The organism is Porphyromonas sp. oral taxon 279 str. F0450, assembly GCF_000292995.1.
GTDB classification, from domain to species: domain Bacteria; phylum Bacteroidota; class Bacteroidia; order Bacteroidales; family Porphyromonadaceae; genus Porphyromonas; species Porphyromonas pasteri.
Genome location: NZ_ALKJ01000015.1, coordinates 1 through 115,343 on the forward strand (window position 1 = coordinate 1; position 115,343 = coordinate 115,343).

A 115,343-nucleotide genomic window follows, 5' to 3' on the forward strand; every position below is an offset into this window, starting at 1 on the left:
GCGCTTTTAGCGTACCTATATTATATAGGAGATGCTACAGGGGGCTATACCTTTAGCGACGGCTGTGCGTGATGAGCTGCATGAATTCCTCACGCGTCTTGGCTTCGCGGAAGGCACCGGTGAAGTCACTGGTCGTGGTGAAGGAATTCTGCTTCTCTACGCCACGCATCTGCATGCACATGTGCTGTGCCTCGATGACGACGATGACACCGAGGGGATTGAGTGCCTCCTGGATGCAGTCCTTGATCTGCGTCGTCAGGCGCTCCTGTACCTGCAGGCGACGAGCGAAGACGTCGACGATACGGGGGAGCTTTGAGAGGCCCGTGATGTAGCCGTTGGGGATATAGCCGATATGGACCTTGCCGAAGAAGGGCAGCATGTGGTGTTCACAGAGCGAGTAGAAGTCGATATCCTTGACGATAACCATCTGGCGATACTCCTCGCGGAACATCGCCGAGCGGAGGATCTCCTTCGGGTCTTTGTGCGCACCTGAGGTGAGGAAGCGCATGGCCTTAGCGACGCGCTCGGGTGTCTTCACCAAGCCCTCACGCTCGGGATCTTCGCCCAGCAGGCGGAGGATCTCATGGTAGTGGTGGCGCAGAGCGGCTTCGGTAGCCTCTTCGCTCTCAGAGACGAAGGTCAGGGTCGAGGGATCGGGGAGGCTATTCTTCTGAGGCATGGGGTTCGGTGTAGTTGAGGATGCGGACCTTCTCACGGACTACGTAGGACTCACGGCCCCAAGCAGGCAGAGCGACCATAAGACGAGCGCGAGCCGAGCGAGCCTCTTCCTGTGAGGTGAAGTTACCGACGGTCAGGCGCCAGAAGGGAGCGCGGAAGGTGATGTAGCTACTGAGCGTGGGGGCGACGCGGCGAATAGCTTCGGCACGTGCATAAGCCTCGCTCTTAGCATTGGGGAGGTTACTGTTGAAGACCTGGACACGGTAGCCGTAGAGGATGGAGTAGTTGCCATCACGCGCCAGCACCGAGGAGCCACGTGGAGCGGGAGCGCTACCGATGACACCACGGAGGTCGGGGTCTTGGATGATCGTCACGAAGCCCTCACCGGGATTGATCTGCTCGAGGGCTTCGAGGATATTGCGTGGTCTTAGCTTCTCAGGTGCGGTCTGCGCCGAGAGAGTCGCGGCGAAGGTAAGGCACGTGACGAGGAGCGCAAGCGTGAGCTGAATGCGTCTGAGCATAGGAGTTTCGCTGAGGGGTTGGGGAGCGTGTGAGGAAAGGAGTTAGCCACCCCCTCACAGAGAAGGGGTGGCTAAAGAGGGAGGGAGCGTTAGTTGAACGCTTCGATGATGGGAAGGAACTTCTCTACGCTGAGTGAAGCGCCACCGATGAGACCACCGTCGACGTCGGGCTGAGAGAAGAGCTCCTTAGCGTTAGCAGCGTTGCAGCTACCACCGTAGAGGATCGTGCAGTCTTCAGCAACCTGAGCACCGTACTTCTTAGCGATGAGGCTACGGATGTGAGCGTGGATCTCCTGAGCCTGAGCAGAGGAAGCCGTGAGGCCCGTACCGATAGCCCAGACGGGTTCGTAAGCGAGGACGATCTTACCGAAGTCTTCAGCAGAGAGAGAGAATACGGCTTCTTCGAGCTGCTGCTCTACGACTTCGAAGTGCTTGCCAGCTTCGCGCTCTTCCTTGACTTCGCCGATGCAGAAGATAGGAGCGAGGCCTTCAGCGAGAGCAAGACGTACCTTATCCGTGAGGATAGCACCATCTTCGTGGTAGTAAGCACGGCGCTCAGAGTGGCCGAGGATGACGTAGCGTGCACCCGTCGAAGCGACTTGTGCAGCAGAGACTTCACCCGTGTAAGCACCTTCAGCCTTGTCAGCGCAGTTCTCAGCAGCGATAGCTACGGGGCTACCTTCAGCTTCCTTAGCGATAGATGCGAGGTGGATGAAGGGGGCACCGATGATGACGTCACAGTGGAGGGACTTGCCAGCGAGGGCAGCCTTGAGTTCGCCGATGAAGGAGATCCCTTCGCTGAGGGTCTTGTTCATCTTCCAGTTACCGGCGACGATATTCTTTCTCATTGTTACTTTGATAAAGAGGATTATTTGGTTAAATGTAAACGCTTCTTGATGTGCAGATGGACGGTGAGGTGGAGCTTTCTCGCCCAAAAGCGGAGGAAGGCTAAGAGCTGCAGTGCAGCCCACGCCCAGAGGAGGTAGGTGCGCGTCGCAGAGGGGCCGTGAGGCTGCATCTGGGGCAGACTACGGAGGTAAGTGCTGACGCCCTCGACCGAGGGGAAGTCAGCGTAGGCGCGCTTATCTATGATCTTACCGTCACGCAGGACGACGAGCCCTGGCTGTGAGCGGATGATGGTACGTATCGGAGTGGCATCGAGCTGGAGCATCGGATAGGAGGCTCCTGTAAGATAACGCCACTGAGCTATCTCTTCGCTCGTCGAGGCGGTGACGCCATAGAAGGGGTAGCCTAAGCGGCTGGCCTCTTCGTGGAGTTCGCTGATCTCGTCAAGCACGGCTTGGCTCGCCGTACGCCACGAGGGAGAGAGGAGAAGGAGCGTGATCCCCTCGGAGTCGAGGAGCGTCGAGATGACGGGCTCACCCAGACTATCGACGGGATTGAAGTCGTAGCGAGGCTTATAGTTCGCCAAGTCTGCTTCCTGACGTGCCTCGACGAAGGTCCACGTGCTATCGGGGAGGGCCGAGGCTTCGAAAGCCTTCGTCTTGCCGTCCTTCGAGTAGATGTACTTCGTAGCGCCGAGGAGCACACGCTGCAGGGAGGCTTCTTCCTTTGCGATGGCCTCACGGAGGTTCGTCCCTACGGCATAGGGGCGGAAGTCAATGTAAGGCAGGTGACGGTAGTTCTCCGCCATGAAGTAGATGATCCCGACGACAGCGAGCACAGCAGGCACCCAGCGCTCACGGCGCGAATAGAGGTGGCGTAGCGCTCGGGCATCGCGCAGGACGAGGAGGGAGAGCGGTAGGAGAACGACGTTCTTAAGGAAGCTCTCCAGGTGGGTCAGCTGGATCGCATCACCGAAGCAACCGCAGTCGGAGATGGGGTTAGCGATGAGCGTGTAGAGCGTCACGGCCGTCATCATCAGCATGAAGAGTACGGAGAGACGAGCGCAGAACTTGCGATACACCCCCATAAGCAGGAAAGCCCCGAGCAGGAACTCGGAGCCACACAGCACGAAGGACAGCGCCAGCGTGAGCGTCTCGGCACCCGCTGCTGCGGGGCTGAGAATCGGGGTGAGATACTGCGAGATCTTCAGCGCGGTACCCACGGGATCGACGGCCTTCAGAAGGCCAGAGCCCACGAAGACGAGCCCCACGATGACGCGGGCTACTTCGGCGAGGGTATGACGCAGATTGATCACGCTGCGGGGAGGGTAAGCTTGATGAGGCAGAAGATGGCGTAGTTCACCATATCCATATAGTTAGCTTCGACGCCCTCCGAGACGAAGGTCTCGCCCTGCAGATCCTCGATCTGCTTGGTGCGATGGATCTTCGAGAGGATGAGGTCGGTCATAGAGGTCACCCGCATATTACGCCACACCTCACCGTAGTCGTGGTTCTTGGCGAGCATAAGCTGCAGGGTCTTCTCCGCACAGCGATCATAAGCCTCGAGGGCCTCCTCCACGCTCATATCTGGGCTGGAGACAGCGCCACGCTCGAGCTGGATCATGCCGATGAGCCCGTAGTTGACGATACCGATGAACTCCGGCTCGACGCCTTCATCGACGGCAGCATGCCCGCGCATCTGGATACCACGGATACGCTCAGCCTTGATATAGATCTGATCTGTGAGGGACTCTGGGCGGAGGATACGCCACGCCGCTCCGTAGTCGTGGAGCTTCTTAGCGAAGAGCTCCCGACAGGTACGGAGGATGGTACGGCACTCCTGCTCGGTGCTATTGATACGGGCTTCCATAGAGCTACAAAGTTAGTCTACTTTGCCTTATCCACGATTTCGTCGAGCAGAGCGAAGTCAAGGACCTCGGTGATCTCGTCCACATAGTGGAAGTTCAGCCCCTCGAGATAGTGCTCGTTGATCTCAAGGATATCCTTCTCGTTCTCACGGCAGAGGATGATATCCGTGATGCCTGAGCGCTTAGCGGCAAGGATCTTCTCCTTGATACCACCGACGGGCAGGACCTTACCACGCAGGGTGATCTCCCCAGTCATCGCCATGTGGGCACGCACACGGCGGCGGGTCATAGCGGAGACGAGTGAGGTAACCATCGTGATACCTGCGCTGGGGCCATCCTTGGGGATAGCGCCCTCAGGTACGTGGATGTGGATCTCTTGATCCTTGAGCGTCTCGAGGTCGATACCGAGCTGGGTAGCATGAGCACGGATGTAGCTGAGAGCAAGGGTGGCAGACTCCTTCATCACATCACCGAGGCTACCGGTGAGGATGAGCTTACCCGACTGCCCCGGCTGGAGGCTGCTCTCGACGAAGAGGATCTCCCCACCGACGCTGGTCCAAGCCAGACCGACGACGACACCAGCGTGCTCATTGCCCTGATACTTATCGCGCGAATAGACGGTCTTGCCGAGGTACTCACGTACGAGCTCGGGGGTGATGGACTCGGGGAGCTGCTCCTCAGCTGCGGTAGCCCAAGCGAGCTTACGCATGACGGCAGCGATCTGCTTCGTCAGGGAGCGCACACCGCTCTCGCGGGTGTACTCCTCGATGATGAGATCGAGGGCACCAGGGGCGAAGTGGATGTCCTCCACCTTGAGCCCGTGCTCCTTGGCTTCCTTGGGTACGAGGTGCTGCTCGGCGATCTTCAGCTTCTCCTCTGCGATGTAGCCCGTGACTTCGATGAGCTCCATACGGTCACGCAGGGCGGAGGGGATGGTGGAGATATTATTCGCCGTAGCGATGAAGAGGACCTTCGAGAGGTCGTAGTCGATATCGAGATAGTTATCGTGGAAGGCGGTATTCTGCTCGGGGTCGAGGACTTCCAAGAGAGCCGATGCGGGATCGCCCTTGTGGTCGTCAGCGAGCTTATCGATCTCGTCAAGGACGAAGACGGGGTTCGACGTGCCAGCCTTCTGCAGGCTCTGGATGATACGGCCGCTCATTGCGCCGATATAGGTACGGCGGTGACCACGGATCTCAGCCTCGTCATGCACCCCACCGAGGGAGATACGCACATACTTACGGCCAAGGCTCTCTGCTATGCTACGCCCGAGGGAGGTCTTACCTACCCCTGGAGGGCCATAGAGGCAGAGGATGGGGGACTTCATGTCGCCCTTGAGCTTCAGTACCGCCAGGTGCTCGAGGATACGCTCCTTGACGCGGTCGAGGCCATAGTGCTCACGGTCAAGGATCTCCTTCGCCCCCTTGAGGTCGAAGTTATCCTGACTGAAGACACCCCAAGGCAGCTCGAGGATCGTGCGTAGATACTGCATCTGGATCGAGAAGTCGGGGCTCTGTGGATTGAGGCGCTCAGCCTTGCGAAGCTCCTTCTCATAGATCTCAGCGACGGCCTCGCTCCAGAGCTTTTCCTTGCCCTTCTTGCGAAGCTCTTCGATCTCGTCATCGGCGCTGGGGCCAGTGCCGAGCTCCTCCTGGATAGTACGCATCTGCTGCTGGAGGAAGTACTCACGCTGCTGCTGATCCATCTCACGGCGCGTGCGATTGAGGATCTCCTCACGCAGCGAGGACTCAGAGATCTGGTCATGCAGACGACCGAGCACATAGACAGCGCGGTCGTAGACACTATCCATCTCGAGGAGCTTCTGACGATCCTCCATACTGAGCTGAAGGAGTGAGCCTGCCAGATGAACGATATAGGCACGATTCTTCAGCCCACGGATCGTGTCGCGGAAGCCATTGGGGGCATTCGGCGCCAGACGATCCAAGAGCCCTAAGAGGCGCTCATGAATGAGCTCCACCGTCACCTTGTACTCCTCTTCCTTATCTGCTGCGGGGAGGCTATCCTCGAGCAGGTGGACACGACCCATGAGATAGGGATCGTCCATGGTCAGGTGCTGGAGACTGAAGCGCTGACGACCACGAAGGATGGCAGAGAGCTCACCCGTGGGCAGCTCGACGATCTGGGAGACCTCGACGATAGTACCTACCGTGAAGAGGTCGCTGAGCTGGGGATCCTCGACATTGGCGTCACGCTGGGTGACGACACCGAAGCAGCGCTCACGTATCTCTGACTGTCGGATGACCTGCATCGACTTCCTGCGGCCCACGAGGATGGGCACCACCGTACCAGGTAAGATGGACATATTGCGTAGGGCAATGAGGGGAAACTCCTTGGCCTGCTCCTCAGGCTTTAGTGCGAAGGTCTCATCCTCCTCGTAGGTACCCAATATGGGCAGGGACAGTGCTTGCAGTTCTTCGGGTGACATTTCGTCAGATTTATTTTGTTTGCTCATTCTATGTGTAGAGGTGTGGAGGCGGTCGTCGGGGCATATTCCCCTACCGCCTATATCTAAATTACAGCTACTACTCGGCCCGTAGCTCTGCGGTGTGGAGCCCGATAGCAGCCACCCCACTGAGGGGAATGGTATCCAGCGGACGCACCTCCAGAGAGAAGAGGCCTGTGTAGGGAGCTTGCAAAGGGCGTGCCAAAGGCAGGACGAACTCGTGGTACAGCGCCCCTGGGCGCTTCCAATCTCCAGCCGTCGCAGCGAAGTCTACCTGCAGCGTGTCGCGCCGCAGGATCGTCTCATCCTGTCGGAGCCTTACCTCCATACGCGCTCGAGGGCGGTCGAGACGGCTATCCATACGCAGGACGATCTCACCAGTGAAGGTCGTCGTGCGATCGGGGAAGAGGAGGTCAAAGCTATAGGTCGTGCGGGGCTTCCACACGCCACCAGCGGGCTGCTCGAAGGCATAGTAATCCCTCGCTCCACCCGTCTCCTGCTCACACCCCACGAGGGGTAGAAGGAAGGAGAGGACGAGGAGTGCACGTCGCAGTGGACGCCCTATATATGACGAGGTAGCGCGCATCTATCCCTTGTCTTCGCCTGAGGTCTCGGGACGTGGACGGCGGATACGCTGCTGCCCACCCTCACCTGTGGACTCCGTGCGAGGAGTGCGAGGGCTACGGAACTGCCGTACCTGTGGACGCTCTCCACCATTACCATTATTGCTCTTACCCGCCTCATCACTGGGGCGAGCCGAGCGCTCACGGCGAGCGCCTTGGTCACCGCCACGACGGCTACCACGAGAGTCGCCACCACGGCGACCACCACGGCGCTCTCTGTCGAAGCGCGTCAGACTGTTGTCGGCAAGGATATCGCTGGAGCGGGAGGAACGACGCTCTTCGGTCGCCGTCTCCTCGAGGTGCTCGGGGCGCTCACCACGGCGGTTGAGGCTGATGACCTCAAAGGCGCGCTCGGCGGAGATCGTCACCAGACGTACCGGCGCATTGCGCACCGTGCTATAGGTGACCTGACGCTGGAAGTGGTCAGTCTTGAAGTGATAGTAGCTGTCGGAGCTGGTCTCGAGGACGACCTCACGGTCGGGCAGGCTGCGCTGAGCTTCGGCATAGGCATTGACCTCGAAGTTCATACAGCACTTGATCTTCCCACACTGCCCCGTGAGCTTCTGCGGATTCATCGTGATATCCTGCACACGGGCAGCCCCCGTACTCACCGAGGAGAAGGTCGTCATCCACGAGGAGCAGCAGAGCTGGCGGCCACAGGGGCCGATACCCCCGATGCGACCTGCCTCTTGGCGAGCACCGATCTGCTTCATCTCGATGCGCACGTGGAAGGTATCTGCGAGCACACGGATGAGCTGGCGGAAGTCCACACGTCCGTCAGCGATGTAGTAGAAGATCGCCTTGTTGCCATCGCCCTGATATTCGACGTCCCCGATCTTCATGTCGAGGCCCAGCGAAGAGGCGATCTGTCGAGCCTGGATCATTGTCGGCTCTTCACGGCGCTTGGCTTCCTCCCAGCGCTCGAGGTCACCCGGGCGGGCGACGCGGTAGACGTGGAGGAACTCGCCCTTGTCGGGGCGGTAGCGATGGTTCCTCATCGCCAGCTCGGCGAGCTTACCAGTGAGGGTCACCTCGCCGATGTCGTGGCCCGTCGTCGATTCGACAGCGACGATATCGCCTTTATAGAGGTCGATTCGCTCAGTATTGAGATAGTAGCCCTTACGGGTATTCTTGAATTGCACTTCGACCAAGTCGGAGCTCTGCAGTGACTCGGGGATATCGTTCAGCCAGTCATAGGTGCTCATCTGGTTCCTATCACAACCTTCACAGCCTCCGGGGGTCATCGCACAGCAGCCGAGATTGGCCGTTGTGGTCTTATAGTCCATTGATTATCGTTTCGCTTGTGGGGGAGCAAGGCCGCGCATCGGCGTCTACTCACCCATATATATAATGTATCGGAGACACTCCGAGAGGCGAAGGACTCGCCGGCGGAGGGTTCCTACGGAAAGGTGGTGCTCTATGGGTGGAGGAAGTCGCTCTGCAGCCCGACAATAGGACTCACAGAAAGGGGCTTCTCTATCATCGAAGCCCAAGCTAACCACCTCCACGGATGTATAAGCACCCAAACAAAGGTACTCAAATTCTGCCCTTCGCCCCCTTTCCTACCAGCGCACGGCTCCCATATCGAGGCATAAGCGACTGATCGTCAATGTAGCTCCCCGATATACCTCTCCGAAGAGATACACAAGCCCTTCGCCTTATCGCGAGTATTCTTCTTATGCAGCGGAGGGAAAAGCATCGTTCTCGTGAAGGAAAAAGCGCCTTCACGTAGTGGTTTTCCTCTGTCTACGCACGTAGTCTTAAAGACCAGGCACATAAATCCAAATATCCACGTACGTAGATATTAGAGCCACGTACGTAGTCCAAACTTATCTGCCACTCGTCCACAACTTTTATCCCTACGCAGAGCAACTACTTAAATAGAGGGCACTTCACAACGCTATATAGGAATCAGCTCAAAGCTATATAGCATTCTTCGCCATCCTATATAGCTCTACCCACGCACCCATATAGGTTGACTCAGCGACCTATATAGGTTCACACCTCTCCCCTCCCAAAGACACTCCTCCCAGAGGGCGCAAGTACCTCACCTCCCTCCCTTGATTATCCCAGCCGTCCTATACGATAGGATGACGCAAAGACGTTCTATCCGAGGCTGAATAGTTGAAGAATATTTGCACATTCGTTAAATACCTCTAACTTTACAGCTTGATTTCGGCCTGTTGCCGGGGTCCATAACATAGAAAGAAACGAATATGAAGAAGCTATTTTTCGCCGCCTTCGCTCTCGTTGCAGGCGTGCTCTCTGCTCAGGCTCAGACGGCCATCAATCCTCGTATCGAAGTAGGTGCTAACTTCGCTCGCGGTATCAGCAAGGTAGGTAGCGTCACCGCTGACTCTAAGGTCCGCACGGGCTTCCGCGCCAGCGTTGCTGCAGAAATCGAACTCGCTGCTGGCGTCTACCTCGCTCCTGGGGTGACGTTCCGTCAGGAAGGCTACAAGTTCGGCAATGGTAACGGCTATGGCCTCAACTACATCAGCGTACCCGTTGACCTCGGTATCCGCGTAGGTCTCGGCGACAACCTCGCTGTATCTGTAGAAGCTGGTCCTTCGTTCGCCTACGGTCTCTCTACCACGGGTAACGTCGATGCCTTCAAGGCTGGTGCTTACAAGCGCTTCGACATGGGTCTGAACGCTTCTGCTGCTATCGAATACAGCAAGGTTTACCTCCGTCTCGGTACCGATATCGGTCTGGTCAACACTCTCAAGAACCCCGTTGCTAACACCAGCTACAAGAACTCTTCGTTCTTCGCTGGCGTAGGTTACCGCTTCTAAGAGCGAGCCATCCGCTAAGGGCACCGGTCACAAAGACCTCGCCTAAATACACCTATCCCCACGTCAGTCCGCTGGTGTGGGGATAGGCTTTTTGTGGGGATAGGCTTTTTTCTGTACCTTCGCATATACGCGACATGAAGCACATTCATCTCTAATCCTACGGCTCCACTATACTCTGTCGCTGTAGTGCCGTAATTCACCACACAAATAGAATAACAAATATGAAGAAGCTATTTTTCGCCGCCTTCGCTCTCGTCGCAGGCGTCCTCTCCGCTCAAGCTCAGACTGAAATCCATCCCCGCATCGAAGTAGGCGCTAACTTCGCAAGTGGCGTCAATAAGGTAGTAGGTGCCACCCCCAAATCTAAGGTCCGCTTGGGCTTCCGCGCTGGCCTTGCTGCCGAAGTCGGGCTCGCCTCGGGTGTCTACCTCGCTCCTGGGGTGACGTTCCGCCAGGAAGGCTTCAAGTACATCTCTGAAGATGGCTACGGTCTCAACTACATCAGCGTACCCGTTGACCTCGGTATCCGCGTACCTTTCAGCGAGAACTTCGCGGTATCTGTCGAAGCTGGCCCCTACTTCGCCTACGGTCTCTCTACCACGAGCAAGATCGATGCCTTCAAGGCCGGCATCTACAAGCGCTTCGACATGGGTCTGAACGCCTCTGCCGCTCTTGAATTCAGCAAGGTCTACCTCCGTGTCGGTACCGACATCGGTATGGTCAACGCCCTCAAGAACAACATCGCTAACACCAGCTATAAGAACGCTTCGTTCTTCGCTGGCGTAGGCCTCCGCTTCTAAGAGCGAGCCACCCGCTAAAGGCACCGGTCGCTGAGACCTCAGCTAAATACACCTATCCCCACGTCAGTCCGCTGGCGTGGGGATAGGCTTTTTGTATATCTTTGTCTTTACCTACAAATGAATCATCCTAATATGGAGCATATTATCAGCATGTTCATCTCCACTGCTGAGATCGGGGAGATGAAGCCTTTTGGCAATGGCCATATCAACGACACCTACGTAGTCTCTGACCGTGAAGGGACACCACGCTGGATCCTGCAGCGTGTGAACCACCTCGTCTTCCCCCGCATCGAAGTCCTGCAGCGCAATGTCGCCATCGTATCTGACACGATGCGCGAGCGCCTCGAAGCCGAAGGTGACCCCGAAGCAGAGCGTAAGTACCTCTACTTCTACCCCAACCTCGAGGAGCCCGAGAAGAACTACTACCACGACGGGGAGAACTACTGGCGTGTCTGCCGCTTCATCCCCGAGAGCATGAGCATGAGCGAGCTCACCCCCAAGGCCGCCCGCTACGCTGGTGCCGCCTTCGGTCAGTTCGAAGAAATCCTCTCCGTCATCCCCGAGGGTCGTCTTGGTGAGACTATTGAGAACTTCCACAGCATGCCCTTCCGCCTGCAGCAGCTCCGCGACGCTGTCGCTCAGGATGCTGCTGGCCGTGTCGCCGAAGTGCAGGATATCCTCGCCGAGATCGACCGCCGTGCTGACTCGATGCTCCTCCAGGAGAAGCTCTACGCTGAGGGCAAGCTCCCCAAGCGCACCATCCACTGCGACACCAAGGTCGACAACGTCCTCTTCGATAAGTCGGGTGCTGTACTCTGCGTCGTCGACTGGGATACCGTCATGCCTGGCTTCATCCTCAGCGACGTGGGTGACTTCATCCGCACAGGTGTGAACTTCGCTCCGGAAGATGAAGCAGACCTCTCGAAGATCGGCGTGAACATGGAGATCTACAAGGCCTTCGTCGAGGGCTATCTCTCCACAGCAGGTAAGTTCCTCACCCCCACCGAGCGCAGCCTCATCGCCTATGGCGGCCGCCTGATGACCTACATGCAGACGGTGCGCTTCCTCGTCGACTACCTCAACGGAGACACCTACTTCAAGATCCACTCTCCCAAGCACAACCTCCAGCGCACGCGCGCCCAGCTCCGCTACCTCGAGTGCCTCGAGGAGAAGGCAGCCGAAATGGAGGCCCTGCTGAAGTAAGCCGCCCCTATATATTATAATGTATAGAGCCACCCAGAGCCCCGCACTCCCAGCGAGCTGCAGGGCTCTGGGTGGGGCGTGTCAGGTTGCATGAAAAGTCGTATCTTTGCCCCACTGATATAGCGGAATAACCAACAACAAATAAGATAAATACGTATGTCACATCACGAGCTCCCAGAGCACGACGCCCTCGACACCATCGACGAGAAGGTACTGAAGGGTGAACTCTTCTTCGAGCGCCACAGCAAGAAGATCATCATCGCAGTAGCGGCTGTCGTCATCGTCGCTCTCGGCATCTTCGCTTACCACCGTTTCGTCCAAGTCCCTAAGGCCGAGAAGGCTACCGCACAGATGTTCGTAGCAGAAGATAGCTTCATCGCTGGGCAGGACAGCCTCGCCCTCAAGGGGCAGGGTGCTGGTGCGCCGGGCTTCGAAGCCATCGCCAAGAACTTCTCCGGTACGGACGCAGCGAACCTCGCTCACGCCTATAGCGGTATCTGCCTCTATGACCAGGGTAAGTATCAGGAAGCACTGGCTGAGCTGAAGAAGTTCTCCGCTGATGAGACCGTCGTCGCTCCCTCGGTACAGCGCATGATCGGTGACTGCCTCGTACAGCTCGGCAAGCTCGAAGAAGCTGTCAAGAGCTACGAAGCCGCTGCTAAGGCTGCTTCCAGCGAAGCGATCTCCCCCAGCTGCCTCATCAAGGCTGGTCACGTCTACGAGAAGCTCGGCAAGTATGACAAGGCTATCGCCCTCTACAACGAGGTCAAGACGAAGTACTACACCAGCCCCGAAGCAGAAAGCGTAGAGGCTGACCTCCTGCGCGCTCAGGCTCAGGGCAAGTAGTCCGCTCGCACATAGACCATGTCTACAATAGACCATATCCAATCCCTCCACCACAGCCCCGTCCCCTCTGGGGAAGGGCTACACATCGGCATCGCTGTAGCGGAGTGGAACAACAACATCACGGAACCCCTGCTCGAGGGCGCTCTCGAAATGCTCCGCAAGCAAGAGGTGAAGAAGATCACTGTCTTCCGTGTACCAGGGGCCTTCGAGCTTGTCAATGCATCGGCGCGCCTTCTGGCTAATCCTGGTATAGACGCTGTCATAGCTATCGGCTGTGTCGTCCGTGGGGATACCCCTCACTTCGACTACATCTGCCAGGGCGTGACCTTCGGCATATCTCAGCTGAACATGACCTTGGCACATGGCTTCCGCACGACTCCTGCACCCGTCATCTTCGGCGTCCTGACGACCGAAACGATGGAGCAGGCTGAGGAGCGTGCAGGCGGTCGACTGGGCAACAAGGGGGCCGAGGCTGCAGAGACCGCACTGAAGATGTGCCGTCCTATTTGCACAGTTCAGAAATAGTTTGTACCTTTGCACTGCAAAGAACAGGTAAGGGCAGTTACCAGAGTGGCCAAATGGGGCTGACTGTAACTCAGCTGGCTTACGCCTTCGGTGGTTCGAATCCATCACTGCCCACTCCTTTCCGTCATCAGGAATGCGGAAGTAGCTCAGTTGATAGAGCATTAGCCTTCCAAGCTAAGGGTCGCGGGTTTGAGCCCCGTCTTCCGCTCTACGCTGACTAAGCAAGCTATAAGATGCGTATCTCTCTAAGATGCGCATCTTGCTTTTTATACCACCCCGAGCACAGGGCTTGGCGCCTCAGGCTTGTGTATATGGGAGGAATTTAGTTACTTTGCAAGCGCAAACCACACAGGGTTCCTTGGCCGAGTGGTTAGGCACCGGTCTGCAAAACCGTTTACGGCGGTTCGATTCCGCCAGGAACCTCAGAAGTAGAGCTCCGCTATCCGACAGGATGGCGGAGCTCTCTGCTTTTATCCGCAGGGCATACGGGCGGCGGGGTCGGGGCTTTTTGCTTATCTTTGACTTTTGAGATCGTGCCCACTCTGGGCGCATCTTCTCTCCATGTACATTATTATATAGAAATACAGATACTCATCTCACATGAAGCGACTATCCGCATGTACCCTTGCGCTATGTGCCGCCCTCAGCCACCAGCTACAGGCCCAGCGCTCTGAGCTCCGCCTCGAGAAGGGGTGGCGCTTCACCCGCCAGGACCAGGCTTCCTTCTCCACTCCCGACTACAATGACAGCAAGTGGAGCCGTGTCACCGTCCCCCACGACTGGGCGATCTACGGGCCCTTTAGCTTTGAGAACGACAAGCAGCACCTGGCTATCGCACAGGATGGTCAGAAGGAAGCTATGGAGCATGCTGGTCGTACCGGTGGCCTTCCCTTCGTAGGGGCTGGCTGGTACCGCCGCAGCTTGGACATCCCCCAAGACCTCGGTGATCGCCGTGTCTTCCTCCGCTTCGATGGCGCGATGAGCCACGCCCGCGTCTACGTCAACGGCAAGGAGGTCGGCTACTGGCCCTATGGCTACAACACGTTTGCCTTTGATGTCACCCCATACGTTCGCCCCGGTGCAAGCAACACGCTTGCCATCCGCCTGGAGAACAAGCACGAGAGCAGCCGCTGGTACCCTGGCGCAGGGCTCTACCGCAACGTGCACCTCACCATCACCTCCCCCACCTACATCCCTCTCTGGGGCACACGCATCCAGACGCCTTCGGTGAGCGCCGACCAAGCCTACGTATCTGTAGAGACGAAGGTCGCCGGCCTTAGCCACCTCGCCGGTCGCCCACTGCGCATCGAGACGAAGATCCTCTCTCCCGAGGGTAAGGTCGTCGCTGAGCGCTCGGAGAGCTTCTCCAGCAAGGGTGCAGACAGCATCTATCGCACGGGCTTCGACATCTCCGCTCCCAAGCTCTGGGACATCAACCAGCCCAACCTCTATAAGTACGCCGTCACGCTCTCCGACGGCTCGCAAGTCATCGACTGCGATACCACGACCTTCGGTATCCGCTCCATCGAGCTGAAGGCGGGCGAAGGCTTCTTCCTCAACGGCCGTAAGCTGAAGTTCCAAGGCGCTTGCCTCCACCACGACCTCGGCCCGCTCGGTGCCGCTGTCAACGAGGCTGCTATGCGCCGCCAGATCCGCCAGATGCAGGACATGGGCGTCAATGCCATCCGCACCTCGCACAACATGCCCGCCCCCGAATTCGTCCGTCTCTGTGACGAGATGGGTATGCCGCTGATGGCCGAGAGCTTCGACTCATGGGCCCAGCCCAAGGTGCCCAACGGCTACAACCTGGACTTCAACGAGTGGCATGAGCGTGACCTCACGAACCTCATCCACCAGTTCCGCAACAGCCCCTCTGTCATCATGTGGAGCATCGGGAACGAAGTCCCCGAGCAGCCCAGCCTCGAAGGCGCTAAGCTCGCCTACCGCCTGCAGGAGATCTGCCACCGCGAAGACCCCACGCGCCCCGTCACCAACGGCATGGACAATCCCCTCGGCGTGCTGAAGAGCGGTATGGCTGGTACCCTTGATATCCCGGGCTTCAACTACCGTCCCTTCCTCTACGACACCGCACACAAGGTCCTACCGCAGGGCTTCCTCCTCGGCTCCGAGACCTGCTCCACGGTGAGCTCGCGCGGTGTGTATAAGTTCCCTGTCGTACGCAAGAGCATGGCGAAATACCCCGACCATCAGTCTTCGGGCTACGACGTCGAGCACTGCGGCTGGAGCAACCTCCCCGAGGACGACTTCATCCGTCAGGAGGATCACGACTGGAGCATGGGCGAATTCATCTGGACGGGTATCGATTACCTCGGTGAGCCTACCCCCTACTACAGCGAATGGCCCAGCCACTCCTCGCTCTTCGGTGCTATCGACCTGGCAGGTATCCCCAAGGATCGCTTCTATCTCTACCGCAGCCACTGGAACAAGGACGCTGAGACGCTTCACATCCTCCCCCACTGGACGTGGCCTGGGCGCGAAGGCCAGGTAACCCCCATCTTCGTGTACACCAACCACCCCGAGGCTGAGCTCTTCATCAACGGCAAGAGCCAGGGCCGCCAGAAGAAGGATACCAGCATCACCATCGACGCTACGGAGAACAAGGAGAGCCAAGAGGCCTTCACCCGCCAGAAGCGCTACCGCCTGATGTGGATGGATACGAAGTACGAGCCAGGTGAAGTCAAGGTCGTCGCTTACGATAAGGCTGGCAAGGCTGTCGCCGAGCAGGTCATCCGCACCGCTGGTCGTCCCCATCATCTTGAGCTCATCACTGACCGCACGAGCATCACCGCCAACGGAAAGGATATCGCCTTCGTCACGGTACGTGTCGTAGACAAGGACGGCAACCTCATCCCCGATGATGCCCGCCTCCTGCAGTTCAAGGTCACGGGTGCAGGCTCCTTCCGCGCTGCTGCGTCGGGCAATCCCGCCTCACTCGATGCCTTCCACCTGCCCCAGCACCACGCCTTCAGCGGTCAGCTCGTAGCGCTCGTACAGAGCGGTGAGAAGGCTGGCGAAGCTATCCTCTCCGTCTCAGCTAAGGGCCTGCCCACGGCTAAGATCCGCATCCAAGTCACGAAGTAGCCACCCGTCGTGTCGCTACAGCTCGACTTCATACACCATATCCTCTCGCTGCAGGAGACCTATCGGGGCACATCCCCCGATAGGATCCTCCTCGGCAAAGGATCACTCTCTCGCGAGGAGCGCACCGCGCTTGCCCTGCAGCTGACGGCAGAGTCAGCCCTCCGAAGGAAGCTCCCCAGCTGGCACACGGCTGGGGTTTTCCTTCCCTCATCCCTGACGCTGGAGCAGTGCTCGAGCGAAGAGGCCGCCCGCTATAAGGCACGCTTCGCCACGCCTACTGACCGACTCATCGACCTTACGGGAGGCTTCGGTGTGGACTTCTGGGCACTCACGAGCGTCACGGGGCAAGGGGTCTACGTCGAGCGACAGGCAGACCTCGTCGCAGCAGCACGTGCGAACCTCCCTCGCCTACTCCCCGAGGCAAAGCTCCAGCTCATCCACGGCGAGTCGATCCCCCAGCTACGGGAGTTCATCTCCACACACCAGCCTACCCTCATCTACCTTGATCCCGCCCGCAGAGAGGGTGAGGACACGACGCGTAGAGTCTACGCCATCGAGGACTGTGAGCCCAGCCTACACACACTCCTCCCCGAGCTTCACACCCTCTATCGTGAGCTCTCCCTACCCTTCCCCCGCCTTCTCGTCAAGCTCTCCCCGATGCTCGATGTGGTGCATACGCTCCGCTCCGTCGCTGGCGTGCAGGAGCTACACGTCGTCTCCGTACGTGGAGAAGCCAAGGAGCTTCTCCTCCTCATCGACCTCGCTGAAGCGACAAACGAAGCGAAGCCCGAAGCGGTGACCTTCGTCGCTCAAGACCTCCATCCCACGCAGCCTACACCTGCCTTCGTCCTCCCCGAAGCTCTAAGCAATGAGGAGAGCGCCGAGCTACGCTATGCCGTGAGCCCCCGCGCCTACCTCTTTGAGCCTCACGCTGCCCTGATGAAGACGGGACTCTACCGCAGTATCGGCGCCGTCTACGGCCTCGAAGCCCTGCACCCCAATAGTCACCTCTATACAGCAGACACGCTCCCCGAAGCGCCCTTCCCTGGGCGCGTCTTCGCTATCGAGGCAGTCTATCCCTTCGCCTCCTCCCAGCTCAAGGCTCTCGGTCGGGAGATCGGTGCTGCGCAGATCACCTGCCGCAACTTCCCCCTTCGCCCCGAAGCCCTGCGCGCTAAGCTCCGCATCAAGGACAGCGCCGAGCAGACGCTCTTTGGCACGACAGCATCCGACGGCTCGCACATACTCATCCGCTGCCGCCGCGTCTAGGGCGCTACGACAGCAAGTAAAACGGCCTCACGCCCCACGACTACTCCGAGGAGAGTCGTGGGGCGTGAGGCCGTTTGCTTAGGGGGAGCGAGAGCCTTAGAGGCGCTCGATATCCTTGAAGTAGTTGTACGTACCGACCTTGAGCTCGATACAGGCAGCTTCGTCACAGACGATGATGCCCTTGGGGTGGAGCTGCAGAGCGGTGATCGTCCACATCTGGTTCACACAGCCTTCGACAGCCTGCTGCAGGGCACGAGCCTTGCCGTGGCCGTTGACGAGGATCAGTACCTCACGGGCAGCCATGACGGTACCGACACCGACGGTAAGGGCCGTCTTAGGCACCTTGTTCACGTCGCCATCGAAGAAGCGGCTGTTGGCGATGATGGTGTCGGTAGTGAGGGTCTTCATACGGGTGCGTGAGGTCAGCGAAGAGCCTGGCTCATTGAAGGCGATGTGCCCGTCGGGACCGATACCGCCGAGGAAGAGGTCGATACCACCAGCGGCGAGGATCGCTTCCTCGTAGGCAGCACACTCGGCCTCGAGGTCGGTGGCATTACCATTGAGGATGTGTACGTTCTCCTTCTTGATGTCGATGTGGCTGAAGAAGTTCTTCCACATGAAGGAGTGGTAGCTCTCGGGATGATCCTGGGGGATACCTACGTACTCGTCCATGTTGAAGGTGACGACGTGCTCGAAGGATACGCGCCCGGCCTGATGAGCAGCCACCAGGGCACGATACATACCGAGGGGCGATGAGCCTGTGGGCAGACCAAGTACGAAGGGCTTAGCAGCCGTAGGAGCGGCAGCATTGATCTTCTGGACTACATAGTCCGCTGCCCACTGGGAGATGCCCACATAGTCGGGCTGGATGATTAGACGCATGCGATCTGTGTTTAGAAATTTGATGGATTGATATGCCAATTGGAATTAGGGGGGACTAAGCCTTGAGGCGCTCGGCCATCTGCGTGCCGAGGTCCCAAGCTGCGCCGATGACGGAGGGAAGATCCGCCATCTTCAGCTCGAAGCCCTCTCCGACAGCCTCCCACTTCATCTCTTCGGCGAAGGGGCGGAGGCGCTTGAGGGCTGCGGGAGCCCACGCATAGGAGCCAAAGGCCGCGTAGATGCGGTCCTTGACGTCGCGGATGCGAATGAGGTTCATGAGGTTCTCTATGGGAGAGAAGAGCTCACCGCAGTAGGTGGGGCTACCGATGATGAGGCCACGGTAGCGGAAGACATCACGCAGGATGACCGAGGGATCGCTCTTGGTGACGTTGTGACAGACGATGGACTTCACGCCTGAGGCAGCGAGGCTCTGTGCGAGGATGTCGGCCAGCTGCTCGGTATTGCCGTACATCGAGCCGTAGAGGATGACGACCCCCTCCTCGGTCTCGTTGCTCGAGAGGCGGTCATAGAGACGGCGTGCATCGGCAAAGCCCTCACGCGTCCAGACGACACCATGCGAGGGGCATACATACTCGATGTCGAGGCCCTGCTTGTCGATATTGGCCAGCGCCTTCTTGACGAAGGGGCCGTACTTCCCGATGACGCAGGCGTAGTAGCGCACCATCTCATCGAGGTAGGACTGGCGGTCGGTGAGGTGGCTATCGAAGATATGACCACTCAACGCGCCGAAGGAGCCGAAGGCATCAGCAGAGAAGAGAAGGCGGTTGGACTGCTCGTAGGTGAACATCACCTCGGGCCAGTGTACCATAGGAGCCATCAGGAAGGAGAACTCATGGCTACCGATACGCAGCGCATCGCCACTCTTGACCTCATGGAGGCCCGTCGTGATGCCATGGAAGCCACTGAGCATATCGAAGGCCTTCTTGTTCCCCACGATCTGCATATCGGGGTAGCGCTGACGCAGGAGACCGATCGAGCCACCATGGTCAGGCTCCATGTGGTTGATGATCAGATAATCCACGGGGCGGCCCTGCAGGATGAGGTCGAGCTTGTGGAAGAAGACATCCGAGTAGCAGACGTCGACCGTATCGATGAGGGTCGTCTTCTCGTCTACGATGAGATAAGCGTTATAAGCCACGCCCGAGGGGATCGACCAGACGTTCTCGAAGCGCTCTTTCATGCGGTCGTTCACGCCGACGTAGTAGACGGAGTCAGTGATCTGAGGTACTTGGTACATAGTCCGTAGTGTAGTGATAGGGTGTAATAGTATGGATAAGACAAGGAAGGGGCGCTCCCCCGCAGTCGTCAGGACTCGGGGAGCGCCTCTATGTTGTTAGCTTTTCCTTTTGTCAAGGGGCTCAGGGGTGAGCGGATGGCGGTAGGCGTAGACGATGAGCGCGATGCCTGCCACGACGAAGGGGATGCTAAGCAGTTGCCCCATATTGATACCATAGCTGGCGACCATATTGACCTCCCAGGCCTCCTGCACGTTCTTGATGCTCTCGACGAAGAAGCGGAAGCCGAAGATGCCCGTCAGGAAGTAGCCGAGGATGAGACCCGAGTAGCGGCGAGCAGCGTCACGCACCCAGTAGAGGTACATACACAGGGCGAAGACGAGGAGGTAAGCCAGCGCTTCGTAAATCTGTGTCGGGTGGCAGGCGGGGATCGCCATACCGCGCTCAGCGTAGCCGGCGAACTCCGAGGCGCGAGGGAAGATAAAGCCCCAAGGCGCATCGGTCGGGCGGCCGAAGATCTCGCTATTCATCAGGTTCCCCATACGGATGAGTGCCGCAGCCAGCCCCGTGGGGACAGCCAGACGGTCGAGCGTCCAGAGGATGGACTTCTTCGTCACACGGCGCGAGTAGATCCATACGGCGAGGATGATCCCGATGGTCCCCCCGTGGCTCGCCAAGCCACCTTCCCACACCTTGAGGATGTCCCCAGGGTGGGCAAGGTAGTAGGAGGGATTGTAGAAGAGGACGTGCCCCAGTCGCGCCCCGATGACGGTGCCGAGGACGACATAGATATAGAGGGAGTTCATCCACTCCTCCGGCAGGCGCTCACGCTTCCAGATACGCTCCTCGATCATCGGGCCGAGGATCAGGAGCCCGAGGGCGAAGAGGAGGCCGTACCAGCGGATACCGCGGCCGAAGATATCTATGATGACGGGATCGACGTCCCAAGTGATGGCACTAAGCATAGGCTAAAGGGCTTGAGAGAGAGGGGAAATGATGGATTAGCAGAGCTTGCCGATCCAGTGCTCGCGCTCACCAGGGAGCAGGTCGATGACAGGGATCTCCTGCATCGTGTAGCAGCCAGGAGCCAGACGGCGCGTAGCACGTGCTACGGCGACAAGGATCTGTGCGGTGAGAGCGGGGTTATTGATCTTCATGTTGAACTCGAGGAGCTGATTCTGCGTGGTGCCCGAGACGCCCTTGCGAGTCATGTGTACGCCGTGCCCCATGTCGATGAGCTGGTCGACGTCATCGACGACGGTGACGTGCGTCTCGTCATGGACGAAGTACGCATCCGACTTGATCGCCTGGATGACCTCCTCGGCCTTGTAGCCAGACTCCAGCTCGATGTAGACCATACGGCGGTGGATACCCGTGCCCGTGGGGATCGTCATCGAGAGGGCCTTGCGGACACCTGCGATGGCCTTCACGGCGACGGTGTGGCCCATGCTCATACCTGGGCCGAAGTTGGTATAGGTGATCCCCTTAGGGACGATAGCCTCCATCAGCGTGCGGACGACCGAGTCACTCCCTGGGTCCCAGCCCGAGGCAATGACAGAGACGGCGCCGTGGGCACGGGCGGTCTCGCCGAGGTTCTTACGCAGCTGCAGGATATCGGTGTGGATATCGAAGCTGTCGACCGTGTGGATGCCAAGTGGGAGGATCTGCTGAGCGGTAGCCTCTACCAGACGCGTAGGGGTACAGAGGATAGCTACATCGACGTCCTCCAGCTCCTCGATGCGGCTGACGACGCGGTAGGGACGGAGTTCGTAGGGGACATTCGAGGGGTCACGACGCACGACACCTGCGATCTCAAAGTCGGGTGCTGCCTCGAGAGCCTCGATGGTGTAGCGACCGATATTCCCGTAGCCGACGACAGCGGCACGTAGCTTCTTCATCTCTGACATACTTTTTCTACTCTTTTCGTGGTGAATAAATGATTGATAGATCTATTATAACTACAAAGATACGAAAACCACCCTATGCCACTGGCCCCTCACTCCACGACGACAGACCACCCTCCCATAGGGGTGCGACGAGGGAGCCATACAGCCCCCTTCCGAGGAGCTATACCAGGTAGTACTCTAAAGGGAGCAGAGGAAAAGGCGCGAAGTAGCACGGCACTTCTCCGGAGCGCTGCGAGTACTTCCCCCGAAGCACTACGCCTATTCCGCTGTCTACGCACGTGGATTTTAGAGCCAGGCACGTAAATCCTATCATCTCTGCACGTAGTCTTTAAGTCCTCGCACGTAGACGAAAGAATAGGCATAGTGCTTCGCAGCTTTCCCTCTACTCCTCCACAACTTTTTCTCACTCGTTTCAAGCCAATTATAGCACCACTTCTCCCCTCACAGCCGTATCAAAGGGAGGGCTTTCTCCGCCACATCGCAGACCCGCCGAAGGGCGAGAATCCGCACCTTCGCCTATTCCCCATCGTTTGCGTGAGAAAAATTTCTACCTTCGCTCTCAGACGATACACTACTTCCCTTTCCTGAAGGCGCCATGAGGTCACCCACCAGAAGGACTATGAGAAGCAAGCACCGCCTGCCGTTAACAAGTCATACGAACACCCAATCCCTACGGCACACACCGATGGGACTATGCACCCCTCAGGTGACCTCATCACCAACCCTAATAGTACTCAATCCTATGAGAAAGCTCGTACTCCCTATGACTAACTTCAAGAGATTAGCTGGAGTGCTCCTCGCTACGTCTGTAGTAGCTACCTCCGCAGCAGCTCAAGAGCCACAGAAGCCTACCCTGACGACCGAGATCGGTCTCTCCACCGTGTGGAACACAGGGATGAATATCTCTCCCTTCGGCTTAAAGTATCAGTCCGAATACTTTGGCTTACGTCCCGCCCTACATGCACAAGTCCTCCTACAGTACAAGCCAGGGGAGGCCATCGGCTTAGAAGCACAGGGCTTGCAGTGGCGCAAGTCGCTCGCTGACTTATCCGCAGAGACGCGTATCCTACAGAGCTATGTGGGGCTGGCTTGGGCTAAGGTAAGCCCCCTGCATCGACAGAGCCTCTTCCTGCGGAATAGTCTCAGCGTGGGCGTCACCTACACGCAGGGCTTAGCTCAAGCATGGGGGAGCCGCGCTGAGACCAAGGCGAATGCCTGGGGGATAGGGCTCACCTACCGCCTGACACTGGGCTACCGCCTATCGCAGAGCCATGCTATCGGCTTGCAGGTCGGGCTGAGCACCTATAGCTCCTTCAGCTGGCGGGGGACATTTAGCCCCGATGCCTACACAGGGAGCATCCTCGGGAAGAATACGAATATCGGGGTCTATCCCAGCGTAGGCCTTGTCTTCACCAACCCATTAGGGCGATAGGCGTACACCACACCTATCCGTCCTCCACTCGATCCCGTGAGGGGGTATGCTTGGCCCATCGGCTATAGCATACCCCCTCACGGGCGGTTTGACCTCTGGTGAGACACAGAGCGCCACCCGCCGCCACTCCCTTGGTTTTAGTATCTTTGTGAACTCATAAACATAGAGATAGATAACGACACATAATCATAATGGCAAAAGAACTCAAGGAACTGACTCCCCGCCGCGTGGATTACTCCCAGTGGTATCAGGATCTCGTCATCAAGGCAGACTTAGCTGAGAGCGCCGCCGTGCGCGGCTGTATGGTCATCAAGCCCTACGGCTATGCTATCTGGGAGCGCATGCAGCGCCAGCTCGATGACATGTTTAAGGAAACAGGTCACTACAACGCATACTTCCCCCTCTTCATCCCGAAGAGCTTCCTCAGCAAGGAGGCCGACCACGTCGAGGGCTTCGCTAAGGAGTGTGCCGTCGTCACCCACTACCGCCTGAAGACCAGCCCTGACGGGGGCGTCGTCGTCGACCCTGAGGCGAAGCTCGAGGAAGAGCTCATCGTGCGCCCTACCTCTGAGACCATTATCTGGAATACGTACAAGGGCTGGATCCAGTCCTACCGTGACCTCCCGATCCTCTGCAACCAGTGGGCGAACGTCGTACGCTGGGAGATGCGTACCCGCCTCTTCCTGCGCACCGCTGAGTTCCTCTGGCAGGAAGGTCACACCGCCCACGCTACCCGTGAGGAGGCCGAAGAAGAAGCAGTACGCATGGTCAATGTCTACGCCGACTTCGCCCGCGACTTCCTCGCTATCCCCGTGCATGTCGGTGTGAAGAGCGCCAACGAGCGCTTCGCCGGTGCCGTAGAGACCTACACCATCGAGGCACTGATGCAGGATGGCAAGGCGCTGCAGAGCGGTACGTCACACTTCCTTGGGCAGAACTTCGCCAAGGCCTTCGACGTCACCTTCACCAACAAGGATGGCCAGCAGGAGCTCGTATGGGCTACCTCATGGGGCGTCTCGACCCGTCTGATGGGTGCACTCATCATGAGCCACTCCGATGACAACGGGCTTGTCCTCCCCCCGACGCTCGCCCCTCATCAGGTCGTCATCGTCCCCATCTACAAGACGCTCGAGCAGCGTGACGAGATCGGCCGCCACGTAGAGCCCCTCATCGCCGAGCTGAAGAAGCGCGGCATCCGTGTGCGCTACGACGACGCAGACAACAAGAAGCCCGGGTGGAAGTTCTCCGAATACGAGCTCAAGGGTGTACCCGTACGCCTGGCCCTCGGTGGTCGTGACCTCGAGAACGGCACGGTAGAAGTCGCTCGCCGTGACACGCTCACCAAGGAGACCTGCGCCTTCGACGGCATCGCCGATCACATCACCCAGCTCCTCGACGAGATCCAGCAGAACATCTACCAGAAGGCGCTCGACTACCGCGAGAGCCACACCATCACGGTCGACACCTATGAGGAATTCAAGGAAAAGATCGAGGAAGGTGGCTTCATCCTCGCTCACTGGGATGGTACTCCCGAGACCGAAGAGAAGATCAAGGCCGAGACGAAGGCCACGATCCGCTGCATCCCCCTCGAGGGCGACAAGACTCCAGGCAAGTGCATGGTCACCGGCAAGCCCTCGGCTCAGCGTGTCCTCTTCGCCCGCGCCTACTAACCCATCATCACAGACTACCCTATGGCCAGCATACGTGACGGAGAGAACGAACTCTCCCTCCTCGGATCGAAGACCACCCAGTACAGCCAGGACTACGCTCCTGAGGTACTGGAGGCCTTCACCAACAAGCATCAGGGCAACGACTACTGGGTGCGCTTCCACTGCCCCGAGTTCACCAGCCTCTGCCCCATCACGGCACAGCCCGACTATGCGACGATCTACATCAACTACATCCCCGATGTACGTATGGTCGAGAGTAAGAGCCTCAAGCTCTATCTCTTCAGCTTCCGCAACCACGGGGCTTTCCATGAGGACTGCGTGAATATCATCATGAAGGACCTCATCGAGCTCATGGATCCACGATACATCGAGGTCGTCGGGGACTTCACCCCACGCGGTGGTATCAGCATCCTGCCCTTCGCCAACTATGGGCGCCCCGGCACGAAGTACGAGGAGCTCGCCTTCCAGCGCTTAGCTAATCACCCCGTACGATGAAGAAAGTCCTTGCCATCATCAACCCCATCTCTGGTACGGGGTCGAAGAAGAATATCCCCGATCTCTTAGGGAAAGCCTACAACGCATCGGAGTACGAGCTCTTCCTCACCTACACCAAGGCCGCAGGGCACGCCGAAGAGCTTGCCCGACGTGCTGCCAGTGAAGGCTATGACCACGTCATAGCCGTCGGAGGTGATGGCACGGTTAATGAGGTCGCACGCGGCCTCGTCGGGAGCCAGACGGCTCTCGGCATCGTACCGAAGGGCTCGGGCAATGGTCTGGCACGCTCGCTCGGCCTCTCGATGAAGAGCGATCAGGTCATCCAGCAGCTCGTCAGCGGTCGGCGTATCGCCATCGACAGCTGCGAGCTCAACGGACGCCCCTTCTTCTGCACCTGCGGGATGGGCTTCGATGCAGCCGTCAGTAGGACCTTCGCCGAGGCCTCCACACGTGGCCCCGTGACCTACCTGCGCACGATGATCGAGGAGTACCGCTCCTTCAAGCCCGAGACCTATCGCCTCGACATCAACGACGGTGAGCGCACGCTCGAGACGGAGGCCTTCGTCCTCGTCGTGGCGAACGCCACGCAGTATGGGAACAATGCCTACATCGCTCCCGAGGCAGACCTGTCGGACGGCCTGCTGGACCTGGCGATCATACGTCCCTTCCCCGTCCTCGAGGCGGCGATGGTCTTAGGAGACCTCATGCTCGGCAAGCTCGCTGGCAACAAGCACTACGAGACCGAGCGCATCAAGTCGCTCCGCATTGAGCGCCCCACAGCAGGCGCCGTACATATCGACGGTGAGCCCCTCGAGCTGGGTACCACCATCGACATCAAGCTGCGCCCCCACTCGCTGCACGTCATCATCCCCCAATAGCACGCCTCCCCTCAGCACGCCATGGCCAAGAAACGGGCCTTGCCCCCACGCCCACGCCTCCGACGTACGCACCGCCTTACGCTCACCCTCAACGAGCGCGAGTACAAGGCGATCATCGACCACTGTGAGAGCCGACGTATCGCGAGCCGCACAGGCTGGATGCGCGAGGTCATCATGGCCGAGGTCATCACGGAGCATGAGCGCAATGCGCCCTTCCTCTTCGACGAAGCTGAGATGCAGTAATGAGCACCATCCTCCCCTATTCTGACGAATACTTCATGCGCCAGGCCCTCGATGAGGCAGCCTTGGCCTACGAAGCGGGCGAAGTACCCATCGGTGCTGTCGTCGTCTGCCGTGGGCAGATCATCGCCCGAGCACACAACGAGGTCGAGCGCCTCAGTGATCCCACAGCCCATGCCGAGGTGCTGGCAGTGACAGCCGCCACGGAGTATATGGGTAGTAAGTTCCTCCCCGACTGCCAGCTCTATGTGACAGTGGAGCCCTGCGTGATGTGTGCTGGGGCGCTCTTTTGGGCTCGCTTAGGGGAGATTATTTATGGTGCAGGAGAGGAGAAGTTCGGCTACCGACACTATGCACCCGACCTCTTCCCCCGTCGTGCCAAGATACGTGGAGGACTGCTTGCCGACGAGGCGCGCGAGCTGATGCAGCGCTTCTTCGCAGCACGCCGATAGCCTCTGTTTATCGCATCTCATACCATATTAGTGCGCCTTAGTACGAGTATTGCGGCACTTTATGTACATTTGAAGCGTTTTATGAGTGGCGGGAGACCGCCTTACTCTGAACTCGGGGGAGGAGCGTCCTCCCACTATACTATACTGACGTAACCTGATCAATAGACCCGAATACGTGATGACGACTAAGACACCACGCGCGACTCGACTCGCTAAAAGCCTCCTGATAGCAGCGGCCTTGGGAGGGCTTTCTTACACCCAACTATCCGCACAAGTATCTACCCTCCGCACAGGCCGTCTCCCCAACGGGCTGACGTACTACATCAGCCGTGATGCGGGTGCCTCCGAGGGTACGGCACACTTCTTCCTCCTACAGAATGTCGGGGCGATCCTCGAGGATGACAAGCAGAATGGTCTTGCCCACTACCTCGAGCACATGGCCTTCGAAGCCACCGAGCACTTCCCTGGTGGCGTGATGAACTACCTGCGCACGCGTGGCCTCTACAGCTTCGACGCACGCACGGGTACGGACGACACGCGCTACAGCATCATGGATGTCCCTACGACAGAGAAGGGCCTCACCGACTCCGTGCTCCTCATCCTCAAGGACTGGTGCAGTGGCATCTCCATCACCGAGAAGGACACGGAGAAGCAGCGCGGCATCATCATCGAAGAGTGGCGCCAGCGTGGCGGCATCGACAAGCGGCTCAGCGATAGCATCGCCGGCGTCATCTACAATGGCTCGCAGTACTCCAAGCGCAATGTCATCGGCAGCCTCGACGTCCTGAAGACCTTCAAGTACCCCGATATCCAGGCCTTCTACAAGACGTGGTACCGCCCCGACCTGCAGTGCGTGATGATCGTCGGGGATATCGATCCCGCCGCCTATGAGCAGAAGGTGCAGAAGCTCTTCGCTTCACTCCCCGCACCTCGCAATGCTAAGGCACGCCCTCCCTATGCTATTGACGACAATGAGCAGCCCCTCTACTATCGCTTCACGGATAAGGAGAACCGCTCACATTCCTACGGCATCTACCAGCGTGTAGCTACCCCCACGAACCGCCCCACGGCAGAGGCTACGAAGGACTACCTCCTCGGGCAGCTCTTCAACACTCTGGCTCCTCAGTACTTCGCTCGCCTGCGCAACCGCGGTGAGGAAGCCTATATCGCTGCCTCGGTGAGCTACTCACCGCTGGTACGTGGCTATGGGCAGTTCGCTTGGGACTTCGTACCCTACTCGGGTCAGGACAAGACTGCCCTCCAGCAGATCCTCGCCGCTCGAGCTCAGATGCCCTATGGCTTCTTCAGCGATGATGCCTTTGAGGCTGAGAAGCAGAAGCTCTATGATGGCATGAAGGAAGTGCTGAGCGATGACAAGGGCCTCGGCACGCCACAGAACTTCATCGACATCTACCGCAACAACTACCTCTACGGTACGCCGATGCGCGAATTCCGCCAGCAGCTCGAGGACAACCTCGAGGCACTCGTCGAGCTGGAGGCTGACGACCTGCGCACTTGGCTCAAGCAGCGTGCGATGGGAGACCGCAACCTCGCCTTCGTCGCCTATACCAATAGCCCCTCCGCACCAGCTATCGGCGAGCAGGAGTTCCTCAAGGAGCTGGCAGCTTACAATACTCCCGTACAGGCTGCCGAAAGCAGTGAGCCTGCACCTATCACGAAGCTCATCGACTTCAAGCTCCCCGCAGGGAAGATCATTCGTGAGAAGAAGATCCCTTCACTCGACGCTACCGAGTGGACGCTCTCCAATGGCATGAAGGTCATCTATAAGAATCTGGCCAAGGAGCTCAAGGGCGAAGTCCTCTTCCTCGCTTCGGCTAAGGGTGGTCAGTCCATCGTCAAGCCTGCCGACCTGCCCTCCTTCTCCGCTATGCAGAGCCTCATCATGGCCTCGGGTCTCTATAAGTACGACCGCAACCAGCTCGCCCAGTGGCTGCGCAACCGCCCCATGGAGGTCAACCTCTCCATCACCGAGTACATCGACGGGATGCAGGCACGTAGTAAGACGGACGGTGTAGACGACCTCTTCTCCTACCTCTACCTCGTGCTGAATAAGCAGCGCTTCGACCAGCACATCTTCGACAAGTGGCTCCAGCGTAAGCGCTACATCTACGACTCGAAGCCCCAGCAGGGCCGCGAAGCCGTCGACCGCGAGATCAGCGAACTGCTGAACCCCATCACCGAGGCCAACCCTCGTGAGGACAATACCTTCTACGATAAGATGAAGCTGAGCGACCTGCCCCGCCTCTACGCTGAGCACTTCGGTGACGCGTCACAGCTGACGGGCTGTCTCGTCGGTGACATCAGCGAGGCCGAAGCTAAGCGCATCGTCACGACCTATCTGGCTGCCCTGCCTGGCAACCCCAAGGCACCACGTCGCACCTACACGATCCGTGACCACAGCTCTCGTGAGCGTGTCATCGAGCGGACCTTCGAGGTCGACACTGAGGGGGATCTGGGCGAAGTAGAGCTCTCCTTCCTTGGAGACAAGAAGCTCACCGACCGCGAGCGCATCGCCCTCGGCCTGCTGGAGCCCCTCCTGCAGAACCGCCTCTTCGATGAGCTTCGCGAGAAGGAGCAGGGTACCTACAGCATCGCCGTCAAGACGAACTACACCGATGACCCTGTAGCCAGCACGAGCCTCTCGATCCACTTCATCACCTCACGTGCTAAGGCCGACCACCTCAAGGCCCGCACCTATGAGATCCTCCGCTCCATCGCAGCAGGTCAGATCGACCGCGACGAGTATAAGAAGGTCCACATCCCTCAGGTCCTCGACGAAGAGGCTGAGGCGAAGGAAGCCGGTGACGGCATGGGCCTCGGCGTATGGATCGCCCTCCTGAATGCCTACGCTGAGACAGGCAAGGCCCCCGACCTCTCCAAGAAGACCGCTACCGGTCAGGAGGTCAAGGTCTCCGAAGTCACAGCTCAGGACGTCTCCTCCCTGCTGAAGAAGCTCCTCGACGAAGGCAAACGCCGTGACATCGTCGTCAAGAGCCTCGCCCCCGAAGCAAAGACCTGGGAGCACTAAGCCCTCTCTTGATATGTATCATATGCGCAAGCACCGCTGACACCGACAGTAGACTCTCAGGGCCCTCTCTCACGGACTCTGAGAGTCGCTGCGTCAGCACCACCCACACCGCAGCGCCTCTGATATATCCCTACCCCTCGATAGATAAGTCATACCTATACCTATCCTCCATGCGACAACCATTAAGAATACGCCGGCGTCTGGCCCTCGGGCTTTGCCTGTGTGCGCTGGGACTCTCCACCCCCACTGAGGGCTGGAGCCAGACCCCTGCGACGCCGACCGTCTCGATCTCCTTCAAAGACAAGGACATCGCCTCTATCCTCGACTTCATCGCCCAGAACTCAGGCTACAAGATTGAGTACGAGCCTGAGCTTCGTACCGCAGGCTACAAAGCCACCGTCTCCTTCGACGAGGTAACTCCCGAGAAGGCGGTCGAAGGCCTGCTCAAGGGCACTCCATTCATCTATGCCGTCGATGGCAAGACCATCCGTATCTTCCGCCCCCAGCAGCAGGCTACCGCTAAGGGCCAAGTCACAGGGGTCGTCAAGGACTCTCGTGGCGAAGGCATCATCGGCGCCAGCGTCCGCATCAAGGGCACGAAGCTCGGTGCCCAGACGGGCATCGATGGCGCCTTCACCATCAATACCGACAAGACCTCTGGCGAACTCCAGATAAGCTACGTCGGCTACTACGACAATAGTGCCACCTTCACCGCAGGACAGCCCGTGACGGTCATCCTGAAGGAGAACGTCAAGTCCCTCGACGGTGTCACCGTCATCGCCTACGGCCGACGCAATACGCAGGAGCTCGTCGGGGCTGTCAGCTCCATCAAGGCTGACCAGCTCAAGGACGCTCCCGCACCCAGCCTCCAGTCCCTCCTGCAGGGCCAGATGTCGGGTCTGTCGGTGACGAACCAGTCGGGCTCACCTGGTGGTGGCGGTACGCGTATCAACATCCGCGGTATCAGTTCGCTCAACGACCAGGGGATCAACGACGGCTCACCGCTCTTCGTCGTCGACGGAGTGCCTCTCTCGAAGGTCTCTGCTGAATCTACCGGTGGGATCAACGCCTTAGCAGGTCTTGACCCCTCGACCATCGAGTCGGTCGAAGTGCTGAAGGACGCTGCCTCCGCTTCGCTCTACGGCTCCCGCTCGGGTAACGGTGTCGTGCTCATCACGACGAAGAAGGGTAAGTCGGGCAAGGCAGAGTTCGGTCTGAACTTCTCGCAGTCCGTCTCCTTCCTCCCCTCCACACCTCTGCAGATGCGTGGTCACGGTGAGCGCCGTGTGCACAACATCCTCGCACAGCACCAGCGTATCGGTCACAACAACTATACGACCAACCGCTACATCCTCCCCCGTCGCTACGGAGAATCCTACGGCTGGGAACCTACCCTCGACGGGGCTTACGACTACTTCTGGGGTAACGGGAATGTACTGACGAAGGACAACCAGCCCCCCGCCTCCGCACAGGACTCGCTGAATACCTTCTATAACAATGACACGAACTGGTGGAAGTACATCTTCCAGGTAGGCCGCGTGACCTCGGGCGACTTCTACGCCTCTGGGGGGAACGACAACGTACGCTACCTCGTCAGCACGGGTCTCTATGACGAGCGCGGTATCCAGATCAACTCGGGCTTCAAGCGCCTCAGCTTCCTCTCGAACCTTGACCTGCGCCTCACGCCTAAGGTCAATGCCTTCACGCGCCTCAACCTCGCTTACAACAAGCAGCAAGCTATCAGCGGCTCCAACATCCAGGGGCTCGACGTTGACCCTAAGGAAACGCCTACGGTCTACCCAGGTCGTGGCTCTATCGCTGAGCAGCTCACCCTGCAGAAGATCCGTGATGTACGTGCCCGCAACGGGATGTTCAACGCCCGTCTCTCTGTCGGTATCGACTACACCCCCATCGCTGGGCTGAAGTTCGCCACCTCCGCTTCGGGTGACGCATACTTCTCTAACAACCACGTCTTCCGCCCCTCCTACCTCAACAGCAACAACCTCTCCTCCGTCGAAGCCTCTCGCTCGATGGTCGCCATGATCCAGTGGGAGAACATCCTCTCCTACCGCTTCAACCTGCGTGACCGTCACAACTTCGACCTCATGGCAGGGGTGACCACGACCTACGACCTGATGGAGAACATCAAGGGTAAGGCTGCTGGTGGTCCTACCAACAAGATCTATGAGATCGGTGATGGCTGGCCACAGGCTCGCAACGTAGAGGGTCGTGACGAATACCTCCAGCGCGTGACGACCGACCGTCAGGAGCAGATCATGCTCAGCTACCTCGGTCGTGTCGCCTACAACTTTGACAAGCGCTACATGCTCGAGGCTTCACTCCGCTACGACGGCTCGTCTGTCTTCGGCCGTGACGTCCGCTGGGCAGCCTTCCCCTCTCTCGGTGCTGCATGGGCCTTCTCCAAGGAGCAGTTCATGAAGGACTTCTGGTTCCTCAGCTTCGGTAAGATCCGTGCCTCATGGGGTAAGAGCGGCCAGAAGTTCCAGGAAGCCTACCTCGCCCACGGTCTGATGGAAGAGTCGAACTCCTTCCTCGGTCAGCCTGGTCTCCAGCCCAGCGCTATGGCCAATAGCCACCTGACGTGGGAGAAGAGCGACCAGTATGACCTCGGTCTTGACCTCGACCTCTTCAACTACCGCTTCAAGGTCAAGGTAGACTACTACTACAAGCACTCCTATGACCTCCTGATGCAGGTGCCCACCCCTGGTAACTTCTTCATCTCGAAGACGACCTGGACGAACGCTTCAGCTATCTCCAACGAAGGTCTTGAGCTGGACCTCTCGGCTGACCTCATGCGCCGCAAGGACTTCTCTTGGAACCTCCGCTTCAATATCGCTCGCAACTGGAACCGCTTCCTCGCCTCTTACGACGGTAAGGACCTCGGCGATAAGGTACTCGGCCGCCCCATCTATGGTATCTATACCTACAAGGATGAAGGCCTCGTACAGGACGAGTCTGCTATCCCCTACTACTACGACCAGACGGGTCTGCGTGTACCCCTCTCCTTCGGTTCGCTCGCTTACCCACTGCGTGTCGGTGGTCGTAAGATCAAGGACCAGAACGGCGACGGCTACATCAACAGCGAAGACATCTACTACGCTGGTAGCGCACTGCCCAAGGCCTACGGGGGTATCACGAATACCTTCACCTACAAGCGTCTCGCTCTGAATGTGCTGCTGACCTATACGATCGACCAGCGCATGATGAACATGGTGAAGAACGGTGCCTTCCTCTTCAATAAGAAGTTCGGCGTCGTGATGAACGACTTCTCCCGCGCTACCTTCTGGCAGAATCCTGGCGACAAGACCGAGTACCCCTCACTCGAGTTCGCTGATGACGGCTACACGGGTCAGTTCGATGGCGACATCGATACCAACATCGAGCGTGTGAGCTACCTCCGCCTCAAGCAGCTGAGCCTCTCCTACTCTCTCCCCGAAACGTGGACGAAGCGCCTCCGCATGAAGGATGTGCGTATCTACTTCGCTGGTGAGAACCTCCTCCTCTTGACGAACTACTCTGGGCTTGATCCCGAGATCGTCGACCCTGCTACGGGTAAGGACACGGGCCGTATGTACCCCCTCAATCGCAAGCTTACGCTTGGTCTCAATCTGAAGTTCTAATGAAACGCTATATCCTTCCCGCCCTGGCGCTCACGCTCCTGGCTTCCTCCTGCAAGCTGGACCTGACGCCCGAGAATGCCATCACTTATAGCAATGGATTCTCCACAGAGGCTGAGCTCAACACGACGACGAGCACCATCCACTTCTACCTCGACAACTGCATGGACGCCTTCACGCCTCTGACGAAGGTCGGCCTCCTTGCGGACGAGACGCAGAACGATGGGCAGCTCCGCGAGGGTAATCCTCGTAGTATCATCCAGGCTTCCGCCGACTGGGAATACGTCTATCGTATGATCTTTGAGGCGAACCTCCTGCTGGATAATATTGACAAGACCGAAGGCCTCTCCGAAGAGCGCTACGCCTACCACGCAGGTCAGGCACACTTCGCTCTCGGCTTCGGCTACTTCATGCTCTCCCGTGCCTATGGTCAGGCAGTCATCACGGAGAACGCTAAGGACCTGAAGGTCTACGGTCTCTCTACGCAGCAGCAGGTCGTTGACGCAGGTATTGAGCATGCCCTCAAGGCCTTCGAGCTCCTGCCTACCTACGACAAGCTCCGCACGACTTCTGGTAACGTACCCGCCTCCAAGCAGTACGGTAGCAAGGGCAATAGCGCCACGCTTCTGGCGCACCTCTATGCCTGGAAGGGGAGCATGGCCGAGCTCTACGGCGAGTCTTCGGTAGACGCTACTGAGGCCTACCGCAAGAGCGTCGAGTATGCCTCTAAGGTCATCAACGGCGAGGTCGGTGCCTACAGCCTCGTCTCGACCCCCGAAGAGCTCTGTCAGCTCCTCTCTGACCCCAGCGCTACGAACCCCGAGGAGATCTTCACCCTCGTCTACGATAAGAGCCGTGGCAATGAGTCGACCTCTAAGAACGAAGTCGCCAATCTCTTCGCCACGTGGCCTGTCAATAGCACGCTCACCGAGGGGGACCTGGCACAGGCTTCCTTCCGCCTGAAGAAGTCCACCATCCAGAAGCTCTATCCCGACGCGAATGACGCGCGCCGTACGGCCTTCTTCTATGAGTTCAATACCGACCACACGGTATCGGGCGTGAGCTACGCTGTGCCCTACAAGTTCCGCAACGCAGTCTTCGCTATCGACCAGAGCGCTGAGTCTGGCAAGAGCTTCCTCAGCATCAATGCCAACTACGTCTACTGGCGTCTGGCAGATGTCTACCTGCTTCGTGCCGAGTGTGCGAATAAGCTGGGTGACACCTCCACGGCGATCTCGGACCTCAATAAGATCCGCTCACGTGCTGGTGCGAAGACCTACCCTGCCTCGGGTGAGAGTGACCTGAAGAAGGCCATCTTCCGTGAGCGCGAGCGTGAGTTCATCCTCGAGAACGATAGCCGCTACTACGATATCCTGCGCAACGGCTACGTCAAGACCGAGCTCACGGGTAAGTTCCCCACGCTCTCCACGGCGGATATCGCAGGTGGTGCCCTCTGCCTGCCTATCCCATCGAGCGCCCAGCGCGACAAGGATGGTAAGGTCATCAACGGCCTCATCCTGCAGCGTCCCTACTGGTTCCGCTATATGTAGTACCCTCTAAGATCTATCCGTTATGCGTACGATCAAGCATCCAATATATCTGCTCGCACTACTCGTCCTCAGCCTCTTCTCCTCGTGTACGAAGTATGACTTCGTCGAGACGGGCAAGGCTACGTCCTACCACGACACGACGATGTGGGAGTACTTCCAGACTGATAGCTACAACTGGAGCTACCTCGTCTATATGACCAAGCGTGCCGGCCTCGAAGATCTCTTCCAGGGGACGAACACGCAGTATGGGCCAAACATCACCTTCCTCGGGATCACGAACCACAGCATCCGCCGCTACCTCTACCGTACCTATGGGATCAATGAGGACGGCACCTCTCCCGCTGATGCCGTCGACCCCAGCACGCTCACCGACGAGGAGACGATGAAGCTCATCGACCGTATGAGCGTGGCCACATGCCGCAGCATCATCCTCGACTGCGTCATCCCACAGGAGAAGCTCCTCCTCGAGGACTTCCCCGCAGGGCGTAAGGCCGCCGACGGGAGCACCATCGGTACGGGGGGTAAGACCTACACGATGGCCTCGGGCAAGCAGCTCTGGCTCTATACCTTCCGCGACACCTACGCAGGGGTAGCGGGCTCAGGGGCGAACCGCCTGCACATCGTCTCCCCCACGACCAGCATCTCGCGTGATATCGCTTCACACGATATCCAGACACGTACGGGCGTCGTCCACTCGCTCCAGTACGACTTCACGCCTACGGACTTCTAAATACATCTCATCCGATGACTGCAAGATCTATATATGGCCTGCTCCTCGTGATCCTCGCCCTTGCACTGCCCTCTTGCCGCAAGATGGCCGTGGGCTACCTCGATGCGACGCACGCCACATTCTCCGCTAAGGAACTCAACGTCTACCGCACGGTCGACGATGACGATCCCCATAGCTTGACCCAGACCTATCCCGCCCCCTGGACCTCCCAGCGTATCCAGGGTGTCTCGGGCACGAACCCCGTGAATTATGAGTTCCTCAGCGTCGATGTCGCTGATGGGGGCAATGCCGAGAAGTTCGCTGCCGCTGTCAAGGAAGGTACGATCACCGTCAATGGCGGTACCATCAACCTCTTCCCCGCTGCGGTGCAGAACCTCCCCAATGGGCGCTATACTGTCAATCTACGGGTCTACAACGAAGGCTACAGCCGTGAGCTCCGTGGCCTCTTCACCTTCATTATCCAAGACGCTGCCTAATACACGCTCCCTATGAGATACCTCAAGTATGTGACCTCTCTGGTCGTAGCACTCCTCGCTTTCTCCTTCGTCTCAGCTCAGGAGGCGGGCATACGCTTCTTCAAAGGGACTTTCGCCGAAGCCCTCGCCGAAGCTCAGCGCCAGAATAAGCCTCTCTTCGTAGACTTCTACGCTACCTGGTGTGTACCCTGTAAGAAGATGGAGAAGACCATCTTCACGCAGCCCGAGGTCGGGAAGTTCTTCAACGAGAAGTTCGTCAACCTCCAGATGGATGCCGAGGCTCCCGAGAACGTCGAGATCGCTAAGAAGTACAAGGTCGAGGCCTTCCCTACCCTCGGGATCATCGCTCCCGACGGCAAGGCTATCCAGATCAACGTCGGCTTCATGAAGGCCGAAGAGCTGCTCGAGATGGGTAAGACCGCTATCGGTGAGGTCAAGGGCTTCGAAGAGCTCTATAAGGAGCACCGCGCTCAGCCCAATGACCTGAAGATCCAGCAGGAGCTATTGACCATCGCCCCACGCTTCCTCACCACGCAGGACGGCATGGACGCTGAGAAGTGGGTCGTACGTGTCCGCAAGCTCTACAAGGACTACCTGGCCAAGAAGATGGCTGACAACAGCCTCATCAACAAGAAGGACTACCTGATCATCAGCAACCTCGGTGGTGATGACGCTGACGAAGTAGCACGTGTCGTCGAGTACATCAACTCCAACCTCGACGCATGGATCGCTGCTGTCGGTGAGCCCGCTGCCTACTACGTCATCGAGAAGAACGATGAGCGCATGCTCGACCTCGTCAAGAAGGGCGACGAGTCCTACAAGACGTACCTCGAGAAGATCCGCACGGACTACAAGAAGGCCTACGACGTGATCAAGTTCAAGACCGTCACGCCCTACCAGAAGTCCGTCGACTACTACGGTGCGCTCTTCGCTATCTACAAGAATAAGGACGTACCCCAGTACATCAAGCTCATGTCCAGCTACCTCAATGGCCTCGGCGAAGACGCCAACGCTGCTGACTACGGTATCGCTGCTCAGTCCCTCTACAACGCTGCTGGCAAGAAGCTCACGCCCGCTGACCACAAGCAGGCTATCGCTTGGCTCCAGAAGGCTATCCCCAACGAAACGACCCTGATGAATAAGATCAACTTCCTCGTCATGGTCGGGGACTCCTACCGCGAGCTGAAGGACTACAAGCAGGCACGCGAATACTACAACCAGGCTTATGGCGAATCCCTCCAGATGGGCTCTGCTGAGCAGGCCCAGCAGATGATCCAGGCCTCCATCGTCTACAAGCTCTCTACCCTCGAGCTCCTCGAGAAGTAAGCTGCACCTGACGACTACATCATAGGGGAAGCCCCGAGAGTCCGCTCGTGACTCTCGGGGCTTCCTCTTATCTTTGCACCCGACGCCCGCCCTGCGCTCGGCACTATAAAGTAGCATCACGCAGGGGAGGGCATCCCGACCTATATTGGTCACTGAGTCGACCTATATAGGTCACCTATATGTACCTATATTGGTCCGTGAAGCAACCTATATAGGTCGACTCAGTGACCAATATAGGTTCGCATCACCCCCTCATAGACTTAGCAATGTATCGCCTTCTACTCGCCCTCTTCCTCCTCACTACGACGAGCCTCTCGGCTCGCAACCTCGACTCCCTCATGCGTGCCTATGGCCTCGTCGAGGTCACCAGTCTCGCTCCCCGCATCCGCGTCGAGCTGAAGTACGCCACACGCGACAACTTCATCGGGGCAAATATGTACGGCTCGCTACGCAAGGCTTACCTCCACCCCAATCTGGCACGTGCACTTGCCCGTGCCCAGCAGGCTCTCGAGCGTGAGAAGCCCGGCTATGCCTTCCTCATCTATGATGCCGCACGTCCGCAGAGCGTACAGCGCCGTATGTATCAGGCCGTGGCAGGCACACCGAAGAAGATCTACGTCGCCGCCCCCGAGCGTGGTGGACGCCACAACTACGGCGTGGCGGTAGACCTCACCATCGTCGATGCCGCAGGCAAACCGCTGGATATGGGAAGCCCCTTCGATCACTTCGGAGAGGAGGCTCACCTCGGGAATGAAGGGGCTTTAGTGAAGAAGGGCGTCTTTGCCCCTGAGGTCCCTACGAATAGGGCACTGATGAAGCGACTCTTAGGTGCCGAGGGCCTGCGTCCTTATGACAAGGAGTGGTGGCACTATCAGGAGCGTATGTCGATGCCGGAGGTGCGCAAGCGCTACCGCCTCTTAGACTTCTAAGGGCACGCACCCACTCGCTCACGACTTAGAACTCACGCATCTGCCCGTCGTATGCCTGCACCAGGCGTCGGCGGGCATTGTCGTACTCGCTGGAGAAGAAGTCCTGACGTGCGTTGTAGTACTTCGTCTTGACGCCCAGGAGACCGCAGATAGAGTTCGCCAAGAGGTCGGTCATGATCTTGCGACCCTTCGCCGCTACGATCTGCTCGTAGACCTCGGGGTGCTCCTTGCGCAGCGCAGGCGAAGCGTACACCATAAGCGGGATCATCAGCCCCGCCTGCGATACCTCATGCTCGTAGTAGTCGGGGCGCTCGGGATTCTCGAAGACGGCCTGCCCGTGGTCGGAGAGGTAGATGACGATGGCGGGCGTCTGGCTGTAGCGCTGGAAGATCTGCGAGACGACCTGATCGTTGTAGTGGATCGAGTTCACATAGTCGCAGATGATGCCACGGCGCTTAGCATCGGTGGGGGTAGGCTTCCCGTTGGGGAGCGTCTTCGGAAGCTGGTCTACGGTGAAGGGCGCCTTCTCGTGGATGTAGCGATCGGAATAGGGGGTATGCGAGCCCATCAGGTGCACGACCTCAAAGAGATCCTTCCCTGCGGGAGTCTTCGTGCGGTCAAAGAGGAGCGGGAGGATATCGCTATCGGGAGAAGCGTTCCAGTCACCAGCCGTGCGGATACGGACGAAGCGTGTGCTATCGGACGTAGAGGCGAGCGTGGGGATGGGCTGGATACCCGTGCCCTGCTTCTCCTGATTGCTGACCCAGTAGGTATAGTAGCCTGCCTTGGAGAGCACGAGGGGCAGTGCGGGGTACTTGTACCACTCTTTCTCAGGACCCTCGAGGGTGTAGAAGCTCATGCTCTGTGAGATCGAGCCCGTCGTCCAGGCTGCCGAAGAGATGGCATCGGAGAAGAGGACGAGGTCACCCGTCTTAACAAGGGAGTCCTGCTTAGGGGTATTCTCCAGTGGATAGCCGTAGCAGTGCATATAGTTGCGGCGCATAGATTCGCCGAGGACGACCACGACGGTGACGCCCTTCATATCACGTGTATGCTCGATGGCACCCACATCGAAGTTGCGTGCATTCGCGCTGTACTTGGCCAGTAGCTCCGCATCGGCGATACAGCTCGTTGTACCGATGTAGATACGCTCGACGGGCGCCATATAGAGGTAGCTCATCGTGGAGAGCTGCGCAGGGCGCACGACAAAGCACGAGATAGGTAGCGTCACAAGCATCCCACAGAAGAGGAGACCACGGCGTAGCGACGTACCCACTTCCTTCCCCCAGCGGCGTGTGAGCGCATAGGTGAGTGTGAAGAGCACGAGAAGCACAAGGAGCGGGAGGAGGAAGACCTTATAGTTGAGGTTCTCCAAGAAGGCTGAGGCCTCCCCTGGGTTGGTCGCCAGGATATTCAGCGCGATGCTGTCAGTATAGAGCGAGCTATAGGAGAAGACGAGGAAGGACTCGAAGAGGAGCAGGTAGCTATAGGCGAAGATCGTGAGGCCCTGCAGCACCTTCCTCAGCCAGCGATAGGGGAAGAGCGCGATGATTAGCGTGGGGATAGAGGCCCAGGTAGCAAGGCTCAGCGTCTGGTAGATGACCTCTCCGAAGTAAGGCCAGCGCCCTTGCCCCACGTAGTAATCTCCCGCAGCCCATATCTGGAGCAGGAAGAGTAGAAGCGCAAAGAAGCGCAGGCTATAGAGGCGCTGCAGGTAGCGCCCAAGGAATGAGCCCTCGGAGGAGGAGGAGGAGGTATTGAATGCCATAAGTGGTGGGATTGTCAAATGCTTATCGGTAGGCAAACGTACAAAAAATGCCCTACATAGCACGCCAGGCTACCCCCTCCGCAGGGTGCGGAGCAGGGGTAGCCTGTGTGCAATATTAGAGGTAATGATAGCGGAGCTTAGCCGAGGATCTCCTGCTGGAGACTCCCCACGAGGCTACTTGCCCCGATGCGGAAGAGGCGGTTGTCCAGCCATTCCTCCCCGAGGATAGCCTCGACGAGGCAGTAGTACTTCACAGCTTCTTCGGCTGAGCGAATACCGCCGCTGAACTTCACGCCACGCACTTCGCCGTACTTCTCACGGTACTCACGCAGCACCGAGCAGAGGATGTAGGCAGCTCGCAGGTCGGCGCCAGGGAACTCCTTCCCCGTCGACGTCTTGAGGAAGTCAGCTCCAGAGAAGAGTGCGAGGATGCTGGCACGACGGATCAGCTCGGGATCACGTAGGGCACCCGTCTCGAGGATGACCTTGAGGTGTGCGCCACGAGCCGTAGCCTTCTGCTCCTCGATCTCGGTAGAAGCCTCAAGGTAATCACCAGCGAGGAAGGCGCCGAGGTTGAGGACGATGTCGATCTCGTCAGCACCAGCAGCGATAGCCAGTGCCGTCTCGGCGATCTTCACCTCTGGGAAGCTCTGCGAAGCAGGGAAGCAGCCGCTAACGCAGGCTACTTGTACGCCTTCGGCAGTGAGGACCTCACGGACGGTCTTGACGAAGTTCGGATAGATGCAGATCGCTGCGACGGAGGGGACGTCCTCCGTGCCCTCGAAGTCATTGACAGAGGCGACGAGCTGAGCGACCTTCTCCTCAGTATCGGTACCGGAGAGCGTCGTCAGATCGATCGTTGAGTGGAGGAACTTCTTGACCTCACGGGTATTGTTCTTCTCGAAGCGCTCCTCGAGGATCTTAGCGATACGGCTGTCGAGCTCCTCGACAGTGAGAGCAGGGGCGAAAGCACCGAATGCCTCGGTGTACTTAGTTTGATTTGTTTCTGCCATCAGTATGTGGGTATTATGGTTGAGTCTCTGGGTGGGTGTCGGGGACGAGCTTGGGATTGGTGCGGTGGCGCTCGCTATCCCGCTGGGTCTTCTTCTCGATATTTGCCTTGAGAGCTGCCTCGAGGTCGACGCCCGTCTGGTTGGCTATGCAGAGGACGACCCACAGCACGTCAGCGAGTTCGTCGCCGAGGTTATGGCCTTCGTCGCTCTTCTTGAAGCTCTGCTCGCCGTAGAGACGAGACATCAGGCGAGCCACTTCGCCGACCTCCTCGGTGAGGATAGCCATATTCGTCAGGGGTGCGAAGTAGCGCACACCATAGTTCTGTATCCATTCGTCGACGAGGCGCTGCGCCTCCCCGAGGGTAAGTTTGCTGTCCATTGGCTGGGAGAGAAGAGGGATAAATTCGGCTGGGGCTAAGGTCTTTTGGCCCACTCCAGCCTATACAAAGATACGCCAATACCAGTAGTCATCATAGCCTCCGCACGTCTCAGCACAGGGGAAGGGTGCTCTACCTTCGGGGACTTAGCGCCGCGCGTGTGGGGGCTTGTCGAGAAAAATACTTGTACATTTGCTTAGCCAATGGGTAGAGACCCTGGCATTGCACAGAATACGGGAGCCTCACACACTCCCTACACCCGACAGACGCACGCTGCTGCAAGCACCAACGCCCGCCGTAATACCTCAGCTATCGTGTACCCCAAACCAACCCTCCTCACGCTGATGGTGATCTTCACCCTCACGCTGCTGGCATTCTTCATCTCGCTCTCGATGCAGATGATGAATCAGCTCTTCTTGGGCCAGAGTATGGGTGTCGCCATCGCCGCAGTGATCCTGCCACTCGTCCTCTCCCTCATCCTCTCTCTCATCGCCTGCCAGCAGTATGGTCAGAGTCGCTGGATCGTCGTCCCGACGACACTCCTTCTGACGCTCGCCCTGACGCTCTTCTTAGCGGCCAGCCTCTACTGCTGCTAAGGCGCACCTCCTACCCATCTGATACCACATCGGCCCCGCAAGACGCTCGTCTTGCGGGGCCGATGGCTTATGGGGAAGGGGCTGTCAGACTACAAGCGTCCGTAGACGGGATCGCCTGTGACCTCCTTGATGACCTCGATGAAGGGAGGGAACTTCACCTCCTGATCCGGTGCGCACGAGATCTCGAGGACCTGGTAGTCGCGCTTGGGCTCGATGAAGTCATCCACCTCGAAGTACTGCTTTGCCCAGACGAAGTTGCGACGGAGCTTGTGCACGAGTACGTCGTCAGGCGAGGGAATGGAGTTGAGGTAAGAGATATATTCGTCGGGACCGATCTGGCGCTCGGTGATGATGGACTGCGACTCGATGGGGCTCTTGCGTGTCATGAAGTACACGTAGTTGCCACGCAGACCGCGCTTACGGATGCGGACACTCGAGCCGTCTTCCATATCGATGTAAGCCTGATAGAGGTCGGTCTCTACGCCGAAGGGGATCTCACCGCGCACCTGCACGAGGAAGCGACGGCGGATATCGGTGAAGGTAGCGGGATCGTCGCCCAGCGTTTCATGGATAGCGTGCAGGACGTGGCGGATCTTCTCCTGGAAGTCCACATTGTTCTCCACGATATGCAGATGGGGGTGTCCCGTCCAAGCCTTGAGGATGCGAGCATCGAGGTCACGAGCCTCCTCTACGGTCTCGTGGCGCGAAGCATTGTTCTCCAGCGTGTAGAATTCCTCTGCGCCTTGTGCTGCGGTGACCATATGGATGACAGCGTCGTAGCGAGCATCACGGAGCTTGATCTCCGAGAGACCCAGCTCGTCAAGGAGGGCCTGCCACATCGTGCGCTCGATATAGTTCGAGATGTCCATCGTCCCTCTATCGGAGATGATGAGCACGGGGTGCGGAGCGGTATGTGCGAGCTCGAGGAAGGTATCCTCCATCTGCAGCTGGTACTTCATCACAGCCTTCTCGATGTTGTAGAAGTACTGACGGTCGGGCGTGCCGAAGTTGATCGACGCATTGCTAAAGAGCGTCGGCGTCTCGGGGAGTGCATAGACGAGGTAACCGAGGTCACTGAAGTGCTCGATGATCTGTGCCAGGGCGGTGGTCTTACCTGCGCAAGGGCCGCCGGTGAGGGCGATGCGGGTGATATTCTTATTCATCTGTAATCGGGGTGATAGGGCCGTCCAGCCCGCACAAAGATAAGGCTCTTAAAGCGAATAGCCCTGAGCGATCTCACGAGAGACGGCTCAGGGCTATTTGTAGTCATCGGGAAGTCTACCCTACTCCGCCGTCGTGATGGAGCGGAGGGTGACGGTGGGAAGGGCTGTCGTCGTGCGAGCAGGGGCGTTCTGACGGCGTGTAGCACGCAGGCGGTAGCGACGACCTGGGAGGATGTCAAGGAAGTTATCCGAGAGCTGCCAGCCCGTCTCCCCAAGGTCGATGTAAGCGTCCTTCAGGAGCGTCTTGCTCTGGATCTCGATGAAGAGCGTACCAGCACGTCGGGTCGTCTTGATCGTGAAGTCCCCCGCCTTCGTGCGAGGTAGGCGCAGCTCCTTGGTGCGTGCAGCGTAGTCGGTAAGCTCAGTGATGAGCGCCTTCGTCCGTGCATCACGCAGCTCGTAGTGTACGAAGGCTCCCTTGCGCTCGGCATCGCTTGTGAAGAGCTTCTCCATAGAAAGGGCGACCTCAAGGCGACCGACCTGGCGCGCTGGGAGCGTCTCGGGGGCGAAGGTATGCCGTCTTACGAGGCGACCCGAGAAGTCACGCACCTCAGCGGTGAGACTTACCTGACGCTGGCGAGGTAGTGGGTCGTAGGTGAGTAGCATCTTGCCCCGTGCGGTGTCGGGGACGAGGATGATGGGCGCAAAGGCACGCTTCGCCTCGTACTGCAAGCCCTTCCACTCGCCATAGTAGTCGATACTCGACCAAGAGACAGCGGGCCAAGCGTCATTGAGCTGCCAGTAAAGGCTGCCCATACAGAAGGGTGCTGCAGCACGCTGAGCACGGATACCGAGAGCGATACCACGCCCCTGCATCACCTGCGAGAGGTAGACGAAGTCCGCGAAGTCACGGGGCTCGGGATAGTCCTGACGGATGTAGTGGAGGATGACATCATTGCCGATGCTGCTCTTCTGATGCGCCTTCATCACGTCGCTCTCGAGATCGTAGTCCGTCTCAGGGCGGGCAAAGCGGCTGATGCTCGGGAGCATGGGGAAGGACTGCACACCAAATTCGCTCATGAAGCGGGGCATGCGCTCACGCAGGATCTCGAAGGGCTGACGGCCGTACCATACGCCCCAGTAGTGGCTTTCACCAAGACCCATCTCCTGTGGGCGACCCCAGTTCACCGTGTCGGGGCTACTCTCGATATAGGGACGCAGGGGATCTTCCTCACGCAGCGTCTCGGGGATGAGTTTGCAGAAGAGGGCTTCGTAGTCGCGCCAGAACTTCTCATACACCTCCTTTGGGTAGCGCTTCGCCCAGCCCCAGTACTTCAGCGCTTCACGGATCTCATTGTTGCCACACCACGTCGCTACCGAGGGGTGCTGACGCAGACGGCGGATGTTGTACACCAGCTCACTGTGGACATTCTTCAGGAAGGCACTATCGCCAGGATAGGCGGTGCAGGCGAACATGAAGTCCTGCCAGATCAGGATACCACGTGCATCGGCTTCGTCGTAGAAGGCATCTTCCTCGTACGTCCCCCCACCCCACACGCGGAGCATATTGAAGTGCGAGCTAGCGACGTCGTCGAAGAGCTGCTTGCGGTCGGCCTCCGTGCGGGTCGGGAGAAGCAAGGTGCCGGGGATATAGTTCGCGCCCTTAGCGAAGAGCGGCTGACCATTAACACGGAAGAAGAAGCTCTGCCCGTCCTTATCCTTCTCACGCACCAGCTCGACCGTTCGTAGCCCGACAGCGCACTGCGCCACGTCAAGCACACGGCCACGCTCACCTTCGAGGAGCTCAAAGCTGGCCTTATAGCGGTAGGGCTTCCCTAAGCCATTGGGCCACCACAGCTGGGGATTAGCCAGAGCGTGCAAGCCCCCACGCTCAGTCGGGGTGATGAAGTCGGCAAGAGGTGCTGTACGCTCGAAGACCAGCCGCCCCGTAGCATCATAGAGGTGGTAGCTGAGGTGCGTCGCTTCACTGCCACGGACAGCACCCTCGGGGAGGCGCACCTCGATGGGCAGGCTTCGCTCGGGGTGATAGGTCACGATGGGGCGCTCAGCGAAGAAGGTCGCCCCACGCAGGAGCACTCGCACAGGGCGCCAGATACCGATGGTGATCATGCGCTCGCCCCAGTCCCAGCCGTAGTGATAGGGTGCCTTGCGGGTGAAGACCGAGAGGTGCTTCTCCGCATGGTCGTTGTCCGCGGGGTAGTTGATGCCCGCAGCTTCGTAGAGCGGTAGGGCTGCGGTGAGAGGCGAACGGAAGCGCACCTCCAGGCGGTTCGATGCCTTCACATAGGGGCGGATATCGACTTCGTGCGCTACGAACATATTCTCCGCCTCGAGGATCTTCTGCCCATTGAGGTAGACCGAAGCGTAGGTATCCAGCCCCTCGAAGAGGAGGTGAATCGACGGACGCTGGAGCTGCTCGGGGCTGAGGGCGAAGGTGCAGGCATAGTCCCAGTCACGCTCACCGACCCACTGGATAGAGTCCTCAGCGAGGCGGTAATAGGGATCGGGGAGCTTACCCAGGCGGATGAGGTCCTGCTGCACGACACCAGGTACCGTCGCAGGATGCACCTCGGAGCTGCCGTGCTCGCTGAAGGTCCAGCCACGACTAAGGGTCAGCGTATCGGAGGGGAGGGCAAGGGCAGCGGTCTGAGTCATCATCAAGGTAAGGAGGACAAGGGCGCAGCTATAGAGCGCACGGTGTAGCGATCGGTTCATATATGTGGGGCACTTTGGAGGGCAACGGATTAGTAAGAAGTGAGTGTACCTCCGACAAAGGTAGTCTATACAAAGAAATCAGGCGACAACGGGGCGGGTGCCACCATTGTCGCCTGATCGGATCCTTAATGAGTGGAGATGCGGGGGTTCGAACCCCGGTCCAAACATGGAACTAATCTGCTTTCTACATGTTTATCCTCACTTTAGATTTTCGTGCACCGCCCGCGGCTGAGGCTACCATAGGCAGTGCCTTATCCCTCTAAATACACTCCCAAGCCAAGGGCAAGCATTGGGCCAGTCTCCGATTTTCCGGCACCACTATGATCAAGTCGCCTCGGTGAGAACGGCTACCTGAGTGATGTCTCGTCACAACAGTCTGTCGTCGTGATGAAGCGTCGAACCTACTCTATTCGGTTACGCAGCGAGAGCGTAGTTATTTTCGCCAGTTGAATTTTTGCTCTGTGAGATTAGAGTGCTCACAAGCCTTGCACTACATGCTTACAAACCACTTCTTCATGCTGTCAAAGCCAGGTCATCCCCATAAGGTCTGTACTGCAAAGATAGTGAAAAGGTGGGAACACTGATGCTGAGTGTCTTGCTCTATATTTTAGATACGCCTCCCAGCCTCCTTGGGGAAGAGCCACACAGCCCCACGTGGACACCCTCTGACCTTATCTCTTACGTGAGCTCCACGCCTCTATCCCAGCGATCTTCAAAGAAAGAGATCTCTCTCTGGGAGATCCCCAGACGGTTGGCAAGACTTTGCCAATCGTCGAGTGCTTCACGTACCTCATCGATGATGGAGCGGGCTACCTCACGGGGAAGCATATATTCCTCGGAAGCCTCCAGCAAGATACCGAGGTTTGCCTCTGAGGTGGTGTTATTGATTAGCAAGCTCTGGTAGGTGCTAAGCGTCGGGTTCATATCGTAGGCAGGCGACAGAGTCCACCCCTTACGTGTGAGCAGGAAGCCGTGGTTGCGGAAGTGGTCATCGCTATTTCCGATACAGATATTGAAGGCTACACGGCGATACAGCTCTCTCAAATTCTGCTCCGTATCTCCGCTGTGCCTCAGGATGAAGTCCACGATGTCAAGGTAGCCGAAGCCACTCGAAGCATTGTCCCCGTCCTGCAGTCCAAGGAGGGTCATCGCTGAGGCAAAGTGTATGCGCTTCTCCCCCTGGGCTCGGTCAAAGCGCTCGGAGATGAACGTGTGGTACTCGTCACCTGATCGGAGGACTCGAGTACGTGCAGTCTTAATCCCCGCCCTCGTGGCAAGCTGGTGGCATAAGTGCTCCCAGAGTCCCGCATCATAGTCGTCTCGCCGAGAGGGGAACTTAGCGATACAGAGCGTGCCATCCGTATCTACGACACTCACCTTAGGCCTCGCTCCCCCCAGCGAAGAGCCAGGCTGTATGAGTTGGACGATCCAGCGTTTGTCAGGGAGCTCATTAGCGAGTTCACTGCGCTCGATCTCCTTGCTCGCAGCCTCGAGGGTGCGTATATCCGTGAGGGGAGGGATGCGGAGCGAGGGAGCGCTGTTGATGAAGTCGCCATCCGCCTCTTCCCTGAAGCGTAAGGCTCCCATACGAGCGTAGTCATCGATCCCCAGCAGATAGTCGAAGGAAGAGAGTCGCCTCAGGGGGCGCTTTTCCTCTCGTGCTAAGATCTGCTCCCGACGCAGGAGCAGGGTGCGCCCCCATCGGTCGGGGAGAGCATCGGAGAAGCAAGCAAAGATGTCCCGATCGCTGGCAGTGTACTGGATGCCTGGGTAGTTGTTGAGGTCAGCACTCAGGTATAGCCCGCCGTGCGCTTGTAGCCACTCCTCGCTGAAGCGGAAGCTGTAACTATCCGTGCCACGCAGGGATTCGTAGCCGAGTTCACCGATGAGGGTGGGAGCAGGAAGCCAATCGAAGTCGGCATAGACGAGTAGGGTACGCATAGCTTATTCCTTCTTGCTGGCACGACGCCGCTGGGTAAGGGAGAGATCTTGGAGGCGACGACCTAGTTCGTCTTCGCCCGCTATGTGAAGGAGGTCATCCTCCAGCTGAAGGGCGTAGAGGACACGGGCGTAGATACCGAAGGATACCGAGGGCGAACCCTTCTCAACACGAGCGACCGTGAGGGGCGAACAGGTAGCACGTTCAGCGATCTGAGCAATGCTGAGGTTGCGACGAAGTCTAGCGAGCTTGATCTGCTCCCCCACGATCTGCATCTTCTGCTCCAGTTTGCGGGGAAGCTTTGTCCCCATCGTATTCTTTGCCATACACTCAACCTATCATATTATATACAAATATAGGCAATTCACTTATCTATTACATATGTTGACTATGAGGGTATGTGCGGATATTCCCCCCTGCAAGGAGCGAGGGCACGGAAGGAACCCAGCGCTCAAGAATGAGAAAAAGACCGAGTGAGCGTCTGCCCTTTTGTAGCGGTATCTGGAGGATACTTGCCGAAGTGATATCGGCATACCTACCCACTGAAAAGGGGAGCCCGTAGTGGAGGAGGAGAAACCTATATTGGTCAGCGGGCGAACCTATATAGGTCACGAAGCGAAGCAATATAGGTGACTATATGAAACCTATATAGGTTCGCCCGCTGACCAATATAGGTTGTATCTCCCCCTTCGTAGAGTACAAAGAAAGCCCCCCACAAGCTCACTCATGCGAGCTCATGGGGGGCTTAGCTATTCGGCTGGGGGAATTACTTCTTCAGCGGCAGGACGCTCGTCACGATACCAGCTGACGTGTGCGCGCTGTAGTCAGGTGCGTAGCACGAGACGATGCGGGCGACGGTGCCAGCGAAGCGGCCTGCTCGTGCCACATACTGGTCGTAGCTGAGGAGGTACGTACCGCGGTTGAGGTGGTCGATGTAGAAGTTCGTCTCCGTATCCTTCGGCTCAACGTAGTAGCCCGTACCTTCGCCCCACTCATAGCCGGGCTTCTGGATGATGGGCTCAGTGAAGCCTGGGCGGGGGTCGATGACTTGGACGAAGTCGAGGGACTGCTCAAGGCGGATCGTGAGACGCGTGCGGAAGCGGTCACCGACACGCAGCTCCTGCCCTTCGGCGAGTGGTAGGAGTTCGTCGCCATTGCTCCCTCGACGCAGGAGGAAGGTCTCACGCGTGATCTGGATTTGCTTGCCACGTGCCTCGATCTCTGCCGTAGGCAGGGTGTAGGTCGCCGTAGCACTCCCCCAGAGGACGGCAGGCTGCGACTGCGAGAGCGTCAGGACGGTGTCGGGGTGAACGGTACTCGTGAAGGGCATCTTCACCTGCAGGCGGTCGCCCTCGAGGCGAATGGCTTCACCCCCTACGACGGGCAGGTCAATGCGTGCCTGTGCGTCCTTATCCAGCTCGTGAGCGATAGGATCGCCGAGCGTGAGGCCGTAGACGGCTTCGGCCGTCGGGAGGTCACGCCCCCATGAGTTGGTGCGCTTCTGAGCGACGATCCAGCGCTTGATGCCGCTGATGCGCTCAATATCTATGATGGCGGGGTCGGAGAAGAGCTCCAGCGTCTCGACGGCAGCGGGCAGTGCACGGCTGATCCACGAGTAGCTCCCTGACTGCAGGCGGGCGAAGAAGAGGCCCGTCTCATCCTCGACGAGGTAGTCACGGATGCTCTTGACGAGCTCCATGGCGAGCTTCTTCTCCCCTGCACGGAGGAAGATCAGTGCTGCACGAGGCTTGTCGTCCAGCGGCATATCACGGAGATCCGCACGCAGCTCGCGGAGGAAGTAGCTCTCTGCCTTCTTGGCTTCTTCGGAGGCATCACGCAGGCCGCGCGTCTTCGCCAGAGCCGCGAGGTAGAGGTAGTCGACGTCGGTGTAGACGTAGACGCTCTTCCCTGCACGCTTAGCCTTGACGAGCTCAGCGTGATCGCGTACGGCCTGCTTGTCCAGTGCCTTCATCCCTCGGCGGATCATCTCCTCGAGGCGCAGACGCAGGGCGGACTCCAGATCGGAGTAAGCAGCCATACGGAGCAGCGTACGCAGCACGTACTCGGTGGTGTAGAGGCTACCCTCCATACCTGGGTACCACGCCCACAGGCCGTCGGAGGTCTGTAGGTCACTCAGGCGCTTGAGGAGCTGATCGCTCGTGGTCGTATGATCCTGACTCAGGAGGAAGCGAGCCAGCCCACGCTCTTGCTCAGCTTCCTGCTTCAGGCGACGCGCCCAAGGGCTCTTCGAGAGCAGGCTGTCACGCCCGACGAGAGCGCCATAGCTGGTACCCTTCTGCGTGGACTCGGGAGCATTCAGCACGCCCTCTGCCCACTTATGTAGGGGCTCATAGCCTACGAGGAGGCGGGCTACCGACTGCCCGAAGAGGGCCGTCGCAGCAGCGAAGGCGGAGGCCTCCTTATTATAGGTCATCACGGGGAGTGCCGTGAGTGCCAGACGCGAAGCGTTGGGCTGAAGGGTGACGGTGAAGAGCCCCGACTCGGGGATCTTGCCCGTAGAGGGGAAGAGCGGAGCCAGCGAGATGCGCTGTGTCCCCTCGGAGTGGGAGGAGAAGGCGATCGTCTCGGTGATGGTCTCACGGTCGGAGAGGACAGGCAGGATGTGCTGCTCGCCGTCGGAGGAATGGTTACCACGGGCGATGACACGCACGCCGACGGAGTCCAGACCACGATAGCCCTCCAGCGGGAGGCTCAGGGTCGTAGCTGACGAAGCAGCGATGTCGAAGGTCTGCTGTTGGGTCGAGCGCACTGCACCACTTGCGGGATCGAAGAGCTCGAGGGTCAGCGTACCATACTGTGCCTCGGGGCTCTCATTGCGCACCTCGGTGACGAGGGTCGCGGTATCGCCCTCACGAACGAAGCGTGGGAGCGTGGGGCGGATACTGAATTCGCGAGATGTCTCTACCGTGCGGCGCTCGATATGATGATCCAGCGTACGGCTGTGGGCGTTGAGGACGAGACGCCAGCGGGAGAGCTGCTCAGGGGCATTGAAGCTCCAGCTAACCTGTCCCTTGCTATCGGTCTTTAGCTCGGGGAGGAAGAACGTCGTCTCGGAGAAGTCCTGGCGAAGCTTCACTTCAGGGGCGCTCACCTCTGGATCCCAACCCGCGGGACGAGCGGACTTCGCGCTGCGAGGGACAGCAGCTGTGACTACATGATTGACGAATTTAGAGTCAGCAGCGAGACCCAGAGAAGAGCCATACAGCATAGGACGTGCGGTTGCAAGCATCTCCTCGAGATACTCAGGGGAGGCTTCCTCCTTATCATCCCCGGACTTCTTGATGAAGGGTGAGCGGAATGCTCCACGAGGCTTATCACCCAGCCAAGTAGCCCACCATCCTCCATCAGGATAGCGCCCATGATTCTGCTTACGGACAGAGGCGGAATAGTTACCGAGGAGCCCTGAGAAGCTGGTATTCTTCAGGCGCAGCGCAGGGTACCATGGACTCAGCTTCCCGAAAGCTTCGAGGGCGGCATCGTACATCCAGACGGCCACCGCCACACCTTCAGCAGGACGCCCCTTATCGTCACGGAGCGTGAAGCTCCACGTCTCCTTATCGCCTGCCTTCAGTCGGTCACGGAAGCTATCCCACGTGATCTGAAGCTCCTTCTCGGGTTGTGTGCGCTGAAGCGTCACTTCTTCGTGGAGGAAGCGGCCGTCACGCACGGTATAGAGCTGTACCTTGATCTCTTCGGGCTCGGTGGGCTCCTTGGAGATATCTATCGGGAGCGTACACAGCGCACCAGCCTTCGGACGAAGGACGCCCGAGGCAATGGGGCCACGCTGACTATATACACTATAGTAGATGTAGGCATCGGGGAGGCTCGTCGCATAGTAGACGACGGGCTTCTTCCCGCCGCCATACTTCCCGTCGCCTGCGGAGAGGAGGAGGGGCGCACGCAGGTCACTGACCTTGCTATCATGCGCATCGAAGAGATAAAGAGCCATCTGCCCGACATAGGAGAGCGAGTCGCGGTACTTGACGGTATAGTCCAGCTCATAGCGTCCCGAGGGAAGGGAAGCTAAGCGAGGGGCGAGCTCGATGACGCTATCGGTAGGCGTCGTCCCCTCCAGATGCACCTTCCCTCCACTGATGAATCGGTAGTGAACGGTCGGAGCTTCGGCGCGAAGTGTATGGATATCGTTCGTGAAGCGGAGCGTCGTGCTCGCACTCTTGCGGTCGATGAACTGGGCGAGTTTCACTCTCACCGCACCCACAGGCTGACCGATGGGGATATTCAAGAACTCCTGATGGCTCTCACCAGCACCGTCCGTCGAGGTGACAGTCAGCACATAGTGGTACCACGGAGCGAAGTAATCCCCCTCACGCTGCGTGAGCTTCTGGGGATCCTCGGGAAGAGGCACCGTGAAGGAATAGCGACCCGAGGCATCAGTGACGACCTCCGAGGTGATCTTCTCCATCTTGCTACGATCGCTATAGTCGACGCTCAGCCCTCTGAAGCTCCAGAAGGTAGCATGACGCTCGAGCGTATAGCGCACACGAGCATCTGCCACGGGGCTACCACTGAGCGTGCGCACCGAGCCCGTGATGGAGAGCGTGCCTCCATACTGATAGGGAGGCTGAGGCATGTCGACGGTGAGCTCCGTACCCTCGCGCTTATACTCGAAGACCGCGAACTTACAGCTGAACTCAGACGAAAGCTCTTGATCACGCTCCGATGCCGCCCGAGCCTCGATACGATAGTCACCCGTGAGGCCATCCTTCGGCAGGGTGATGCTGGCCGAGAAGCGCCCAAAGGCATCCGTCTTGACCGTAAGCTCCTGCACCTTCTCACGCGAAGCATTGATGACCTCGAGCGTGAGGGACTTCGAAGCTGCTACACGAGTATCCTCGGCGTGCATACGCACCTCGGAGTACACCCCATAGATATGAGCCGTCTGTCCAGGACGATAGGCAGGACGGTCAGTGGTCACATAGCCTTCGTAGGCATAGAGACGTAAGGGGTCAGCAGGCCCCTCGCCCTTTCTCCACCCGCGGGAGTGGTAGGATTCGGCGATGAGCGGATCCTTCCCCGACGCCATGAAGTAGCGCCACTCCCCATCCTTGAGACGGTAGTAGCCGAGGGCATCGGTCTTCACATCCCCCTTATGCTCGAAGTCTCCCCTGAAAGAGGTCTGGTGATAGGTGTGGAAGGACTGATCCGCTACGGGCGCACCGGTACGAGCATTCAGCCACTGATGAGATCCGATATCCCCCGCTTCGTAAGCGAGATAGACGTACTCTGTACGCATCAAACTATTCGTCGCATCCAAGTCATTGGACGAAGCCTCGGGAGAGTACTCGAACGTGGTCGTTAGGAAGTAGTTGGCTGCCGTAGGGAGATCCAGGCTAAAGGGCTTAGCTCCCTTGCCTTCGCCCAAGTCATCGAGCTGGAAGGTCACCTCCTTCGTCGCTATGGGCTTATCTTGGCTCCCAGGCTTCCACTCCTCACGCGTATCGGGGCGGATAATCGTAGGAACCTTATAGAGTCGCACCGTGGCCTTCGTCACGAGATAGGGTGCCTCCAGATGGACGCCTACTCTGTCGAGGTAGCTACGGTCAGCCCTCTGTAGGAGCTCGGGGCGACGACACTCCTTGGCCTCTTCACCCAGCTGCTTGCGCATCCCGGGAGTAAGCCCCGTCACACGCTGGATGAGCGACTCGAGGAAGCGAGCACGGCGCAGGCGCTGGTAGGGATAGAGCTCGAGGAGCGAGCCGAGCCGCGTACCGACCTCGGGATGGCTCGCGTACTTCTTCAGATGGCCCTCAAGCGCCTCGATGCGCTGGGCCTCTGTCATGTGATCCTTGTCAAGAAGGATCTGATGGGCGTCGATGAGCGCACGATAGTAGACGCTCTTGCTCGCCTCTGCGGCAGGGCGAAGGGTCTTCAGCACCTCACGACGCAGGGGGCCAAGGGCTTCGATCGGGGGGAAGTTCTTGAGCAGCTCCGTACCGAACGTAGGCTCTCCGATCGTCCCTTCATCAATAGAGAAGGCGGCGGAGTAAGGCTTCAGCGAAGCCGACAGCACTGCGGGATCGCTGATGAGCTCACGGATACGGGTCGTGTAGAAGGTATTGTAATCCTGCTGGCTCCAGCTCTCGGGATTCACAGGATCGACATGCTTCGCCACGATCTCCTCGGAGCGGTAGCGATAGCGATCCTGATGATCGGAGTAATAGCACAAGGTGAAGAGCTTGAGGGCCAGGCGATCCGTCGCCGTCAGCCAAGGCAGGCTCTTCAGCTCATGAAGGGTCTGGTAGGCATTGATCTTCGCCTCGGGATCTCGATCTACCGTGCGTAGCCAGAGCTCCGAGTAGCCCTGAAGGAGGATATTGAGGTCGTGCTTCTTCATACCGTAGTCGATGAGTTCGCGGGTGAGCGGGATATTAATACGATTACGATCTTTCTGCCGGCTCGTATTGGGCTTGAGGATGCGCTGGATCTGCTGCACCCGTTGGATCTGGGGGGTGGCCTTAGCGCTCTGCTTCTTCTGCCCATAGCTGGGTAACGAGAGCGAGAGAACCACAAGGAGGGCGTATCTGATCTTCATAAGAGGGAGGTGTATGTGGTAGGGATCAGGAGATTGACTTATACAGCAAAGATAGCAAGCTCTTCACAATACTGTATCTCACGGGAGAGAGCCTATTGATTTCCCCATGCGAAGCCGTGCTTTTCTGGTGACCGAGCGGATAAAGGAGGTACGCTCCCACAGGCCGTAGCGAGCGCCTCTCGGGGAGGAGCGAGTGACGACCAGCTCCCCGATATGCCTCTCCGAAGTGATGCGCAAGCCCTTAGCCTTATCGCGAGTATTCCTCTTATCCAGCGGAGGGAAAAGTGTCCTTCTCGTGAAGAAAAAAGCGGCTTCCCGTAGTGGTTTTCCTCTGTCTATGCACGTAGTCTTAAAGACCAGGCACGTAAATCCAAATATCCACGTACGTAGATTTATCATCCACGCACGTAGCCCAAACTTATCTGCCACTCGTCCACAACTTTTATCCCTACGCGAAGTAACAACCTAATATGGGTCAGCCCAGCGACCAATATAGGTCCGTCTCCCTACCCTCCACTATATAAAAAGGGAACTCCTCTGCAGGCAGGATGCAAGCATCCAGACCTACAGAGGAGCAACCCCTAACAACTAAACTAACAATATCACGTGGGACGTGCGCCCTTAGCGGAAGCGCAGCTGTCCATCTTCTACGTCAAGCGTGATGACGCTGGAGCGGTCGACAGCACCTGAGAGGATGCTCTTCGAGAGCTCATTGAGCACCACATGCTGGATGACGCGGCGTACAGGACGTGCCCCAAACTCGGGGTCGTAGCCTTCCTTGCCGATCCATTCAACTGCAGCGGGCGTATAGTGAAGCTCGATGCCATTGACCTGCAGGAGGCGGGCCGTGCTGTCGAGCTGGATGCGGACGATCTCGTCGATCTCGCTGCGACCCAGCGGGGTGAAGACGATGGTCTCATCGATACGGTTGAGGAACTCAGGACGGATCGTCTTCTTCAGAAGGCCGAGTACCAGCTCACGCGTCTCGTCGATAGCAGCCTGCTCACCGCCCGCGGGGACGTCGGAGAGACGCTCACGGATGAGGTCGGAGCCGAGGTTGCTCGTCATGATGATGATCGTATTCTTGAAGTTCACCAGACGACCCTTATTATCCGTCAGACGACCGTCATCGAGGACCTGCAGGAGGACGTTGAAGACGTCGGGGTGAGCCTTCTCGATCTCGTCAAAGAGGACGACGGAGTAGGGCTTGCGGCGGATAGCTTCGGTGAGCTGACCACCTTCGTCATAGCCTACATATCCAGGAGGTGCACCGATGAGACGGGTGGCGGAGAACTTCTCCTGATACTCGCTCATATCGATACGGGTGAGCATCGTCTCGTCATCGAAGAGGACTTCAGCCAGCGCCTTCGCCAGCTCGGTCTTCCCGACACCGGTGGTACCGAGGAAGATGAAGGAGCCGATGGGACGCTTGGGGTCCTGAAGACCGGCACGGCTACGGCGTACGGCGTCAGCGACGGCACGGATAGCCTGCTCCTGACCGACGACACGCTTGTGCAGCTCTTCCTCGAGATGCAGGAGCTTCTCACGCTCGCTCTGGAGCATCTTCCCGACGGGGATCCCCGTCCAGCGAGAGACGATATCGGCGATATCCTCGGCAGTGACCTCCTCACGGATCAGAGCGCTATCGCCCTGAGCCTCGGTAAGCTCCTGCTGGATAGAGGCGATCTCGGCTTCCTTCTCCTTGAGTCGGCCGTAGCGGATCTCAGCGACGCGACCGTAGTCGCCGCTGCGCTCAGCACTATCCGCCTCGATCTTCAGCTGCTCGACCTCGATCTTGCACTGCTGTATGCGGTTGATGAGCTCCTGCTCACGCATCCACTTAGCCTTGTCGCCAGCTTCTTCTTCGCGCAGCATGGCGATCTCCTTGTTCAGCTCTTCGAGCTTCTCCTCGTCGTCCTCACGGCGGATAGCCTCACGCTCGATCTCGAGCTGGGTGATACGACGTGCGATCTCGTCGAGCCCCTCGGGGAGGGAGTCAATCTGCATTCTGAGACGTGCGGCAGCTTCGTCCATAAGGTCGATAGCCTTGTCGGGGAGGAAGCGGTCGGTGATGTAGCGGTCGGAGAGGCGGACAGCAGCGATGATGGCATCGTCCTTGATACGCACCTTGTGGTGGTTCTCATACTTCTCCTTCAGCCCACGGAGGATGGAGATCGAGCTGGCTTCATCGGGCTCGTCGACCATGACCATCTGGAAGCGGCGCTCCAGAGCCTTGTCCTTCTCGAAGTACTTCTGGTACTCGTCGAGGGTCGTAGCACCGATAGAGCGGAGTTCGCCACGTGCCAGAGCAGGCTTGAGGATGTTAGCAGCATCCATAGCGCCCTCGCCCTTACCAGCACCTACGAGGGTGTGGATCTCGTCGATGAAGAGGATGATCTCACCTTCGCTCTTCGTGACTTCGGTGACGACGGACTTCAGACGTTCTTCAAATTCGCCCTTATACTTCGCACCAGCGATCAGGGCACCCATATCGAGGGAGTAGACCTGCTTGGAGCGGAGGTTCTCGGGGACGTCGCCACGGACAATACGGAAGGCCAGACCTTCTGCGATAGCCGTCTTACCGACACCAGGCTCCCCGATGAGGATGGGGTTATTCTTCGTACGACGGGAGAGGATCTGCAGGACGCGACGGATCTCATCGTCACGCCCGATGACGGGGTCGAGCTTACCGCTACGAGCACGCTCGCAGAGGTTGATAGCGTACTTGCTGAGGGCGTTGTACTGCTCCTCGGCGTGCTGGCTGGTGACGCGGTTGCCCTTACGCAGCTCGTCGACAGCCTTACGCAGCTCTGCGACCTGCAGGCCGAAGTCACTCTTGAGGAGTCGAGCTACCGAGGTGTCGACCTCAGCGAGTGCGAGGAAGAGGTGCTCAAGAGCTACATACTCATCCTTCATCTCTGTGGCGATGTCCTCAGCCTTGTCGAGTACCTTCGTGGCATCGGAGCTGAGATAGGGTTCGCCACCCGAGACCTTAGGCAGAGCCGAGAGCATACGCTGCAGGCTCTCCTCAAGGCGGGCACGCTGGATAGCGAGCTTAGAGAGGAGGAAGTCAGTAAGACTATCTCCGAGAGTCAAAATACTTGTAAGCAGGTGAACGGGCTCAATGGCCTGATTGCCGGCCTTGCGAGCAAGCTCGATAGCGCTCTGCAGGGCCTCCTGCGACTTGATGGTATACTTATTAATGTTCATTTTTATGTCAGGGGGTGGACCTTAGTGCCCACGCTACATACCCTTCTGCAAAGCACGTACCCAGCCCAAGAGTACGCCATTATGACACACAAAGCGGGGTAGCATCGCATAAACGGCATTGTTACACGCCATTACGTCACACATATAGGTAATAAAAGACCCGCGCCCATAGCTCACTCGGAGCCATGGGCGCGGGTCGTATATCTTATATGTAGGGCGGGCTACTTACGCAGCTGCTCCTCGATGCGGGCACGCACGTCGTCAGCGATCTCCTCGACGGGGATACGCGCTATGACGTCTTCGGCGAAGGCATTACTCAGCATCAGGCGAGCTTCCTCAAGGGAGATACCGCGCTGGCGCATATAGAAGAGAGCATCTGCGCTGAGCTGACCCGTGGTCATCCCGTGGGAGCACTTCACGTCGTCAGCGTAGATCTCCAGCTGGGGCTTCGACTGCATACGAGCCGTGGGCGAGAGCAGGAGGTTGCGGTTGTTCTGATAGGCCTGCGTCTTCTGCGCGTCTTGCGCTACGAGGATACGCCCGGTGAAGACACCACGGCTATCGTCAAGCAGCACGTACTTGAAGAGCTCATCCGAGGTACAGTGCGGTACAGCATGCTCGATGTAGGAGAAGTTATCCGCATGTGCCTTCCCTGTGGTGAGGATGAAGCCAGAGACCTTGAGGTCGGCACGCTCTTCGGCGAGCGTAATGAAGTAGTTATTACGCGTCACACCATTGCGCAGCGTGACACCGCTGAGGTCGACGACGCTATCCTGCATCTGACGGACATAGAGCGAGGAGATACGCACATTCGCTTCGGCCGACTCCTCACGCTCGATGAGCGAGAAGCGGGCACGGCGCCCGACGTGGACCTCGATAGTACGCAGCGCCATAGCACGCTCCGTCGTCTCGGGGCAGTCACGGAAGTGGAGCGTCGCCTCAGCGTCATCCTCAAGGATGATGAGTGCACGCTCTACGGAGATATGACCCACCAGACGTGGCAGGATATAGCTCAGCTCGATGTGACCAGGGATCTTTGCGCCACGAGGCACGTAGATGACGAGCGCCTCGGCTGCGAAGAGGGTGTTCAGCGCGACAAGCCCGTCAGTAGCGATGGGCGCAATGCGGCCGTAGTACTCCTGCGCCAGCTCGGGATGCAGGCGTACGAAGTCAGAGAACGCACCGATGAAGATCTCCGGTGCGAAGGCCTGCGATGCCCAGTAAGGAGCACCATCCAGCACGTGGAGCTTCCAGTCCTCGGCGAAGAGGCTGGGCAGGTCGGTACGCTGGTAGTCCTCGCTCTTGAAGCGGGGTACCCCCAGACGAGCGAAGGCGTCATAAGCCGCCTCGCGGTAGTGATTGAGTAGCTGTGGACGCTCCTGCAGCTCCCCACTAAGGGCAGCGTAGAGGTCAAGGTACTTCTTGGTGATCGCTTCCATGGTCAGACTACTCTCCTACCTCTTCCTTGATCCAGTCGTAGCCGCGCTTCTCGAGTTCGAGAGCCAGCTCGGGGCCACCGCTACGTACGATACGCCCCTTGTAGAGGACGTGCACGAAGTCAGGGCGGATATAGTCCAGGAGACGCTGGTAGTGCGTGATGACGATGGTAGAGTTCTCGGGGCTACGGAGCTCATTGACGCCCTTAGCGACGATACGCAGGGCGTCGATATCCAGACCACTATCCGTCTCGTCGAGGATAGCGAGCTTGGGCTCGAGCATAGCCATCTGGAAGATCTCATTGCGCTTCTTCTCACCACCGGAGAAGCCTTCATTGACCGAGCGGCTGGCGAGCTTGTTGTCCAGCTCGACGAGTTCGCGCTTCTGCTTCATCAGCTTGAGGAACTCAGCAGCGGGCAGCGGATCAAGACCAGCGGCCTTGCGACGCTCGTTGAGGGCAGCACGCATGAAGTTCACCATGCTGACGCCTGGGATCTCGACGGGATACTGGAAGCTAAGGAAGAGGCCGAGGTGTGCGCGCTCCTCGGGCTCGAGCTCGAGGATATCCTCACCCTCGAAGGTCACGGAGCCCTCCGTCACCTCATAGGTGGGGTGGCCGACAAGGACCGATGAGAGGGTGCTCTTCCCCGAGCCGTTGGGGCCCATGATGGCGTGCACCTCGCCCTTGCCTACGGTGAGGTTGATTCCCTTGAGTATCTCTTTATCTCCAATGGATGCGTGGAGGTTCTCTATCTTAAGCATATCTATATGATTCGGAAATGGGGTGATGGGGATTAGCCTACGGAGCCTTCGAGGGAGATGCTCAGGAGCTTCTGAGCCTCGACAGCGAACTCCATCGGGAGCTTGTTCATAACTTCCTTGGCGTAGCCATTGACGATGAGGCCCACAGCCTCCTCGACGCCGATACCACGCTGCTGGCAGTAGAAGATCTGGTCTTCGCTGATCTTGCTCGTCGTGGCTTCGTGCTCGATGATCGCCGTGTCGTTGTCGACATGGACGTAGGGGAAGGTGTGTGCACCGCAGCGGTCGGAGAGCAGGAGGCTATCGCACTGCGAGTGGTTGCGGGCATTCTCCGCATTGGGGCCGGCGTAGACCAGCCCGCGGTAGCTATTCTGGCTCTTGCCAGCGCTGATACCTTTCGAGACGATACGGCTACGGGTATTCTTCCCGAGGTGGATCATCTTCGTACCGGTGTCGGCCTGCTGGAAGTTATTCGTGACAGCGACGGAGTAGAATTCGGCTACGGAGTCATCTCCCTCGAGCACACAGCTGGGGTACTTCCACGTGATCGCCGAGCCCGTCTCGACCTGAGTCCAGGAGAGCTTGGAGCTGGCACCACGGCAGAGACCGCGCTTGGTGACGAAGTTGTAGACACCGCCCTTACCCTCCTTGTCGCCAGGGTACCAGTTCTGCACGGTGGAGTACTTCACCTCAGCCTCCTTCTCAACGATGATCTCGACGATGGCGGCGTGCAGCTGGTTCTCGTCACGCTGGGGAGCCGTACAGCCCTCGAGGTAGCTGACATAGGCCCCCTCGTCAGCGACGATGAGTGTACGCTCAAACTGTCCCGTGTTGATGGCATTGATACGGAAGTACGTGGAGAGCTCCATCGGACAGCGCGTACCCTTCGGGATGTAGACGAAGGAGCCATCGCTGAAGACGGCGGAGTTCAGCGCAGCGAAGTAGTTATCGGTATAGGGGACGACGACACCCAGGTACTTCTTCACCAGCTCGGGGTACTCGCGTACGGCTTCGCTGAAGGAGCAGAAGATGATGCCCTTCTCGGCGAGGGTCTCGCGGAAGGTCGTCTTCACCGATACGGAGTCCATGACCGCGTCGACGGCAATCCCTGAGAGCATCTTCTGCTCCTCGAGGGGGATACCGAGCTTCTCGAAGGTGCGCAGGAGCTCCGGATCTACCTCGTCGAGGCTCTTCGGACCCTCCTTCTTCTTCGGAGCGGCATAGTAGATGATATCCTGGTAGTCGATAGGGGGGATCTTCAGCAGTGCCCAATCGGGTTGCTCGAGGGTCAGCCAATGGCGGTATGCCTCGAGACGGAACTGCAGGAGCCACTCTGGCTCACCCTTCTTCTCCGAGATCAGGCGGACGGTCTCTTCACTGAGCCCCTTGCCGATGGTCTCGGTATCGATGTCGGTGGTGAAGCCATATTTGTAATCGCTCGAGGTGACCTCGTCGATGATCTGATCGTTATCTTGCATGCAATAAATATGGATGTTATTCCTCCTACGCTGTAAACACGCCACAGGGGAATTTGGTTGCCATACGCCACCCATTTGTGCGGGGAGGAGCCCCACACCTCGGGAGACTACTTGGCGTAGCTGACGCTGCGGGTCTCGCGGATGACGGTGATCTTGACCTGCCCAGGGTAGGTCATCTCGTCCTGGATGCGCTTAGCGATCTCAGCTGAGAGCGTAGCGATACTGCTGTCGTCGGTATTCTCTGCGCCGACGATGACACGGAGCTCACGACCCGCCTGGATAGCGTAGGTCTTCACCACTCCTGGGTAAGAGAGGGCGAGCTGCTCGAGGTCATTAAGGCGCTTGATATAAGCCTCGACGATCTCACGGCGGGCACCGGGACGCGCGCCACTGATGGCGTCACAGACCTGGACGATGGGGGCGATGAGGCTCTCCATCTCGACTTCGTCGTGGTGTGCCCCGACGGCATTGCAGATGTTCGCCTTTTCCTTGTACTTCTCACAGAGCTTCATCCCCAGGAGTGCGTGTGGCAACTCGGGCTCGTCATCGGGCACCTTACCGATGTCGTGCAGGAGGCCGGCGCGCTTGGCGTGCTTGGGGTTCAGACCCAGTTCACTGGCCATGATGGCGCAGAGGTTAGCGGTCTCGCGGGAGTGCTGGAGGAGGTTCTGCCCGTAGGATGAGCGGTACTTCATCTTACCGATGAGGCGGATGAGCTCGGGGTGCATACCATGGATACCGAGGTCGATGACGGTGCGCTTCCCCGTCTCGATGATCTCTTCCTCGATCTGCTTACGCACCTTCGAGACGACCTCTTCGATGCGGGCAGGGTGGATACGGCCATCTTGGACGAGCTGATGCAGCGCCAGACGTGCTACCTCACGGCGCACGGGGTCAAAGCTACTGAGGACGATGGCTTCGGGGGTATCGTCGACGATGATCTCGATGCCGGTAGCGGCCTCAAGGGCACGGATGTTACGCCCCTCACGGCCGATGATACGGCCCTTGATCTCATCGCTCTCGATGTGGAAGACGGTGACGGAGTTCTCGATAGCCGTCTCGGTCGCCAGGCGCTGGATCGACTGTATGACGATGCGCTTGGCCTCCTTGTTGGCGGTCATCTTCGCTTCTTCGACGATCTCGTTGATATAGCCCTGAGCTTGGTCCTTGGCTTCGGCGCGAAGGCTCTCGATAAGACGCTCACGCGCCTCGTCTGCAGAGAGTCCGCCGAGGGCTTCGAGGCGCTTCTGCTCGCTCTGACGAAGGAGCTCCAGCTCAGCCTTCTTCTCCTCGTACTCGACCTTCTTGACGTCGTATTCTTCCTTCTTCAGCTCGATGCCCTCACTCTGTAGGGCGAGCTTTTCCTTGAGTATATCGATCTCTTGATTGCGCTTCTCTACCTCATTGTGGCGCTGCGTGAGCTCCTGCTCGCGGGTCTTCAGTCGGCCCTCGATCTGCTTGAGCTTATTATTGCGCTGTGCCACCTGCTGCTCGAGGTCGCCCTTGAGCTGCAGGAACTTCTCCTTGACCTCAAGGAGCTTCTTCTGCTTGAGGACTTCAGCTTCACGCTCCGCCTCACTGAGGATTGCACGGGTCTTCTGCCCGAGGAGCTTCTCCGAGACGACCCATGAGAGAGCCGCACCGAGGATAAGCGCACCGATACAGATGATAATGATCGTAATTGTTCCCATTCCTTTGTCTGAAATAAATGTAATGCTGAAGGAAAGGGACGCTGTGGTTATCGGGACGAGGTGGGGGGATCGTCAATGAGCTGTCGAGCCTGACGAATCAGAGCCTCAAGCTCCTCATTGATCTCCACGAGGCGTGGAGTCAAGGTCTGCTTGCGCGCTTCCAGAGCAGTGTGTACCTGCTTGTAGCGCGTAGCGATATCGATAGCAGCCATCGCCAGATATCCCTCTGCGGGGACCTCGGAGCGATTGGGGTACTTATATCGGTAGATACGCAGCGTAGTGGCAATCTCCTCACCTGCATCGCGGTAGAAGCGTTCCTCGGAGCGAGGGACGTAGAGCGAGAGGCGGGTGTGCTCAACAGCGAGTGTGATACGCTGCAGGGCCTCTGGGCTGGTATTGGTATCCATATATCGGTAGCGGGGCGGGTAGGCCCCAAGCTATTCGGTCTCTGACTATATCTCGGGCTCAGACGCTGCGGTGGGCTCGGGCTCACTGGTGAGCTGGCTGATGCAGCGGTCGAGCTGACTGATGATCCCATCAAGGAGCTCCCGGGCATCCCTACGGCTGACATCTCCCATATCAGGAGAGACAAGTGCCGAGGCAGTGGCCAAGGTCGCTTCGTGTCGTCGCACTGACTTGAGTTCTTCTTGCATCGCATGAAGAGCTTCATCCCGTTGCTGAAGGAGCATCCTGAGCTGAGCGAGCTTCTCGTTCTGCTCTGCGACAATACCGGCGAGACGTCGGATATTGACTTGTAATCGCTGGAGCTCTTGGTCCTCGGCTTGGGTCATAGCGTCGTTATTCCTTATGTATGCAAAGGTACGCTTTTTTAGCCTCTTCCCCGCCCCCGCTCTATATATAAGTAGGGTACCCCTCCCAAGAAGGCCACCCAACCACCTGCTCCCACACGACTCGATCCCCTCAATTTCATCCTCAAAAAAGGGTGCAGTCAGACAGCCTCTTAGCAGGAGCAAAAACCAACCAGTACTGGTCACTCGTCCGACCAGTACTACTTCGCGCGGTGACCAGTACTGCTTCCTATTGGTGACCAGTACTGGTCCGATCGCTGACTAGTACTGGTCGCAACTCCCTCTCTCCCACGGCTTCTGTTGCTGACACCCGTGGGAGGTGCTACCGACCTATATTGGTCATCGGGCTGACCTATATAGGTCCGCGTCGTGACCTATATTGGTCGGAAGAGCGATCTATATAGGTCAGCTCAGCGACCCATATAGGTTCACACCACCCCCTTCTATTGGACAGTCACATATAGGCGCGCAAGGCGATGATATAAAGCAGCTTGCCCTCGGGCTCCACAGCGGGAGCTCGAGGGCAAGCCTTCTATAGGGATCGCCCGTGTGGGGCGAGGCCGTCGGAGGGAGCGAAGTGCGCCCTACGCTGGATTAGTAACCCGTGTTCTGCTTGAGCTGCTCGGGGTTAGCCTGGATATCATCCGCAGGGATCGGATAGAGCGTGCGGTAGGCCTGCGAAGCAACACCAGCCTTCACGCCAGCCTTCCAGGGCCATACGTAGTCAGCGGAGACGAACTTACCGAAGCGGATGAGGTCCGTACGGCGGTGACCCTCCCAGAAGAGCTCACGGCCACGCTCAGCGAGCATCTCGTCAAGCGAAGGCAGGGCGGAGTAGTTCCCCGTCGTAGCGCCGTAGGCACGAGCGCGTACGAGATTGAGGTACTGCAGACCCGTAGCCGTATTGGCCTTACCGCGGACAGCGGCCTCAGCATAGTTGAGATAGAGCTCTGCCAGACGGAAGAGGGGGAAGTCAGCATCGCACTGGTCGCCATCGCTACCGTTGGCACCGGCGCTGGTGACGTTGCGGAACTTATGGACGTAGACCCCTTGGTCGAAGTTAGTGACCGAGGCGATGTCTGCCGTGGCAGCCGCTGTCATGAGGCAGCGCTTGTCGGTCGCCTTATTCGCGCCGAAGAGGTCGAGGAGACCCTTCGTAGCGCGGTTACCCTGCCAGCCACCGTTGACGCCCATGTTCACACCCGTTGCCTTCTTAGCATCAGCTCCCGTAGAGGAGTTGATGAGGAAGGTCATACCACCCCAGTTCTGCGACTTCTTACCATCATAGTTGACGGAGAGGATGACCTCAGGGTTGCTGAGGTTGTTGTCCGACAGGAAGAGGTTTGCGTAGGTGGAGTGCAGGCTGTACTTACCCGAGCTGATGACCTTCTCGGCGTAGGTAGCTGCATCGGCGTAGCGCTCCGTACCCATGTAGACCTCTGCATTGAGGTAGAGACGAGAGAGCAGTGCCCAGGCAGCAGCCTGGTCGGCACGACCGTAGTCACCTGCCTTAGGCGTCTTGAGGTCGCTCTCGATAGCCTTCAGCTCGCTCTCGATATAGTTGAAGAGCTCGCTACGGCTGATCTGACGAGGATAGACCTTACCCGTAGGCGTGGACTCGTCGACGAAGGGAGGATTGCCGAAGAGGTCGATGAGCACCCAGTACTGATAGGCACGCAGGAAGCGAGCTTCGGCGCGGTAGGTGCGGACCGTAGCATCGGAGGCCTGCGACTGGGTGTTCTTGAGGAACTCTGAGGCGAGCTTGATCTGATAGATCGAGCGGTAGTAGAGGCCGCGGATGATGGGGTTCGACGACGACCAGCTCATCGCATGGAGGTCGGGCACACCACCGTCACCCCAGGCGCAGATAGCCGTCTCTGTAGGCAGCTCCTGGAGGTTGAAGAGGCCACGAACGAAGTCACTCGCCCCTTCGTCGATACCTGCGATATCCCCACCGTCACCATTGCCCGAGAGAGCGTATGCGCCGTAGACCTTAGCGAAAGCTTGGAAGGTCTTTGCAGGGGAGTTATAGATCGTCTGGGAGGTCTCCCCGTTGGTGGGGAAGCGGTCCAGATCCTTGGTGCAGGAGGAGAGGCCGAGAGCCGTGACGAGGCTAAGGGCCGTGAGGCCTCGGCGAAGAATCTTCTTATCTGTAGTCATGATCGGCTGTGAAGATTAGAGCGTGAGGGAGAGATTGAGCGAGTACGTACGTGGGATGGGATAGAGGCTGAAGTCGATAGCACGCTCAGGATCGAGACCCTTGTAGGGAGAGAGCGTGAAGACATTCTGCACAGTAGCCGAAGCACGGAGGTTAGCTCGGCCCAGGATACGACCGAAGTCATAGCCGAGCGTGAGGTTGTCCATCTTGAGGTACGAAGCTCGGTGGAGGTAGTAGTCCGAGATGAACTGCTTATCGCTATTCGTCTGGAAGTCTGAGACGTTGATCTCAGGCGTCGTGTTGCGGAAGTACTGACCCGAGTTGAGCACAGCGGTGTGCGTAGCCATGTAGGCCGAGATGTTGTCGTAGATATAGTTCCCGAGGCCCGAGCGGAGTGAGGTCGAGAGCGTCCAGCGGTCGAAGGCCAGGCTCGTAGAGAAGCCCATCGTGACCTTAGGCTCAGGGTTGTGCGTGCGGTACTTATCCAGCTCATTGATGACGCCATCCTCGTGGCGGTCTACGAACTGACCTTCCAGAGGCTTACCATTAGCATCGTACTTCTGCTCGTAGACGAAGAAGGTACCAGGGGCATAGCCGACGGAGTGGATCTGTACGTTCGTACCCGTACCACCCGTGACGCCCCCCGTGGGGACACCCTGATAGCCGGGGACTTCGACAGCGTTGAGCTTGGTGATGCGCGTGCTGTTGGAGCTGATGTTGTAGCTCACATCCCACGTCAGACGCTTGGTCTGGATGGGGGTAGCATTGATGCTGAACTCAAAGCCCTTGCTGGAGATGTTACCGACATTCGTGAGGATGCGGTTAGAGAAGTTCGCCCCTGCAGGCGTGGGGATCTCGTTCAGCAGGTCGCTGGTCTTCTTCTGGTAGAAGTCGAGCGTACCCGAGAGACGACCCTTGATGAAGCTGTAGTCCAGACCTACGTTGTAGGTAGCCGTCTGCTCCCAGTGGATGTTCGCATCGTAGGCAGCGGGGCGGAGCATATTGTAATACTGGTCGCCGAACTGATACGTCGCCGTATTCGTGCTGAGCGAGTAGAAGGGGAGGTAGGTGTAGTTCCCGATACCATCCTGCTGACCCGTGACACCGTAGCCGAGACGGAGCTTGAGGTCATCGATCCAAGAGACATTCTTGAGGAAGTTCTCCTGATTCATACGCCAAGCCAGTGCCAGAGCGGGGAAGATACCCCAGCGGTTCTCCTTGCTGAAGCGTGAAGAGCCGTCGGCACGCACCGTAGCAGTGAAGAGGTAGCGGTCCATGAGGCTGTAGTTCAGACGGCCGTAGAAGGACACCAGCGTATTCTGTGGGTAGTCGTACTCGTAGACGGGAGTCGATACGAGCGTCTTGTCGTAGGTGTAGTCAGGCGTGTTGTGGACGAAGGTCTTCCAGTCCTGATAGGAGTACCCTGCCATGACGTCGACGCGGCTCTTCAGCGAGCGAAGCTCCTTGACGTAGTTAGCGTAGAAGTCGAAGAGGAGGCTGCGCTTGCGCTGGTCGTAAGCATTGTTCGTACCGCTCTTATAGACGTCGGGCTGGCCTGCCTGCTTGAGGGTGTAGCGCTGCCATCCGAGGGAGGAGTTCTCGGGGATGACGACCGTACCCTTACCCGAAGCGTAGTCGTAGCCGAGGTTCACGTTGAGCTTCAGCTCGGGGAGGAAGTGGAGCTTATAGTCGATCTTCAGATTGCTGATCGTGCGGAAGACATCACTGATATCCTCCTTCTGATTGAGGAGAGCGACAGGGTTCTTAGGAGCGAGCTTCTGGAGGCCTGTCCCGTCTAGCTGTGTCCAGTAGCCACCGAAGGGCGCGTAGGCAGGGTCAGCATCACGGACCGGACGCGTGGGGTCGAACTGTACAGCAGCACCGATAGCTTCCTTGTTAGCGAAGCGATTGTGCGTAGCGCTGAGCTTCACGCTCGCATCGATAGAGAGGTGATTGTCGAAGAGACGGGGATTGAGGCTGATGTCACCGCTGAAGCGATTCATCTTGTCGGTCTTCAGTACACCCTCCTGGTGGTAGAAGCCCGTAGACACGCGGTAGGGGAGCTTGCCAGCAGCACCGCTGACGCTGACGTTGTAGTCACCACCGTAGGCGAGCTGATAGATCTCGTCCTGCCAGTCAGTATTTGCCGTGCCGAGCTTCGAGGCCGTAGCGGGGGAGATACGCTGGATGAGCGAGCGGTACTCGTCAGCCGAGAGCACGCGCACACGGCGAGCAGCTTCGGAGAGGGAGCTCTGTACGGAGACAGCGATCTGGGTCTTCTGCCCGACCTTACCACGCTTGGTGGTGATCATGATGACCCCGTTAGAGGCGCGCGAACCGTAGATAGCGGTAGCAGAAGCGTCCTTGAGGACGTTCATCGAAGCGATGTCCTGAGGGTTGAGTGAGCTGAGGATGCTGGGTGCCCCAGATACAGCGGTGTTCTCGATGGGCACACCGTCGATGACGATGAGCGGGTCGTTGCTGGCATTGAGCGAAGCACCACCACGGATACGGATACGGCCACCAGCCCCAGGAGAGCCCTCGGGCGTGATCTGTACCCCTGCGATCTTACCGACGAGGAGGTCACTGGCCGTGGAGATAGCACCCTTCTGGAAGTTCTTCGCATTGAGGGTGCTGACGGATCCGGTGAGGTCCTTCTTCTGCATGGAGCCGTAGCCGACGACGACGACTTCCTTGAGGTTCTCAGCACTCTCGGAGAGGACGATCTTCAGCGGGAGCGTAGCGCCACTGAGAGCTACGGTCTTCGTGGTATAGCCGACGCTGGAGACGATGAGGTGCCCATTCTTGGGGGCACGTACGGAGAAATTCCCGTTGATATCGGTGATGACGCCCTGAGGGGTCTCCTTGACCTTGACGGAAGCCCCGATGACGGCTTCGCCCTTGTCATCTACTACCTGACCCTTGACCTGCACGTCCTGTGCGGAGGCTGTGAGGGAGAGGAAGAGTAGGGATAGACAGAGGTAGGTAAGGCGCAGAATCGCTTTCATATGAAGTGCTCTGTGTAAGTGAAAAAGGAGAGGCCCCGCCCACACTCCACGACTCTCTGTGAGTAGAGCTGTGGAGGGCGGTCGGAGACCTCAGTGTTTACTTCTTATTAGGAATAATGGAGATCGCGAAGCCACCACCAGGAGCAGAGGTGAGCGAGAGCTTGCTGCCCTTCTTCACCTGCACCTTGCGGATGGTGTAGACCTCGGGGTTGGTCTTGTAGTTTGCGCCCTTGGCATCGGCGTAGATCGTAGCGGTGTAAGTCTTACCCGCGTCGAGGAAGTCGAGCGTGAAGCTTGACTTATGGCCATCATAGCCAGCGACATTACCCACGAACCACTTGTCGGAGTCCTTTGCCTTACGAGCGATGGTGATGTATTCACCTGGCTCCGCTTCGATGATCTTCGTGTCGTCCCAGTCGACAGCTACGTCCTTGATGAACTGGAAGGCATCCATGTGCTTCGCATACACCTCGGGCAGGTCAGCTGCCATCTGCAGAGGGCTGTACATCGTGACGTAGCAAGCCAGCTGATTGCAGATCGTCGTGTTGACGTGAGAGTTGTTGTCGGGGTTGTACTTGCTGATATCCATCTGGAAGATACCAGGCGTGTAGTCCATCGGACCACCGATGAGGCGGGTGAAGGGCAGTACGGTGAGGTGGTTAGGCTTGTTACCACCGAAGGCCTGATACTCCTGACCACGTGCCGACTCCTGCGCGATGAGGTTGGGATAGGTACGGCTGAGACCCGTCATATGGACGGACTCGTGGGCATTGACGGAGATCTTATGCTTAGCAGCCTCCTTGACAGCGTGGAGGTAGTGGTTCACCATGCTCTGACCGTAGTGGTACTCACCGCGAGGGATGATGTTGCCTACATAGCCACTCTTGACAGCGGAGTAGCCGTTGTCAGTCATGAACTTGTAGGCCTTCTCCATGTGACGCTCGTAGTTCGTGACCGAGCTAGAAGTCTCGTGGTGCATGATGATCTTCACGCCCTTAGCCTTAGCGTAGTCACGTAGCTCGGCGACATTAAAGTCGGGGTAGGGGGTGACAAAGTCAAAGACACGATCCTTGCTGTGACCAAACCAATCTTCCCAACCGATGTTCCACCCCTCGACGAGGACGGCATCGAAGCCGTGCTTAGCAGCGAAGTCAATGTACTCCTTGACGTGCTGGGTGTTGGCAGCGTGCTTGCCGTTAGGCTTTACCTTGGAGTAGTCGGTCTTACCGATCTTTACATAGGGCAGGTCATCGGTGTAGGCCCAGGTACTCTTGCCCGTGATCATCTCCCACCAGACCCCTACATACTTAATAGGCTTGATCCAGTCGGTCGTCTCATAGGCGCAGGGTTCATTGAGGTTATAAGTAAGCTTAGAAGCTAGGATGTCTCGAGCATCACGGCTGACGATAACTGTACGCCATGGGGTGTTGAAGGGTGCCTCGATGTGCCCACGATTGCCCTGAGGGTCAGGGGTAAGCTCTACGTGGAAGACCATGTTCTTGTCATCCAGATCGAGGTTAATCGCAGGGAAGTTAATCAGTGCAGCTTCGTGCAGGTTGATGTACACACCCTTATCTGTCTTGAGCATCAGTGGAGTCTGAACGCCAGTCTTAGAGAAGGCCGTCTGGGAGCAGTTCTCCGTGAACGCCTTGTCGAAGAGCCCACGGATCTCAGAGAGACGGCTGTGCTGGTAGTCGTACTCCTCGGTGTCGTAGTCACCGGGGATCCAGTGCGCCTTATGGTCGCCCGTCATAGCGAACTCGGTGAGCTCACGCTTGACGACGTAGAAGTTACGATCCTTGCCACCGGGGAACTCATAGCGGAAGCCGAGCCCGTCATCGAAGAGACGGAAGCGGATAGCTATGGGATCACCGTTGCTCTTCTTCTTGAGCGTGACGAGCAGTTCGTTGTAGTTGTTGCGGATCGACTTGACCTCGCCCCAGACAGGCTTCCAGGTCTCATCGAAGGTCGACTCCTTCGTATCTGTGACCTCGAGACCCTTGTCGAAGGACTTCTTCGCATCGGTCATCTCCAGACCAAGATGACTGGGACGGATGATCTCCTGCCCATCAGCGAAGGAGAGGCGATACATAGGTGCCCCGTCCTGACTCAGAGAGAAGTGCAGCTGAAGGCCCTTATTGGGCGAGCTGATCGTCTGAGCCAAGGCGCTCCATCCAGAGGCCAGGACCAGCGCGAGGGCTGCAGCCCAGTGCTTTGCTTGCTTCATGCGGTAGTTAATTAACTATATATAATTATATGAGTGATAATGCTTGTGAATCCCTTCACAGGACGCCAATTCGTAGCCCTCAGATCCTCCTCTGAAGAGCGTGCAAATATAGAAATATTCTCAAACTACGGAGGGTGGATTTTATTAAGATTTTAAGAAAGCAGCTGACTTTCTCTGTGAAACTTATGAAAACCCTCCCATTTCACACCCCCATCCTCTACCCATAGGCTCCTCAGAGGAGGCGTCTTCATGGCATCAAGAAAGGCAGTGCGCCCGCAGCAAGGGCACTGATCCTTATACGCTATCCCATACAATAGTATATACTCGTACAGTTGCCTCCGCAAAGCCCATATTCAGGGGCTTTTGCGACCAGTACTGGTCACTCGTCCGACCAGTACTACTTCGCGCGGTGACCAGTACTGCTTCCTATTGGTGACCAGTACTGGTTCGATCGCTGACCAGTACTGGTTGCAATCACCCTCCTCCGCAGCTTCTCACAACTACCTACATATAAGAGCGATACCCCGACCTGATTTAGACACATCACTCGCCTCAAAAAGATTTAAAAATAGCGAGAGAACAGCCATGCATATTTTAAAAACAGGAGCGCTCAAAACACAGAAAGGTCAAATATTACTATATTTGTCAAGTATCGATTTAAGAAGGGGGAAGATCTATTTCCCTGCCCACTTAGGCAGAGCTACTACAGGTGCATTCGGTCACATCCTCGCGAAGAGGACTTATTTATATCATATCGTATGAGACAGTTCAAACACTCAGTGGCGCTACTTTTGCTACTCGCGGTCGCGCCCTCCCTCTTTGCTCAGAAGCAAAGAAGTCAAGAATTCAAGGACAAGTACACGCCCTCTGAGGCGGTCATCCTGAGCCGTCACAACATCCGCGCCCCACTCTCCACCAAGGGAAGTCTTCTTGAGAAGGTCACCACGCACCCCTGGTTCGCATGGACTGCTGGCGCAAGCGAACTCACCTCACGAGGTGGCGCACTGGAAAATCAGTTCGGCCTCTACTTCCGTAAATGGGCCGTCGACGCAGGCCTCTTCAAGGAAAACGCCAACCCCACGAAAGACGAAGTAAACATCTACGCTAATAGCATGCAGCGCTGTATAGCCACAGCACGCTACTTCACCACCGCCTTCCTCCCCGTAGCAGACATCAGCGTCAATCACCGCTACGTCCCCAGCAAGATGGACCCCATCTTCTTCCCCCGTCTGACGAAGATCAGCGAGTCCTTCAAGAAGGAAGCCCTCAAGCAAATCGCCGCTATGGGCGGTAAGCGCGGCATCCGCGGTATCAACGAGGACCTCAAGAAGGCCTACGAGATCACGGCCTCGACCCTCGACCTCAAGGACTCCCCCGCCTGCAAGGAAGGTAAGCTCTGCGCCTTCGACAACTACAACACCGAGATCCTCCTCGAGCGTGGCGAAGAGCCCCGCATAAAGGGCTCACTCAAGGATGCTAACACCTGCTCCGACGCCTTCATCCTCCAGTACTATGAAGAGCCCGATGAGAAGAAGGCGGCCTTCGGTCACGACCTTACTCTCGAGGACTGGACACAGATCGCACGCATCAAGGACGTCTACGGTGATGTGCTCTTCGCTGCACCCATCGTCGCTGTCAACGTCGCCCACCCTCTCCTTACCTATATGTATGATGAGCTGAACGCCAAGGGCCGTAAGTTCTCCTTCCTCTGCGGGCACGACTCCAACATCGCTTCCGTCACGGCTGCCCTCGACGTAGAGCCCTACGAGCTCCCCAACTCCATCGAGAAGAAGACCCCTATCGGTAGCAAGGTCGTCTTCGAGAAGTACGAAGGCAAGGACGGCAAGCTCTACTGCGACATCAACATCGTCTACCAGACGACCAAGCAGCTCCGTGGCATCGAGCAGCTCAACCTGCAGAATCCCCCGATGGTCTACCCACTCCAGCTCAAGGGTCTCAAGCGCAACGCTGACGGCCTCTACCTGATGAGCGATGTCAACGCCCGCTTCCTCCAGGCTATCCGCGCCTACGACAAGATCGAGGACAGCCTCTAAGCCCTACTCTATTTATCCTAAGCAAGAAGTTACTAACACATGAATATCAAGCATAGTCTTCTCATCGCAGTCACTTCGCTCTCTGCCCTGACTGCGGCAAATGCACAGGAAAAAGTCGAGGTCAAGGTCACGGGTCGTGCCCTCTTCGACGCTGCGACCTACTCGCAGAATGATGCTGCCAAGACGCAGGATGGCACGATGAACGATGGGATCGGTATCCGCGATATGCGTATAGGCTTCAAGGCTTACTACGGCGACAACTGGTACTTCCGTGGAGATGCTTCCTTCACGAACAACAAGGTCTCCCTCAAGGACGTCTACTTGCAGTACAGCTTCAACAAGAATAACTTCATCCGCGCCGGTCACTACACCGTGCCCTTTGGTCTCTCCTCGGCCTACAGCTCTGCCAGCAAGGAGTACCTCGATGAGCCCGAAGCAAACGTCTACCAGCCAGGCCGTCGTATCGGCATCATGCATACCATCTCCAACGACCACATCTGGTGGCAGTATGGTGCCTTCGCTGACAACTCCGCTCTCACCACCAGCACCGACAAGGGCGCACAGGGCTACACCGTAGCAGGGCGTCTTGTCTGGCGCCCCGTGCTGACCGAGGGGGCTGGCTTCCACATCGGCTTCAGCGGTATGCACGTGAAGTCCGAGTCCGACCTCAAGGGCGGCTCGCACATCGCCTACTCGAAGAAGTACCTCACCGCTGTCGACAAGCGCAACGCTATGTCGCTTGACCTGACGGATGCCCGCTGGGAGAATAAGTTCACGGCCGAGTTCCAGGGGATCTTCCACAACGTCCAGGTCAGCAGCCAGTACTACTGGTCGCACGTGAACCGCGTCGGAGGCAATGCCTACGACACGAAGGGCTTCTACGTCTCTGCCCGTGGGATGATCATCAACCCCGTAGACTATAAGTACAACTACGTCACCTCGGGGGTCGACTCTCCTAACTCTGGCAACCTCGAGCTCATGCTGGGCTACGGCTTCCTCGACCTCACCGACAACAATGCGCTGACGAACTCAAACATCGCAGGCATGGCAGGTGCAGGTAAGATGACCGACTACAGCGCCGGCCTCTCCTACTACTGGAATAAGTACGTCGCACTGCGTCTGAACTACCACCACATGCAGGTCAAGCAGTGGGGGCAGGCTGACACGAAGAAGGTCAACGCACTGCAGCTCCGCGTGCAGTACATGTTCTAAGCGCGTAGCTGACCATACACGATACCGTAGCGGGGCGGGGCAACGACTCAGTTGCTCCGCCCCGCTCTCTTTCTCTCCCATAGGAGTATAGCCCCCATCTACAGGGCTTCCACGCCAAGCTCTCATCGCCTATGGAGTACGCATTGCTGTGAAGTCGATTTCGGAACCTATATTGGTCGGCGGGCTGACCTATATTGGTCGCGACGACGACCTATATAGGTTGCAGCATCATTCTATATAGGTCAGCCCGCCGACCAATATAGGTTCATACCACCCTTCCTCACGGAGGCTCGGTCCTCACGAATGAACTATCTTTGCATAGATATACTTATGCTTAAGCATAGTTTACTCACGAATAGATTTGATTTAACTCTCAATGGGAAGTATCCTCGTCATAGTCATCGCTCTCGCCGTCCTCGGCGCCATCGCTGCTCTCGCAGCCACCATACAGTCGTACCTCAAGGCCCGACGCATCGCCCGTGGCGAGGTCATCGAGCCTGAGCCTCAGGAGCTACCCCACGGAGAGGGCTGCTGCGGCAACCACCTGACCTGCGAGACCGATAGCCTGCTGGCTGCCGTCAGCAAGCGTATCGAGTACTTCGATGACGAGGAGCTGGACCGCTTCAAGGGTCGCAGTGCCAGCGCCTACAAGGAGAGCGAAGTCGAGGAGTTCCGCGACGTCCTCCTCACGCTCGATGCCGACGAAGTGCCCGCCTGGGTGCGTAGCCTCCAGCTGCGTGGCGTCGAGTTCCCCGAGACGCTCCGCCCCGAGCTCTACCTCATCGTCGGGGAGAACCGCGACTACCACGCCATCGTCGGCCGTCACGAGCCCAGCCCCGCAGCCTAAGTCCCCAGCGCACCGACCTCGACACTATGCCGAGTATCTTCGCCTATCAGTTCTTCCAAAACGCCCTTGCGGCGTCCCTCCTTACCGCCATCGTCTGCGGTATCGTGGGGGCATATATCGTCGTGCGACGCATCGTCTTCGTCAGTGGCGGTATCACGCACGCCTCCTTCGGTGGGATAGGACTCGGCATCTACCTCGGCATCAATCCCATCCTATCTGCTGCGGGTGCAGCCATCCTCGCCGCCTTCTCTATCGGCAAGCTCAGCCGTACCGAAGGCATCCGCGAGGACTCCGCCATCGCCAGCATCTGGGCACTCGGCATGGCCCTCGGCGTGCTCTTCATGACGCTCACCCCTGGCTACGCCACCAGCCTCCCCGCCTATCTCTTCGGCAATATCCTGCTGGTCACGGTGGGCGACCTCATCGCACTAGCCCTCCTTGCCGTCCTCTTGATAGCGCTCTTCAGCGTCGGCTACCGACAGATACTCTATACCGCCTTTGACCGTGACTTCGCCCGTGTACGCGGCATGAATGTCGGGCTGTGGGAGCGCGGACTACTCATCCTCGTGGCCGTGAGCCTCGTGCTGACGATCCGCTCGGTGGGTATCATGCTCCTCCTCTCCCTCCTGACCCTTCCCCAGACGACTATCGGGCTCTTCACGGCGGACTTCCGCAAGATCATCGTGGGCTCCATCGTCCTCTGCCTCATCGCCAACGTCGGCGGCCTGCTCCTAAGCTATTACCTCATCAGCGTCCCCTCGGGTGTGCTGATCATCCTCCTGCTCTTCCTCTTCCTTGCCCTCGGCAAATGTCTCAGCGCCATCACACGACGCAGGGCCCAGCACGCCCGAGGCTAAGCCCCCGCGCACTCGGCTCCCTTCTCCTTCTCCTTGCGCTCCTCGGGGCATGCTCCCGACGCGTAAATACCGCGAGCTCCCGCACGTGGCAGGCCTTCGTCACGCGCTACAACGTCCTCTACAACGCTCGCGAGGCGTACCAGACTACCTACCAGACCGCACTCGATGGTACGACCGATGACTACACGCTCCGTCTGCCACTCGATCCCGTACTCGCTCGCGCCACGACACCAGGCGCTTCCCCCCGCTTCTCCCGCACCATAGAGAAGGCCACGAAGGCCATCGAAGAGCATAGCATCTCCCGCAAGCCCGCTCGCCCTGCCCACTGGAGGCAAGACCCTCGTGCCGTGCGTATGCAGGAGAAGACCGAGTACAATCCCGCCCTCGCCGAGGCGTGGCTCCTCATCGCCCGCAGTCAGCTCTATGGTGGCGACCTCCCCGCAGCACACACCACCCTCACCGACATCCTCCGACGCTACGCTACCGAGCCCGAGGTGCGTGACGTCGCCCGCCTCTACCTCTGCCGTCTCTACACCCTGCGTGGCGAGCTCTTCGATGCCGAGGAGGAGCTGCAGCACGCCACCCGTCGTGAGGGAGAAGTCCTCCGCCACGCACCCCTACTCTACCATACCGCAGCGGCCGAACTTGCTCTTGCCCGTGGAGAAGACTCCACCGCCCTCCCACACCTCACCGTCCTTGCTCGCTCGGAGAAGAGCGCTCTACAGCGTGCCCGCCTCTCCTTCCTCATCGGGCAGATCCTCGAAGCTCAGGGCGCACGCGAGACAGCAAAGGCGGCTTTTGCCCGTGCGGAGCGCACAAGCCCCCAACCCGCCCTTGAGCTCACCGCCCAGCTCCACACCCTTGCCCTCACCACCGAGAGCGGGACGGGCATCCATCGCCTGCAGCGTCTGGCACGTCTACGCCGCTACGCCCCCCACCGCTCCGCCATCTACCTCGCTCTGGCCGAAGCACTCCTTGCCACCAACCAGCGCGAAGCCGCCCGTACTGCCCTCCGTCAGAGTATCGACTCGGCACAGACCTTGCGCGGCGCAGCTGCCGAAGCCTACACCCGCTTAGGCCTGCTGGCGCTCGAAGATCAGCTCTACGTAGAGGCCGCCGAAGCTCTGGAGAAGGCCTTTCCCTTCCTCCAGCACCAGCACCCCCACTACGCTACGGTGGAGCGACTCCTACCGGGACTTCGCCTCCTCGCCCCTCACGCACGCACCGCCCATCGTGCCGACAGCCTCCTCCACCTTGCCGCCCTCCCCACCGACCAGCTGGAGCGCCACATCGATAGCCTCATCGCTCATGCCGAAGCCACGGGAGAGAAGGTGCACGATCCCAGCGATGCCGTTCGCTCGCCCTTCGACGAACCGACCACGACCCCACGAAGCACCTCCGCGGGCTTCTACTTTGACGACCCTCAGCAGATCGCTCTCGGCCGTATCGCCTTCCGTCAGCGCTGGGGGAGTCGTCCACTCACCGACGACTGGAACCGCAGTCTACGCGCCCTCGATGCCACGCTCGTAGCCCCCACCACTACCGAGGAGGCAGGCGCCTCCGATGCCACTTCACCCGATAGAGGCCGAAGCCGTGAGGCCTACCTCCGTGACCTTCCCCTCACCCCCAAGGCACGCGAAGCGCTGACGGACACCCTCGCCAGCGCTCTCTTCCGTATGGCATCCGTCCTTGATGACCCGCTCCAGCGCCTCGATGAGGTGGGTGCCCTCTACACGCGCCTCCTTAGGGACTTCCCCCACTTCGCCGAGCGGGAAGAGGTCGCCTACCGTCAGATCCTCCTCGCCCTCCGACAGGGACGTGATGCCGAAGCCGAAGGCTTACGCAGGGAATACCTACGTCTCTTCCCCAACTCTCCCCGTGCGAAGCTCCTCCATTCTCCCGAGCTCAGACACTCCCTCCAAAGGCTTGCCAGCCGCTCCACCGAGCTGTATGATGCCGCCTACGAAGCCTACCGCACGGGCGATATCAGCCGCACTCGCGAGTACCTCACCGAGCTGGATGCCCTCCCCTACCACGACGAAGACCTGCGCCCGAAGGCACTCCTCCTCACCGCCCTCACCGAGGTGCAGGCAGGACAAGAGGCCCAGCTACGCAAGCACCTGGAGGACTTCGTCCAGCGCTATCCCGAGACCCCGCTGATGCCCTACGCTTCGAGCCTGCTCGCCGCCCTACGCGCGGGGCGCACCCTCACCACTCCGCCCCTCCTCACTCGCCCCGTGACGGGTAGCACCGAGGGGATAAGCGAGACCGAAGGGCCTGCCACGACCTTCGCCCCAACCGCAGCGGGAGAAGTCGTCAGCCTCGTGCTCCTCTACCCCGAGGGAAGCCTACCGCGCCACGAGGTGTACTTCGCGCTGATGAGCTTCACCTATTCGCACTTCACGCAGTGGACGCTCCAGGTCAGCCCGCTCCCCACGGAGACGGGGCTCAAGGGCTACCTCATCGAAGGCTTCCCCACAGCAAGCGACCTCAAGACCTTCCGTGAGCGCGCTACCTCTGCGACAGGTCTCCTTCCCACCCTCCCCGAAGGCTCGCTCCTCCTTCCCCTTAGCGCCGCCAACCGCCCCCTCCTCACCCGCGAGACCCTCGCCGACTACCGCGCCTTCCTCGGCGAATAATCCCCCACCGTTTCCCTCCGCCTCTTCCCCGCCCCCTCAAGGTGCGAGGTGGAAGGCCTGCGCCCACCCAAAAATCAACCAGTACTGGTCACTCGTCTGACCAGTACTACTTCGCGCGGTGACCAGTACTGCTTCCTATTGGTGACCAGTACTGGTTCGATCGCTGACCAGTACTGATCGCAATTTCCCTCCTCCACACCTCCTCCCACCTCGCTCTACAATAAGCACTTACACACCCTCCTTTTTTCACCTCCCGACCGCTCTTTCGTCCCCCTCCTCCGCCCCGCAAACGGATAACTCTCGTGCCTATTGAATCGACTTAAGGCAGCCCTCGCACTTCTTATAATTCTCATCTCTTTAAGATAAGAGGCATACTGTCTCAATGCTCCAGAATGGAGCCTGCTCACAAAAACAGCTATCCCATGCCGACCAAAGACTTGTAGGTAATAGAATACAAGTCTTACAATATATAGAGGGTCGTGTAAGGAGCGACAAAGCTATAAGCCATTCATCAGCTTGGTCTATATCTATAGAAATGCTACCTTTACGCATAGAATTTCGACCTCTTAATCCTCGCACATAAAAGAAATCAAAAGACCTATGATCCAGAAAATTAGCTTTGAAAACTACAAAGCCTTTGAGAAAGGAGAGATCAAGCTGAAGCCTATAACAATTTTATTAGGAGCAAATAGTGTAGGTAAAAGTAGCATCATCAATCTGCTTTTAATGCTTCAACAAACAGCAAACTCTGGTACATACAAGTCTGCACTTAGACTGAACGGAGAGAGTGTGAGCATGGGAGAGTGTGAGAATATCTTCAGACACAGAAATACATCTCGCAATATTTCCATAGAGCTTGAGTTCAAGAGCAAAGGGTTGAAAACTCTTTTTAGTAGGAGTTTATTTAAAGATCTTATTGACCCGTATGTTGAGCAAGCATATATGTCTGATGTATATATACGCCTTAGAAGGAAGAATGATGATAGTTCCCTTAGGAACGAGATCCCTAGACTCCTGGGTGAGGATAATGATAGCAGACAGATAGATATTACTCATTTTTTCACCCCAAAGGGGAAGATTACAGAAGAAATCTATGAGAATAAAGAGATCTTTACCAAAATGCGGAACACTCTTGACCAATTATATCAAGATCCAGAACTGAATCTTGGGGAGGTATTCAACTACTATGCTAAACTCACAGAGAGCAGTCATAGCATAAGTGGAAAAACTATTGATATTCTATATGACTTTCTAAGTAGAGCTCGAGATCTAATTAAAGATGATACTTTCCGCCTATTTGTAGAGCTGTACTATGATAAATTAGGGGAGCAGGGGAAGACACTAAAGACCAAGAGAATAAAGATTCAACAAGGAAACCATGTAATCCTAGAAATCAGTTTGGGGAGCGGTAAGGCTCAAGATATTTCGATAAAGACAGGCCTTTTTCCTAAAGGTGAACTTCAAGAAATATTAGATAAGAAGGCTCAAAATGAGTTGTCAAAGTTGATTAGCCATGAGTCAACTATTTTTTCTTGGTTTTCCCATTTTAAGAATCAGGGGGATTTTCTCCCTGACCTCAAAAGAGGAAGCTACTCTGTCACGACAAAGATTATTTCAAGAATCATAGAGGAAGCCTTATCTTCAGTCAGATCCAACTTTACACGCGAATCTGTGAATCATATAAGCCCTCTCAGAGCTCATCCTAGACGTTTTTATTTCTTGGATAAAGCCAATATTAATACTGTACTGGATACCCTGGATGGCAATTCCTTAGCTGAAGTTCTTAAGGAGAACTACACCGTTAAAGAAAGTGTAAACAGCTGGTTAAGCAGGTTTGGGCTTAAAGTTGATGTTTCTACTATACAAGATGTAGTTCATCAGTTAAAAATTCATCAGCATACACTAGATCTGGACATCACGGATGTTGGATTTGGAATTTCACAAATCCTTCCGATAATCGTCCAGGGATTTCTATCTTTCAAGGATAGCTTAACCATGGTAGAACAACCCGAGATACATCTACATCCAAAAATGCAAGCCGAGTTAGCTGATTTATTTATTGATATTATTAGTGGAAATGCCACTTTTTCCAAGAGAGATAAGAGCAAGCGAGCAAACTTCCAGAAGTACCTGCTGATTGAAACTCATAGCGAGTATCTGCTGAAGCGATTGATGCGTAGAATCAATGAAGAGGTTATCTCTTCTGATCAAGTAGCAATATACTTTATAGAACCTCCTAAAAAAGAGGGAGACCCCTCCCTAATAGTGGAAAAAGAAATCTCTAAAGAGGGAGGATTTGAATGGCCCAAAGACTTTTATGAAGGTGAAATAAAGCTAGACGAGCATAATTTCATCAAACAGTTATTCGTAACGAGAAAATGATTTGCTACACTTTATCAGACTGCGTCATTGAAGGCGTAATCAATGGAGATCTAAGGGTAGAGTATGTTGACTTTCTGATGAAGTTTGCTAGCGCTTCACCTAACTGCAAACTTGCGATTGATAAAGACCAGAGAGCTGTAAAGATGTATCTATCCTATGAAGATCTTGGAATTAGGCTCTGGGTAAGGCTAATGGGGCTAACCCCCTCCCCAAATTGGGAGTTAATCGAAATCGAAGATTCGGTCATAGATTCCGACAAGGATCTCTTTAAAGAGATTTGTGCAAACACAGCAGATAAGACAATGATTGTCGATTCACACAACGGTTGGATTCGTAGGTTGTGTGAAGACAAAGGAACACTTGTCTACAATGGTATTCCTCTTTCTATCATAGATAAAAGTGAGGCAAAAGAGAAGATCTTCCCCACTCATTGTAGCATTGTTACAAACAATATTACAAATAGTGTCATCATAGGAGATGAGTGTTCTGTGGGAGATATTCAAATACAGGGAAAATAGCACACCACACTACATACACCATTAAGCAAATGCAAAAAAAAAGACGTTCATTAGAGGTTGATAATTCTGTCATCGTAGGGCCTGAAGGGCATACAGGGAACATCAGGATTAAAGTTAGCAAAGAAAAAGGTACCCACGAGGAGAGCTCCGATCCAAAATCTACGACATCAATTCACGACTCTGTTGTAGTGGGAGCTCAAGGGCAAACAGGCAACATCAGTATCCAAACAAAAACGAAGGTAGTGATATACTTTGCAGGCTTTGTTTCAGGAGTCATAACGTCACTTTGTGCTAGCGCAATTTGGGCTGGGATCTGTACTATCTGGGAACATACTATAAAACCCCTAATGAACAGATAAGGTAGCTAGGATTTATCTAACTTTGCTACAACACCTCTCTTACTAAGGACCGAATCGATTATGCCCGAATTCATCTCCCTCCTTCCAGTATGGCAGCTGTGGCTCGTCGCCGCACTCATACTCTTCGCCCTTGAGGTCATCACGCCAGGCTTCATCTTGGCCTGCTTCGGTGTGGGGGCCCTTCTGGCTATTATCCCTGCGCTCTTCGGCGGAAGCTGGCTCATCCAAGCGATCTTCTTCGGCGTCGGTAGCCTCCTTGCCCTGTGGCTCCTGAAGCCCCTGATGGCACGCTGGTTCGCTGCCCGCGACACCAAGACGGGTATGGATGCACTCATCGGCCGCAAGGCCTTCGTGAGCGAAGCCATCAAGGTAGGTGATGGTGGTGGCCGCATCGCTGTCGATGGCGATAGCTGGCGTGCTGTCTCCTCCGTCGCCCACGACCTCCCCGCAGGGAGCGAAGTCCGTATCACTGGCTATACCAGCCTCGTCCTTCAGGTCGAGCCTATTCAATAAATCACCTTCATACTCTTCTCTACCATGCCTATTGAGTTCATTATCCCCATCGTCGTCGGTGTCCTGGCTATCGTCACCATCTACCAGGGGCTGTGCATCGTCCAGCAGTCTCAGACGGTCATCATCGAGCGACTCGGCCGCTACTACCGCACGCTGTCCTCTGGGGTGAACATCATCATCCCCTTCATCGACCGTCCACGTCCCATGCGCTGGCGCTACACGCTGCCAGGAGCCAACGGGCAGACCCTTGTGCGCTTCACCGAGATCACGAATATCGACCTGCGTGAGACCGTCTATGACTTCCCCCGCCAGAGCGTCATCACGAAGGATAACGTCGTCACCGAGATCAACGCGATCCTCTACTTCCAGATCGTAGACCCCATGCGTGCAATGTACGAGATCCAGAACCTCCCCGACGCTATCGAGAAGCTCACCCAGACGAGCCTGCGTAACATCATCGGGGAAATGGATCTGGATGAGACGCTCACCAGCCGCGACACCATCAACAACAAGCTCCGCATCATCCTCGACGAGGCTACGAACAAGTGGGGTGTGAAGGTCAACCGCGTCGAGCTGCAGGATATCAACCCTCCCCGCGACATCCGTGACGCTATGGAGAAGCAGATGCGTGCTGAGCGCGACAAGCGTGCGCAGATCCTCAATGCCGAAGGGCAGAAGGAAGCCACGATCCGCGAGTCCGAAGGGCGTATGCAGCAGGCGATCAACCACGCAGAAGGGGAACGCCAAGCTCAGGTGCTCCACGCTAAGGCCGAGGCCGAGGCCAAGCTCCTCACCGCCGAAGCCGAAGCTCAGGCCATCCGCAAGATCGCTCAGGCTGTCGAAGGCTCAGGTGCCAACCCCGCCCAGTACCTCATCGCTGTCCGCTACCTCGAGACCCTCAAGGAGATGACCTCTGGGCAGAACAACAAGACCGTCTACCTCCCCTACGAAGCCTCCGGCGTACTCTCCTCGCTCGGCGGTATCAAGGAGCTCCTCAAGTAACTCTCTCAGACGTCTATCGGGGGATAATAGACCTCAAGGACACTACGTTATATCTATGCCCTGGGGTACGCCCCAGCGTGGTGCTACCCCAGGGCATCCATTATTCATTCATTATCCCAAACTGCTTATGCAACAAGCCTACCCCCGTACTGACAAAGAAAAACTCAATCTTATTGCCCGTACAGTCTTCGAGCGCACACAGCCTCGGCACCAAGAGACGCTTCGTCAGCTGCGCCTCTTAGCTGCGCTCTTCTAAACCACCCCCCTTCCCTCACCCCCCCCTTTCACTCCAGACCCATGAGCAAGAAGCAGGCGATCATATCGCCTTCGCTCCTCTCGGCGAACTTCCTTCGCCTGGAGGAGGACCTGCGCCTCATCAACCAGAGCGAGGCCGACTGGCTCCACATCGACGTCATGGATGGCGTCTTCGTGCCCAATATTTCCTTCGGGTTCCCCATCCTTGAGGCCATCCGCCCCATCATCGAGAAGCCGCTGGATGTGCATCTGATGATCGTAGAGCCTATGAAGTTCGTCCGCGAGCTGGCAGCTCTGAAGGTCGACACGATGAACGTCCACTACGAAGTCAGCCCACACCTACACCGCTCCATCGGTGCGATCAAGGACGCAGGGATGAAGGCCGCAGTGACCCTCAATCCTCACGTACCGGTAGAGCTCCTCGTCGACGTGCTTGCTGACCTCGATATGGTCCTCCTGATGAGCGTCAACCCCGGCTTCGGTGGTCAGAAGTTCATCCCTCAGACGATCGACAAGGTTCAGCGCCTGCGTCGTATGATCGATGAGCGCGGACTCTCTACCCTCATCGAAGTCGACGGCGGAGTGAACGCCTCGACGGGTGCCGCCCTCGTAGAGGCTGGCGCCGACGTCCTCGTGGCAGGGAGCTATGTCTTCTCGCATGAAGACCCCAAGGCCGCTATCCGTAGCCTCAAGGCACTCTCTCGTCCATAGGCTTCGTCTAAGCTACGAGCGGGGACTCATTGCCTCGGTGGTCACGGCCGTGAGCCGTAGCTACACCACCCTCGCCCTCGGTATCCTCCTCCTCGGCTATCTCTCCACAGAGCTCCTCCCCCATAGAGCACTGAGCCTCGGCTTGGCCCTCTGTGGGGGAGGAGCTTTCCTTTATGGGGCGCTCGTCTCCTTCGCCGAAGGCACACGCCTCAGCCACTATGTGGCGCAAGTAGGCCGTACCCGCGCGCTCCGTCTCGGGCTCACACTCCTACTGCTTCTGGCAGCACGCCTCTACTACGCCCACAGCGTCGAGGTGATCACCGAGGTGAGGCTACCACTCCACACACCTCTGCGCGCCGTCCTCACCGAAGAGGAAGAAGTCCAGGACGCCACGCTCCGCCTGCGCATCCGCCTTTTAGGCGAAGGCGATATCCCCACCGCGCTTCTCCAACTCACCTGCAGGCGCCCTGATAGTGCTTCTATACGGGTGGGCGATACCCTTACCCTCGGTCTTGACAGGCTGAGCTATGTCCGTGAATTACCCCATGAGCGGGAGGGCTATGCCCGCTATCTCCTGAGCGAAGGCGTGACTGCCCTTGGTCGTGCCCATATCCTTGCCCACCAGCCGACACCCAGCGGTACGCTCCTTCTCCACGCCCCTACACGCTATGCCCGCAGGCTCCGAGATGGACTTACGGCACGCATCCAAGCAAGTGCACTCAGCCCCTATGCCCAGCATCTCCTCATCGCGATGGCACTCGGCGAGAAGCGTCACGATGCACTCGGCAGGGAGGTCAGTGCGAGCTTCGTGCGGGGCGGTGTAGCGCATCTCTTAGCTGTGAGTGGCTTCCACTTAGCTGTCGTCATCGGGGCGCTGACCTTACTTCTACGATACATACCCTACGTGAGGCGGAGAGACCGACTGCGGTGCGCCCTACTCCTCGCTGCCGCATGGGCCTTCACCCTTCTCACGGGAGCGAGCATCCCTACTCTACGTGCTGCGGGTATGCTCGCGATGTATCTTGGCTTTCGCCTCCTGCGTCGCCCAGTCTGCCTCCTCGAGGTCTTCACCCTGCCCGCCCTCCTTCAGCTCCTCTACGCCCCGATGAGCCTCTTCAGTGCGAGCTTCCTTATGACCTATCTTGCGATCATCAGCATACGTCTCTTCTACCGCCCCATTGAGGGACTACTTGGCGAGCTACGCCACCCCCCTCCTACGCTATCTGTGGGCACTCCTTGCGATGACGCTTGCCGTACAGCCCCTCCTCCTACCACTGAGCCTCTATCTCTTCGGTGAGAGTTCGCTGGCCTTCCTCTGGACGATGCTCCTTGTCGTACCGCTCTCGGCACTCCTCATCCCCACGAGCCTCCTCATCTTCCTCCTTCTCCCTCTCATCGGGACAGCACCGAGCGGACTCCTTGCTCCACTGGAATGGGGCGCAGGGCTGATGCGGGAGGGTGTGGCACTTGCCGAAGGGATCCCTGCACTCATGCTCCACTATCCGCTGGCGCTCGGCGCGCTCCTCCTCTATTACCTTCTCCTTGCCCTTGCCTTCTTCGGCTACCGCCTCTATCGGGAAGAGCTCCCAGCAGTGGCCTACTAATAAAGCATACGCCCCCGCAGACCGACGATGCGTCTGCGGGGGCGTATTGTATATAGGAGATCAGGTGGAGCGCCTTAGTCCTCGTTGATCATACTGAAGAGCTCTTCGGCAGCGGCACGAGGACCGGTCTTTGACTGGCCTTCGACAGCCAGACCGGTGTGCATCTCCCCGACCTTGACGTTCTGCTCGAAGAGCGAGGTGAAGAACTGGCGAATCAGCTGACCTGCCTGCTCCTGCTCCTGCACAGGACCGAAGGGGTTGGCGAAGTACGAGGTGACCAGCCCCTGCTCGGTCGTTGTACCCTTGGCACGACGTGCACCTGCTTCGAAGACCTTGATAGCCTCCTCCATATCGCTGAAGAGGCTGATCTTCTTCTCTACATCCTCGTAGTTATTGGCGTAGAGGAAGTAGTCGACGGGGAAGCCCTTCGAGATCAGCTCGTACGTCGAGATGGGGATGGTCACGCGGGCATTGACCTTATCGGGGTTCGTGTAGATCCCGCGGTCCAGCTGGCTGAAGGCGTAGGTAGGATCGAGGTCGTCGGTGCGGACGAAGGCACCGATCTCCGTACCGTAGGCACGCACCACGCCGTCATCGCCGAGGCGGAGGTAACCCATGTCGTCGAAGATGACGCGCATGTGGCGGATGTACTTTTCGTTGAGCGTGCGGAAGGCTTCGAGGCTTTCGCTCTTCCCAGCACCGCTGTCACCCATGATGATGATATTTGCCTCACGGCCATTCTTCAGGATGATATTGACCATAGCCCCGTGGATGGGGAGGTTGCCACGGCTCATCTGCTTGAGGTTGTGCAGCGTGAGGAGCATCTTCTTCATGTAGCCGAAGTAGTCGATCTCATCGCAGTAGTTGGCGTAGCCGATGAGGATATCGTTCTTCTTGTCCTTGTAGTAGAAGGTGCGCTTCTCTTCGTGACCATCGGGATAGCCGAAGATATAGATCATATCGGGCTTCTTACCGATGTACTCATCTTCCTGCGCCAGCTCGAAGAGGTTGGCCAGCCCAAGGCCGTGGCACATGAAGTCCTTGTGGAAGTAGACGAAGGCCAGGAGATCGCCGACCTTAGCGGGGTATAGGAACCACTCGTCCTCGTTGAGGATCATGTTCGCTACGGGATTCAGCGTATGCTCGCGGAAGATGCCGTCGCGCGTATTCTTCTTCGTGTAGGTGACGTAGGGAGGGTTGATGACGATGGAGTTGATGAAGGGGATCGCAGAGAGGCCCTTATACTCCATGGGGTAGTTCCAAGGGGCATCCATGAGGATAAGCCCAGCGTTGGCCCCAGCGGTCGTCTGGCGGTAGACCTTACTTGCGAAGCCATTGACGACCTCCTTCGTGCGGCGGTAGATCGAGAGGATCAGCTCGTTGAAGAGCTCATAAGCCTGGACGAAGCGGACGTTCTGCACACCATCTCCCTGACGCTGGTTGTGGACGACGGCGATGCGCTCCATACGGCGCCAGTAGTGATAGAGGAGCTCGACGACCTCGAGGAAGAGGTCACGGTCCTTGAAGAAGGGGGCATACTTATTGTTCACCTCGAGGATCTCTTCGACGCTGCAGACGCTCAGTAGGCGGATGACCTCCATGAAGTCACGTATCAGCTCGTCCTCATCGCGGAAGCCCTGGATGAAGGCCTCATAGATGACGGGGTTATCTCTGCGCAGATGGGCGATGAAGGATTCGACGACCCGGCTATAGGCGTAGCTGGTGAGGATCTTACGGCGGTTATCGCAGTACTTCGAGGTAAAGTTGATGATCGCTCTACCACGGTTGAGGGTGAATTCCTGTAACATGTTCTCGATTGGTTTAGAGCGGAGCTACGGCGTGTAGGACCACTACAAATATAGATAAAGTTCCCTAATCAGGGTTTAATCGCAAGCTCTCTGCGAAGCTGGTCGCGGGGAGAGAGGGCGGGGTGAGAGAAGAGGAAGGGGAGCACCACTACGAAGCCCCGTAGATAGAGGTACTGGTAGGTGCTGGATTACGCTCGCTTGTGTAGTACAAACGTACACAGAAGGATGAAGAAATACAAGCCTTTATACCCGCCCAAAGCAAAATACCGAGCAGTAGGTATCTGCCCTCTTACCCGATCCGCTCTCTCACCGAATGATGCGATATGCTGTCTGTCCGCGGCATCTCGTCCCTATCCAGCACTGGGGGATATGCCTCTCCGAAGAGATACACAAGCCCTTCGCTTTATCGCGCGCATTCCTCTTATCCTGCGGAGGGAAAAGTGTCCTTCTCGTGAAGGAAAAAGCATCCTCCCGTAGTGGTTTTCTTCTGTCTATGCACGTAGTCTTAAAGACCAGGCACGTCAATCCAAATATCCACGCACGTAGATATTAGAGCTACGTACGTAGCCCCAACTTATCAGCCCCTCGTCCGCAACTTTTATCCCTACGCGGAGCAACAACCTCATATAGGTGCACCCGCTGACCAATATAGGTGCACACCACCCCTTCGGGGAAAGGGGATACCAGCAAGGGGCTTGCTCATATGCAGCCTACGACGTGCGAAGCTGGGCAACATCCCCTGCTTGGCATACCACAGCACCTCTCGCCCCAAGCCACACACTCACAGATCAGCTAAAAGCAGTCGAGGCGCTGCGGAGTCGGATGACTCGGCAGCGCCTCGATATCTGAAGGGCTCTGCGATGAGAGCTAACTTATCGTGCCTTCGCTACTCTTATCCCTCGAGGGAAAGAGGGCCCTTAGAGGTCTTCTCCTTCTTCAAAGTCGTCGAAATCTGCATCACCTGAGAACTGGATGCAGATGTTCATGGGAACAGAGCTGAGCTTAAACTCCTCAGCAGCGGGTGCTTCATACTGAAGCTTTGAATCGATTCGATTCTATTCATAACTATAATTATATTCTTTCAATCAAAGAGTGGCTCCTTGAGCCCCCAAGTGTCCAGATAAATAACACTATTTCAATCACAAAAGCGATGCCTCGAGGACCATGGAGAGGATACATCTTGTAAATTAACCGGGCGAAAATATAATCAAAGTCGGGTATCTGAGCAATTATTTCTATCTATAGAATGATAAAAAGATACACATTCTAACAATTGACCAGCCCCCTTCGCCCGGGTTATCCCGAGGCAAAGGGGGCTAGTCTTCAATCAGGCGCACCTGTCGCACGCCTGGAGAAGGGGGGCTACTAAAGGGGATCCCCTTCCTCAAAGTCTTCGAAGTCGGCATCACCCAAGAACTGTATGCAGAGATCCAATGGCGGAGAGCTCAGCTTAAAGCAGTCGACCGACGGGGCTTCGTAGTGAAGCTTGTTCGTGGGTGTATTCATACATCACAATGAGATTAAGACAATAGGGAGGTACGCTGGTGATGCCCATGCGAAGGTGAACGGCACGGCTTAGAGGCAATGGCGGAGTGCTCGAAGGGCACGAACTCCCCCCATGGCAAATATTCGCACAAATATATTGAAAACCAATATCATAGCACCACTCCTTGCGCCCCACCCTGTCCATCAGACCGCCCCCTTCTCAGGCAGAGACGGACGCACCTCCTGCACACAGCACCCTCCTCTCCCCACACCCGCCAGGAGCACATCTTCGTGAGGGTAGAAAAGTGACCAGTACTGGTTACTCGCCCCTCCTTATACAAATTCGCTCCCCCATTCCCGAACGAAGCTCTATAGATAGCGTATCACAGACCTCTCTCCCTCACGATGGGAGCCAGCAAACCAGGGTAGGGAAATGCCTTGCAGCCCACCAAGCAGCCCCGACGCAAAAGGCTACTTCGCGGCGAGCCAAAACGAGGGGCTTGGCTCTATCAAAAATAATTCCTAACTTTGCCGAGCAAAAAGGACAGCTCCGTCCTCCTAAACCCTAAGCGGGCCTATAGCTCAGCTGGTTTAGAGCACCTGCCTTACAAGCAGGGGGTCATAGGTTCGAATCCTATTGGGCCCACACCGCCGGGGATCGGGAAGGAGCACACCTTAAGGCACTGCACTTAGGGCCTATAGCTCAGCTGGTTTAGAGCACCTGCCTTACAAGCAGGGGGTCATAGGTTCGAATCCTATTGGGCCCACCTAAGGAACATCCAATGATGTGAATCAATCTGCACGAGCGGTGATCACCGAGAGGCGATCATCGCTCACTTTTTATCCCCACGTGAGGGCGCACTCCTGCACTGCTCGCCCTCTCCCCCGCCCCATACAAAGAGCAAGCCCCAGGCACTCATCGCGAGTGCCTGGGGCTTATTCCTTGTCTATCGCTGAAGCGCTGGAGCGCTCCAGCGACGACGCTGATTACTTGCGGCCGGTAGCCTTAGGAGCGGCAGCAGCTGCAGCCGTAGCCTTGATGCCGAGAGCATCCTTGACAGCCTGCGTCAGGTCGAGAGCGCTGCTTCCCATAGCGAGGAGGGCACCCGACTCGAAGATGTAAGCGCAGCCGTTGGCTTCACAAACCTTGTTGATAGCCGTGGTGACCTTCGTGCGGATAGGAGCCATGAGCTTTTCCTGCTCCTTCTGGATCTCTTCCTGCATCATCTGATAGCTATTCTGCGTGCGAGACTCCATCTCCTGGAGCTCCTGCTGACGGCGCTTCTTGATGACGTCGGTCATAGAGGCTTCTTCCTTCTGATAAGCTTCGAGCTTCACCTTCAGCTCATCCTGCATACGCTTGATCTCAGAGTCGTACTGCTTAGCGAGATCCTGGATCTTCGTGGTAGCAGCCTTGACATCGGGCAGGGCTTCCATGATGGCAGCGGTATTGACGACACCGATCTTCTGCTGAGCGTTAGCAGAGAATGCCAGAGGGAGCATCAGGAGGAGGGAAATGAGGAACTTCTTCATTGTCTTGGGTTATTACGTTTAATTAGTTGATTTGACTATTACTATCGGTCAAGACCGAGGGTCGAGACGACTGCTTCGCTGATATCTAGACCTGGGTCAGCGTAGACGATCTTAGAGGAGGAGCGGTCGATGATGAGCTGGAGGCCACCGCGACGAGCGAGCTCCTTCATAGCGGCCCATACGCGATCCTGAATGGGCTTCATCAGCGACTCGCGCTTCTTGAAGAGCTCCCCTTCGGGACCGAAGTACTTACGCTTGAGCTCATAGGCCTGCTTCTCAAGCGCCACGATAGACTCTTCGCGCTGCTTCTTCTGCTGGGCAGAGAGCAGAGCAGCCTCGCTCTGATAAGACTGGTAGGCCTCCTCAGCCTTCTTCTCGTAGCCAGCGACCTCAGCCTGCCACTTCTTCGACAGGTCTTCGATCTGGCGGTTCATCACCGCATACGAGGGGTCTTTCTTGAGGATGTACTCCATATCGACGAGTGCGATCTTCTGGGCCTTGGCAGCTCCGAGAGGGAGCAGGAGCAGGGCCAGAAGGAAAAGAATCTTCTTCATACTGCAATCTTAGGATTTAGTGTGAGACATCACCTTGGCGCGTAGGCTCTACGCACCGAGGCCTTGACTTATGCCACTACAGGTCACGCCCGAGGACAAAGTGGATGTTGCTACCGCCACGCTCGTTGTAGCCGTTGGGTCGGTCGAAACCATAGCCCCAGTCAAGCCCGAGGAGCCCGATCATAGGCATCATGACACGCACACCGACACCAGCCGAGCGCTTGAGGTCGAAGGGATTGTAGCGGCTGATATCCGACCAAGCATTCCCTGCCTCAGCAAAGCCGAGGACCCAAACGGTAGTCGACTGCTCGAAAATCAGCGGATAGCGGAGCTCGAGCGAAGCCTTCATATACGAGTAGGCGTAGTCGTAGTTAGCCCCAGCGATGGAGCCGTTCTTATACCCGCGCAGCCCGATGGTCTCGTTAAGGTACCCCCCCATCGAAGCGGACATCATATCACCACCCATGTAGTAGGTACCGAAGGGCGAGCGCTTGTACTTGTTGTAGCTATTGATGATACCACCCTCGACGCGCGCCATCAAGACGGGAGTACGCTTGACAGTCGTGGGGTTCATAAGTGGCAGGAAGACCTTACCAGAGTACTTCCACTTGTGATACTCCAGGAAGCGGTATCTATCCGAGAGGGGAAGAGACGGATCGGAGTAGTCCTTCTTATCGAAGAGCGAGTAGGGAGGCGTGAAGCTGACCGAGAAGGAGAAGTCCGAGCCACGACGCGTGTAGACGGGGTTGTCCACGGAGTTGCGGTCGATACGAAGCTCCAGATTGAGGTCATTAGCCGAGCCCTGGTGGTAGTTCTGGAAGGTGTTGTACGTCCAGTTATTGAGTCGATAGTGGGTGAAGTTCAGCGAAGCGGTGAGCTGGAACCAGTTGTCGGGCCAGTTCAGACGGCGACCATTTGCGATGGTCAGACCGAGGATGCTGAGCGACTTATCCGAGTCGTAGGAGTCTTCGTAGAGTGAGCTCTGAGCCTGACGCGTCTGATCGTAGTAGTTGCCATAGCCACCGTAGCCGTAGCCACTATAATAGGGATTGTAGTAGCCCGAACCGTAGTAGTTGCGAGCCTGCCCCGAATAGTAGCGCTGGTCGATAGCCGTCATACGTGAGTAGAAGGCACTTACCGAGAGGAGGTTCGGGCGCTTACCACCAAACCAAGGGTCACTGAAGGAGACGCTGATCTGATTGTAGTAGCGGGCATTCGTCTGACCGTTGATCGAGAGCTTCTGACCGTCCCCCTGAGGGATGATCCCCTTGTACATGCTGGGGCGGAAGAGGTTCTGGATCGAGAAGTTCGTGAAGGTAAAGCCGATCGATCCGATGATACCCGTCTGGCTCCAACCGATAGAGAGGTTCAGCTGGTCATTGCTCTTAGGCGTGAGGTCGTACTCGATGTCTACCGTACCGCTCTGAGGATTGGGCACAGGCTTAGGCACGGACTTCTCCGCGTCGAAGTGACCAAGCTGGTTGAGGATACGGAAGGAGTTCATAAGGTCCTCCTTACTGAAGAGCACACCAGGCTTCGTGTAGAGCTCACGGCGCACGACATCTTCATAGACGATGTCATTACCGCGGATCTTCACCTTATCGATGGTCGCCTGAGGCCCTTCGGTGACACGCACTTCGAGGGAGACGGAGTCGCCCACGATGTTGGTCTCCACGGGATCGACGCCAGCGAAGATATAGCCATTATTATAGTAGAGGTTGCTGACAGCATCCTCATCTATGGAGAGACGGTTCTCGAGGCGCTTCTGGTCGTAGACGTCCCCTGGGCGGATAGCCAGGAGCTGCGAGAGCAGCTCGGAGGGGTACTTCGTGTTCCCGACGAAGCGGATATCCTTGATATAGTACTTCTGCCCTTCGTTGACCTTGAGGTAGATGTCTACCTTGCGGGTACCAGGGACGGGTACGATGCTATCGCTCACCAGCTCGGCGTCACGATAGCCCGCAGCCTGGTAGCGCTTGATGAGGTTCTGCAAGTCCTCCTTGTAGTCTGCATCGACGAACTTCTTTTGCTTGAAGATCTTCAGCAGCGAAGACAGACCACGGCCACGCGAGAGTGCGAAGCCTTCGTTCGTCTTCCCCATCGCCATACGTAGCTGGTAGTCCGTGAGGGAGCTATTCCCCTCAAAGTAGATGTCACGCACCTTGGTCTTGCCGCTGCGGTCGATGTCGAGGGTGAGGTTCACATAGCCAGGCTGGCCAGGAGCCTCAGTCTCCTTGATAGTCATCTTCATCTCGCGGAAGCCCTTCTCATCGTAGTACTTCTTGACGAGCTGGCGGGCACGGTCGAGGGTGTTGGGAGAGATGAGTGCACCCCTCTTCAGGCCCGTGCGCTTCTCGAGCTCCTCACGATCCCCCTTAGAGACACCCGTGAAGGTAGCCTCGGAGAGACGTGGACGCTCGGTCAGGGCGATCTCCAGGAAGACCTTATCCCCCTCGTACTTATTGATGAGGACGCGGACATTGGAGAAGTAACCCGACTGGAGGAAGCGGTTCACCGCAGAGGTCAGTGCGGCCCCTGGGATCTGGATCTCATCCCCCACATTGAGGCCAGAAAGGCTGCTCAGGACGAAGTCATCATAGCTCGTCGAGCCCGTGATCTTGACCTCAGCGATGGTCTTCGTCACGGGGCGCTCGTAGCTGATGGAGGGTGCGATGACGACCGACGAAGTGGTCTTCGTCGTGTCAGCGGCCAGCTGAGGGGCGGTATGGGGTGCGGCTTCCACTGCACCTGCCGACAGGAGTGCGGCAAGGAGTAGGAGTGCGGGGATTCTCTGCATAGGATCTTATTATCGTCGTGCTGGAGTGGCCTTAGCGAAGGCTAATCCTCCAGTTGTATTTGTTCGCTTATCTTGCCAAAGCGGCGCTCACGTGCCGTGTAAGCCTCGAGGGCTTCACGCAGGGCCTCACGGCCGAAGTCGGGCCAGTAGACCGAAGAGAAGAAGAGCTCAGCATAGGCAGCCTGCCACAGCAGGTAGTTGCTGATACGCTCCTCGCCCCCCGTACGGATCAGGAGGTCGGGATCGGGGAAGGCAGCCGTGTCGAGGTGAGCTGAGATGGTCTCCTCGGTAAGGCTGTCCGCCGAGAGGTGACCTTCGGCGACCTCACGGGCTATCTGGGTGGTGGCACGCAGGATCTCGTCGCGCGAGGAATAGCTGAGGGCCACGACGAGCGTGATGCGCTCACAGGCAGCCGTCGCCTGGATACTCTCACGGAGGGCCTGCTGAGCGGCCTCGGGTAGACGACTAAGATTGCCAATGGCCTCCAAACGCACCCCTTCCTCGATGAGGCTTGGCGTCTCGGAGTGAATCGCCGAGACAAGCAGGCTCATCAGGGCATCAACCTCCTCCTGAGGGCGGGACCAATTCTCCGTACTGAAGGCGTAGACCGTCAGATAGCGGATACCGAACTCTGCCGCAGCACGCAGGGTCGCTCTCAGAGCGTCCTGGCCACGGATGTGCCCGTCGGTACGGGGCAGTCCACGCTGCTTGGCCCAGCGGCCGTTCCCATCCATGATGATAGCCACGTGCTCAGGGATGCGGAGCTCCGTGGAGGGCGCAGAGGGCTGGGGGGACATTGTCGTTGACACGTTATTCTTATCGTCTTATTAGGCCAGAGGCTATGCCCCTAACCTTATACAAATATAGCTATATCTTTTAGTCACAGCTGTACCGCCGCTGTGGCGAGAGGCTGTAGTGCACCCCGACGGACCAGTAGCCGTAGCTATCATGGCCCTTGAGGCTACGACCTCCGTCGAGTCCAAAGGGGTCAGCCATCCAGCTTACCGAAGGCTCGAGCCCCTCCAGTCGGTCGGAGAACGTGCGGCGCAGCGACCAGCTTGCCGTGAGTCCCCAGCGCGGGCTGAGGCGCAGCTTCAGTCCGAGACGGGCATACACACCTGGCAAGAGCTGTAGACGATGATCACTCATCCCGCCTGCGAGCCCCAGACCTGCCCCGAGGAAGGGCGTCCAAGAGCGTGTGCCGAGGTAGCGCTCGCGTGCGCTGTAGGGGAAGAAGTTGAACTCTCCTCCGAGAGCTAAGTCCAGCAGGGTGCGATGGAACTCACGGCTCCCTACGGCCGATGAGGGGAAGGCATCAGCGGCATAGTCCGCCTTACCACGCAGCCCTCTTAGGGCAAGCTCCCCCATAAGCGCCCAGCGCAGCGACACAGGGCGTCTAAGCTCTAACGCTATCCCCAGTGCTTGTGGTGCGATGAGTCCCCGACGTCCGATATCCCCGAGATAGTAGCTTGAGGAGACGCTCCCTCCCAGTTCGTAGCGATAATCCTGCGCAGTGAGGCGAGCCGTGAGGCCTACCAAGAGGAGGACTAAGCCGAGCGGGCGGAGCATACGGCCGAGGGGCGGGGTGGGGCTATTCGGTGACAGTCTTCAGACCACCGAACTTCCCGACGAAGAGCTTTGCAGACTCTCCAGCGGTCTTAGCCCCACGCAGGAGGTAGACCGTCTCGCCATCCGATGAGGGGAAGGCGACGAGGGGATAACCAGCGAAGTCCGTGCGGTTCAGCCCCGTGAAGGCTACCGTACGAGCCTCCTGCCACGTAGCACCACGGTCATCCGAGATATAGAGCTCCAGCGTCGACGCCGTTGATATGAAGCGATAGATACGCTTCTGCGACTCGACATAGGCCTGGCTCTGTGAGACAGCACTGACGCCGGCCTGGATCTTACCGCCGACGATGAGCCAAGCGGTACCGTTGGTCGTCGCCCAAAGGTTGGGGCTTGCCTTGCCGTCAGCCGTGCGGCCACCCGACACATAGAGGGCAGCGCCGTCGTAGCTGCTACCGGTGAGCTCATAGCTCAGCGTACTGCCGGCCGTGGGGAAGGACGTGCTGGGCGTCTCTCCGATCGTGGAGATCGTACCCGCAGATATGTTGTAGCCAAGGAAGGTCGTCGCACCTGCCGCAGTCTTCCCTACGAGAGCGAGTGTGGGCTTACCATCGACAGAGAGCCCGCCGAGGAGCGTCTGAGGTGTAGCCGTCGTGGGGAAGGCCTTCGCGGTGAACGCCGTACCGAGTGCCGAAGCCTCATAGAGGCGCGAGCCGCTCGTCGTAGCGTAGAGCTTGCCTCCATAGGTGAGGAGCGAGCTGAGACGCTCACCCGAGCCGAGGCCCGTGAGGCTGGAGGTCGTCCAAGCCCCCGTAGGAGTAGTGAAGCTGCTCACCGCATTCGTCCCGTCAGCCTTGACGTAGTAGAGCGCACCGCTATTGCCCGAGAGCTCGACCTGTGAGAAGGTGGAGCTGAAGGCGGGAAGTCCCGTCACGGAGGCCTCTGACCAAGCGAAGGCATGGGGATCCTGCTGATAGCGCTTGAAGGTCACCTTATAGGTATAGGTGTTCGTCGAGGTGCCTCTACCAGCCGTCGTGATACGCAGCTGGATACCCTTCAGAAGGTCGCTGCTCTTGAAGGTCTGCTTAGCATCCTTCCACGTCACCTTCGTGCCGTCAGCGAGGATGACCTCTACGGTCGCATTGGTGGCTGCCTTCGACAGGCGCAGGTGCACATTGTAGTCGGCACTGCTATAGGGGAGCGCCTGAATATTGTAGATCGCCCCAGTAGCCGTATTGCGGATGACGAAGGGGATAGCAGACACAGCCTCCTTGAGCGTAGCCTCATCGGTCGAGAGGGCGAAGGCCGTGATCTGGTTGTCGTAGATCTGGAAGTCCTCCAGCTCTACCTGCTTACTCTTACAGCTTGTCGTACCGAGCGTGAGTGCCAGAAGGCCCAGGGCTGCGGGGACAAGGGTAGTGATACGTCTCATTGCTTCTATATATATGGAGCGACAGATACTTGCTCGGATCATCAGAGCTATGCGGAGCGCCTGACTCTAAAGCCTACTTCGCACTATAACTCTAAGTCGCAAAGGTATAAAGAATAACGCAAGTCTCGTGCGCGCAGGTATCCAGCGCACGGACTTGCGTCTAAGTCACGGCCCAAGCAGGGGCTACAAGCCATTAGCGAAGCACATACTACGCGCTCCGATGATAGGGATTCAGTAGCTGATTTTATCAGCGGAGCAAGGCACGGAGTAGTACCCTACTCTCCTTTCTCCATCGTCCCTCCTCAATCGGATTCTACTGCATAGCGCCCACCTTCTTTACTCGTACGGTAGGAAAGCCACTCCAGATGTAGGCCCAACTTCTTCAAGCGGCGACTCTGCTCCAAGGCCTCCTCACTCACAGCCGAAGGCACATTCTCCGCACAAGGGATATAGCCACGAGTATTCAAGAGCACAGGGTGCAGGGCCTCGGGGTTGATGGCATCACGAGGAGCCGTATAGTAGAGGCCAAAGACATTTAACTGACAGTAGCGTGTGTGGAACACTGGATAGACCCGAATACCCTCGCTCGTCACCCGCACGATATAGATCTGCTTGGGTAGACACCTGAGGTCATAAGTGTAGTCACGCACCAGCTGATCCAAGTGCTTCATCGAGGTAAACTTCACTCCACGAAGCCACTCTTGCGAACGCTCTACGGGCTCCTCCTTCACATAGAAGGCAAGAAGACGCGGATTGGCACCCGAATAAAGTTCGTCATCAAATGAAGCATAGTAGTAGCGGAAAGCTGGATAGGCAGCAGAGTCCTGTCCCCCACGCCAAGCCGGAGCGAGGAACTCCCACCCGGCGTTAATCATCTCCTTCGGACCACGCTTGCGTGCCTCCTCAAGGAGATCGCCCAAAGATTTGCGACTCCACTGGCGACTCTCTTGGTAGTGGTCGAGGAGATAGATCGTATCGGGGAGAGAGGTAATGCCCTTGCGCTTACGATTCGCAGCAAACTCTTCATCAGAGGGAGGCGACGAGACGTATGCAGGATCGCACTTATCCTCGGTATGATATCCCCCATCTTCATAGCATATATAGTAGCTAAGCCAGGGCACAGTAAGATTATGCGTCCTCAAGCGACGGCACTGGCCGAAGGCTTCTTCACACGCTGCCACCGAGGAGGCGCCCTCCGTACCTGGGGCAGCTGTTCTATCCCAGAAACCCACGACCTGCAAGGATTCAGGATTAATTGGAGCACCACCTTTGCTCAGCACACAGTAGTTCGAGCCCCCTCGACTACATGCCGTGTGGAATACCGAATACAGCCGAACAGAGCCACCCGTCACCCGCACAATATAGATTTGCTTAGGCAAGCGACTGACATCACTCTTCTCGTAGTCCACCAGCTGATCAAGGCGATTCATCGGGGTAAACTTCACCCCACGAAGCCATTCTTTCGAGCGATCCACAGGCTCCTCCTTCACATAGAAGGCAAGGAGACGCGGTATGGCATGCGAATAAAGTTCGTCATGAAACGAGGCATAGTAGTAGCGGAAGGCGGGATAGCTCGCAGAGTCCTGCACCCCGCGCCAAGCGGGAGCGAGGAACTCCCACCCGGCATTAATCATCTCCTTAGCCTTACGCTTCACCTTAATAGCGCGCTTGATCTTATCAAGATCGCGCATCCAGTGCCGGCTCTCTTGATAGTGGTCCAGCAGATAGACCGTATCGGGGAGAGCTGGGAGAGGAGCGGCTGCCCGACGCTTACGCTGTGCCGCGAGAGGTAGCACAGTAAGGAGTATAAGGAGGCCAAGGAGCGGCAAGCGATGCCGACGAGGAGTATGACAGGTCATCATACGGAGCGGTATTGCGGAGTTAGCGTAGTCTGTGCTGCGTGGTATGAAGCCTTGCGTTTGGAAGGGCAACGACTTCATCCTCAAAGGTAATGATTTTCTCCACCAAACAAGACGGCCAGCCAAGCCGCCCAAGGCTATAGTATCCAGTCACTTTACGCCCACTCATCCGAAGGCGTACAAAGCAGACTTATCGAGGGAGCGGAGTGGAGCAATAGTCGTTCGATGTCAGACCAATAGTCGTATCGGGTACGGACGAGTAGTGGTTTGCATACCAAACGAATAGTGGTTTTTCTCTATCTACGCACGTAGTCTTAAAGACCAGGTACGTCAGTCCAAATATCCACGTACGTAAATATTAGAGCCACGTACGTAGCCCAAACTCATCTACCACTCGTCCGCAACTTTTATCCCTACGCGGAGCAACAACCTAATAGAGGTCACTTCACAAAGCTATATAGCTTCGCACCAAAAGCTATATGGAACCATTGCGCAAAGGCACTAAGAATGAAGACATAAAGAGGGCCCGTAGAGCGAATCATCTACGGGCCCTCTCGTGTAATAGGAGCCTATCGGCAAGCAGTCAAGTGGCCGACTGCGATCGTATCACCACCCCCAGCGAAGGAGCGTACGGCGGTAGAGTGCCAGCGCAATGCGGCGGAGCGTGTCATTCTCGGGCCAGAGGCGCTCATAGCGCCACCAGAGCTTGTCCCCGACTTTGATGACCTGCTTGCCACGGTGGACTGTCGTCACTTCGGCCAAGATTTCCTCCTGGGTACACTGCTCACGCTGGTAGGGATTGCCGTCGCCACGCAGGGTGAAGACGCCTCCGTCGATACGCACGATGCGGTGCACCAGATAGCCACGGGCGATGCGCGCCAGGACAACGCGCCCCATCTGATAGGAGTCTTCGGTGAGAGGTGAGAGGACGATCTGATCCTTTCCCCCACGGATGAAGGGACGCATACTCGAGCCACGAGGCAGGAGACGAGGGCGCTTGCCCTCAGCGATGCGGCTAAGGATCTCGGCGAAGAAGAGCTCCTTGTGTATCAGCAGCTCGCGGCGCATAGATGTCGGCTGGGGAGAGTGCCCCATACTAAGAGGCGGATTGAGCGAGGAGTGCTTCGGTCAGGCGCACCGCCGCTTCGTCAGGACGGCAGTCGAGGCGGTACACGGGTACGCGCTCCAGCACGTCGGCGACGGTATCAAAGGTAGCCAGATGACGGACCTTATCCGAGTGGAGGAAGGCCGAGGAGGAGTAGATCGAGTCGAAGCTATCACGGCCACGGAGCTTGGTGAGCTTGTTCTCAGAGCTCTGATAGAGATGAACGAAGGCGACGACATGTGCCGAAGCATTGTGGTAGCAAGGTGTGCTGCCACTCCATGGGCAGCCGTAGACGCGCACTTCGCCGTCGTCATTGATACGCACGATGGGCTCGTCGTCATTGAGGAGACGCGCACCAGGGACGAACTGGCGCCACAGACGGCTATGCGTGCTCTTACCCGTACCGCTGACCCCGAGGAAGATCAGGGCACGACCATTCAGCTCGGTGACCGAAGCATGGACCTTGAGCATGTGCTTAGGTGCGATGGCCACACCGTAGGCGATCATGATCAAGCGGTTGATGAAGAAGAATGCCGAGGGGTCATTGAGCAAGACATCTGAGCGCACCTCCTTCCAGCCACGATCGACCTCGATAGCATGGGAACCTTGGCGCGTAGCGATCTCGAGACGGCGCCGGCCATCGACGAGCTTGTACACACGGGCACGTACGCCCTCGGAGAGCTTATCTTCGAGGAGGGTCTTGGGCTGGTCTGACGAGAGGCTCTCGCCCCCACGGAAGGTAAAGAGTGGTTCACAGCCATCGGGAAGCTCGGGCACCAGGAAGGGCTCGTAGTTGGGGAGGAGTTCACGGGTAGCCTCGGCCGATGGGGTATAGAGCAGGATATACTCTTCAGCGATGCGATAGATGAGTTGTTCGTCCATAGTGATGTAGAATTTATTAGCTATGAGCAGGAGTATAGCGCTTCATAGCGAGGAAGAGTCGAGGGGCGGTGAGGAAGAGCGTACGACGGAAGCGCTCTCCAAGGGGTGCCGCAGGGTAACGAAGGCCCCGAAGGCGGCGGGTGTAGGGGCGAAGGGCTTCGAGAAGCCCAGGAGCCTCCTTCTCGTGGCGCATAGCCCACAGCGAGAAGATCAGGAGGCGGCGGTAGAGCGTCTCATGCAGGAGCGGCAGGGCCTCGGGCGAGGTCGCCCCAATGGGAGCCTCGAGGTCCAGGAGATTCTCAAAGAGGTAGATAAGGCGCTTGTCATAGACCTCGGTAATGCTCCCCGCACGGGCCACGCGGTAGCAGTAGCCGAACCAAGAGAGGTAGCGGTAGCGTGTAGCACGCGTAAGTGCCTCAAAGATAAAGGGAGTGTCTTCGTAGGGGCGCCCCACAGGGAAGCGCAGTGCCCCCATCGTAGCGGTGCGGAAGATCTTCCCCCAAGCCATCCCCGTGACACCGGAGAGGGCTGCGAGGCTTTGGAGGGCTTCCTGTGAAGAGAGTTCCCTCCCAGCAGCCAGCACCAGGCGCTCAGCGCCCGTGCGGCAGTTGATCTCGGTATAGCCGAGCTCGAGGATATCAATGAGCGGGTTCGCCGACAGGACATTCATCGGCTGCTCCAGGGCATCCTCGGGCAGCCAGTCGTCAGAGTCCACGCAGACGAAGAAGTCCCCACGCATCACGTCCATAGCAGCGTTGCGCGCTGCGGAGAGCCCCGCATTCGCCTGATGGATGAGGCGAATACGAGCATCACGCTCGGCATAGGTATCACAGATCGCCCCACTACCATCGGTAGAGCCGTCATCGACGACGATCACCTCCAGCGCCGTATAGGACTGGCCGAGGATTGAGTCGAGGCACTGCTCGAGGTAGGGCGCTACGTTGTAGACGGGGACTATGACCGAGAGAAGCGGCGTGGGTAGACTCATTGAATAAGATAGGTGAAGGGGCTCCCTAAGGCTCACCCTTCGGCTACTCAGAGTAGAGTAGCAAGGAGTATGAGAGAGCCCACCCCCGTCCTCTTGGATGGGGTGGGCTCTTATGAAGATTAGCGGAGGCCTAAGCGGCGCAGAAGACCCTTTTTCTTCTTCTTGTTGCCGTAGCCGTAGCCGTAGCCATAACCGTAGCCGTAACCATAGCCGTAGCCATAGCCGTGACCACTCTCAGTAGCACCGTTGAGGACGATCGACATATTCGTCAGGATGTTCTCATCATAGAGGTGCTGCAGCTCAGGTAGAGCACGGCGGTCGAGACGGCCTGCGCGCAGGACGAAGATCGTCAGGTCGGCGATACGGTTGGCGATAGCTGCGTCAGCTACGCTACCGAAGGGCACGTTGTCGAAGAGGACGAAGTCAAACTGCTCAGCGAGCTTCGCAGCCAACTCATCAAGACGCTCTCCGAGAAGAAGCTCAGCAGGGTTGGGAGGTACCGCACCCGAGGTGATGACCTGAAGCTTCGGCGCATTGGGATCCTTGCGGAGGATCTGATCAAGGCGTACGTCGGGGTTAGAGAGATACTCGGTAGCCCCCATACCAGCCAGACCGATACGACGCGAGAGCGTACCCTTACGGAGGTCAAGGTCGACGAGGACGACGCTGTGACCAGCGAAGGTGAGCGTCTGAGCGAGGTTGTATGATACGTATGACTTACCAGCCGATTCCCCGAAGGAGGTGAAGATAACCTTCTTCGCTTTCTTACCTCCGGTGCCGATCATGAAGCGCATATTCTCACGCAGGACACGGAAGGCCTCGGAAGTCTCGTCGCTACCCTGCTCGCGTACACCGCGAGGCTGAGCCTTCTTACCTCCACGCTTCTCTTCCTTGGGAATATCACCAAGGAAGGGGATCGAGACGCGGTCCATAACGTCCTTACGCGAGCGCACCTTATTGTCAGCCAGCAGACGGATGATGAGATAGACCGAGGGAAGGACAAGACCTATGAGGATCGCAATAAGGGCGACACGCAGCGCGTTGGGGCTGACGGGCTTTGAGGGAGCATCGTCCATATCAAGCACGTAGGCACTATCCTGCGTCATAGCCTGACGAAGAGCGTACTCCTCACGCTTGTTCAGCAGCTCCGTATAGAGGCGCTGACGGATCTCCAGACGACGATCAATATCAGCCTTTTCGCGACCCTGGTTAGATACCTCGGGGAGCTTAGAGAGGAGGCTTGACTGCTGACCCTGAGTATCCTTGAGGCGCATACGCAGTACAGCAGCCTGCTGGTTGAGGCTTTCGATAGCATTCTTTCGCAGCTGAGAGAGTGCGTTGTCGTACTCGGTGATGACAGGATTCTCCGTGCTACCACCAGCACCTTCGACGAGCTTATCGCGCTGCGACTTGAGCTGGTTGTACTGAGCGATATAACCATCCAGCGCCTGATCGGGTACCCCGACGTTCAGCGGGAGGTAACCGTTCTTACGGTGCGAGTTGGAGAACTCAGAGAGCATATAGGAGATGAGCTTCAGCTGGGTCTCAATCTGTAAGGCCTCTGCTTCGCTCTCGAGAGAACGCGAATTATAGACACCGACCTTACCTTCAAAGTCAAGGGTACGGTTGTTCATAAGGAAGCGCTCCATATCCCCTTCGACAAGACCAAGCTCCTTGCCGAGAGCAGCAAGACGCTCATTGACGAAGTCAGCGGTGTTCTTAGACACCTGATTACGCATATCCATCTCCTCCTGATTGTAGGCCGAGACCTGAGCGAGGAGGATATCAAGAGCACGCTTCTTCGTACGGTCCTGCAGACGGAGGGTTAACGTAGATGCACGGTTCTCTGGTTCAGCAACAAGAATCGCGTGCTGGTAATAACGCACCATCTGAGTGAATGGCATACGATTAACTTCAATGTGCTTATACTCCCAAGGGGTATTGAAGTTCTGATGAGGCTCAATAATGAAGCGCTCATCGCCCAGCTGCACTGGGACGTTAAGTGGCACCACCTGGCTCTTACCCGTGTGTACAGGAGTGACACGCACATGGCCTGCATCTTGGAAGGCTACCTCGTAGACACTCTTGCGCTCTGTCGTATCAAGAAACTTCATCGAGAATGGAGCATCGGAGTAGAGCTCAAGGGTGCGTAAGCCACTCTTCACATTATAGAAGACGTTGGCATTGGCCATCTTGACCGTACGCTCAAGGACGCGACGAGATACCAGCTGTACATGCTCATTGTCCATATTGAGACGAGCAGCACGGGCATAGCGTAGCATTTCTGTATCCATCATCGCACGCTGGGAAGCATCCTTAATAAAGATCTTCACCGAAGACTCATAGACATAGGGCTGCTTGGCATTTCGATAGAGAGCTACCGCCAGTACCACTCCGACGCTTAACAGATACAGCCACCAAAAGCGAAGGAGGTAGAAGAAAATATCAAGCAGATTGACCTCCGCTGCCTTTTCACCAGCCTGATTTGACCGATTCGTTTGTGTAGACATAGGGCTTATGGACTAACGCTTGAAGAGGGCAATAAGGGCGGCAGCAGAAAGTGCCGTCGAGAGAGCCGTCGTCACATACCCGAGGGTCGTGAGGACCTTCTGCTCGGTATCACGCTTACGATAGCGGTACTCGGCATAGATAATATCATTCTGCTGGAGGTAGAAGGCGGGCGACTCGAAGATATTCTTTGACTGCATGTCGAGTCGGTAGTAGACATACTCATTGCCCACGCGGCGAATGACATTGAGCTTGCCGAAGTCAGCCTGCTCAGAGAGCCCTCCGACCGTAGCGATAAGCTCAAGGATATTCGTTTGAGCATTATCTAGGTGGAAGGAACCACGATCGGTGATAGCCGCACTTGCAGCACTCTGATTTAATCCCTCGAAAGCCCCAAGGAGGTAAACGCGGAGGTTAGCAAACTTCGTGATGACGTGAGCATCCGTCAGGTAGCGACCAGCCGTGAGCTTGGTACGAATCACTTCACTCACCTGCTCTAAGCTAAGCCCCAAGACGGGAACATTCCCGATGATAGGAAACTGAATATTCCCCTGCGCATCGACCAAGTAAGAGGAGCTGGTATCAGCGGGAGCTACATTCGTCGTGTTCAGGGAAATACCACCAACAACGGTGGTAGGAGCAGTAGCCTGAGCCACCTGACGGGTATTGAAGGGGACCGTCAGCTCAGGGTTACGTATGCTCGTCACGAGGATACGGAGCTTATCGCCCTTCTGCACAACGATGCCAGTGTCATGCTTGACACCATAGGCCTTGGCGATCTCAATATCCTGCAGGTAATTCGTCTTCTTTGCCGAATCACAAGAGGAGAGCGCACAGAGCGAGAGGACACCGAGGGCTAGTGTCCAGGCATGAGAGAGTCTCTTGATCATTATCATAGGGGTATATTACTCAGAATTTCTTACCAAATATAATAGAAAAGGCTGTAAGGAAGATAATCTTAACGTCCGTAAAGAGCGAATAGTTATCCAGATACTTGAGGTCGAGACGCAGGCGCTCCAGCATCTTCTCAATGGTGTCTGTATATCCATTGTAAAGAGTAGCATAGGAGAAGAGCCCTGGACGGACCGCATAGAGACGAACGTAGTCAGGGTTACGCTCCATAATCTGGTCAATGAAGAACTGGCGCTCGGGACGAGGTCCGACAAACGACATCTCCCCCTTGATTACATTCCAGAGCTGGGGGAATTCATCGAGATGGTGAGCGCGAATGAACGCACCAACCTTCGTCAGACGACTATCCCCATCGGTGAAGAGCTGAGGACGATTCCCAGCCTCTGCATCCATACGCATAGAGCGGAACTTATATAGCGTGAAGGGCTTACCCTTGTAGCCAATACGTTCCTGGCGATATATGACATCCCCCTTGGAGTCTTCCCACTTGATAAGCAGGGCGATCAGAGCGATCAGGGGGGAGAAGAAGATCAGCGAAACCAAGGCTAAGGTAAAGTCAAAGGCGCGCTTGATGATGCGTTCGAAAGTATTCATTACTCGATCTATTTTGAAGGATTTAGGAGTTCGGTATAGATATTGATCAGACTATTGATCATCTCATCTTTAGTAAAGACATCATAGAAGCGACGACGAGCACCCTTGCTATAGGTCTTCCAAAGCTCTGGATCATCACATATCTTATGGATAGCCTCTGCCAAGGCTGGTGCATCCTCGACTGGGACATTGATCCCAGAGACCCCGTCTTCATTGACCCAAGAAACCCCTGATTCGGGAATCTTTGTCGCCACGACAGGACGGGAGAGAGACATTGCTTCGACCAAAACAATGGCATAAGCCTCCGTTTTGATCGTAGAGCTGAGGCAGAAGACATCACAAGCTGCAAAGTAGGCTGGCTTGAGCTTATCTGAGATAAAGCCAAGGAACTTTACTCGCTCTTGCAAGCCAAGCTTCTCGGTCTGGGCCAAAAGCTCTGCACGCAAGGGACCATCCCCTCCAATGAGTAGGACATAGTCATCGCTAAGATGCGTCATAGCCTCAATCAGATGGTGGTATCCCTTATAAGGGACAAGGCGTCCCATATTGAAGATAATCTTCTTACCTGGATATTGCGCACGTATTGCCTCAATCTCATCCGAGAGCCAAGGATAGGGATCTACGCCGATTGGGAGAAAGGACGTTTTCTCCTGTACCTTACGGAGGAAGGGTGACTCCTCCACATAGACTGGCGTTGTACCCAAGATCAGATCAGCACGACGAATCAGCCAGCTCTGGAAAGGCGAGAAGAAGCGTAGCAGGAACTTCTGCTTTAGGATATCACTGTGCCAGTGTAAGACCACCTTCCCTCGGTATCCAGAAAAGAAGAGGGCCAATGTAGCCATAGGATCAGGATGGTGTACATGGATGATATCATATTCCGAACAGATACGCCGAAGGCGGAAGATCATCTCGGGAGAGATCATCGTCGCAGCCAGCTTTGTCAGAGTCTTTGTACGAAAGATTCGTGACTCCTCAGAGAAGACGATATCAGTCGTCTCCCCATTATGTGAGGCACAGAGCATATCTGAGGCAAAGCCTCGCTCAGCAAGGCCCTCAGTGAAGATCTCCATAACCTTCTCCACTCCACCTTTGATGGGGTAGAACTTACCAAGTTGTAGAACTTTCATCTTACAATATCTTGTGCCTAAGGAGTAGGCTGGGTAAAGCTATTTGGTTGGGTAGCACCATCGTTCGACAGGAGGAGCTCAAAGAGCTCTGCCCATGATCGTGCACTAGGGGCCTGCAAGGGACGCTGTGGGACAGGCTGTAGCTGAGTATGATCTCCTCGAAGAACTCGCTCCATAGCATCAGCTAAGGCTACGGCAGAGCTCGGATCAAAGAACCCCACAGCACTAGCACCGGCTGCTGTCTCGTGAGCAAATGGGAGGTCCGACAAGAGCATTGGCCGATCATAGGGAAGGAATTCCGAGATTGGGAGTCCCCAAGTTTCAATCCTTGAAGGGAAGACCAGGCAGTCTGTACTGGCATAAGTATCCTGGAGCTTATCGCGGGACATAAATCCAGCAAAATCAAGGCTACTTACATCGCCCCACGTAGAGTGAAGCCACTGTGCATACTTATTTTCTGTCCCATCAATGGTGAGGACCGTACGGAAGGTTCCCACTCCTACACGCTGCTCCAGAATACGGGTAGCCTCGGTAAGAAGCTCAAAGTTCTTATGCGCATCAGCTGTCGCAGCAAAGAGGAATGTGAACTGATGACTGTCTGACGGAATCGTAGACTCCTTGGGTGGCAGTTGCTCTCGCTGAGGTGGCGCTACGATGAAGCGATCTTCCGAAAGGCCAAACATCTTGCTAAAGCCCTCTCTCAACCACTGTTGCTGGACGATCAGGTAGCGATTACGACGTATTCCAATTTGGTAGGCGAATCGGGTAAACATCGCAAAGAGAGGGATCTTCTTATCGAAGCGAAAGTCTCTCAGTCTCCATCGAAGGAATGGGAAAGAGGTCTGGCAGTAGACAGCCTGACGATGAGCTTGAACCCGTGGAGTCGTATCGTGCAGGGAAAGCCACAAGTCTATTGATCCCAGCTCTCGAGAGATTTTTCCCATAGTCACATACTCACACCAGAGGCGCTTCCCCCACCCATCGATTGCCCAGGGTAACTCAATATACTGGATGTTGGGGTAGTCTGCGAGCTCCTGCTTGTGCACCAAAGCCGTGACATGATAACCGTGCTCAGGAGCCCATTCTGACAGGAAAGCGAGGCACTGACGAAGGATCGTCAATGTCCCCCCCTTGCGGAGATTGACTGCGGAGATAACGATCTGCTTCATACCGAAGAGGATTTATTGGGGACAAGTGATGAGAAGAGGTCCAGCCACTGCCCCATCACAGCATCTACTTCATAGCGAGCAGATGCCTTACGAGCATTAGCTCCCATTCGGACGCGCTCAGCCTCCGAATCCATCAGCTGACGGAGGGCTGTGAGGAAGCCTTCATCATCCCCCTGAGAGATGAGATAGCCATCTTCTCCTGGATGAATCACATCCTTGGGGCCACAGGGACAAGCAAACGAAACAATTGGAAGCCCCATATGCTGCGCTTCAATAAGGACCATAGGGAGCCCCTCATAGCGAGAGGTCATCGCATAGATTGACGCACTTTGGTATACATCCTTCATCTGATGAGTTGGCTTAGCCAGCGTGACAGACGAGGAAAGGCCGAGACGATTCACCTGCAACTCAAGCTCTGGTCTCAGAGCTCCATCCCCATAGATTTCAAGCGACCAGTCTGGATATGCAGGTGCAATACACGCCCAGATATCAAGCAACTTAGAGAAGTTCTTCTGGAAATCATAGCGTCCAACAGCAATAACCTTGTGTGAGGTACAAGGTGAAGTCTCTTCAGACACAAAAGGCAGAGGATTCGGAATTACTCGAATATTGGGTAGCGCTCCCCAGTAGCCAGCATCTTCCTCAGTCAATACTACAAAGCTATCATAAGGTCTCACCGTACGCTCGTCAAGCTTTGTGCGAAGGATGTCAACGAGACGCCATAGACCAGTGCGACCATATTGTAGGCGCTTTAACTTTGAGAAGTGGTATTCTAAGACCTTGCGACTACCATCCTTCATCTGGGGAAGAAGTGTCGCATCCTCCCCAAACATCGAGACAACGATATCCGCACGGAGCTGCCCCAAGAGTTCGCTCAAACGTTGACGATGAAGACGCTTCTTCTTGGGATAAGCCGAGAGCTTAGCCAAGATCCCTTGACCATTGTTCTCGTCATAATTAATGCCGAGGTCATATTGCTTGACTGAACCTTCAAGCGAAAAAAAAGGCTTAGCACCCTTTTGGTCTGTAGTAATGATAATGAGCTCGTGGCCCTGCCCCACCAGATAATTTACCTTGCGCGTCAGAACACGCTCCATCCCCCCTGAGTTGGAGGTCGCTGGTATACAATAGACTATTCGCATAACTCAGCTGTTGCTTCGGGGAATATCCCATTAATATGATCACTCTCTTCGGCCGTGAACCAGAAGAAGAAGGCATAAATCATCAAGATATCCGTAGACACCTTTATCCATACGAGGAAAGTCATTGCTAAGAAGCTCGCAAAGAGCCAAACATAACGAGGATATTTGCGAGCAAAATAGTAGGCATAGTATACAAAGCTCAAGGCAAATGTCACCAATCCGATAAGCCCTGAGTAGAGGATTAATCGGCAATAGCCAATGTCGGTACTGTAAACGAAACCACCATACCATCCCGACCCAATGATCCAGGTCTTATCATCTTCTGGCCAACGCCACATTGTCTGAAGGACCTCCGTTGAACCCGTCGTGAACTCTCCCTTATTGAAGAAGTTAAAGAATCCTTCAAAGGCAAACATCAGCTGTTCTCTGAAATATTCACTGGTATTATAGAGGATAATCCCTGCACCTGAGAAGACGGCAAGCAGCAGGCTAAAAGTTGCCATTGTTTGGACCATTTCCTTACGTATTCTGAGCCCAATCGCATTACTCCGTAAAAGTAAGAGAGCAAGCCCCATAGCCATCCCTGTAGAGGTAGTACGAGCCACCATATTTCCGATCGCAGAGATGAGGATATAAGACAGGAGGAGCAAAAATACAATCCTCCGACTCTTCTGTACCTCTGTATCAGTGCATACGACTGCTGAGATAAGAATCAAGACGAGTGAGAAGCGTACCCCTGCTGGGTCAAGAGCCACACTAAAGCAACGTATTCGGTCGATACTTTCATAGAATTCACTCGCTGTGAATACAATAGAGTCTGTGAAACTCTGCATCACGGGGAAGTTATCATTCAATAACCCTGTGACACACTGGAAAACAGTCACGCCGACTAAGTAATATGCTATACGGGGGATCGTGACCTCTCCATGGACAATACGTATGCACCGTATCGCAGGGTAGACCGAGAATACCCACACCAAGAAGGTGGTGATATAGTTGGCATAGCTATAGTCATCCGTATTATTTACTTCTACAGCTACTAAGTTGACTAGCGAATATAGAATTGAAAAGATAGCTCCACCAAGGAGTACGCGCGGGATAGATACGCCTTTACCACCACGCCACGAATCATAGAGGAACCACAGCAATCCGAAGAGTGCTAGGATCATCTTCGTGTTGGGCCCAGAAGCCCAGAACGCAAAGTTGAATGAATAGTAAGAGCAGTTAACAAGAACAGCTATGGTCAGGATTTGAATAAGCCTCCACATATGCACTACTATCCTTAGCGATAAAGAGCTTTATAAAGCCACTGCATAACGACCTTGTCATAGAGCCGAACGAACCAGAACTGGCCTCGCGAGGCCATCCACTGCAACAGCTTCGTGCGAAGCGGAAGATGCTGATTCTTCATAATATACTCGTTGCTCTCTGGATACATACTACTCCAGCGCTCATAGTCTTGAGCGTTGTGCGAGAGCAGAAGAGGGAGCTTGAGATTAAGCTTCAGATGGTGGATAAGCTCCAAAGACTCCATAGAGGCTTGCTGTGCAAGATAACGCTCAAGCTCCTGAACGTTTGCCTGGACTTGCTGCCAGTGCTCTGGTCGATAGGTATTGGTGATCTGACTATCAGAGCGAACGTAGGTATAGAAAGGCTGGTGGACGATAGCCACACGCCCAGCTCGCTGGAGTAGCTTTCCTATGAGCATCAGATCCTCACCCATATTCTCTCCGGGGAGGAAACGGAGCGTAGGAAGCTGCTCTATCAAGCTGCGACGAAGGAGGAAGAGCCAAAGATTCCATTTCATTCGCCCATAGCATATCTGAGCAAATGCCTCTTTCCCTGTCTTGACATCGGGCTGTGTAATAGGCCGCTGACTCGTTCCTTCTTGTAGCAGGTACTCACATCCAACGATATCTGCTTGGCTCTCTTCGGCTACTTGCACTAAGGTTCCAATAGCTGTTGGCTGCAGAAGATCATCAGCATCAACTGAATAGATATATTCACCTTGCGCCGCATTAAGTCCCGTATTACGAGCCACGGCAACCCCACGGTTAACCTCATGGTGTAGGATCGTCACCTCGATACCCGAAGCCTCTAAGCCGGAGCGCTCACGCTCAAGGTATGCGAGACCATCGTCGGGACTACAATCATCAATAAAGACGAGCTGGAGTGGCCGATAGGTCTGAGCCTTCAGCTGAGCAAGACATGCTGGGAGTGTCTCAGCAGCACGATATACAGGGATAATAATGGAGACTAGCGGACTCATCAGCCTAGATTTCAAGGAGTAGATAGGGCTAAAACCTCTTGAAGAAAGCCCCTATCACGAGAATTGAATTTTCGAGCAAAGATATACTCTGTCTGCTGGAGCGCAGGAAGATCTTGGGGGGTAAAATCAATAAGCTGTCCATCATCCCGCCAGCCGATATAGCGCATTGCCCCTCGACTTTCATCAGTCGCGTCAAAAAGGCGCTCTATGAAGGGAGTACCCCAGATGAGGGTGGGAATGAAGTATTCGTCTGCACCAAAAGTGTGAGCAAAGATAGTGAGCGCACGCTCCTCTTGCTCCAAGAGATAGTCTACAAGCTCACGGGTGATACTGACCCACTGCCCCCCCTTATGGAATGGAATCCTGGTATTACGTCGGATTCCCAAAAGAACCTGGCTACGGACAGCCAAGAAGCGAAATATGCGCTTGACCTCATAGATAGCCCCACTCCCTCGGAATGAACGAGCGAAAGGATGCCAATAATGCAGCGCCCGATCAGCACGGCTATTCATCGGGCGTTGATGTAGCCCTATAAACTCCTTCCCCTGGTGCTGGGCAAAGAAGCTGTGGATATAGTCTTGATTCTTTAGGGGGAGGTCCACCCCTGAGATCAGATGGTGGTGACTGTACTGACAGCCAGAGTCCACGACCGCATGGAAGAGCTTATATTCTGCCTCAAGCATACTTACGTCAGCCCAGCGAACATCTACCCTATCCTTGAGAATGTAGAGGCCGGCATGCCGGGTCTTAACGTCAGGTAAGACTGTTAGCTTACGGTCAAAATGGATATAGATATCATTGCGCGCATCATCCAGTCTCTCGATGAGAAGCGAGAGAAGCTCAGGCTCATTATGAGCCAGTATGAGGTAAGCGTGTTTCATACTGAAATGACGCAGAGAGCAATAGTGTAGTGTAGCTAAAAGTAAGGGCCTCCCCCTTAGTAGAGACTATGAATAGCTCAGACTAAAGAGGGAGGCCACTTAGGGGTCTGACCCTGGAATGCAACGAGAGCTGCCTACCCAAGGTCAGTAGGGGGAGTAAGAGGATTACTCAGCGACCTTCGACAGAACTGAGCGACTGCAGCGGGGGTCGTTGTAGTACATGTTAGCAACACCGCCGTGGGAATCCTTCTTCAGCTGAGACTCTGAAACACCGAACTCGTTAACGAGGCAGTTGTAAACAACTTCAGCACGCTTGCGAGCAAGGAAGATGTTACGCTTTGCGCTACCTGTACCCTTGTCAGCATAACCAGAGACAGAGTAAACGAGCTTGGGGTTAGCCTTGAGAGCTTCAGCAAGGAAGCCGAGGTTTACACGATCCTTGTTGCTGAGCGTCCAGCGGTTGATGGGGAAGGTAACCAGAAGAGGCATACCTGAAGCAACGTTCTCGGGGGTAACTTCGCGGTTGAGCGCTTCCTCGAGCTGACGACGGAGGTCGCTGTTCTGACCTTCAAGGTCGCTCAGACGGCCACGGAGGTCGTTGAGGACATTTTCGTTAACGCGGATCGTGGTGACCGTGCTACGATCCCAGCCACGCTTGGGGAAGTTGTAGCTAACACCAAAAGTTGCAGTCACAAGACCTTCACCCCAGCGACCAGACGTGTTAACGGGCTGACCAGAAACGGTAGCAGAAACGTCTTCCTGATCGAAGTGGTCACCAACGTAAGCACCACGGATATCAAGGTTGATATCCCAAGCGCGGTTGATGCGGAAGCGGTTGAGGATACCAACGCTTGCAGTCACTTCATTGGAGTGACGACCCGTCGTGGAAGCACGCTCGAGAGTCGTAGCGAAGCCAAGACCAGCGTAAGGGATCAACGAGTAGAAGCGATCTTCGTTGTAACCGCAGACCATCTGCGTAAGGTTGAAGAGCACGTCAGCGTGAGCGTGGATGTACTGCTGTTCGGTTTCATAGAGAGGATAACCCACGTTAGCGTGCTGGTAAACCTTACCAGTGTGCGTAGCGGGATTCCAATCCGTGATGAAGCCACCGTAGTTACCGCGGTTGAGGTTAGGGGCAACAGCGAGGTTGTGACCCGTCCAACCAGAAACACCCTTGATCTTATAACCATTAGCACCAAGACGGATACCAATGCCAGGAGTGAACCACTTACCGAAGTAAGCTTCGAAGTTAGGGGTGATACGATCGACAAAACGCATCTGCTTGTCGTGGTCACCAAAATACATCTGTGCACCAGCACCAATACCAGCGAACCAGTTAGCGCCGAAGCGATTCGTTTCAACACGATACTTCTCAGCATCCTTCACCTCTACCGTATATACGGAATCGGTCGTCTGCTGAGCACGCAGAGCAGGAGCCAGTGAGAGGCATGCAACTGCAGCAATTAAACTCTTTCTTAACATCATATTCATATTTAATTATTGAGTATACGTTCTTTTTCACACTCGCAGATGGGCTACGGCAAATAGCGTAAGGCGCACGCAAAGTCCTTCAGAGAGGCGACCTTGAGCTGTTTTACAAGGATCTCTTATTCACCTATGAGAGGCGGAGTAAGCCCCTAAAGCAGCAAGCCGTAAGTAGGGACACACCTTGTGGCCCTTCGCATAGAGCCACATTTACACACGGCAAAGATAACGTTTTTATACGAAAACGCAATGAATCCCAATTATTGACCTTCATAATATCAGCAGATTGCACCGACTTCTGAAGGCAAAGGGCTGGCTACGCTTCGATCAAGGTAGGTCAATAAGCACCTGCTCTCCCTGGGGGATACTCAGCTCTTCTGCTACCGAAGGATCAGCCTGACAGAGAGCCAAGAGCGCACGATGCGCAGCATCCTGGTGGGCGACCTTTTTATTCGGGCCACTCCCTACACCGACCTTGCGCTCATCGACGTAGACCCCACAGACGAAGGGGGCTCCACTGCGCTTCGGCTCCTGGAGCATACGGAAGTCGAGAGTTAGGTGGTGCTTCTGCGTCCACTCTAAGAGCAGCGACTTATAGTTCGTAGTCTGCTCTCGTAGGCTTGCCTCAAGCTCCATAAAGAGGGGCACCATACGCTGGTGGACGAACGCCTCGGCACGGGCATAGCCCTGATCAAGGAAGATTGCCCCGATGAGCGCCTCCAGCGTATTACCATATATGTCGGTACTACCCTGACGTGCCTCGCGGCGGATCTGAAGCAGGCGATCAAGCCCCATGCGCTGGGCGACAGCGTTGTTGACCTTACGCCCGACGATAGCACCACGACGCTTACTCATCTCTCCTTCATCCCAGTGTGGGTGACGCTGGTAGAGGTAAT

Annotated in this window: 87 protein-coding genes, 5 tRNA genes and 1 other RNA gene (1 of these 93 running past the window's edge); 39 read left to right on the top strand and 54 right to left on the bottom strand. The window is 56.9% G+C overall.

Annotated features, from left to right (window positions below; translation table 11 throughout):
* Positions 1-52 precede the first annotated feature (52 nt).
* From folE to HMPREF1323_RS02210, 8 genes are all read right to left on the bottom strand, one after another.
* Positions 53-679 (bottom strand): GTP cyclohydrolase I FolE, encoded by a 627-nt coding sequence (gene folE, locus HMPREF1323_RS02175; protein ID WP_009432600.1) that lies wholly within the window; start codon positions 677-679, stop codon positions 53-55.
* On the bottom strand, positions 663-1,199 hold the full coding sequence (locus tag HMPREF1323_RS02180) for an SPOR domain-containing protein (protein ID WP_009432617.1): 537 nt from the start codon (positions 1,197-1,199) through the stop codon (positions 663-665). Before HMPREF1323_RS02180 ends, folE begins: the two co-directional genes overlap by 17 nt.
* Before the next feature lie 89 nt (positions 1,200-1,288).
* Positions 1,289-2,047 carry a triose-phosphate isomerase gene (gene tpiA, locus HMPREF1323_RS02185; RefSeq protein ID WP_009432550.1) on the bottom strand — a complete coding sequence of 253 codons (759 nt, stop codon included), beginning with the start codon at positions 2,045-2,047 and terminating at the stop codon, positions 1,289-1,291.
* Positions 2,048-2,067: 20 nt separating this feature from the next.
* On the bottom strand, positions 2,068-3,360 hold the full coding sequence (locus HMPREF1323_RS02190) for a BT_3928 family protein (protein WP_009432613.1): 1,293 nt from the start codon (positions 3,358-3,360) through the stop codon (positions 2,068-2,070).
* Positions 3,357-3,914, bottom strand: coding sequence for a DUF1599 domain-containing protein (locus HMPREF1323_RS02195; RefSeq protein ID WP_009432552.1), 558 nt, complete (start codon positions 3,912-3,914; stop codon positions 3,357-3,359). The genes HMPREF1323_RS02190 and HMPREF1323_RS02195 overlap by 4 nt, the downstream gene beginning before the upstream one ends.
* Positions 3,915-3,931: 17 nt before the next feature.
* On the bottom strand, positions 3,932-6,358 hold the full coding sequence (gene lon, locus HMPREF1323_RS02200; RefSeq protein WP_009432637.1) for an endopeptidase La: 2,427 nt from the start codon (positions 6,356-6,358) through the stop codon (positions 3,932-3,934).
* 97 nt (positions 6,359-6,455) lie between these two features.
* Complete coding sequence (locus HMPREF1323_RS02205; protein WP_009432599.1) at positions 6,456-6,962, bottom strand: gliding motility-associated lipoprotein GldH; 507 nt, start codon at positions 6,960-6,962, stop codon at positions 6,456-6,458.
* Complete coding sequence (locus HMPREF1323_RS02210) at positions 6,963-8,285, bottom strand: PSP1 domain-containing protein (protein ID WP_232203978.1); 1,323 nt, start codon at positions 8,283-8,285, stop codon at positions 6,963-6,965.
* Positions 8,286-9,215: 930 nt separating this feature from the next.
* On the opposite strand from HMPREF1323_RS02210, the gene HMPREF1323_RS02215 reads away from it, so the two are divergent.
* From HMPREF1323_RS02215 to HMPREF1323_RS02260, 10 genes are all read left to right on the top strand, one after another.
* The gene (locus tag HMPREF1323_RS02215) at positions 9,216-9,794 is read left to right on the top strand and encodes an outer membrane beta-barrel protein (RefSeq protein ID WP_009432537.1); all 579 of its coding nucleotides are present in this window, start codon (positions 9,216-9,218) and stop codon (positions 9,792-9,794) included.
* Between the two features lie 221 nt (positions 9,795-10,015).
* Positions 10,016-10,594 carry an outer membrane beta-barrel protein gene (locus tag HMPREF1323_RS02220; RefSeq protein ID WP_009432605.1) on the top strand — a complete coding sequence of 193 codons (579 nt, stop codon included), beginning with the start codon at positions 10,016-10,018 and terminating at the stop codon, positions 10,592-10,594.
* Positions 10,595-10,711: 117 nt separating this feature from the next.
* Positions 10,712-11,797 carry a phosphotransferase enzyme family protein gene (locus tag HMPREF1323_RS02225; RefSeq protein ID WP_044123916.1) on the top strand — a complete coding sequence of 362 codons (1,086 nt, stop codon included), beginning with the start codon at positions 10,712-10,714 and terminating at the stop codon, positions 11,795-11,797.
* Between the two features lie 156 nt (positions 11,798-11,953).
* Positions 11,954-12,643 (top strand): tetratricopeptide repeat protein, encoded by a 690-nt coding sequence (locus HMPREF1323_RS02230; RefSeq protein ID WP_009432621.1) that lies wholly within the window; start codon positions 11,954-11,956, stop codon positions 12,641-12,643.
* Positions 12,644-12,661: 18 nt separating this feature from the next.
* The gene (ribH, locus tag HMPREF1323_RS02235; protein ID WP_009432589.1) at positions 12,662-13,168 is read left to right on the top strand and encodes a 6,7-dimethyl-8-ribityllumazine synthase; all 507 of its coding nucleotides are present in this window, start codon (positions 12,662-12,664) and stop codon (positions 13,166-13,168) included.
* A gap of 31 nt (positions 13,169-13,199) precedes the next feature.
* Positions 13,200-13,282: transfer RNA gene (locus tag HMPREF1323_RS02240), tRNA-Tyr, on the top strand.
* Between the two features lie 21 nt (positions 13,283-13,303).
* Positions 13,304-13,376, top strand: a tRNA-Gly gene (locus HMPREF1323_RS02245).
* Between the two features lie 144 nt (positions 13,377-13,520).
* Positions 13,521-13,591: transfer RNA gene (locus tag HMPREF1323_RS02250), tRNA-Cys, on the top strand.
* Positions 13,592-13,768: 177 nt separating this feature from the next.
* The gene (locus HMPREF1323_RS02255) at positions 13,769-16,270 is read left to right on the top strand and encodes a DUF4982 domain-containing protein (protein WP_009432664.1); all 2,502 of its coding nucleotides are present in this window, start codon (positions 13,769-13,771) and stop codon (positions 16,268-16,270) included.
* Between the two features lie 9 nt (positions 16,271-16,279).
* Entirely contained in the window at positions 16,280-17,539 is a 1,260-nt protein-coding gene (locus tag HMPREF1323_RS02260) for a THUMP-like domain-containing protein (protein WP_009432654.1), read from the top strand.
* Positions 17,540-17,635: 96 nt separating this feature from the next.
* Here the strand turns inward: HMPREF1323_RS02260 and nagB are convergent, their stop codons facing one another.
* The 4 genes from nagB to HMPREF1323_RS02280 all read right to left on the bottom strand — a co-directional run bounded on the left by nagB (position 17,636) and on the right by HMPREF1323_RS02280 (position 21,575).
* Positions 17,636-18,421: a glucosamine-6-phosphate deaminase gene (nagB, locus tag HMPREF1323_RS02265; RefSeq protein ID WP_009432595.1), complete on the bottom strand. Its 786-nt coding sequence runs from the start codon at positions 18,419-18,421 to the stop codon at positions 17,636-17,638.
* A gap of 55 nt (positions 18,422-18,476) precedes the next feature.
* Positions 18,477-19,679 (bottom strand): FprA family A-type flavoprotein, encoded by a 1,203-nt coding sequence (locus tag HMPREF1323_RS02270; protein WP_009432623.1) that lies wholly within the window; start codon positions 19,677-19,679, stop codon positions 18,477-18,479.
* A gap of 96 nt (positions 19,680-19,775) precedes the next feature.
* A complete protein-coding gene (lgt, locus tag HMPREF1323_RS02275) occupies positions 19,776-20,642 on the bottom strand; it encodes a prolipoprotein diacylglyceryl transferase (RefSeq protein ID WP_009432542.1) in 867 nt (288 codons plus the stop codon).
* Positions 20,643-20,678: 36 nt separating this feature from the next.
* On the bottom strand, positions 20,679-21,575 hold the full coding sequence (locus HMPREF1323_RS02280) for a diaminopimelate dehydrogenase (protein WP_044123948.1): 897 nt from the start codon (positions 21,573-21,575) through the stop codon (positions 20,679-20,681).
* A gap of 751 nt (positions 21,576-22,326) precedes the next feature.
* Between HMPREF1323_RS02280 and HMPREF1323_RS02285 the strand changes: the two genes are divergently transcribed.
* From HMPREF1323_RS02285 to HMPREF1323_RS02345, 13 genes are all read left to right on the top strand, one after another.
* Positions 22,327-23,016 carry a hypothetical protein gene (locus HMPREF1323_RS02285; RefSeq protein WP_009432530.1) on the top strand — a complete coding sequence of 230 codons (690 nt, stop codon included), beginning with the start codon at positions 22,327-22,329 and terminating at the stop codon, positions 23,014-23,016.
* Positions 23,017-23,207: 191 nt separating this feature from the next.
* The gene (proS, locus tag HMPREF1323_RS02290) at positions 23,208-24,686 is read left to right on the top strand and encodes a proline--tRNA ligase (protein ID WP_009432630.1); all 1,479 of its coding nucleotides are present in this window, start codon (positions 23,208-23,210) and stop codon (positions 24,684-24,686) included.
* 21 nt (positions 24,687-24,707) lie between these two features.
* The gene (queF, locus tag HMPREF1323_RS02295; RefSeq protein ID WP_009432540.1) at positions 24,708-25,181 is read left to right on the top strand and encodes a preQ(1) synthase; all 474 of its coding nucleotides are present in this window, start codon (positions 24,708-24,710) and stop codon (positions 25,179-25,181) included.
* Positions 25,178-26,059, top strand: coding sequence for a diacylglycerol/lipid kinase family protein (locus HMPREF1323_RS02300; RefSeq protein ID WP_009432667.1), 882 nt, complete (start codon positions 25,178-25,180; stop codon positions 26,057-26,059). Before queF ends, HMPREF1323_RS02300 begins: the two co-directional genes overlap by 4 nt.
* Before the next feature lie 21 nt (positions 26,060-26,080).
* Positions 26,081-26,302 (top strand): hypothetical protein, encoded by a 222-nt coding sequence (locus tag HMPREF1323_RS02305; RefSeq protein WP_044123917.1) that lies wholly within the window; start codon positions 26,081-26,083, stop codon positions 26,300-26,302.
* Positions 26,302-26,751 (top strand): nucleoside deaminase, encoded by a 450-nt coding sequence (locus tag HMPREF1323_RS02310; RefSeq protein ID WP_009432590.1) that lies wholly within the window; start codon positions 26,302-26,304, stop codon positions 26,749-26,751. The genes HMPREF1323_RS02305 and HMPREF1323_RS02310 overlap by 1 nt, the downstream gene beginning before the upstream one ends.
* A 178-nt stretch (positions 26,752-26,929) precedes the next feature.
* Positions 26,930-29,800, top strand: coding sequence for a M16 family metallopeptidase (locus HMPREF1323_RS02315; RefSeq protein ID WP_044123919.1), 2,871 nt, complete (start codon positions 26,930-26,932; stop codon positions 29,798-29,800).
* A gap of 170 nt (positions 29,801-29,970) precedes the next feature.
* On the top strand, positions 29,971-33,441 hold the full coding sequence (locus HMPREF1323_RS02320) for a SusC/RagA family TonB-linked outer membrane protein (protein WP_052312349.1): 3,471 nt from the start codon (positions 29,971-29,973) through the stop codon (positions 33,439-33,441).
* Positions 33,441-34,988 carry a RagB/SusD family nutrient uptake outer membrane protein gene (locus tag HMPREF1323_RS02325; protein WP_009432597.1) on the top strand — a complete coding sequence of 516 codons (1,548 nt, stop codon included), beginning with the start codon at positions 33,441-33,443 and terminating at the stop codon, positions 34,986-34,988. Before HMPREF1323_RS02320 ends, HMPREF1323_RS02325 begins: the two co-directional genes overlap by 1 nt.
* Before the next feature lie 22 nt (positions 34,989-35,010).
* Positions 35,011-35,718 (top strand): hypothetical protein, encoded by a 708-nt coding sequence (locus tag HMPREF1323_RS02330; RefSeq protein WP_009432668.1) that lies wholly within the window; start codon positions 35,011-35,013, stop codon positions 35,716-35,718.
* A 14-nt stretch (positions 35,719-35,732) separates the two neighbouring features.
* Complete coding sequence (locus tag HMPREF1323_RS02335; RefSeq protein WP_009432547.1) at positions 35,733-36,194, top strand: hypothetical protein; 462 nt, start codon at positions 35,733-35,735, stop codon at positions 36,192-36,194.
* Between the two features lie 12 nt (positions 36,195-36,206).
* Entirely contained in the window at positions 36,207-37,520 is a 1,314-nt protein-coding gene (locus tag HMPREF1323_RS02340) for a thioredoxin family protein (RefSeq protein ID WP_009432634.1), read from the top strand.
* 266 nt (positions 37,521-37,786) lie between these two features.
* Positions 37,787-38,449 carry a M15 family metallopeptidase gene (locus tag HMPREF1323_RS02345; protein ID WP_009432573.1) on the top strand — a complete coding sequence of 221 codons (663 nt, stop codon included), beginning with the start codon at positions 37,787-37,789 and terminating at the stop codon, positions 38,447-38,449.
* Positions 38,450-38,474: 25 nt separating this feature from the next.
* On the opposite strand, the gene HMPREF1323_RS08945 is transcribed toward HMPREF1323_RS02345, so the two are convergent.
* The 3 genes from HMPREF1323_RS08945 to HMPREF1323_RS02360 all read right to left on the bottom strand — a co-directional run bounded on the left by HMPREF1323_RS08945 (position 38,475) and on the right by HMPREF1323_RS02360 (position 41,609).
* Positions 38,475-40,217, bottom strand: a complete 1,743-nt coding sequence (locus HMPREF1323_RS08945; protein ID WP_009432653.1) for a phosphoethanolamine transferase — start codon at positions 40,215-40,217, stop codon at positions 38,475-38,477.
* Between the two features lie 137 nt (positions 40,218-40,354).
* Positions 40,355-41,230 (bottom strand): deoxyribose-phosphate aldolase, encoded by an 876-nt coding sequence (deoC, locus tag HMPREF1323_RS02355; RefSeq protein WP_009432612.1) that lies wholly within the window; start codon positions 41,228-41,230, stop codon positions 40,355-40,357.
* 13 nt (positions 41,231-41,243) lie between these two features.
* Positions 41,244-41,609: a nucleotide pyrophosphohydrolase gene (locus HMPREF1323_RS02360; protein WP_009432526.1), complete on the bottom strand. Its 366-nt coding sequence runs from the start codon at positions 41,607-41,609 to the stop codon at positions 41,244-41,246.
* Between the two features lie 201 nt (positions 41,610-41,810).
* Between HMPREF1323_RS02360 and HMPREF1323_RS02365 the strand changes: the two genes are divergently transcribed.
* Positions 41,811-42,203 carry a hypothetical protein gene (locus HMPREF1323_RS02365; protein ID WP_044123920.1) on the top strand — a complete coding sequence of 131 codons (393 nt, stop codon included), beginning with the start codon at positions 41,811-41,813 and terminating at the stop codon, positions 42,201-42,203.
* Between the two features lie 89 nt (positions 42,204-42,292).
* Here the strand turns inward: HMPREF1323_RS02365 and HMPREF1323_RS02370 are convergent, their stop codons facing one another.
* The 16 genes from HMPREF1323_RS02370 to HMPREF1323_RS02440 form a co-directional block, all read right to left on the bottom strand.
* Positions 42,293-43,366, bottom strand: coding sequence for an AAA family ATPase (locus HMPREF1323_RS02370; protein ID WP_009432671.1), 1,074 nt, complete (start codon positions 43,364-43,366; stop codon positions 42,293-42,295).
* Positions 43,367-43,486: 120 nt separating this feature from the next.
* Positions 43,487-46,102: a glycoside hydrolase family 2 protein gene (locus tag HMPREF1323_RS02375; RefSeq protein ID WP_009432555.1), complete on the bottom strand. Its 2,616-nt coding sequence runs from the start codon at positions 46,100-46,102 to the stop codon at positions 43,487-43,489.
* Between the two features lie 130 nt (positions 46,103-46,232).
* Positions 46,233-46,642: a transfer-messenger RNA gene (gene ssrA, locus HMPREF1323_RS09060) on the bottom strand.
* 138 nt (positions 46,643-46,780) lie between these two features.
* A complete protein-coding gene (locus tag HMPREF1323_RS02380) occupies positions 46,781-48,043 on the bottom strand; it encodes a type II toxin-antitoxin system HipA family toxin (RefSeq protein ID WP_009432607.1) in 1,263 nt (420 codons plus the stop codon).
* A gap of 3 nt (positions 48,044-48,046) precedes the next feature.
* On the bottom strand, positions 48,047-48,367 hold the full coding sequence (locus HMPREF1323_RS02385; RefSeq protein ID WP_044123921.1) for a helix-turn-helix domain-containing protein: 321 nt from the start codon (positions 48,365-48,367) through the stop codon (positions 48,047-48,049).
* Between the two features lie 440 nt (positions 48,368-48,807).
* Complete coding sequence (locus tag HMPREF1323_RS02390; protein WP_009432626.1) at positions 48,808-54,615, bottom strand: alpha-2-macroglobulin family protein; 5,808 nt, start codon at positions 54,613-54,615, stop codon at positions 48,808-48,810.
* Positions 54,616-55,236: 621 nt separating this feature from the next.
* Positions 55,237-57,825, bottom strand: a complete 2,589-nt coding sequence (gene clpB / locus HMPREF1323_RS02395; protein WP_009432641.1) for an ATP-dependent chaperone ClpB — start codon at positions 57,823-57,825, stop codon at positions 55,237-55,239.
* A 221-nt stretch (positions 57,826-58,046) separates the two neighbouring features.
* Positions 58,047-59,264, bottom strand: coding sequence for a Fe-S cluster assembly protein SufD (gene sufD, locus HMPREF1323_RS02400; protein ID WP_009432601.1), 1,218 nt, complete (start codon positions 59,262-59,264; stop codon positions 58,047-58,049).
* Positions 59,265-59,271: 7 nt separating this feature from the next.
* Positions 59,272-60,024, bottom strand: a complete 753-nt coding sequence (gene sufC / locus HMPREF1323_RS02405; RefSeq protein WP_009432640.1) for a Fe-S cluster assembly ATPase SufC — start codon at positions 60,022-60,024, stop codon at positions 59,272-59,274.
* 32 nt (positions 60,025-60,056) lie between these two features.
* Complete coding sequence (gene sufB, locus HMPREF1323_RS02410) at positions 60,057-61,502, bottom strand: Fe-S cluster assembly protein SufB (RefSeq protein WP_009432565.1); 1,446 nt, start codon at positions 61,500-61,502, stop codon at positions 60,057-60,059.
* A gap of 107 nt (positions 61,503-61,609) precedes the next feature.
* Positions 61,610-63,193, bottom strand: a complete 1,584-nt coding sequence (gene rny, locus HMPREF1323_RS02415; protein ID WP_009432587.1) for a ribonuclease Y — start codon at positions 63,191-63,193, stop codon at positions 61,610-61,612.
* Positions 63,194-63,240: 47 nt separating this feature from the next.
* Positions 63,241-63,600 (bottom strand): cell division protein ZapA, encoded by a 360-nt coding sequence (locus HMPREF1323_RS02420; RefSeq protein ID WP_009432643.1) that lies wholly within the window; start codon positions 63,598-63,600, stop codon positions 63,241-63,243.
* 45 nt (positions 63,601-63,645) lie between these two features.
* Entirely contained in the window at positions 63,646-63,984 is a 339-nt protein-coding gene (locus HMPREF1323_RS02425; protein WP_009432674.1) for a hypothetical protein, read from the bottom strand.
* A 612-nt stretch (positions 63,985-64,596) separates the two neighbouring features.
* Entirely contained in the window at positions 64,597-66,162 is a 1,566-nt protein-coding gene (locus HMPREF1323_RS02430; protein ID WP_009432618.1) for a RagB/SusD family nutrient uptake outer membrane protein, read from the bottom strand.
* 15 nt (positions 66,163-66,177) lie between these two features.
* Complete coding sequence (locus tag HMPREF1323_RS02435; RefSeq protein ID WP_009432666.1) at positions 66,178-69,168, bottom strand: SusC/RagA family TonB-linked outer membrane protein; 2,991 nt, start codon at positions 69,166-69,168, stop codon at positions 66,178-66,180.
* Positions 69,169-69,265: 97 nt separating this feature from the next.
* Positions 69,266-71,395 (bottom strand): glycoside hydrolase family 97 protein, encoded by a 2,130-nt coding sequence (locus tag HMPREF1323_RS02440; protein ID WP_009432602.1) that lies wholly within the window; start codon positions 71,393-71,395, stop codon positions 69,266-69,268.
* 758 nt (positions 71,396-72,153) lie between these two features.
* Between HMPREF1323_RS02440 and HMPREF1323_RS02445 the strand changes: the two genes are divergently transcribed.
* The 13 genes from HMPREF1323_RS02445 (at position 72,154) to HMPREF1323_RS09315 (ending at position 86,348) form a co-directional block, all read left to right on the top strand.
* A complete protein-coding gene (locus tag HMPREF1323_RS02445) occupies positions 72,154-73,449 on the top strand; it encodes a histidine-type phosphatase (protein ID WP_009432541.1) in 1,296 nt (431 codons plus the stop codon).
* Positions 73,450-73,488: 39 nt separating this feature from the next.
* Positions 73,489-74,661 carry a porin gene (locus HMPREF1323_RS02450; RefSeq protein WP_009432615.1) on the top strand — a complete coding sequence of 391 codons (1,173 nt, stop codon included), beginning with the start codon at positions 73,489-73,491 and terminating at the stop codon, positions 74,659-74,661.
* A 385-nt stretch (positions 74,662-75,046) separates the two neighbouring features.
* On the top strand, positions 75,047-75,508 hold the full coding sequence (locus tag HMPREF1323_RS02455; RefSeq protein ID WP_156795182.1) for a phospholipase: 462 nt from the start codon (positions 75,047-75,049) through the stop codon (positions 75,506-75,508).
* A gap of 26 nt (positions 75,509-75,534) precedes the next feature.
* The gene (locus tag HMPREF1323_RS02460) at positions 75,535-76,365 is read left to right on the top strand and encodes a metal ABC transporter permease (RefSeq protein ID WP_009432549.1); all 831 of its coding nucleotides are present in this window, start codon (positions 75,535-75,537) and stop codon (positions 76,363-76,365) included.
* Positions 76,317-79,004 (top strand): type IX secretion system periplasmic lipoprotein PorW/SprE, encoded by a 2,688-nt coding sequence (locus HMPREF1323_RS02465; protein ID WP_009432627.1) that lies wholly within the window; start codon positions 76,317-76,319, stop codon positions 79,002-79,004. Before HMPREF1323_RS02460 ends, HMPREF1323_RS02465 begins: the two co-directional genes overlap by 49 nt.
* A 600-nt stretch (positions 79,005-79,604) precedes the next feature.
* On the top strand, positions 79,605-81,386 hold the full coding sequence (locus HMPREF1323_RS02470) for an AAA family ATPase (protein WP_009432632.1): 1,782 nt from the start codon (positions 79,605-79,607) through the stop codon (positions 81,384-81,386).
* Positions 81,383-81,904 carry a hypothetical protein gene (locus tag HMPREF1323_RS02475; RefSeq protein ID WP_044123923.1) on the top strand — a complete coding sequence of 174 codons (522 nt, stop codon included), beginning with the start codon at positions 81,383-81,385 and terminating at the stop codon, positions 81,902-81,904. The genes HMPREF1323_RS02470 and HMPREF1323_RS02475 overlap by 4 nt, the downstream gene beginning before the upstream one ends.
* Positions 81,905-82,323: 419 nt before the next feature.
* On the top strand, positions 82,324-82,776 hold the full coding sequence (locus HMPREF1323_RS02480) for an NfeD family protein (protein WP_009432673.1): 453 nt from the start codon (positions 82,324-82,326) through the stop codon (positions 82,774-82,776).
* 24 nt (positions 82,777-82,800) lie between these two features.
* The gene (locus HMPREF1323_RS02485) at positions 82,801-83,778 is read left to right on the top strand and encodes an SPFH domain-containing protein (RefSeq protein ID WP_009432592.1); all 978 of its coding nucleotides are present in this window, start codon (positions 82,801-82,803) and stop codon (positions 83,776-83,778) included.
* Between the two features lie 127 nt (positions 83,779-83,905).
* Positions 83,906-84,034 (top strand): hypothetical protein, encoded by a 129-nt coding sequence (locus HMPREF1323_RS09305; RefSeq protein ID WP_255344659.1) that lies wholly within the window; start codon positions 83,906-83,908, stop codon positions 84,032-84,034.
* A 41-nt stretch (positions 84,035-84,075) separates the two neighbouring features.
* The gene (rpe, locus tag HMPREF1323_RS02490) at positions 84,076-84,744 is read left to right on the top strand and encodes a ribulose-phosphate 3-epimerase (protein ID WP_009432531.1); all 669 of its coding nucleotides are present in this window, start codon (positions 84,076-84,078) and stop codon (positions 84,742-84,744) included.
* Positions 84,692-86,041, top strand: a complete 1,350-nt coding sequence (locus HMPREF1323_RS09310) for a ComEC/Rec2 family competence protein (RefSeq protein WP_198004362.1) — start codon at positions 84,692-84,694, stop codon at positions 86,039-86,041. The genes rpe and HMPREF1323_RS09310 overlap by 53 nt, the downstream gene beginning before the upstream one ends.
* Positions 85,986-86,348, top strand: a complete 363-nt coding sequence (locus tag HMPREF1323_RS09315) for a ComEC/Rec2 family competence protein (protein WP_052312350.1) — start codon at positions 85,986-85,988, stop codon at positions 86,346-86,348. The genes HMPREF1323_RS09310 and HMPREF1323_RS09315 overlap by 56 nt, the downstream gene beginning before the upstream one ends.
* Before the next feature lie 74 nt (positions 86,349-86,422).
* On the opposite strand, the gene HMPREF1323_RS02515 is transcribed toward HMPREF1323_RS09315, so the two are convergent.
* Together HMPREF1323_RS02515 and HMPREF1323_RS09160 are read right to left on the bottom strand one after the other, a co-directional pair.
* The gene (locus HMPREF1323_RS02515; protein ID WP_009432603.1) at positions 86,423-88,156 is read right to left on the bottom strand and encodes a phosphoenolpyruvate carboxykinase; all 1,734 of its coding nucleotides are present in this window, start codon (positions 88,154-88,156) and stop codon (positions 86,423-86,425) included.
* Positions 88,157-89,521: 1,365 nt separating this feature from the next.
* Positions 89,522-89,662: a hypothetical protein gene (locus tag HMPREF1323_RS09160; protein WP_156795177.1), complete on the bottom strand. Its 141-nt coding sequence runs from the start codon at positions 89,660-89,662 to the stop codon at positions 89,522-89,524.
* A 550-nt stretch (positions 89,663-90,212) separates the two neighbouring features.
* On the opposite strand from HMPREF1323_RS09160, the gene HMPREF1323_RS02520 reads away from it, so the two are divergent.
* Positions 90,213-90,287 (top strand) — tRNA-Val (locus HMPREF1323_RS02520).
* Between the two features lie 46 nt (positions 90,288-90,333).
* Positions 90,334-90,408 (top strand) — tRNA-Val (locus HMPREF1323_RS02525).
* 220 nt (positions 90,409-90,628) lie between these two features.
* On the opposite strand, the gene HMPREF1323_RS02530 is transcribed toward HMPREF1323_RS02525, so the two are convergent.
* The 21 genes from HMPREF1323_RS02530 to rnc form a co-directional block, all read right to left on the bottom strand.
* On the bottom strand, positions 90,629-91,174 hold the full coding sequence (locus HMPREF1323_RS02530) for an OmpH family outer membrane protein (RefSeq protein WP_009432614.1): 546 nt from the start codon (positions 91,172-91,174) through the stop codon (positions 90,629-90,631).
* 41 nt (positions 91,175-91,215) lie between these two features.
* Positions 91,216-91,728: an OmpH family outer membrane protein gene (locus tag HMPREF1323_RS02535; RefSeq protein ID WP_009432624.1), complete on the bottom strand. Its 513-nt coding sequence runs from the start codon at positions 91,726-91,728 to the stop codon at positions 91,216-91,218.
* A 76-nt stretch (positions 91,729-91,804) separates the two neighbouring features.
* Positions 91,805-94,525, bottom strand: coding sequence for a BamA/OMP85 family outer membrane protein (locus tag HMPREF1323_RS02540; protein WP_009432535.1), 2,721 nt, complete (start codon positions 94,523-94,525; stop codon positions 91,805-91,807).
* Positions 94,526-94,566: 41 nt separating this feature from the next.
* Complete coding sequence (locus tag HMPREF1323_RS02545; protein WP_044123930.1) at positions 94,567-95,322, bottom strand: isoprenyl transferase; 756 nt, start codon at positions 95,320-95,322, stop codon at positions 94,567-94,569.
* A gap of 79 nt (positions 95,323-95,401) precedes the next feature.
* Positions 95,402-96,094: a DUF6089 family protein gene (locus HMPREF1323_RS02550; protein WP_009432532.1), complete on the bottom strand. Its 693-nt coding sequence runs from the start codon at positions 96,092-96,094 to the stop codon at positions 95,402-95,404.
* A 22-nt stretch (positions 96,095-96,116) separates the two neighbouring features.
* Positions 96,117-97,523, bottom strand: coding sequence for a DUF6242 domain-containing protein (locus HMPREF1323_RS02555; protein ID WP_044123932.1), 1,407 nt, complete (start codon positions 97,521-97,523; stop codon positions 96,117-96,119).
* 302 nt (positions 97,524-97,825) lie between these two features.
* On the bottom strand, positions 97,826-99,385 hold the full coding sequence (locus tag HMPREF1323_RS02560; protein ID WP_156795178.1) for a hypothetical protein: 1,560 nt from the start codon (positions 99,383-99,385) through the stop codon (positions 97,826-97,828).
* A 603-nt stretch (positions 99,386-99,988) separates the two neighbouring features.
* Entirely contained in the window at positions 99,989-100,477 is a 489-nt protein-coding gene (locus HMPREF1323_RS02565; RefSeq protein ID WP_009432578.1) for a S24/S26 family peptidase, read from the bottom strand.
* A 1-nt stretch (position 100,478) separates the two neighbouring features.
* The gene (locus HMPREF1323_RS02570) at positions 100,479-101,369 is read right to left on the bottom strand and encodes a hypothetical protein (RefSeq protein WP_009432636.1); all 891 of its coding nucleotides are present in this window, start codon (positions 101,367-101,369) and stop codon (positions 100,479-100,481) included.
* Positions 101,370-101,385: 16 nt separating this feature from the next.
* The gene (locus tag HMPREF1323_RS02575) at positions 101,386-102,357 is read right to left on the bottom strand and encodes a glycosyltransferase family 2 protein (RefSeq protein WP_009432570.1); all 972 of its coding nucleotides are present in this window, start codon (positions 102,355-102,357) and stop codon (positions 101,386-101,388) included.
* 119 nt (positions 102,358-102,476) lie between these two features.
* Entirely contained in the window at positions 102,477-104,867 is a 2,391-nt protein-coding gene (locus HMPREF1323_RS02580; protein ID WP_009432546.1) for a GumC family protein, read from the bottom strand.
* Between the two features lie 12 nt (positions 104,868-104,879).
* The gene (locus HMPREF1323_RS02585; RefSeq protein ID WP_156795179.1) at positions 104,880-105,755 is read right to left on the bottom strand and encodes a polysaccharide biosynthesis/export family protein; all 876 of its coding nucleotides are present in this window, start codon (positions 105,753-105,755) and stop codon (positions 104,880-104,882) included.
* Between the two features lie 19 nt (positions 105,756-105,774).
* Positions 105,775-106,371, bottom strand: coding sequence for a sugar transferase (locus tag HMPREF1323_RS02590; protein ID WP_009432558.1), 597 nt, complete (start codon positions 106,369-106,371; stop codon positions 105,775-105,777).
* A gap of 8 nt (positions 106,372-106,379) precedes the next feature.
* On the bottom strand, positions 106,380-107,501 hold the full coding sequence (locus HMPREF1323_RS02595; RefSeq protein WP_009432554.1) for a glycosyltransferase: 1,122 nt from the start codon (positions 107,499-107,501) through the stop codon (positions 106,380-106,382).
* Between the two features lie 17 nt (positions 107,502-107,518).
* Positions 107,519-108,670: a glycosyltransferase family 4 protein gene (locus HMPREF1323_RS02600; RefSeq protein WP_009432631.1), complete on the bottom strand. Its 1,152-nt coding sequence runs from the start codon at positions 108,668-108,670 to the stop codon at positions 107,519-107,521.
* A complete protein-coding gene (locus tag HMPREF1323_RS02605; protein WP_009432548.1) occupies positions 108,667-109,812 on the bottom strand; it encodes a glycosyltransferase family 4 protein in 1,146 nt (381 codons plus the stop codon). Before HMPREF1323_RS02605 ends, HMPREF1323_RS02600 begins: the two co-directional genes overlap by 4 nt.
* Positions 109,803-110,981 carry a hypothetical protein gene (locus tag HMPREF1323_RS02610; RefSeq protein ID WP_198004363.1) on the bottom strand — a complete coding sequence of 393 codons (1,179 nt, stop codon included), beginning with the start codon at positions 110,979-110,981 and terminating at the stop codon, positions 109,803-109,805. Before HMPREF1323_RS02610 ends, HMPREF1323_RS02605 begins: the two co-directional genes overlap by 10 nt.
* 113 nt (positions 110,982-111,094) lie before the next feature.
* Positions 111,095-112,081, bottom strand: coding sequence for a glycosyltransferase family 2 protein (locus HMPREF1323_RS02615; protein WP_009432662.1), 987 nt, complete (start codon positions 112,079-112,081; stop codon positions 111,095-111,097).
* A gap of 11 nt (positions 112,082-112,092) precedes the next feature.
* A complete protein-coding gene (locus tag HMPREF1323_RS02620; RefSeq protein WP_009432560.1) occupies positions 112,093-112,962 on the bottom strand; it encodes a beta-1,6-N-acetylglucosaminyltransferase in 870 nt (289 codons plus the stop codon).
* Between the two features lie 165 nt (positions 112,963-113,127).
* Positions 113,128-114,447 (bottom strand): OmpA family protein, encoded by a 1,320-nt coding sequence (locus HMPREF1323_RS02625; RefSeq protein ID WP_156795180.1) that lies wholly within the window; start codon positions 114,445-114,447, stop codon positions 113,128-113,130.
* Between the two features lie 327 nt (positions 114,448-114,774).
* Positions 114,775-115,343, bottom strand: partial view of a ribonuclease III gene (gene rnc, locus HMPREF1323_RS02630; RefSeq protein WP_009432610.1) — the 3' portion only. 229 nt of this gene lie beyond the right edge of the window; only the last 569 of its 798 coding nucleotides appear in the window; the start codon falls outside the window, past its right edge; its stop codon occupies positions 114,775-114,777.

Bases quoted from the DNA above. Each gene is read 5' to 3' on its own strand.
- HMPREF1323_RS02195 (WP_009432552.1), bottom strand. From the start codon at position 3,914: ATGGAAGCCCGTATCAATAGCACCGAGCAGGAGTGCCGTACCATCCTC.
- HMPREF1323_RS08945 (WP_009432653.1), bottom strand. From the start codon at position 40,217: ATGGCATTCAATACCTCCTCCTCCTCCTCCGAGGGCTCATTCCTTGGG.
- HMPREF1323_RS02575 (WP_009432570.1), bottom strand. From the start codon at position 102,357: ATGAGTCTACCCACGCCGCTTCTCTCGGTCATAGTCCCCGTCTACAAC.
- tpiA (WP_009432550.1), bottom strand. From the start codon at position 2,047: ATGAGAAAGAATATCGTCGCCGGTAACTGGAAGATGAACAAGACCCTC.
- HMPREF1323_RS02450 (WP_009432615.1), top strand. From the start codon at position 73,489: ATGAATATCAAGCATAGTCTTCTCATCGCAGTCACTTCGCTCTCTGCC.
- HMPREF1323_RS02320 (WP_052312349.1), top strand. From the start codon at position 29,971: ATGCGACAACCATTAAGAATACGCCGGCGTCTGGCCCTCGGGCTTTGC.
- HMPREF1323_RS02375 (WP_009432555.1), bottom strand. From the start codon at position 46,102: ATGAACCGATCGCTACACCGTGCGCTCTATAGCTGCGCCCTTGTCCTC.
- HMPREF1323_RS09310 (WP_198004362.1), top strand. From the start codon at position 84,692: ATGAAGACCCCAAGGCCGCTATCCGTAGCCTCAAGGCACTCTCTCGTC.
- HMPREF1323_RS02370 (WP_009432671.1), bottom strand. From the start codon at position 43,366: ATGAATAAGAATATCACCCGCATCGCCCTCACCGGCGGCCCTTGCGCA.
- HMPREF1323_RS02460 (WP_009432549.1), top strand. From the start codon at position 75,535: ATGCCGAGTATCTTCGCCTATCAGTTCTTCCAAAACGCCCTTGCGGCG.
- HMPREF1323_RS02430 (WP_009432618.1), bottom strand. From the start codon at position 66,162: ATGACTACAGATAAGAAGATTCTTCGCCGAGGCCTCACGGCCCTTAGC.
- HMPREF1323_RS02445 (WP_009432541.1), top strand. From the start codon at position 72,154: ATGAGACAGTTCAAACACTCAGTGGCGCTACTTTTGCTACTCGCGGTC.
- HMPREF1323_RS02365 (WP_044123920.1), top strand. From the start codon at position 41,811: ATGGGTAGAGACCCTGGCATTGCACAGAATACGGGAGCCTCACACACT.
- HMPREF1323_RS02220 (WP_009432605.1), top strand. From the start codon at position 10,016: ATGAAGAAGCTATTTTTCGCCGCCTTCGCTCTCGTCGCAGGCGTCCTC.
- HMPREF1323_RS02530 (WP_009432614.1), bottom strand. From the start codon at position 91,174: ATGAAGAAGTTCCTCATTTCCCTCCTCCTGATGCTCCCTCTGGCATTC.
- HMPREF1323_RS02310 (WP_009432590.1), top strand. From the start codon at position 26,302: ATGAGCACCATCCTCCCCTATTCTGACGAATACTTCATGCGCCAGGCC.
- HMPREF1323_RS02585 (WP_156795179.1), bottom strand. From the start codon at position 105,755: ATGATCAAGAGACTCTCTCATGCCTGGACACTAGCCCTCGGTGTCCTC.
- lon (WP_009432637.1), bottom strand. From the start codon at position 6,358: ATGTCACCCGAAGAACTGCAAGCACTGTCCCTGCCCATATTGGGTACC.
- HMPREF1323_RS02435 (WP_009432666.1), bottom strand. From the start codon at position 69,168: ATGAAAGCGATTCTGCGCCTTACCTACCTCTGTCTATCCCTACTCTTC.
- HMPREF1323_RS02515 (WP_009432603.1), bottom strand. From the start codon at position 88,156: ATGTTACAGGAATTCACCCTCAACCGTGGTAGAGCGATCATCAACTTT.
- HMPREF1323_RS09160 (WP_156795177.1), bottom strand. From the start codon at position 89,662: ATGAATACACCCACGAACAAGCTTCACTACGAAGCCCCGTCGGTCGAC.
- HMPREF1323_RS02280 (WP_044123948.1), bottom strand. From the start codon at position 21,575: ATGAAGAAGCTACGTGCCGCTGTCGTCGGCTACGGGAATATCGGTCGC.
- HMPREF1323_RS02550 (WP_009432532.1), bottom strand. From the start codon at position 96,094: ATGCTCCGCCCGCTCGGCTTAGTCCTCCTCTTGGTAGGCCTCACGGCT.
- HMPREF1323_RS02385 (WP_044123921.1), bottom strand. From the start codon at position 48,367: ATGGCAAAGAATACGATGGGGACAAAGCTTCCCCGCAAACTGGAGCAG.
- HMPREF1323_RS02620 (WP_009432560.1), bottom strand. From the start codon at position 112,962: ATGAAACACGCTTACCTCATACTGGCTCATAATGAGCCTGAGCTTCTC.
- HMPREF1323_RS02610 (WP_198004363.1), bottom strand. From the start codon at position 110,981: ATGATCCTAGCACTCTTCGGATTGCTGTGGTTCCTCTATGATTCGTGG.
- HMPREF1323_RS02180 (WP_009432617.1), bottom strand. From the start codon at position 1,199: ATGCTCAGACGCATTCAGCTCACGCTTGCGCTCCTCGTCACGTGCCTT.
- HMPREF1323_RS09315 (WP_052312350.1), top strand. From the start codon at position 85,986: ATGACGCTTGCCGTACAGCCCCTCCTCCTACCACTGAGCCTCTATCTC.
- HMPREF1323_RS02535 (WP_009432624.1), bottom strand. From the start codon at position 91,728: ATGAAGAAGATTCTTTTCCTTCTGGCCCTGCTCCTGCTCCCTCTCGGA.
- HMPREF1323_RS02345 (WP_009432573.1), top strand. From the start codon at position 37,787: ATGTATCGCCTTCTACTCGCCCTCTTCCTCCTCACTACGACGAGCCTC.
- sufC (WP_009432640.1), bottom strand. From the start codon at position 60,024: ATGCTTAAGATAGAGAACCTCCACGCATCCATTGGAGATAAAGAGATA.
- HMPREF1323_RS02540 (WP_009432535.1), bottom strand. From the start codon at position 94,525: ATGCAGAGAATCCCCGCACTCCTACTCCTTGCCGCACTCCTGTCGGCA.
- HMPREF1323_RS02225 (WP_044123916.1), top strand. From the start codon at position 10,712: ATGAATCATCCTAATATGGAGCATATTATCAGCATGTTCATCTCCACT.
- HMPREF1323_RS02270 (WP_009432623.1), bottom strand. From the start codon at position 19,679: ATGTACCAAGTACCTCAGATCACTGACTCCGTCTACTACGTCGGCGTG.
- sufD (WP_009432601.1), bottom strand. From the start codon at position 59,264: ATGGAAGCGATCACCAAGAAGTACCTTGACCTCTACGCTGCCCTTAGT.
- nagB (WP_009432595.1), bottom strand. From the start codon at position 18,421: ATGCGTCTAATCATCCAGCCCGACTATGTGGGCATCTCCCAGTGGGCA.
- HMPREF1323_RS02230 (WP_009432621.1), top strand. From the start codon at position 11,954: ATGTCACATCACGAGCTCCCAGAGCACGACGCCCTCGACACCATCGAC.
- HMPREF1323_RS02255 (WP_009432664.1), top strand. From the start codon at position 13,769: ATGAAGCGACTATCCGCATGTACCCTTGCGCTATGTGCCGCCCTCAGC.
- HMPREF1323_RS02470 (WP_009432632.1), top strand. From the start codon at position 79,605: ATGATCCAGAAAATTAGCTTTGAAAACTACAAAGCCTTTGAGAAAGGA.
- ribH (WP_009432589.1), top strand. From the start codon at position 12,662: ATGTCTACAATAGACCATATCCAATCCCTCCACCACAGCCCCGTCCCC.
- HMPREF1323_RS02300 (WP_009432667.1), top strand. From the start codon at position 25,178: ATGAAGAAAGTCCTTGCCATCATCAACCCCATCTCTGGTACGGGGTCG.
- HMPREF1323_RS02565 (WP_009432578.1), bottom strand. From the start codon at position 100,477: ATGGGGCACTCTCCCCAGCCGACATCTATGCGCCGCGAGCTGCTGATA.
- HMPREF1323_RS02545 (WP_044123930.1), bottom strand. From the start codon at position 95,322: ATGTCCCCCCAGCCCTCTGCGCCCTCCACGGAGCTCCGCATCCCTGAG.
- queF (WP_009432540.1), top strand. From the start codon at position 24,708: ATGGCCAGCATACGTGACGGAGAGAACGAACTCTCCCTCCTCGGATCG.
- clpB (WP_009432641.1), bottom strand. From the start codon at position 57,825: ATGAACATTAATAAGTATACCATCAAGTCGCAGGAGGCCCTGCAGAGC.
- HMPREF1323_RS02440 (WP_009432602.1), bottom strand. From the start codon at position 71,395: ATGAAGCAAGCAAAGCACTGGGCTGCAGCCCTCGCGCTGGTCCTGGCC.
- lgt (WP_009432542.1), bottom strand. From the start codon at position 20,642: ATGCTTAGTGCCATCACTTGGGACGTCGATCCCGTCATCATAGATATC.
- deoC (WP_009432612.1), bottom strand. From the start codon at position 41,230: ATGGCAGAAACAAATCAAACTAAGTACACCGAGGCATTCGGTGCTTTC.
- HMPREF1323_RS02485 (WP_009432592.1), top strand. From the start codon at position 82,801: ATGCCTATTGAGTTCATTATCCCCATCGTCGTCGGTGTCCTGGCTATC.
- HMPREF1323_RS02305 (WP_044123917.1), top strand. From the start codon at position 26,081: ATGGCCAAGAAACGGGCCTTGCCCCCACGCCCACGCCTCCGACGTACG.
- HMPREF1323_RS02215 (WP_009432537.1), top strand. From the start codon at position 9,216: ATGAAGAAGCTATTTTTCGCCGCCTTCGCTCTCGTTGCAGGCGTGCTC.
- HMPREF1323_RS02570 (WP_009432636.1), bottom strand. From the start codon at position 101,369: ATGGACGAACAACTCATCTATCGCATCGCTGAAGAGTATATCCTGCTC.
- HMPREF1323_RS02555 (WP_044123932.1), bottom strand. From the start codon at position 97,523: ATGAGACGTATCACTACCCTTGTCCCCGCAGCCCTGGGCCTTCTGGCA.
- HMPREF1323_RS02625 (WP_156795180.1), bottom strand. From the start codon at position 114,447: ATGATGTTAAGAAAGAGTTTAATTGCTGCAGTTGCATGCCTCTCACTG.
- HMPREF1323_RS02605 (WP_009432548.1), bottom strand. From the start codon at position 109,812: ATGCGAATAGTCTATTGTATACCAGCGACCTCCAACTCAGGGGGGATG.
- rpe (WP_009432531.1), top strand. From the start codon at position 84,076: ATGAGCAAGAAGCAGGCGATCATATCGCCTTCGCTCCTCTCGGCGAAC.
- HMPREF1323_RS02560 (WP_156795178.1), bottom strand. From the start codon at position 99,385: ATGATGACCTGTCATACTCCTCGTCGGCATCGCTTGCCGCTCCTTGGC.
- HMPREF1323_RS02380 (WP_009432607.1), bottom strand. From the start codon at position 48,043: ATGCGTACCCTACTCGTCTATGCCGACTTCGATTGGCTTCCTGCTCCC.
- rny (WP_009432587.1), bottom strand. From the start codon at position 63,193: ATGGGAACAATTACGATCATTATCATCTGTATCGGTGCGCTTATCCTC.
- HMPREF1323_RS02335 (WP_009432547.1), top strand. From the start codon at position 35,733: ATGACTGCAAGATCTATATATGGCCTGCTCCTCGTGATCCTCGCCCTT.
- HMPREF1323_RS02390 (WP_009432626.1), bottom strand. From the start codon at position 54,615: ATGAAGATCAGATACGCCCTCCTTGTGGTTCTCTCGCTCTCGTTACCC.
- HMPREF1323_RS02600 (WP_009432631.1), bottom strand. From the start codon at position 108,670: ATGAAGCAGATCGTTATCTCCGCAGTCAATCTCCGCAAGGGGGGGACA.
- sufB (WP_009432565.1), bottom strand. From the start codon at position 61,502: ATGCAAGATAACGATCAGATCATCGACGAGGTCACCTCGAGCGATTAC.
- HMPREF1323_RS02590 (WP_009432558.1), bottom strand. From the start codon at position 106,371: ATGAATACTTTCGAACGCATCATCAAGCGCGCCTTTGACTTTACCTTA.
- HMPREF1323_RS02360 (WP_009432526.1), bottom strand. From the start codon at position 41,609: ATGGACAGCAAACTTACCCTCGGGGAGGCGCAGCGCCTCGTCGACGAA.
- HMPREF1323_RS02420 (WP_009432643.1), bottom strand. From the start codon at position 63,600: ATGGATACCAATACCAGCCCAGAGGCCCTGCAGCGTATCACACTCGCT.
- HMPREF1323_RS02580 (WP_009432546.1), bottom strand. From the start codon at position 104,867: ATGTCTACACAAACGAATCGGTCAAATCAGGCTGGTGAAAAGGCAGCG.
- HMPREF1323_RS02330 (WP_009432668.1), top strand. From the start codon at position 35,011: ATGCGTACGATCAAGCATCCAATATATCTGCTCGCACTACTCGTCCTC.
- HMPREF1323_RS02340 (WP_009432634.1), top strand. From the start codon at position 36,207: ATGAGATACCTCAAGTATGTGACCTCTCTGGTCGTAGCACTCCTCGCT.
- HMPREF1323_RS02315 (WP_044123919.1), top strand. From the start codon at position 26,930: ATGACGACTAAGACACCACGCGCGACTCGACTCGCTAAAAGCCTCCTG.
- HMPREF1323_RS02425 (WP_009432674.1), bottom strand. From the start codon at position 63,984: ATGACCCAAGCCGAGGACCAAGAGCTCCAGCGATTACAAGTCAATATC.
- HMPREF1323_RS02285 (WP_009432530.1), top strand. From the start codon at position 22,327: ATGAGAAAGCTCGTACTCCCTATGACTAACTTCAAGAGATTAGCTGGA.
- folE (WP_009432600.1), bottom strand. From the start codon at position 679: ATGCCTCAGAAGAATAGCCTCCCCGATCCCTCGACCCTGACCTTCGTC.
- HMPREF1323_RS02475 (WP_044123923.1), top strand. From the start codon at position 81,383: ATGATTTGCTACACTTTATCAGACTGCGTCATTGAAGGCGTAATCAAT.
- HMPREF1323_RS02480 (WP_009432673.1), top strand. From the start codon at position 82,324: ATGCCCGAATTCATCTCCCTCCTTCCAGTATGGCAGCTGTGGCTCGTC.
- HMPREF1323_RS02615 (WP_009432662.1), bottom strand. From the start codon at position 112,081: ATGAGTCCGCTAGTCTCCATTATTATCCCTGTATATCGTGCTGCTGAG.
- proS (WP_009432630.1), top strand. From the start codon at position 23,208: ATGGCAAAAGAACTCAAGGAACTGACTCCCCGCCGCGTGGATTACTCC.
- HMPREF1323_RS02465 (WP_009432627.1), top strand. From the start codon at position 76,317: ATGTCTCAGCGCCATCACACGACGCAGGGCCCAGCACGCCCGAGGCTA.
- HMPREF1323_RS09305 (WP_255344659.1), top strand. From the start codon at position 83,906: ATGCAACAAGCCTACCCCCGTACTGACAAAGAAAAACTCAATCTTATT.
- HMPREF1323_RS02205 (WP_009432599.1), bottom strand. From the start codon at position 6,962: ATGCGCGCTACCTCGTCATATATAGGGCGTCCACTGCGACGTGCACTC.
- HMPREF1323_RS02325 (WP_009432597.1), top strand. From the start codon at position 33,441: ATGAAACGCTATATCCTTCCCGCCCTGGCGCTCACGCTCCTGGCTTCC.
- HMPREF1323_RS02210 (WP_232203978.1), bottom strand. From the start codon at position 8,285: ATGGACTATAAGACCACAACGGCCAATCTCGGCTGCTGTGCGATGACC.
- HMPREF1323_RS02595 (WP_009432554.1), bottom strand. From the start codon at position 107,501: ATGAAAGTTCTACAACTTGGTAAGTTCTACCCCATCAAAGGTGGAGTG.